Annotated in this window: 109 protein-coding genes, 4 tRNA genes, 1 pseudogene and 1 riboswitch (2 of these 115 cut by a window edge); of the genes and pseudogenes, 40 read left to right on the forward strand and 74 right to left on the reverse strand. The window is 63.0% G+C overall.

Going from position 1 to position 113,416, the window contains the following annotated elements; genetic code table 11:
• From E3T27_RS07020 to E3T27_RS07045, 6 genes are all read right to left on the reverse strand, one after another.
• A protein-coding gene (locus E3T27_RS07020; protein ID WP_420898046.1) for an ABC transporter ATP-binding protein crosses the window boundary here: on the reverse strand, positions 1 to 280 show its 5' portion. It extends 1,640 nt beyond the left edge of the window; the window shows 280 of its 1,920 coding nt (coding positions 1-280); the start codon lies at positions 278 to 280; its stop codon lies off the left edge, out of view.
• Between the two features lie 72 nt (positions 281 to 352).
• On the reverse strand, positions 353 to 2,332 hold the full coding sequence (locus E3T27_RS07025; RefSeq protein ID WP_134572054.1) for an HAD family hydrolase: 1,980 nt from the start codon (positions 2,330 to 2,332) through the stop codon (positions 353 to 355).
• A complete protein-coding gene (locus E3T27_RS07030; RefSeq protein WP_134572055.1) occupies positions 2,333 to 3,400 on the reverse strand; it encodes an ABC transporter ATP-binding protein in 1,068 nt (355 codons plus the stop codon).
• Entirely contained in the window at positions 3,397 to 4,263 is an 867-nt protein-coding gene (locus E3T27_RS07035; RefSeq protein ID WP_134572056.1) for an ABC transporter permease, read from the reverse strand. Before E3T27_RS07035 ends, E3T27_RS07030 begins: the two co-directional genes overlap by 4 nt.
• On the reverse strand, positions 4,260 to 5,201 hold the full coding sequence (locus E3T27_RS07040; RefSeq protein ID WP_134572057.1) for an ABC transporter permease: 942 nt from the start codon (positions 5,199 to 5,201) through the stop codon (positions 4,260 to 4,262). Before E3T27_RS07040 ends, E3T27_RS07035 begins: the two co-directional genes overlap by 4 nt.
• Positions 5,198 to 6,337: an extracellular solute-binding protein gene (locus tag E3T27_RS07045; protein WP_134572058.1), complete on the reverse strand. Its 1,140-nt coding sequence runs from the start codon at positions 6,335 to 6,337 to the stop codon at positions 5,198 to 5,200. Before E3T27_RS07045 ends, E3T27_RS07040 begins: the two co-directional genes overlap by 4 nt.
• A 291-nt stretch (positions 6,338 to 6,628) precedes the next feature.
• On the opposite strand from E3T27_RS07045, the gene E3T27_RS07050 reads away from it, so the two are divergent.
• Positions 6,629 to 7,360, forward strand: a complete 732-nt coding sequence (locus tag E3T27_RS07050) for a GntR family transcriptional regulator (RefSeq protein WP_166786133.1) — start codon at positions 6,629 to 6,631, stop codon at positions 7,358 to 7,360.
• Positions 7,361 to 7,422: 62 nt separating this feature from the next.
• Here the strand turns inward: E3T27_RS07050 and E3T27_RS07055 are convergent, their stop codons facing one another.
• The 3 genes from E3T27_RS07055 to E3T27_RS07065 form a co-directional block, all read right to left on the reverse strand.
• The gene (locus E3T27_RS07055) at positions 7,423 to 8,397 is read right to left on the reverse strand and encodes a carbohydrate ABC transporter permease (protein ID WP_092340405.1); all 975 of its coding nucleotides are present in this window, start codon (positions 8,395 to 8,397) and stop codon (positions 7,423 to 7,425) included.
• Positions 8,394 to 9,527: a carbohydrate ABC transporter permease gene (locus E3T27_RS07060; RefSeq protein WP_134572060.1), complete on the reverse strand. Its 1,134-nt coding sequence runs from the start codon at positions 9,525 to 9,527 to the stop codon at positions 8,394 to 8,396. Before E3T27_RS07060 ends, E3T27_RS07055 begins: the two co-directional genes overlap by 4 nt.
• Positions 9,528 to 9,678: 151 nt before the next feature.
• Positions 9,679 to 10,998 (reverse strand): ABC transporter substrate-binding protein, encoded by a 1,320-nt coding sequence (locus E3T27_RS07065; RefSeq protein WP_134572061.1) that lies wholly within the window; start codon positions 10,996 to 10,998, stop codon positions 9,679 to 9,681.
• A gap of 330 nt (positions 10,999 to 11,328) precedes the next feature.
• On the opposite strand from E3T27_RS07065, the gene E3T27_RS07070 reads away from it, so the two are divergent.
• Positions 11,329 to 12,357 carry a LacI family DNA-binding transcriptional regulator gene (locus E3T27_RS07070; protein ID WP_134572062.1) on the forward strand — a complete coding sequence of 343 codons (1,029 nt, stop codon included), beginning with the start codon at positions 11,329 to 11,331 and terminating at the stop codon, positions 12,355 to 12,357.
• Positions 12,358 to 12,531: 174 nt separating this feature from the next.
• Here the strand turns inward: E3T27_RS07070 and rplL are convergent, their stop codons facing one another.
• The 5 genes from rplL to E3T27_RS07095 form a co-directional block, all read right to left on the reverse strand.
• Positions 12,532 to 12,915: a 50S ribosomal protein L7/L12 gene (gene rplL / locus E3T27_RS07075; protein WP_104192488.1), complete on the reverse strand. Its 384-nt coding sequence runs from the start codon at positions 12,913 to 12,915 to the stop codon at positions 12,532 to 12,534.
• Between the two features lie 54 nt (positions 12,916 to 12,969).
• The gene (rplJ, locus tag E3T27_RS07080; protein WP_104083138.1) at positions 12,970 to 13,485 is read right to left on the reverse strand and encodes a 50S ribosomal protein L10; all 516 of its coding nucleotides are present in this window, start codon (positions 13,483 to 13,485) and stop codon (positions 12,970 to 12,972) included.
• 421 nt (positions 13,486 to 13,906) lie between these two features.
• Positions 13,907 to 15,445 (reverse strand): sensor histidine kinase, encoded by a 1,539-nt coding sequence (locus E3T27_RS07085; protein WP_134572063.1) that lies wholly within the window; start codon positions 15,443 to 15,445, stop codon positions 13,907 to 13,909.
• On the reverse strand, positions 15,442 to 16,188 hold the full coding sequence (locus E3T27_RS07090) for a response regulator transcription factor (RefSeq protein ID WP_134572064.1): 747 nt from the start codon (positions 16,186 to 16,188) through the stop codon (positions 15,442 to 15,444). The genes E3T27_RS07085 and E3T27_RS07090 overlap by 4 nt, the downstream gene beginning before the upstream one ends.
• Positions 16,189 to 16,255: 67 nt before the next feature.
• The gene (locus E3T27_RS07095) at positions 16,256 to 17,380 is read right to left on the reverse strand and encodes a hypothetical protein (RefSeq protein ID WP_134572065.1); all 1,125 of its coding nucleotides are present in this window, start codon (positions 17,378 to 17,380) and stop codon (positions 16,256 to 16,258) included.
• 193 nt (positions 17,381 to 17,573) lie between these two features.
• Here E3T27_RS07095 and E3T27_RS07100 point away from each other — a divergent pair, with 193 nt between their 5' ends.
• On the forward strand, positions 17,574 to 18,251 hold the full coding sequence (locus E3T27_RS07100) for a YqaJ viral recombinase family protein (RefSeq protein WP_369831137.1): 678 nt from the start codon (positions 17,574 to 17,576) through the stop codon (positions 18,249 to 18,251).
• 74 nt (positions 18,252 to 18,325) lie between these two features.
• Positions 18,326 to 19,303, forward strand: a complete 978-nt coding sequence (locus tag E3T27_RS07105; protein ID WP_241992161.1) for an NADP-dependent oxidoreductase — start codon at positions 18,326 to 18,328, stop codon at positions 19,301 to 19,303.
• A gap of 22 nt (positions 19,304 to 19,325) precedes the next feature.
• Here E3T27_RS07105 and E3T27_RS07110 read toward each other — a convergent pair whose 3' ends face one another.
• The 5 genes from E3T27_RS07110 to E3T27_RS07130 form a co-directional block, all read right to left on the reverse strand.
• Positions 19,326 to 19,982 (reverse strand): signal peptidase I, encoded by a 657-nt coding sequence (locus E3T27_RS07110; RefSeq protein WP_134572066.1) that lies wholly within the window; start codon positions 19,980 to 19,982, stop codon positions 19,326 to 19,328.
• Positions 19,979 to 20,713, reverse strand: a complete 735-nt coding sequence (locus tag E3T27_RS07115; RefSeq protein WP_104196832.1) for an LPXTG cell wall anchor domain-containing protein — start codon at positions 20,711 to 20,713, stop codon at positions 19,979 to 19,981. Before E3T27_RS07115 ends, E3T27_RS07110 begins: the two co-directional genes overlap by 4 nt.
• Positions 20,710 to 21,942: a fibronectin type III domain-containing protein gene (locus E3T27_RS07120; protein ID WP_166786134.1), complete on the reverse strand. Its 1,233-nt coding sequence runs from the start codon at positions 21,940 to 21,942 to the stop codon at positions 20,710 to 20,712. The genes E3T27_RS07115 and E3T27_RS07120 overlap by 4 nt, the downstream gene beginning before the upstream one ends.
• Positions 21,943 to 22,074: 132 nt before the next feature.
• A complete protein-coding gene (locus tag E3T27_RS07125; protein WP_134572067.1) occupies positions 22,075 to 22,608 on the reverse strand; it encodes a hypothetical protein in 534 nt (177 codons plus the stop codon).
• 93 nt (positions 22,609 to 22,701) lie between these two features.
• Positions 22,702 to 23,331 (reverse strand): alternate-type signal peptide domain-containing protein, encoded by a 630-nt coding sequence (locus tag E3T27_RS07130; protein ID WP_104196836.1) that lies wholly within the window; start codon positions 23,329 to 23,331, stop codon positions 22,702 to 22,704.
• A 476-nt stretch (positions 23,332 to 23,807) separates the two neighbouring features.
• Here E3T27_RS07130 and E3T27_RS07135 point away from each other — a divergent pair, with 476 nt between their 5' ends.
• Positions 23,808 to 25,244, forward strand: coding sequence for a cryptochrome/photolyase family protein (locus tag E3T27_RS07135; protein WP_134572068.1), 1,437 nt, complete (start codon positions 23,808 to 23,810; stop codon positions 25,242 to 25,244).
• Here E3T27_RS07135 and E3T27_RS07140 read toward each other — a convergent pair.
• The 6 genes from E3T27_RS07140 to aceB form a co-directional block, all read right to left on the reverse strand.
• Positions 25,241 to 25,753, reverse strand: a complete 513-nt coding sequence (locus E3T27_RS07140) for a signal peptidase I (protein ID WP_134572069.1) — start codon at positions 25,751 to 25,753, stop codon at positions 25,241 to 25,243. The genes E3T27_RS07135 and E3T27_RS07140 overlap by 4 nt on opposite strands.
• 84 nt (positions 25,754 to 25,837) lie before the next feature.
• Positions 25,838 to 26,518 carry a hypothetical protein gene (locus E3T27_RS07145; protein ID WP_134572070.1) on the reverse strand — a complete coding sequence of 227 codons (681 nt, stop codon included), beginning with the start codon at positions 26,516 to 26,518 and terminating at the stop codon, positions 25,838 to 25,840.
• A 192-nt stretch (positions 26,519 to 26,710) separates the two neighbouring features.
• Positions 26,711 to 27,379 carry a signal peptidase I gene (locus E3T27_RS07150; protein WP_241992162.1) on the reverse strand — a complete coding sequence of 223 codons (669 nt, stop codon included), beginning with the start codon at positions 27,377 to 27,379 and terminating at the stop codon, positions 26,711 to 26,713.
• 38 nt (positions 27,380 to 27,417) lie between these two features.
• On the reverse strand, positions 27,418 to 27,996 hold the full coding sequence (locus tag E3T27_RS07155; RefSeq protein ID WP_134572072.1) for an alternate-type signal peptide domain-containing protein: 579 nt from the start codon (positions 27,994 to 27,996) through the stop codon (positions 27,418 to 27,420).
• 300 nt (positions 27,997 to 28,296) lie between these two features.
• Complete coding sequence (locus tag E3T27_RS07160) at positions 28,297 to 28,857, reverse strand: alternate-type signal peptide domain-containing protein (protein ID WP_241992175.1); 561 nt, start codon at positions 28,855 to 28,857, stop codon at positions 28,297 to 28,299.
• A gap of 250 nt (positions 28,858 to 29,107) precedes the next feature.
• Positions 29,108 to 30,781, reverse strand: coding sequence for a malate synthase A (gene aceB, locus E3T27_RS07165; RefSeq protein ID WP_104196843.1), 1,674 nt, complete (start codon positions 30,779 to 30,781; stop codon positions 29,108 to 29,110).
• A gap of 263 nt (positions 30,782 to 31,044) precedes the next feature.
• Here aceB and E3T27_RS07170 point away from each other — a divergent pair, with 263 nt between their 5' ends.
• The 3 genes from E3T27_RS07170 (at position 31,045) to E3T27_RS07180 (ending at position 35,328) form a co-directional block, all read left to right on the forward strand.
• On the forward strand, positions 31,045 to 32,526 hold the full coding sequence (locus tag E3T27_RS07170; RefSeq protein ID WP_104196844.1) for a helix-turn-helix transcriptional regulator: 1,482 nt from the start codon (positions 31,045 to 31,047) through the stop codon (positions 32,524 to 32,526).
• Positions 32,527 to 32,807: 281 nt separating this feature from the next.
• On the forward strand, positions 32,808 to 33,692 hold the full coding sequence (locus tag E3T27_RS07175; protein WP_206750157.1) for an ATP-binding cassette domain-containing protein: 885 nt from the start codon (positions 32,808 to 32,810) through the stop codon (positions 33,690 to 33,692).
• Positions 33,693 to 33,894: 202 nt separating this feature from the next.
• Positions 33,895 to 35,328, forward strand: coding sequence for an aminobutyraldehyde dehydrogenase (locus E3T27_RS07180; RefSeq protein ID WP_134572074.1), 1,434 nt, complete (start codon positions 33,895 to 33,897; stop codon positions 35,326 to 35,328).
• 81 nt (positions 35,329 to 35,409) lie between these two features.
• Here the strand turns inward: E3T27_RS07180 and rplA are convergent, their stop codons facing one another.
• The 7 genes from rplA to E3T27_RS07215 all read right to left on the reverse strand — a co-directional run bounded on the left by rplA (position 35,410) and on the right by E3T27_RS07215 (position 40,802).
• On the reverse strand, positions 35,410 to 36,099 hold the full coding sequence (gene rplA / locus E3T27_RS07185; protein WP_104192468.1) for a 50S ribosomal protein L1: 690 nt from the start codon (positions 36,097 to 36,099) through the stop codon (positions 35,410 to 35,412).
• 105 nt (positions 36,100 to 36,204) lie between these two features.
• The gene (gene rplK, locus E3T27_RS07190; protein WP_092106326.1) at positions 36,205 to 36,636 is read right to left on the reverse strand and encodes a 50S ribosomal protein L11; all 432 of its coding nucleotides are present in this window, start codon (positions 36,634 to 36,636) and stop codon (positions 36,205 to 36,207) included.
• 123 nt (positions 36,637 to 36,759) lie between these two features.
• Positions 36,760 to 37,728 (reverse strand): transcription termination/antitermination protein NusG, encoded by a 969-nt coding sequence (gene nusG, locus E3T27_RS07195; protein WP_134572075.1) that lies wholly within the window; start codon positions 37,726 to 37,728, stop codon positions 36,760 to 36,762.
• 103 nt (positions 37,729 to 37,831) lie between these two features.
• Complete coding sequence (secE, locus tag E3T27_RS07200; RefSeq protein ID WP_104196939.1) at positions 37,832 to 38,104, reverse strand: preprotein translocase subunit SecE; 273 nt, start codon at positions 38,102 to 38,104, stop codon at positions 37,832 to 37,834.
• Positions 38,105 to 38,144: 40 nt separating this feature from the next.
• Positions 38,145 to 38,217: transfer RNA gene (locus E3T27_RS07205), tRNA-Trp, on the reverse strand.
• 291 nt (positions 38,218 to 38,508) lie between these two features.
• Positions 38,509 to 39,963, reverse strand: a complete 1,455-nt coding sequence (locus E3T27_RS07210; RefSeq protein ID WP_134572076.1) for a phytoene desaturase family protein — start codon at positions 39,961 to 39,963, stop codon at positions 38,509 to 38,511.
• Entirely contained in the window at positions 39,960 to 40,802 is an 843-nt protein-coding gene (locus E3T27_RS07215; protein WP_134572077.1) for a UbiA family prenyltransferase, read from the reverse strand. The genes E3T27_RS07210 and E3T27_RS07215 overlap by 4 nt, the downstream gene beginning before the upstream one ends.
• A 155-nt stretch (positions 40,803 to 40,957) precedes the next feature.
• Between E3T27_RS07215 and E3T27_RS07220 the strand changes: the two genes are divergently transcribed.
• The 3 genes from E3T27_RS07220 to E3T27_RS07230 all read left to right on the forward strand — a co-directional run bounded on the left by E3T27_RS07220 (position 40,958) and on the right by E3T27_RS07230 (position 44,035).
• Entirely contained in the window at positions 40,958 to 42,160 is a 1,203-nt protein-coding gene (locus tag E3T27_RS07220; RefSeq protein ID WP_104196850.1) for a pyridoxal phosphate-dependent aminotransferase, read from the forward strand.
• A gap of 79 nt (positions 42,161 to 42,239) precedes the next feature.
• Positions 42,240 to 43,184 (forward strand): ABC transporter ATP-binding protein, encoded by a 945-nt coding sequence (locus E3T27_RS07225; protein WP_134572078.1) that lies wholly within the window; start codon positions 42,240 to 42,242, stop codon positions 43,182 to 43,184.
• A complete protein-coding gene (locus E3T27_RS07230; RefSeq protein ID WP_134572079.1) occupies positions 43,181 to 44,035 on the forward strand; it encodes an ABC transporter permease in 855 nt (284 codons plus the stop codon). Before E3T27_RS07225 ends, E3T27_RS07230 begins: the two co-directional genes overlap by 4 nt.
• 21 nt (positions 44,036 to 44,056) lie before the next feature.
• On the opposite strand, the gene E3T27_RS07235 is transcribed toward E3T27_RS07230, so the two are convergent.
• From E3T27_RS07235 to E3T27_RS07245, 3 genes are read right to left on the reverse strand one after another with little or no spacing between them, the layout of a single operon-like run.
• Positions 44,057 to 45,223, reverse strand: a complete 1,167-nt coding sequence (locus tag E3T27_RS07235; protein WP_134572080.1) for a UDP-N-acetylmuramate dehydrogenase — start codon at positions 45,221 to 45,223, stop codon at positions 44,057 to 44,059.
• Between the two features lie 3 nt (positions 45,224 to 45,226).
• Positions 45,227 to 45,649: a MaoC/PaaZ C-terminal domain-containing protein gene (locus E3T27_RS07240; RefSeq protein WP_134572081.1), complete on the reverse strand. Its 423-nt coding sequence runs from the start codon at positions 45,647 to 45,649 to the stop codon at positions 45,227 to 45,229.
• Entirely contained in the window at positions 45,646 to 46,092 is a 447-nt protein-coding gene (locus tag E3T27_RS07245; RefSeq protein WP_104200271.1) for an FAS1-like dehydratase domain-containing protein, read from the reverse strand. Before E3T27_RS07245 ends, E3T27_RS07240 begins: the two co-directional genes overlap by 4 nt.
• Before the next feature lie 71 nt (positions 46,093 to 46,163).
• Here E3T27_RS07245 and E3T27_RS07250 point away from each other — a divergent pair, with 71 nt between their 5' ends.
• Both E3T27_RS07250 and E3T27_RS07255 read left to right on the forward strand, forming a co-directional pair.
• Positions 46,164 to 46,610, forward strand: coding sequence for a GNAT family N-acetyltransferase (locus tag E3T27_RS07250; protein WP_158251862.1), 447 nt, complete (start codon positions 46,164 to 46,166; stop codon positions 46,608 to 46,610).
• A 104-nt stretch (positions 46,611 to 46,714) separates the two neighbouring features.
• Entirely contained in the window at positions 46,715 to 47,281 is a 567-nt protein-coding gene (locus E3T27_RS07255; RefSeq protein ID WP_134572083.1) for a HEAT repeat domain-containing protein, read from the forward strand.
• A gap of 33 nt (positions 47,282 to 47,314) precedes the next feature.
• Here E3T27_RS07255 and E3T27_RS07260 read toward each other — a convergent pair whose 3' ends face one another.
• From E3T27_RS07260 to thiO, 6 genes are all read right to left on the reverse strand, one after another.
• Entirely contained in the window at positions 47,315 to 48,211 is an 897-nt protein-coding gene (locus E3T27_RS07260; RefSeq protein WP_134572084.1) for a PfkB family carbohydrate kinase, read from the reverse strand.
• A 300-nt stretch (positions 48,212 to 48,511) separates the two neighbouring features.
• Positions 48,512 to 48,676 carry a DUF2207 domain-containing protein gene (locus E3T27_RS16520; RefSeq protein WP_146069887.1) on the reverse strand — a complete coding sequence of 55 codons (165 nt, stop codon included), beginning with the start codon at positions 48,674 to 48,676 and terminating at the stop codon, positions 48,512 to 48,514.
• Between the two features lie 117 nt (positions 48,677 to 48,793).
• Positions 48,794 to 49,945: a molybdopterin-synthase adenylyltransferase MoeB gene (gene moeB, locus E3T27_RS07265; RefSeq protein ID WP_134572175.1), complete on the reverse strand. Its 1,152-nt coding sequence runs from the start codon at positions 49,943 to 49,945 to the stop codon at positions 48,794 to 48,796.
• Between the two features lie 5 nt (positions 49,946 to 49,950).
• Positions 49,951 to 50,670: a thiazole synthase gene (locus E3T27_RS07270; protein WP_104127199.1), complete on the reverse strand. Its 720-nt coding sequence runs from the start codon at positions 50,668 to 50,670 to the stop codon at positions 49,951 to 49,953.
• 74 nt (positions 50,671 to 50,744) lie between these two features.
• Positions 50,745 to 50,978 carry a sulfur carrier protein ThiS gene (gene thiS, locus E3T27_RS07275; protein ID WP_134572176.1) on the reverse strand — a complete coding sequence of 78 codons (234 nt, stop codon included), beginning with the start codon at positions 50,976 to 50,978 and terminating at the stop codon, positions 50,745 to 50,747.
• 2 nt (positions 50,979 to 50,980) lie between these two features.
• A complete protein-coding gene (gene thiO / locus E3T27_RS07280; protein WP_134572085.1) occupies positions 50,981 to 52,207 on the reverse strand; it encodes a glycine oxidase ThiO in 1,227 nt (408 codons plus the stop codon).
• Between the two features lie 43 nt (positions 52,208 to 52,250).
• Between thiO and thiE the strand changes: the two genes are divergently transcribed.
• Complete coding sequence (thiE, locus tag E3T27_RS07285) at positions 52,251 to 52,895, forward strand: thiamine phosphate synthase (protein ID WP_241992163.1); 645 nt, start codon at positions 52,251 to 52,253, stop codon at positions 52,893 to 52,895.
• A 68-nt stretch (positions 52,896 to 52,963) separates the two neighbouring features.
• On the opposite strand, the pseudogene thiD reads toward thiE, so the two are convergent.
• A pseudogene (gene thiD, locus E3T27_RS07290) lies at positions 52,964 to 53,809 on the reverse strand (bifunctional hydroxymethylpyrimidine kinase/phosphomethylpyrimidine kinase); the annotation flags it as partial.
• Positions 53,792 to 53,891: riboswitch (TPP riboswitch) on the reverse strand. Its footprint overlaps the pseudogene before it by 18 nt.
• A 143-nt stretch (positions 53,892 to 54,034) precedes the next feature.
• Positions 54,035 to 57,106 (reverse strand): alpha-mannosidase, encoded by a 3,072-nt coding sequence (locus E3T27_RS07295; protein ID WP_134572088.1) that lies wholly within the window; start codon positions 57,104 to 57,106, stop codon positions 54,035 to 54,037.
• Positions 57,107 to 57,748: 642 nt separating this feature from the next.
• Between E3T27_RS07295 and E3T27_RS07300 the strand changes: the two genes are divergently transcribed.
• The 5 genes from E3T27_RS07300 to E3T27_RS07320 all read left to right on the forward strand — a co-directional run bounded on the left by E3T27_RS07300 (position 57,749) and on the right by E3T27_RS07320 (position 62,539).
• Entirely contained in the window at positions 57,749 to 58,390 is a 642-nt protein-coding gene (locus E3T27_RS07300; protein ID WP_104196864.1) for an ABC transporter permease, read from the forward strand.
• Positions 58,391 to 58,418: 28 nt separating this feature from the next.
• Complete coding sequence (locus E3T27_RS07305; protein WP_104196865.1) at positions 58,419 to 59,693, forward strand: ATP-binding cassette domain-containing protein; 1,275 nt, start codon at positions 58,419 to 58,421, stop codon at positions 59,691 to 59,693.
• On the forward strand, positions 59,690 to 60,526 hold the full coding sequence (locus E3T27_RS07310) for an ABC transporter permease (protein ID WP_134572089.1): 837 nt from the start codon (positions 59,690 to 59,692) through the stop codon (positions 60,524 to 60,526). Before E3T27_RS07305 ends, E3T27_RS07310 begins: the two co-directional genes overlap by 4 nt.
• Complete coding sequence (locus tag E3T27_RS07315; protein WP_104196867.1) at positions 60,527 to 61,552, forward strand: glycine betaine ABC transporter substrate-binding protein; 1,026 nt, start codon at positions 60,527 to 60,529, stop codon at positions 61,550 to 61,552.
• Positions 61,553 to 61,798: 246 nt separating this feature from the next.
• Positions 61,799 to 62,539, forward strand: coding sequence for a DUF429 domain-containing protein (locus tag E3T27_RS07320; protein WP_134572090.1), 741 nt, complete (start codon positions 61,799 to 61,801; stop codon positions 62,537 to 62,539).
• 136 nt (positions 62,540 to 62,675) lie between these two features.
• On the opposite strand, the gene E3T27_RS07325 is transcribed toward E3T27_RS07320, so the two are convergent.
• Positions 62,676 to 64,160, reverse strand: coding sequence for a CoA-acylating methylmalonate-semialdehyde dehydrogenase (locus E3T27_RS07325; protein WP_104196875.1), 1,485 nt, complete (start codon positions 64,158 to 64,160; stop codon positions 62,676 to 62,678).
• 59 nt (positions 64,161 to 64,219) lie between these two features.
• Entirely contained in the window at positions 64,220 to 65,164 is a 945-nt protein-coding gene (gene mmsB, locus E3T27_RS07330) for a 3-hydroxyisobutyrate dehydrogenase (RefSeq protein WP_134572091.1), read from the reverse strand.
• A gap of 125 nt (positions 65,165 to 65,289) precedes the next feature.
• Between mmsB and E3T27_RS07335 the strand changes: the two genes are divergently transcribed.
• Positions 65,290 to 66,228, forward strand: a complete 939-nt coding sequence (locus tag E3T27_RS07335) for a LysR family transcriptional regulator (RefSeq protein WP_420898047.1) — start codon at positions 65,290 to 65,292, stop codon at positions 66,226 to 66,228.
• Positions 66,229 to 66,320: 92 nt separating this feature from the next.
• Here the strand turns inward: E3T27_RS07335 and E3T27_RS07340 are convergent, their stop codons facing one another.
• The 3 genes from E3T27_RS07340 to E3T27_RS07350 form a co-directional block, all read right to left on the reverse strand.
• Positions 66,321 to 67,703, reverse strand: a complete 1,383-nt coding sequence (locus tag E3T27_RS07340) for an MFS transporter (RefSeq protein ID WP_277612396.1) — start codon at positions 67,701 to 67,703, stop codon at positions 66,321 to 66,323.
• 373 nt (positions 67,704 to 68,076) lie between these two features.
• On the reverse strand, positions 68,077 to 68,730 hold the full coding sequence (locus E3T27_RS07345) for a response regulator transcription factor (protein ID WP_104196879.1): 654 nt from the start codon (positions 68,728 to 68,730) through the stop codon (positions 68,077 to 68,079).
• 16 nt (positions 68,731 to 68,746) lie between these two features.
• The gene (locus E3T27_RS07350; RefSeq protein ID WP_134572092.1) at positions 68,747 to 70,018 is read right to left on the reverse strand and encodes a sensor histidine kinase; all 1,272 of its coding nucleotides are present in this window, start codon (positions 70,016 to 70,018) and stop codon (positions 68,747 to 68,749) included.
• Between the two features lie 32 nt (positions 70,019 to 70,050).
• Between E3T27_RS07350 and E3T27_RS07355 the strand changes: the two genes are divergently transcribed.
• Positions 70,051 to 70,878 (forward strand): ABC transporter ATP-binding protein, encoded by an 828-nt coding sequence (locus tag E3T27_RS07355; RefSeq protein ID WP_134572178.1) that lies wholly within the window; start codon positions 70,051 to 70,053, stop codon positions 70,876 to 70,878.
• On the forward strand, positions 70,875 to 72,224 hold the full coding sequence (locus E3T27_RS07360) for an FtsX-like permease family protein (protein ID WP_134572093.1): 1,350 nt from the start codon (positions 70,875 to 70,877) through the stop codon (positions 72,222 to 72,224). Before E3T27_RS07355 ends, E3T27_RS07360 begins: the two co-directional genes overlap by 4 nt.
• A 108-nt stretch (positions 72,225 to 72,332) precedes the next feature.
• On the opposite strand, the gene E3T27_RS07365 is transcribed toward E3T27_RS07360, so the two are convergent.
• The gene (locus tag E3T27_RS07365; protein WP_134572094.1) at positions 72,333 to 72,656 is read right to left on the reverse strand and encodes an anthrone oxygenase family protein; all 324 of its coding nucleotides are present in this window, start codon (positions 72,654 to 72,656) and stop codon (positions 72,333 to 72,335) included.
• A 302-nt stretch (positions 72,657 to 72,958) separates the two neighbouring features.
• On the opposite strand from E3T27_RS07365, the gene E3T27_RS07370 reads away from it, so the two are divergent.
• Positions 72,959 to 73,330 (forward strand): tyrosine-type recombinase/integrase, encoded by a 372-nt coding sequence (locus tag E3T27_RS07370; RefSeq protein ID WP_241992164.1) that lies wholly within the window; start codon positions 72,959 to 72,961, stop codon positions 73,328 to 73,330.
• Here the strand turns inward: E3T27_RS07370 and E3T27_RS07375 are convergent.
• Positions 73,328 to 73,401: transfer RNA gene (locus E3T27_RS07375), tRNA-Met, on the reverse strand. The two genes, E3T27_RS07370 and E3T27_RS07375, sit on opposite strands and share 3 nt — an antisense overlap.
• Positions 73,402 to 73,432: 31 nt before the next feature.
• Positions 73,433 to 73,504 (reverse strand) — tRNA-Thr (locus E3T27_RS07380).
• 126 nt (positions 73,505 to 73,630) lie between these two features.
• Between E3T27_RS07380 and E3T27_RS07385 the strand changes: the two genes are divergently transcribed.
• The gene (locus E3T27_RS07385; protein ID WP_104196884.1) at positions 73,631 to 75,331 is read left to right on the forward strand and encodes a glycoside hydrolase family 13 protein; all 1,701 of its coding nucleotides are present in this window, start codon (positions 73,631 to 73,633) and stop codon (positions 75,329 to 75,331) included.
• Entirely contained in the window at positions 75,328 to 76,152 is an 825-nt protein-coding gene (locus E3T27_RS07390) for a GTP pyrophosphokinase (RefSeq protein WP_198416498.1), read from the forward strand. Before E3T27_RS07385 ends, E3T27_RS07390 begins: the two co-directional genes overlap by 4 nt.
• Positions 76,153 to 76,315: 163 nt before the next feature.
• Here the strand turns inward: E3T27_RS07390 and E3T27_RS17170 are convergent, their stop codons facing one another.
• The 3 genes from E3T27_RS17170 to E3T27_RS07405 form a co-directional block, all read right to left on the reverse strand.
• Positions 76,316 to 77,503: a M23 family metallopeptidase gene (locus tag E3T27_RS17170; protein ID WP_134572095.1), complete on the reverse strand. Its 1,188-nt coding sequence runs from the start codon at positions 77,501 to 77,503 to the stop codon at positions 76,316 to 76,318.
• Positions 77,504 to 77,684: 181 nt separating this feature from the next.
• Positions 77,685 to 78,521, reverse strand: coding sequence for an inositol monophosphatase family protein (locus E3T27_RS07400; RefSeq protein ID WP_241992165.1), 837 nt, complete (start codon positions 78,519 to 78,521; stop codon positions 77,685 to 77,687).
• Positions 78,522 to 78,593: 72 nt separating this feature from the next.
• A tRNA-Tyr gene (locus tag E3T27_RS07405) sits at positions 78,594 to 78,675 on the reverse strand.
• A 314-nt stretch (positions 78,676 to 78,989) separates the two neighbouring features.
• Here E3T27_RS07405 and E3T27_RS07410 point away from each other — a divergent pair.
• The gene (locus E3T27_RS07410) at positions 78,990 to 79,478 is read left to right on the forward strand and encodes a YajQ family cyclic di-GMP-binding protein (protein WP_104126358.1); all 489 of its coding nucleotides are present in this window, start codon (positions 78,990 to 78,992) and stop codon (positions 79,476 to 79,478) included.
• A gap of 131 nt (positions 79,479 to 79,609) precedes the next feature.
• Here the strand turns inward: E3T27_RS07410 and E3T27_RS07415 are convergent, their stop codons facing one another.
• Genes E3T27_RS07415 through E3T27_RS07425 form a run of 3 tightly spaced genes read right to left on the reverse strand, consistent with a single transcriptional unit; the run spans position 79,610 to position 82,847 of the window.
• Entirely contained in the window at positions 79,610 to 80,992 is a 1,383-nt protein-coding gene (locus tag E3T27_RS07415; protein WP_104196887.1) for an FAD-dependent oxidoreductase, read from the reverse strand.
• Positions 80,993 to 81,052: 60 nt separating this feature from the next.
• Positions 81,053 to 82,123: a polyprenyl synthetase family protein gene (locus E3T27_RS07420; protein WP_104196888.1), complete on the reverse strand. Its 1,071-nt coding sequence runs from the start codon at positions 82,121 to 82,123 to the stop codon at positions 81,053 to 81,055.
• 22 nt (positions 82,124 to 82,145) lie between these two features.
• The gene (locus E3T27_RS07425) at positions 82,146 to 82,847 is read right to left on the reverse strand and encodes a demethylmenaquinone methyltransferase (RefSeq protein ID WP_104196889.1); all 702 of its coding nucleotides are present in this window, start codon (positions 82,845 to 82,847) and stop codon (positions 82,146 to 82,148) included.
• A gap of 114 nt (positions 82,848 to 82,961) precedes the next feature.
• Here E3T27_RS07425 and E3T27_RS07430 point away from each other — a divergent pair, with 114 nt between their 5' ends.
• Positions 82,962 to 84,158, forward strand: a complete 1,197-nt coding sequence (locus E3T27_RS07430) for an isochorismate synthase (RefSeq protein WP_134572181.1) — start codon at positions 82,962 to 82,964, stop codon at positions 84,156 to 84,158.
• A gap of 9 nt (positions 84,159 to 84,167) precedes the next feature.
• On the opposite strand, the gene menD is transcribed toward E3T27_RS07430, so the two are convergent.
• Entirely contained in the window at positions 84,168 to 85,871 is a 1,704-nt protein-coding gene (gene menD, locus E3T27_RS07435; RefSeq protein ID WP_134572096.1) for a 2-succinyl-5-enolpyruvyl-6-hydroxy-3-cyclohexene-1-carboxylic-acid synthase, read from the reverse strand.
• Positions 85,864 to 86,340 (reverse strand): PLD nuclease N-terminal domain-containing protein, encoded by a 477-nt coding sequence (locus E3T27_RS07440; protein WP_134572097.1) that lies wholly within the window; start codon positions 86,338 to 86,340, stop codon positions 85,864 to 85,866. Before E3T27_RS07440 ends, menD begins: the two co-directional genes overlap by 8 nt.
• Before the next feature lie 120 nt (positions 86,341 to 86,460).
• On the opposite strand from E3T27_RS07440, the gene E3T27_RS07445 reads away from it, so the two are divergent.
• Entirely contained in the window at positions 86,461 to 86,712 is a 252-nt protein-coding gene (locus E3T27_RS07445) for a GtrA domain-containing protein (RefSeq protein ID WP_241992167.1), read from the forward strand.
• On the opposite strand, the gene E3T27_RS07450 is transcribed toward E3T27_RS07445, so the two are convergent.
• Complete coding sequence (locus tag E3T27_RS07450; RefSeq protein WP_420898049.1) at positions 86,686 to 87,678, reverse strand: 1,4-dihydroxy-2-naphthoate polyprenyltransferase; 993 nt, start codon at positions 87,676 to 87,678, stop codon at positions 86,686 to 86,688. The two genes, E3T27_RS07445 and E3T27_RS07450, sit on opposite strands and share 27 nt — an antisense overlap.
• The gene (locus tag E3T27_RS07455; RefSeq protein WP_338144894.1) at positions 87,675 to 88,859 is read right to left on the reverse strand and encodes an AMP-binding protein; all 1,185 of its coding nucleotides are present in this window, start codon (positions 88,857 to 88,859) and stop codon (positions 87,675 to 87,677) included. Before E3T27_RS07455 ends, E3T27_RS07450 begins: the two co-directional genes overlap by 4 nt.
• A gap of 276 nt (positions 88,860 to 89,135) precedes the next feature.
• Between E3T27_RS07455 and E3T27_RS07460 the strand changes: the two genes are divergently transcribed.
• From E3T27_RS07460 to E3T27_RS07470, 4 genes are read left to right on the forward strand one after another with little or no spacing between them, the layout of a single operon-like run.
• Complete coding sequence (locus E3T27_RS07460) at positions 89,136 to 90,119, forward strand: sigma-70 family RNA polymerase sigma factor (protein WP_166786137.1); 984 nt, start codon at positions 89,136 to 89,138, stop codon at positions 90,117 to 90,119.
• Between the two features lie 39 nt (positions 90,120 to 90,158).
• Entirely contained in the window at positions 90,159 to 90,494 is a 336-nt protein-coding gene (locus E3T27_RS07465) for a DUF7882 family protein (RefSeq protein WP_134572099.1), read from the forward strand.
• A 14-nt stretch (positions 90,495 to 90,508) separates the two neighbouring features.
• Complete coding sequence (locus E3T27_RS17175) at positions 90,509 to 90,640, forward strand: hypothetical protein (RefSeq protein WP_277612397.1); 132 nt, start codon at positions 90,509 to 90,511, stop codon at positions 90,638 to 90,640.
• Between the two features lie 12 nt (positions 90,641 to 90,652).
• On the forward strand, positions 90,653 to 91,636 hold the full coding sequence (locus tag E3T27_RS07470) for an o-succinylbenzoate synthase (RefSeq protein ID WP_104196894.1): 984 nt from the start codon (positions 90,653 to 90,655) through the stop codon (positions 91,634 to 91,636).
• A 14-nt stretch (positions 91,637 to 91,650) separates the two neighbouring features.
• On the opposite strand, the gene ccsB is transcribed toward E3T27_RS07470, so the two are convergent.
• Genes ccsB through E3T27_RS07495 form a run of 5 tightly spaced genes read right to left on the reverse strand, consistent with a single transcriptional unit; the run spans position 91,651 to position 96,404 of the window.
• Positions 91,651 to 92,700, reverse strand: coding sequence for a c-type cytochrome biogenesis protein CcsB (gene ccsB, locus E3T27_RS07475; RefSeq protein ID WP_104196949.1), 1,050 nt, complete (start codon positions 92,698 to 92,700; stop codon positions 91,651 to 91,653).
• Positions 92,701 to 92,718: 18 nt separating this feature from the next.
• Complete coding sequence (gene resB / locus E3T27_RS07480) at positions 92,719 to 94,395, reverse strand: cytochrome c biogenesis protein ResB (protein ID WP_134572183.1); 1,677 nt, start codon at positions 94,393 to 94,395, stop codon at positions 92,719 to 92,721.
• Entirely contained in the window at positions 94,379 to 95,140 is a 762-nt protein-coding gene (locus E3T27_RS07485; RefSeq protein ID WP_134572100.1) for a cytochrome c biogenesis CcdA family protein, read from the reverse strand. The genes resB and E3T27_RS07485 overlap by 17 nt, the downstream gene beginning before the upstream one ends.
• The gene (locus E3T27_RS07490; RefSeq protein ID WP_134572101.1) at positions 95,137 to 95,763 is read right to left on the reverse strand and encodes a TlpA family protein disulfide reductase; all 627 of its coding nucleotides are present in this window, start codon (positions 95,761 to 95,763) and stop codon (positions 95,137 to 95,139) included. The genes E3T27_RS07485 and E3T27_RS07490 overlap by 4 nt, the downstream gene beginning before the upstream one ends.
• Complete coding sequence (locus tag E3T27_RS07495) at positions 95,760 to 96,404, reverse strand: histidine phosphatase family protein (protein WP_104196898.1); 645 nt, start codon at positions 96,402 to 96,404, stop codon at positions 95,760 to 95,762. Before E3T27_RS07495 ends, E3T27_RS07490 begins: the two co-directional genes overlap by 4 nt.
• 92 nt (positions 96,405 to 96,496) lie before the next feature.
• Between E3T27_RS07495 and aspS the strand changes: the two genes are divergently transcribed.
• Positions 96,497 to 97,810 (forward strand): aspartate--tRNA(Asn) ligase, encoded by a 1,314-nt coding sequence (aspS, locus tag E3T27_RS07500; RefSeq protein WP_134572184.1) that lies wholly within the window; start codon positions 96,497 to 96,499, stop codon positions 97,808 to 97,810.
• 153 nt (positions 97,811 to 97,963) lie between these two features.
• Here the strand turns inward: aspS and E3T27_RS07505 are convergent, their stop codons facing one another.
• From E3T27_RS07505 to E3T27_RS07520, 4 genes are all read right to left on the reverse strand, one after another.
• Positions 97,964 to 98,263 (reverse strand): Dabb family protein, encoded by a 300-nt coding sequence (locus E3T27_RS07505; protein WP_134572102.1) that lies wholly within the window; start codon positions 98,261 to 98,263, stop codon positions 97,964 to 97,966.
• On the reverse strand, positions 98,260 to 98,529 hold the full coding sequence (locus E3T27_RS07510) for a glutaredoxin family protein (protein ID WP_104196901.1): 270 nt from the start codon (positions 98,527 to 98,529) through the stop codon (positions 98,260 to 98,262). The genes E3T27_RS07505 and E3T27_RS07510 overlap by 4 nt, the downstream gene beginning before the upstream one ends.
• Positions 98,530 to 98,658: 129 nt before the next feature.
• The gene (locus tag E3T27_RS07515; RefSeq protein WP_003792170.1) at positions 98,659 to 98,757 is read right to left on the reverse strand and encodes a 30S ribosomal protein bS22; all 99 of its coding nucleotides are present in this window, start codon (positions 98,755 to 98,757) and stop codon (positions 98,659 to 98,661) included.
• A gap of 109 nt (positions 98,758 to 98,866) precedes the next feature.
• On the reverse strand, positions 98,867 to 99,334 hold the full coding sequence (locus E3T27_RS07520) for an ArsR/SmtB family transcription factor (RefSeq protein ID WP_104196902.1): 468 nt from the start codon (positions 99,332 to 99,334) through the stop codon (positions 98,867 to 98,869).
• A gap of 153 nt (positions 99,335 to 99,487) precedes the next feature.
• On the opposite strand from E3T27_RS07520, the gene E3T27_RS07525 reads away from it, so the two are divergent.
• Both E3T27_RS07525 and E3T27_RS07530 read left to right on the forward strand, forming a co-directional pair.
• The gene (locus E3T27_RS07525; RefSeq protein WP_134572103.1) at positions 99,488 to 100,870 is read left to right on the forward strand and encodes a TrkH family potassium uptake protein; all 1,383 of its coding nucleotides are present in this window, start codon (positions 99,488 to 99,490) and stop codon (positions 100,868 to 100,870) included.
• Positions 100,863 to 101,531, forward strand: a complete 669-nt coding sequence (locus E3T27_RS07530; protein WP_104196904.1) for a potassium channel family protein — start codon at positions 100,863 to 100,865, stop codon at positions 101,529 to 101,531. The genes E3T27_RS07525 and E3T27_RS07530 overlap by 8 nt, the downstream gene beginning before the upstream one ends.
• Before the next feature lie 18 nt (positions 101,532 to 101,549).
• Here the strand turns inward: E3T27_RS07530 and proC are convergent, their stop codons facing one another.
• On the reverse strand, positions 101,550 to 102,398 hold the full coding sequence (gene proC / locus E3T27_RS07535; RefSeq protein WP_104196905.1) for a pyrroline-5-carboxylate reductase: 849 nt from the start codon (positions 102,396 to 102,398) through the stop codon (positions 101,550 to 101,552).
• Positions 102,399 to 102,492: 94 nt separating this feature from the next.
• Here proC and E3T27_RS07540 point away from each other — a divergent pair, with 94 nt between their 5' ends.
• Positions 102,493 to 103,455, forward strand: coding sequence for a cation diffusion facilitator family transporter (locus E3T27_RS07540; protein WP_134572104.1), 963 nt, complete (start codon positions 102,493 to 102,495; stop codon positions 103,453 to 103,455).
• A 3-nt stretch (positions 103,456 to 103,458) separates the two neighbouring features.
• On the opposite strand, the gene tadA is transcribed toward E3T27_RS07540, so the two are convergent.
• Positions 103,459 to 103,935 carry a tRNA adenosine(34) deaminase TadA gene (gene tadA / locus E3T27_RS07545; protein WP_134572105.1) on the reverse strand — a complete coding sequence of 159 codons (477 nt, stop codon included), beginning with the start codon at positions 103,933 to 103,935 and terminating at the stop codon, positions 103,459 to 103,461.
• 45 nt (positions 103,936 to 103,980) lie between these two features.
• Between tadA and upp the strand changes: the two genes are divergently transcribed.
• The 4 genes from upp (at position 103,981) to E3T27_RS07565 (ending at position 107,584) form a co-directional block, all read left to right on the forward strand.
• Positions 103,981 to 104,613, forward strand: coding sequence for a uracil phosphoribosyltransferase (upp, locus tag E3T27_RS07550; protein ID WP_104196908.1), 633 nt, complete (start codon positions 103,981 to 103,983; stop codon positions 104,611 to 104,613).
• Positions 104,614 to 105,138: 525 nt separating this feature from the next.
• On the forward strand, positions 105,139 to 105,843 hold the full coding sequence (locus E3T27_RS07555; RefSeq protein ID WP_134572106.1) for a winged helix-turn-helix domain-containing protein: 705 nt from the start codon (positions 105,139 to 105,141) through the stop codon (positions 105,841 to 105,843).
• Positions 105,844 to 106,236: 393 nt separating this feature from the next.
• Positions 106,237 to 106,635: a MarR family winged helix-turn-helix transcriptional regulator gene (locus E3T27_RS07560; protein ID WP_104196950.1), complete on the forward strand. Its 399-nt coding sequence runs from the start codon at positions 106,237 to 106,239 to the stop codon at positions 106,633 to 106,635.
• A 250-nt stretch (positions 106,636 to 106,885) separates the two neighbouring features.
• The gene (locus E3T27_RS07565) at positions 106,886 to 107,584 is read left to right on the forward strand and encodes an SDR family NAD(P)-dependent oxidoreductase (protein WP_134572107.1); all 699 of its coding nucleotides are present in this window, start codon (positions 106,886 to 106,888) and stop codon (positions 107,582 to 107,584) included.
• A gap of 3 nt (positions 107,585 to 107,587) precedes the next feature.
• Here the strand turns inward: E3T27_RS07565 and E3T27_RS07570 are convergent, their stop codons facing one another.
• Both E3T27_RS07570 and E3T27_RS07575 read right to left on the reverse strand, forming a co-directional pair.
• Positions 107,588 to 109,051: a cryptochrome/photolyase family protein gene (locus E3T27_RS07570; protein WP_134572108.1), complete on the reverse strand. Its 1,464-nt coding sequence runs from the start codon at positions 109,049 to 109,051 to the stop codon at positions 107,588 to 107,590.
• Positions 109,052 to 109,495: 444 nt separating this feature from the next.
• A protein-coding gene (locus E3T27_RS07575) for a DEAD/DEAH box helicase (protein WP_241992168.1) crosses the window boundary here: on the reverse strand, positions 109,496 to 113,416 show its 3' portion. Its footprint extends 849 nt past the window's final position; 3,921 of the gene's 4,770 nt are visible here — the last part of the coding sequence; its start codon lies beyond the right edge, outside the window; the stop codon is at positions 109,496 to 109,498.

The following is a 113,416-nucleotide window of genomic DNA, read 5'->3' on the forward strand; positions in this document are numbered from 1 at the left end:
TGTCGCCTGGCGGAAAAAGACCGTCGTCAAAGGCGCGTTGGGTGAGGAGCGGCGGCACCACCGAGAGGGCGGCGCTGACCAGAACGAGCACGACGGTAACGATGAGGGTGTTGCGGTGCGGCGAAAACAGCGCGAAGACACGATGCAACAGGTGCGGGATGCGCGGTGCCTCGGCGTTCTCGGCCCGCTGCGCCGCAGCATCCGCCCCGCTCACCCGGCCGCGTTTCATAGCGACGGCTGGCCGCGACCCGAAGCTTCCCGACCCGTGCGCTGAACTCATATCCTCATTTTAGGTGTAGCAGCAGAGACTACCCGGTGAGGCGGATGTCCCCATTCGGCACGGGACCCTCCGTCACCTCCACGCTAACCGGGCCACGACAGCTGCGTGGTCGGTCGGCCACGCATTCTCCAGGTGGTGGCCCAGAATATCTGCGTCCAGGCCGACACGGCGCTTTCCGGTGGCGCTGAGTCTCGGGGGTGCCGCGCTCTTTATCTCAGAAGCGACGGTGAACGCCTCTAAAGCACGCGCCCCGCGGCTATAGATAAAGTCAATCCGGTCTCGAGGCTCCTCATCAGCCGGAATGATAGGGGACCACGTGTGTCCGGGCGCGGCATCAACATCGGGATGAATGACTCGAAATGCATCGGCGTACCCTGCGACCTCGAGCATGCGTGAGGCGGGCCACTCGACGCTGTTCGTGCGGTGCCCCGGCTTCCAGTCCAGATGCGAGGGCACGTTGAAATCGCCCATGACGAGAATTGGGTCCTGTACAGACACGATGCCCTCACTTTCGAGCCGACCCTGCTCCGACAAGATTTCCGCGAGCTGCGCTGTGCGCCGGCGTTCGCCTCGGCTCGCGAGGGTATAGCGCGCAGGAATACCTGCATCGTCGGCAGTGTATGGGCCGTAGTCCGCATGCCACAGGTGCACAGACCACACCGTGACGGCGCCGTTCGGTGTGAAAACGGTGGCACAGGTAGCGAACGAATCAGTCTCGGTGTGATGAAGCGACACGGGATACGGGCTGATCACCGCTGTGTCATGACCCTGTTGAGCGATATTCCAACCCAACGCTGCCGCCAACTGACGGCCATGAGCTCCGAAACACTCCTGCAGGGCCACGATCGAGTAGGGAAATTCTTGAAGGTAGGCGACTTGCTTGGCGTGCCCGTCGTTGGAGTGACATCCCCCGAACCAGAGATTCCAGGTCATGGCAGCCACGCCCTGCTCCGGCATTTTTGGAGAGAGCACAGCGGGCGCGGCAATTTTTGACGCTGCCGCCTGCGCCACGAGCACATTGGTCCGCACCGTGAATTCACCGGTGCGCCCATTCCACTCCGGCACTAATCCATCCGTCACCAGCAGAAAGCGATAGGTCCCGTCCGGGAGGTGCGCCAAATCCATTGATAAAGGTTCCCTATCGGTCAGCGCGGAAGCCGCTGCCACGGGTGGGCTTTCCGGCAGTTCGTTCCACCGACAGTCTTTCTGCGCATAAACCTGCACACGCGCCGCTTGTTCGGTTGAATACATGCACTGCACAGTCAGAGTCGAAGTCGCCGCGTCGAAGGAGCCGACGGCGACGGCAGACTGCTCGAGATGCGTGGGCGTCTCCCGCTCCACAACTTGGGCCCACGCGACGAGTTCTTCGTCGAGCAGAGTGTTGTGCCGCACATGGCAGCCGAGGACCACTGCTGGGTCAGCATTGACACCGACGACGAGCAGGCCGGCGCTCGTGGCAGCCAACGCCCCCACCGCTGAGTCTTCGAAGGCGACGGCCGTCTCGGCGTTTACCGAGGGATCGAGTTCTCGTAGTTTGCGCAGGGCAGCCACGTAGAGATCGGGAGCTGGCTTGGCCGCCGACACCTCATCCCGGGCGACAGAACAGGTGATCAAGGTGTGCACACCGATACGTTCTAGAATCTGATCGAGCAGCGCACGCGGGCTGTTCGATGCGACCGCGACGGGAAACCGCGCCGCCAGTTCACTCACTATGGCCACGGCTCCCGGCATCGCGATCGCCTCCTGGGCGACCAGCGCGTGAAATTCTTCGGACAGTGATTTCACCAATTCACCCACCACGGGAGCTGGAAGCCCGGCGACCTCGAAAATCGTCACGAGCTGCGCGGCCACGTCATCTATCGCGCCACCACGAAACCTGGCCAAATCGCCCAGGGTGGTGCCGTGCGCGTTCGCGCAGGCATCGACAGCGCGAAGCCACAGATCCTCGGTGTCGGCGAGCAGTCCGTCGCAATCAAAGATAATCGCGGATGCTGCGCCCGGCAGCAGGCTCACGCTCACGTCGAGGCGGGTGTTGAGAAATTGCGCTTGCATTTATGCCTCCACTCGAAGTGCCGGGCGCCCCGTGAGGCGAACCCGGACTCTCAGGCCAATCGGTAACTCGGTGACGCTGGCCGAAGGAACGTCGACCTTGATCTCGGAACTTCCGCGACTAATGCTGCCGTCGATTTTGGCCGTGATGCGAGTGGTGGCACCTCGGTAAACGTGGGAAACGATGTGGGCACATCCGCGGTCGTCCTCCTCGAACATGAGCGATTCGGGCCGCACATAGAGCAAATCATGGTCGCCCTCACGCAGAGGCACCCAATGATCGGGGATGGCGGCGCCGCGCGCGACGGCGAGTTGGTTTGTAGTGCCGACAAAACGAGCAACGAAATCAGTACTCGGTTGGTCGTAGAGAACTCCCGGCTGGTCGATCTGTTCGATGCCACCGCCCCGCATGACCGCGACCCGATCGGCCATCGCCAGCGCTTCATCCTGGTCATGAGTGACGAAGAGCATTGTGATTCCGAGACGCAGCTGCAGGTTGCGAATCTCCTCCCGAAGCGAAGAACGCACCTTGGCATCGAGCGCCGACAGCGGTTCATCGAGGAGCAGTACCCGGGGCTCAATCGCAAGGGCTCGTGCCAGTGCGACGCGCTGTTGCTGCCCGCCGGAGAGCTGGGCTGGAAACCGGTCTGCGTAACCGGGCAGCCCGACCAGATCGAGCAGAGAGGTGAGTTTCGCTACCCGCCTGGACTTAACTTCGCGTCGCACGACGAGCCCGAACGACACGTTGTCGGCCACACTGAGGTTGGGAAACAGGCTGTAGGACTGAGACACCATGCCGATGCCGCGACGGTGGGCCGGAACCCGCAATACATCGCGCCCATCCACTGTGAGGGTACCGCTCGACGCGGTCTCGAACCCAGCGAGAATACGCAGTGCTGTTGATTTTCCGCAGCCAGAAGGGCCGAGCAGCGCGACGAATTCCCCGGGTTCGACGGTGAGGTCAAGGCCAGTGAGCACGGTGGTGTCACCAAACTTCTTGCTCACCGCGGTGTACTCGATACGCGCCGCCGTTGTACTTCGGGGGTGAGCGGTTGTTGCTGTGAGCGTCACGATTCGTGTCCTTTCAAGGCCAGGGCGCGCGCAGGGGCTGCCCGTCCGGCGAGTACTGTCATGGCGATCAATAAGGCCCAGGTGAGGGCGTTGATGAGGAGGGACATGGAAATGGAAGCGCGAAAGTTGGAGCCGGCGATTTGGGTGAGCCAGACCGGCAGGGTTCGATAGCCCAGCGTCACCGCCATCGTGAATTCACCCAGGCACAGGGCTATGCAGAAAAACGCAGAGAAGATCACCGGCCCCTTGATATTGGGCAGGATGACGCGTCGGAGCACCGTGGCGCCGCTCGCACCGAGCGAATGTGCACTCTCGACCAGGGTGCGCAGGTCAATGGTGCGCAGACCAGCGTCGAGCGATCGAAAGACGAACGGCAAGGTCAAGACAATGTAGCTGCCGACCAGAACGACGGGCAGGTCGGGGTTTTGAAGCAGCTGGCTGGTCTGAGCTGGCAGAGAACCGCGACCGAAACCGGCCATGCTGCGCAACACCGTGACCAACCCGGCCGCTAGGGCGATTGACGGTACGACGAGAGGGATCGTGCAGACGATCTCGATAATGGGACGCCACCGTGGCGCCCGAAGGTGGAGATAGACCATGGTCGGAACCATCAGGGCCAGCAACCCCACAACGGTCAGAACAGTTATGAGCAGCGTCAGCGATAGCGCACCGGGAAACCCCGGGTCGCGCACCGATTCTAGATACGGCTCAAAAGTGAACCCGGCCGTGGGCACGTAGATACTGAAGGCGAAAGCGCACAGCATGGGCACCGCAATGTAGAGCGCCATCAGGATGAGCAAAGCCCAGCTGAGCCCCGGCGCCACGACACGGACACCCCGAGCCGCGCGCGTTTTCCGACTCACTTGAACCACTTGAGACTCCGTTTCTGCAGGGGCATGTAGATGAGCAAGACGATTAGGGCTACGACGATCATGTTGACACCCAGCGCCATGGCGACATTCTCCTGGCCAGCCAGGTTGCCACCGGCCAGTCCACTGTCGATGCGCAGGCTGATGAGGGGCACTCCGCCGCCGCCGATCAGGGCCGCCGCCGACGCGTGGGTCGCAAACGATGCCCCGAAGAGCAGGACGAAGCCGCTCAGAATCGCTGGCGTGGTGATAGGCAAGGCGATCTTCTTCCAGAACTGCCAGCTGGTTGCCCCCACGGAGGCGGCCGCTTCCTTCCATTCCACGCGCAGGCCGGCCAGGGTGGGGAGAACAACCATGACCATGGTCGGTATCAGAAAATACTGATACATCAGGATGAGTCCGCCGCTGCTGTAGAGGGTGAAGCCCAGGTCTGTGAGCGACAAAAGTCCGGTGATGATGCCCGCGTTGCCGACCGCTGCAATAAAGGAGAAAGCGAGAGGAACGCCACCGGAATTGGCCAGTACGCTCGTGAGCACGGTGACCACAGCGGTGAGTTTCCTGGAGCGCGTAGTGAGAATGGCCTGCGCGAGGGCCAGTCCCACGATGCCGCCGACCAGCGCCGCGATCACGCTAATCTGCAGGCTGTTCTGCATTGCGTCCCAGGATGCGCCCCGAAAACTGGCCGCAAAGTTGGCCAGGCTGGGCACGTAGTTTCCCGGCTCGTTCACGTCGGCCACCCGGAACGCCGACAGCACGATGCCGCAGACCGGTACGCCCAAAAAAAGCACGATGAAGACAAGGAACGGGATGAGTCCCCAGAAGGAAGCGGTCCGGCGTTCGGCCCGGGCACGCAACGAATGAATGCGATATATCGCCCGCTCGATCGCACCGGGGGCTGAGGGGGAGTTGCGCGTGGCCACCGTGGCGGTCACGAGGCGACCGCTGCGTCCCACTTCTCAGCGAGGAGCAGGTTGGCGGAGCTGCGCTGGGCTTCAGACGGAAGCTCGAATCCATTCACCACTTTCGGGAGCTTGTCGGCCGCAGCCGTGTCGACAGCACCGGACTGGATTAGGGCATCGAATCGCACGGGTCGGGTATAGCCATTGAGCAGGATGTTCTGGCCCTCATCGGAGTACATGAACTCGATCCATAGGCGGGCAGCAGCGGGGTGGGGAGCGTCCGCGTTGATTGACGCGGCGTAGTAGGACGCCATGGTGCCATCGGTCGGGATGACAACCTGAAAATCGACACCAGCCGCGGCAGTGTCATCGGCCACGGCCAAATTGAGGTAATCCCAGTTGATGATGATGGGGGTTTCACCGGTTTCCAGGGTGCCGGCGTTGGCCTCGACGGGAATGAGGATGCCGCGCGCCGACAACTCCGCCATGAACTCGATACCGGGCTGGATGTCGTCGAGACTGCCCCCCATCGCCATGGCTGCGGCCCAGACTGCGTTGAAGCCAGACTCGCCCTGGGCGGGATTTCCGGTGAGGGCGACCTTGCCGACGTACTGCGGGTCATCGAGTTGGGCGAATGAGGTCGGACACACCGCGACTGCGGCCGCGTCACACCCGATGGTGACGTAGCCGCCGTACTGGTTCGTCCACATGCCCTCGGCATCGGTGAGTGACGGGTCAATGTCAGCGATCGTCGCGGGACGATATTCAGCCAGGAGTCCCTCGGCACTTGCGCTGTTGGCGAAGGAAACTCCAGTGTCGAGGTAGTCCAGGGATCGGCTCTGGCCGACGCGGTTCTTGATCGCGTTCACCTGGTCCTGACTGGAACCGGCAGAGGTGTCGTTGTCCACCTCGATACCGTAGGTGGCCGTGAATTCCTCGATCAAGACGCCGTAATTCGCCCAGTCCGGATATAGGCCCATGACGTTCAGAGTTCCTTCAGCCTGCGCAGCGCTCACGAGACTGTCCAACCCACCGCCGGTCTCGACGGAGGTCGCGGCCGCCCAGTCGACGTCCGCGGCAGCGTCGGTGGAGGTACTTGTACAACCAGACAGGCCGAGTGCGCTGACAAGCAGGACTGCGGGCAGGTAACGGCGGCGCGACGTGTTCATGGAAATCCTCTTCAGCCAGAATGATCGTGTACGAGTGGGTCGCCGACGGAGACTCCCAAGGCAAAAGGTCATCGTTCATTCGACTTATCTAGTGAACTTTGATCGTTGACGATTGAAGTTCACTAGATAAGTTTGGCCGGGATGGGTAAATTAGGTGACGAAAAGGTAAACGCTCGGTGAACCCCCCAAGCGTGAGGCCGGTCCGGTCACGCCACCTTGCGGTGACGCAATACTTTGGAAGGTGAACCAGGCCGGGCTGTCGAAGCCAGGCCGCACACAGTGAGGTTGGGCGTGGCAAGGTATCACGACATCGCAGAAGCCATTCGAGGCGCAATTACGCGGGGGCTTTACGCACGCGGGAGTCAACTGCCCAGCGAACGTGTGCTCTCCGAAGAATTTGCCGTTGCCCCCGGTACTATCCGGCAGGCGCTGGGCGAGCTCGAAACCGAGGGAGTTCTAGCCTCCCGTCGCGGCAGTCGGCGCACCGTCATCGGTGAGCCCCGGTCGGCGGTGACGTTTGAAGAGTTTCGGAGTTTTGCCCAATGGGCCTCGTCGCGCGGGCGCGTACCGGCCGGCCAGGTCATCTCGGGGGTGTGGCAGAACGCTTCACCGCTCGATCGTGAGGCACTTCGGTTGCCGATCGCTGCTCGCGTGTTCTGTGTCGTGCGGGTTCGCCTGCTCGACGGCGATGCCATCATGGTGGAGCGCACCCGGTACCGGGATTCGGTCGGCGCCGAGGTGGAGCGGATTCCGTCCGACTGCCCATCGGTGACTGCCTGGCTCGCAGCAACGGCCAAAATCACCTTCTCCCGCGCGGAGCATCAGTTTTCCGCCTGCCCCGCAGGAGCGGAAGATGCCCGGCTGCTCGATGTGCGCCGCGGATCCCCGATGCTCATGCATAAACGGATGAGTTTCAGCCGCGACGGCGTGCCGCTGGAGTGGTCGGTCGACCGCTACGTCGCCGACACGATCAGCCTCGTGGTCGATAACTCCCTCAACGCCAACGCCTTGCGCTGGAAATGACTGCGGGAGCCAGCGTGCCAGAGGGGCCCCGGCATCTATTCACCGGAGCGCCACCGGCTCGGCTAGCCCTTGGTCGACCCGGCGAGCAGTCCGCGTACGAAGAAGCGTTGCAGGGAGAAGAACACGATCAGCGGAACCAGAATGGACAGGAAGGCACCGGCCGTGAGCAGATGCCAGTCTTGACCGCGGGCACCGGAGAGTTCGGCGAGCAGTTTGGTCATTGGGGCGACCGCGCCGTCCGCGAAGATCAGTGCCACCAGCAGGTCGTTCCAGACCCAGAGAAACTGAAAGATGGCGATCGACGCGATGGCCGGCATGGTCAGCGGCAGCACGATGCGAAAGAAGATCTGCCCGTGGCCGGCGCCGTCGACCCTGGCCGCTTCAATGACCTCGCTCGGTATCTCCGAGACGAAGTTGTGCAGCAGGTAGATGGCCAGGGGAAGAGCGAACATGGTGTGCGCGATCCACACTTGCGAATAGCCGCTGCCCGGGTTGAGCGCCGCGACGACCGGAAACCCGAAAACCGTGCCGCCGGAAAAGAACTGCAGCAATGGCACGAGGGCCATCTGAATCGGCACGATCTGCAACGCAAAAACGCCGATGAACATGGCGTTCTTGCCCCGAAAGTCAATCCAGGCGAAGGCGTAGGCGGCGAGGCTGGCAATCATCAACGGGATGAGCGTGGCCGGCAGGGTGATCGCGATCGAGTTGATGAATGCCCCGGCCAGATTGAGCTGGCTGTTGCCCGCGGCCAGAGCCGTCGTGTAATTGTCAAAGGTGACCCCGGTGTTGGTGAAAATAGTCCACCAACCGGTGGTGCGCACCTGCTGGGCCGGCCGGAAGGACGACACCAATAGTCCCAGCGTGGGGATAGACCACAGCACCGCGATGATGAGCGCCCCAATGGTCGCCCCGCGGCTGGTGAGCCGTTTTTTGGTATTGCGGGCGATGGGCGACTCCATCCGGCGAACGCCGCGTCGGAGTCGCCGCGTGGTCTGGGCGTCCACGGGAAGTCTTACGGGCATGACGGAGCTCATCGGATTTCCCTCTGCTTCTTGATCTGGCGGGCGTTGTAGATGACGATCGGCAGCACCAGCAGAAACAGCACCAGGGCGAAGGCGGCTGAACGGCCCTGCTCGAAGTTCTTGAACTGGGTGTACATCTCGTTGGCCACGACGCTGGTCTCGTTTGATCCGGCCGTGGTGGTGCGCACAATGTCGAAGACCTTGAGCGAAACAATAGAAATTGTTGTCAGAACGACTACGAGGGCGCTGCGGATGCCGGGAACGGTCACGTTCACGAACTGCTCCCAGGCGTTGGTGCCATCGAGTTCGGCCGCCTCCATTTGCTCGGTCGGTACGCCCTTGATGGCGGCGGACAGCACCACCATGGCGAACCCGGTCTGTACCCAGATGAGAATCACGATGAGAAACAGGGTATTGAACGGGGACACCGAGAGAAAGTCGACCGGCTGCCCGCCGAACATGACCACGAGTTGGTTCAGCAGGCCGATCTGCTCCTGGTCGGCCGGGCGGGCCGTGTAGACGAAGCGCCAAATAATGGATGCTCCCACCAGGGAGATGGCCATCGGCATGAAGACCAGAATCTTGAAGTACTTCTCACCGCGGCTCTTATCGATGAACACCGCGTACGCGAGCCCGGCGATGGTCGAGATGGTCGGAACGATCAGCACCCAGACAACGGTGTTGAGCACGATGCGCACGTTCTCGGGCTGGGTGAAGATCCAGGCGAAGTTGTCCAGGCCAACGAACCGGTCACCGCGAGCGCTCATGAAGGCCTGCACCGTGGTTTGAATGGTCGGAATGACCAGGCCGATGCCGAGCAGGATAATAGCCGGGGCGAGAAAACCGACCAGCTGGAACAGGTAGCCAGCACCCTTGCGCGCGCGGTAGTCGATATAGAAGAAGCCGAGTCCTAAGGCACCGGCCCCAATGATGGCCCACGTGTAGGAGTTGGCAACCAGCAAGATCAGCAGTGGTGCCAGAACGCAGACGGCAAGACGAATGATCGTGTAGATCCGGCCAGAGCGTGGCGCGATCTCGACAAAAAATAAGATGGCACCCACGACGACACCGAAAGCCAGGATGATGATGGGGACTTGTGCCAGCGCTGGTAATTGCGCCAGCCAGGAGAAGAAAGCGGACATCTGAAACCTTTCGAGTACGACAGTAAATCCTGGTGTTCGCTGACAACCGGTGAAACCGTATCGATAACGCACACCTGCCACGCACGGTGTGCCGCCCGGTATTCGAAGCGGACGGCACACCGTTTTCATGCCTGAGTAATGGCTGCTTCAGTTAGTTGGAGGGCCAGCCCGCTTCGATGCTCGTGAGCACCTCGTCGGTCGGTGTGCCGTTGATCCAACTGACCATGCCCTTCCAGAAGGTTCCCGATCCCACAGCGCCCGGCATCAGGTCGGAACCGTCAAAGCGGAAGGTGGTTTTCGGGTCCTGCAGGATAGTGATTGCTTCCTGCAGAATGGGACTCGTTGCCTTGGATGCGTCGAGGCCCTTGTTCGCGCTGATCACGCCGCCGAGACCGACCCGGCTGTTAGCCCAGTCAGCGCTCGAGAGGTATTCCAGCACCTTCTGGGTGTCGGCGTCATCGGAGAAAGCGCCGACGATCTCACCTCCACCGGTGACTGCCTGGCCACCGGCCTTGACCGAGGGAGTGATGAAGGCCCAGACGTCGGCGTCCGGTCCGACTGTTCCGCCGGCGTCCGTGATGAATCCGTCGAAGAAAGAGGCCTGGTGGGTCAGTGCGCAGGTGCCGTTGGCGACGGGGGTGGCCACGTCTCCGAACGGGGTGCTGTTGATCGACTTGACGTCGCCATAGGTGGCGTTGACGTAGTCGGGGTTGAGCAGAATTTCACCGAGGGAATCAAATGCACCCTTGATGGCCGGGTCGGTAAAGGGGATCTCGTTGGCAATCCACTTGTCGTAGGTCTCGGCGCCGGCCTCGCGCAGCACGAGGTCTTCGACCCAGTCGGTGCCGGGCCAGCCGGTGGCGTCACCGGAGCCGAAGCCGGCGCACCAGGGAGCCGCGCCGGTCTTTTCCTGGATGGTCTTGGTAACGGCGAGTAATTCGTCCCAGGTCGTGGGAACTTCAACGCCCCACTCCGTGAATTTCGCCGGCGAGTACCAGACGAAACCCTTGATACTGGCCATCAGCGGCGCGCCGTACAGCGTGTCGTCCACGGTGCCGTAGGCCTTCCAGTCGGCCGACCAGTTCTTGTCGACATTAGCCGCGACGGCGTCGGGTGCTGGCTTGAGGAAATTGCGGGACGCGAGGTCCTTCATCAGCCCGGGCTGCGGGAAGATCGCGATGTCGGGAGCGTTACCACCCTGCGCGCGGATAGAGATCTGGGATTCGAATTCCTTCGACTGTTCGTATTGAATGTCGATCTTGTTGTCTTTCTCCCACCCGGCCCAGGACTCTTCGAGGAGCTCGGCTTCGGTGTCGGCGATCGTGCCGTAGACGGTGACGACGCCATCGCCCTCGGCGCCCGAGTCGGCGGTGGTGGCGCCCGGTCCGCCGGAACAACCAGCCAGTGCCAGACCAGCTATCGCCGCCATGGCGATTGGTGCTGTAATTCGACGGTGCAGGGAAGGCCGCATCTTATTTCTCCTCTTTGAGTGGTGCCGGATCAGGTTGTGCACGTGTGAACTGTGAATAGAGCTGGCGTCACCGAGGTGGGGACCAACCGTTGGGACAGGTCTTTTGATCGAATCTCGGGAACCGGTTCCAGACCATAAATTACGTTACCCTCGGGGGGATAGCAAGTGCGGGAATATAACAAAATGGCAAAGATCAGAGCCGTATCGTGGAGCGATATCAAAGTTTAGCGGCTGCGTCGCAGGAGAATCAAGGAATATCATGGAACCGATTCCATGCCGGGCAAACGCACGCTAGGGTGTGAGAAGCAGTCACCACAGACGGAGGCACAGATGAGCGCGATCGCCGATGTCGCGCGCCTCGCCGGAGTGGCCAAAGCCACGGCCAGCCGTGCGCTGAGTGGTCGTGGCTATGTCTCCACGGAGACCCGAGCGAAGGTCATCGCTGCTGCCCGGCAAATTGGGTACGTCGCTTCACCGAACGCCGCAAGTCTCGTGACCGGCCGCACCCAGAGTGTCGGCGTGATCATCCCGTACATCAGCCGCTGGTTTTTCGGGGAGGTCCTGGAAAGCCTGGAATTAGCCTTGCTCGAACACGGCTACGACATGACGCTCTACAATCTTCCGCCTGCTTCCCCGGAGCGCGACCGGGTCTTTGAGTTCTTCCTGGCCCGCAAACGATTCGACGGCATTATCTCGGTCTGCGTCGCACTCAGCGAGCAGGAGGTCGACCAGCTGCATCGCCTTCGCCGCCCCCTCGTCGGCATCGGTGGGCCTATCCGCGGCGTGGCCACAATCGAGATCGACGACGTCGCCGCCGCGCGACTCGCCACCGAACATCTGCTCAGTCTCGGGCATCGCGACATCGTGCACGTGGGTGGCAGCCAGGCCGACGAGATGGACTTCGAGGTGCACAGTAATCGCCTGCGCGGCTTTGAGGCCGCGATGACGGAAGCCGGCCTGCCGGTCAGCGGATGCTTCTACTCCTCTGATTTCACCATGCCCGGTGGGTACGCCAAGGGCCTGGCCATTCTCGGAGATCCTCGCCGTCGTCCTACCGCGATCTTCGCAGCCAGTGACGAGATTGCCTTCGGGCTGATTCTCGCGGCCCGCGAGCTGGGTATCCGGGTACCCACCGAACTCAGCGTCATTGGCATCGACGGACATCCGCACTCCGAGATGTTTCGTCTCACCACCCTCGCGCAGCATCCGCGCACCCAGGGCCAACTCGCAGTGCGCACGCTTCTGGACGGACTCGCCAGCGGGAGCAGCATCGGCGCATCGGCCGTTTTGCCCACCAGCCTGGTCATCCGATCGAGCACCAGTGCGCCGCGCGCGCTTCGCGCCTTGCGGGCCGAATAACAACCGGAACAAGCCACGGAATCCGCAATCGACCGGGAACCAATCACCATGAATGAATGACGGCGGGTACGACAAAGGGGGCGCCGTCTCCTTACGGAAATGACGCCCCCTGCGCAATGATCGGCACGAAGCCGGTCGGCTACGCCTCAATCAGAGCCCCTCACGGAGCCCAGATTACTTGAGGGTAACGGTGGCGCCGGCCTCTTCGAGCGAAGCCTTGGCCTTGTCGGCAGCGTCCTTGGCAACGCCCTCGAGGACGGCCTTCGGCGCGCCATCGACAACGGCCTTGGCCTCGCCGAGGCCCAGGCTGGTGAGCTCGCGCACAACCTTGATGACCTGGATCTTCTTGTCGCCGACGGCGTCAAGGATGACGTCGAATGCAGTCTGCTCTTCAACCTCTTCAGCAGCAGCGGCGGGGCCAGCGGCTCCGGCAGCGGCGACGGGAGCGGCTGCGGTGACCTCGAAGGTCTCCTCGAACGCCTTGACGAACTCGGAGAGCTCGATGAGGGTCAGGCCCTTGAACTGCTCAAGCAGGTCTTCAGTGGAAAGCTTTGCCATGATGTACTCCTTTTAGTTTCTTAAAAATTCGTGAACCGTGAACCAGGCAAATGCCTAGTTCGCGGACTCCTGCTTCTCACGCAGCGCGTCGATGGTGCGAACAGCCTTCGACAGCGGTGCCTGGAAGAGATAAGCGGCTCCGAACAGCGATGCCTTGAAGGCGCCGGCCAGCTTGGCCAGCAGCACCTCGCGGGACTCGAGGTCGGCAAGCTTGCCAACCTCCGCTGCGGTGAGCGGATTACCGTCAAAGTAACCGCCCTTTACCACCAGGAGAGGGTTTGCCTTGGTAAAGGCACGCAGGGTCTTCGCGACGGCGACGGGGTCTCCGTGCACGAAGGCGATAGCGGACGGACCGACAAGTTCCTCGTCGAACGAGGTGATGCCGGCCTTGTTGGCCGCAATCTTGGTGAGCGTGTTCTTTACCACGGCGTACGTGGCGTCCTCACTGATGGACGTACGCAGGCTCTTGAGCTGCGCAACAGTGAGACCGCGGTACTCGGTGAGCAGAACGGCGGTCGAGCTCTGGAATTTCTCCGTAAGCTCGGCGACCGTTGCTTCCTTGTTCGCCATGGTGCTCCTCATTAATAATCATGTGCCGGGTAGCCCGGGGCGCAGACATGAAAAAAGCTCCAGCGCAGGGCGCCGGAGCTTGGGCAACAATCTGAAAGACTGTAACTGAACTTCGAACACCTGCGCGGGCCGTTCACGTGAATGAACCTTCGTCTGCACTTCTGTCTTTCAACATGGCGCAGCAACCGGCGGTCTGTGGCTAGATTTCAGCATAGGCGAGCGTCTAGCACTGTGCAAATCGAAGAGGATGGCACATGGTTGACATCGCGAGCCTCTCGGTGGGTATCGCCATATTCAGCACCTCAGCTGAACACTCCCGACTGACCCCCGTCAGGCCAGGTCGTCAGGCCAGGTCGTCAGGCCAGCTCGTCAGGCCAGCGCGTCAGGCCAGCGCGTCAGGCCAGCGCGTCAGGCCAGCGCGTCAGGCCATGGGCAGCGAGACGCGGAAGGTGGTCTGGCCGGGACGGCTGTCGACGGTGGCCTCGCCGTGGTGCGCGGCGACGACCGCGGCCACGATGGCCAAACCGAGGCCGGTACTTCCGGTACTCGGCGTGCCCGCGGCGTTGGCGGCGCGAAAACGCGAGCTGTCACCGCGGGCAAAACGCTCGAACAGGGTGACTGAAAGCTCCTCGGGAATGCCGGGACCGTCATCCGTTACTGATATCACTGCGCGTTCGTCGTGCTCGTCGAGCGCGACCAGAACAGTGGTGCCAGCATTGGTGTGCACCCGGGCGTTGGCGAGCAGGTTGGCGATCACCTGGCGCAGGCGCGATTCGTCGCCAATCGCCTCGAGGGGTTCGTCGGGCAGGTCGAGGTTCCAGACGTGATCGCGGCCGGCGGCGTGGGCATCGCTGACGGCGTCGACGAGCAGCATGGTGAGATCGACTGGCTGCATGTCGAGCTCCCGGCCTTCGTCGAGGCGGGCGAGCAACAGCAGGTCTTCGACTATCCCCGTCATGCGCACCGACTCCGACTCGATGCGACCGAGTGCGTGCATCGCGTCGGGCGGCAATTCCTGGCCGCTGCGCCGGGTGAGTTCGGAGTAACCACGAATAGAGGCCAACGGCGTGCGCAATTCGTGGCTCGCGTCGGCGACGAACTGGCGCACTTTGCGCTCGCTGGCCTGCCGCGCTTCCAGGGCGCGGTTGACATGGTCGAGCATGCGATTGAGCGCCGAGCCGACCCGGCCCACCTCGGTGCGCGGGTCGGTGTCCCCCGCCGGAACCCGATCATCGAGGGACACCTCGCCGCGGTCGAGGGACAGCTGCGCCACCCGAGTGGCCGTCGCTGTCATGCGTTGAAGGGGACGCAGGGCCAGCCGCACCACCCAAGCGGCAATGACGGCGACCATGACAAGCCCCGCGAGTGAGACCAGGCCAACGATCACAGCCAGCTGGGCTGCGGTGGCCGCCACTCCGGTCAGGGGCAAACCGACCAGATAGAGCGTGCCGGAGCGGGACGTCTCAACCTGCACCCGATAGTCACCGAGCTCACCGCCGAGATCGACGGTTACTGGCGCCAACTGGTTGACGTGGTCGGCGAGAAGCTGCACCTGCTGGGTGGTGAGCGCTTCGATCACGCCGCTGCGATCGTCGGTATAGCCGGTAGTGATGGTGGATTTGTCGTAGACCAGCGCGAGCAGACCGGGCGGCTGGGCGGGTCCGCTGAGAATGCTGTCGGCCGTCGGCGTGCCAAAGTAGCGGCTCCCCGGCAGGTCACCGGAACGATCGCCGTCGTTGTCACCGACACCGCCTAACGCAACGCCCGATCGGTCAACGGCGGAGGCCAGCTGCACGTCGAGGCGGTCAAGCAGGGAGGCGCGCAAAATAACCACGCTCACCACGCCGATCGTGAGGCTCACGAGCGCGAGCAGCCCGACCACGGTGAGCACGAGACGCCGCTGCAGAGTCCAGGGCGAGCGGTGTCGGCTGAGGCGGCGCGGCATCCGCTGCTTAGTCATACCGTCTTCAGCATGTAGCCGGCGCCGCGCACCGTGTGGATCATCGGCTCCCGGCCGGCATCGATCTTCTTGCGCAGGTAAGAAATGTAGATCTCGACAACGCTCGACTTGCCGCCGAAGTCGTAGCTCCAGACCCGGTCGAGAATTTGCGCCTTGCTGAGTACCCGGCGCGGGTTACGCATGAGAAAACGCAGCAGTTCGAATTCGGTCGCGGTCAGTTCGATGGCTTCGCCATCGCGGAACACTTCATAGCTGTCTTCGTCGAGGGTGAGGTCGCCGACGTTGATGCGGGGGTCGGTTGAGTCAGCAACGGCGAGGGTGGAGCGGCGAATAAGGCCGCGCAGCCGAGCAACGACTTCCTCGAGGCTGAAGGGTTTGGTGACGTAATCGTCGCCGCCGGCGGTGAGCCCCGCGATGCGGTCGTCGAGCGAGTCCTTGGCGGTGAGAAAGAGCACGGGAGTCTCGTAGCCGTCGGCGCGCACCCGCTGCAGCACCTGCAGGCCATCGATGTCGGGCAGCATGATGTCGAGCACGATGGCGTCCGGCCGAAATTCGCGGGCGATGGTCAGCGCCTGACGGCCTTCGCTGGCAGTGCGCACCTCCCAACCTTCGTAGCGCAGGGCCATTGAGAGCAGATCGGTGAGCGTGGGCTCGTCGTCAACGACCAGAACCCGGATGGCGCTGCCGTCGGCCTTGGTCAGGCGCGGGCCGTGGCCGGTATGGGTGCTCTCACGCGTGCTCATTCTGATGAGTATCCGGCAGTTGCCTATGAACGCGCTATGAGTGCACCGTCGGATGCCTGTGGCCCGATTAGCCGTTCAGGGCAGCCAGCAAGGCCGGCGCGGGCACGAACGCCGCGCTGGCGAAGAGTCGCTGGCAGCCGTCAAGCTCGACCTGGATCGGACTGCCCAGCCGGGTGCCGGCGCGCTGGGGCCAGAGCAAGGCGAATCGGGTGAGGTCGGCCGTGCACTCGGGGGCGGGCAGAGCGGATGCTGCGGCCGGAAGCAGCGCTGCGGCATCCGCTGAAAGGGTGGTCGCGTTTTCGAAGGTGCCGAACTGCAGGCTAAGCATGGGGCTTAGCGCGTTGTCGCTGAATTCCATGCCGTCAACGTCCCTGAGCTCCCTGGGCTCGGATTCGGCGGCCGGGTCCACCGTGTAGAAGCAGACGCTCGCGCCGTCGACGCCGTCGTAGGACACGATCTCTGCCGGGGGCACGGGAACCGGCAGGATGTTTTCGCCGACCTCACCGGTGGTGGCGTTCGTCTGCAAGCCGGTGACGCCGAACTGCAGCGATTGCTCAGGCGTGCCCGCGCTCATGACGCAGCCGGCGTCGAGGGCCGGGCGGGTGATCTCCAGCACGAGTGGCAGCTTTACCGTGTCGGTCAGCGCGAGCTTCTCGAGCGCTTTCCACGTCGCCCGCTTGGTCTTGCCGCAGGCGGTGCTCGGCCAGGCCGCCCGCATCGCCTCACCCGTAGCGTTTTCAAGCCAGAGTTCCGGCACGATCTCCATATCGGCCGTGCAGGCCTGATTGAACCCGGCCTGGTCGCTGGGTTCGGCGAGCGCCGACAGTAGCGGGCCCAAGTCTCCGGTGCGGGTCTCGACCGTCACGGCTGCCCAGCGGCCCTGGTCGTCGTCGACGCTGCCGGACAAAGTACAGAGGTACGCGGCGACCGGTTCAAAGTCGGCCGGAACCATGCCCGGCTCCGGGGCGTCGGGGTGCGTGGCCGTCAGATCGGTTTGGGGCAAAGCGCCTTCCCGGAAAACCATCCAGTTGTTCTTGAGGTTGGGCGCCTGGCAGTCGACGTCGGCGACGAGTTGCGCCACTGGAGTGCCAGTCGCAGCCGGGTAGCCGGGGAGGCCGGCGCATCCGCTGAGCAGCAGGGCCAACGTGACGGCCCCGGCGAGTGTGAATCGAACGGGAAGCTGCTGCGCCATCTGTCCCCCCGATTGGTTGCCGTCGTCTCAGGCTAGCGAACCCAGGTCTCGTCGCGATAACAATTCTCACGGCAGCGGATGCGAGGCTGCGGCTGGGCAGACGGGCCTGGCGTCGGCCGCACATGCGGCCGGCAATCAGACCGCGCCCGTGGCGGTGGCGCGCCGACCGGCCCCGCGGGCACACAATAGAGGAGTGCCGAATTCCACGCTGTCCCTCTTCGACCTGGACCAGCCTTTGGCGCACCCCGCTGTATTCGCTGTACTGGCGGCAGCGGAACGGCCACCAGCACCGGCGCCGCACACTCTGCGCATCGTCGCCGACTCGACCGACCGGGTGGCTTGGCTGCGCGCGCGTAACCAGGGCATCACCGCAACGGATGTCGCCAAATTGTCGACCCCGAAATCCATCGTGAACGCCGCGCACGACAAAATGCACGGTACGAGCTTCTCCGGAAACAGCTACACCGACCATGGTCGCGCCCGAGAACCCGTCATCGCCGCATGGGTGTTGGAGAACTACGGCATCGAGCCGAGCACCAATCTGTTTCGGTCGCTCGGGCATCCGCGGCACCTCGCCACCCCCGATGGCGTCGGCGTTGTAGCCGGCGGCGACCTGCACCTGGCTGAGATCAAGACCACGAGCAAGCCGTGGCGCAGCATTCCGCGCAGCTATCTGCGGCAGGTGTGGTGGCAGCAGTATGTGCTCGGTGCCGACCGCACCCTGCTGGTCTGGGAAGAGCACCTGGATTTCGTACCGGTGGCGGCCGTGCCCGAATGTCGCTGGATCGAGCGGGACGAGGACCAGATCGCCATTCTGGTCGGACTCGCCAATGCCCTGATCGACAATCTCGACGAGCAGGCCCGCCGCTAGTCTCCCTCTTTTTGCGGACGGGGCCCGGGCCCCGTCCGCAGTGCAGGGGCGGAGAATGCAGCAGAATGGGGAGCATGGCTCCTGAATTCGAACTGCCGCAGACCATGCGCGCTCTGGTTATCGACGAGACCGGCGCCCCCGAAGTGTTGCACCTGGCCGATCGGATGCTGCCACGCCAGATCGTCGACGAGGTACTCGTCAAGGTCATCGCGGCCGGCCTCAACCCGATCGACGCCAAGACGCGCTCCGGCACGGGTGTCGCGGCCGCCATCGAGAGTTACCCGGCCATTCTCGGTAACGATTTCAGCGGAGTCGTCGTGCGCGCTGCCTTTGAGGCCGCGCCACTCCAGCCGGGCGATGCCGTCTACGGCATGGGCCGGGTTCCGCGCATCGGCGGCAGCTTCGCCGAGTACGTCTCGGTGTCAAGCCTGAGCGTCACCCGCAAACCGGCCCGACTCAGTCACGCCGAGGCGGCCGCGGTTCCCCTCGCGGCTCTGACCGCATGGGGCGTGGTCAAGCTGGCCGGAGCCGCCCCCGGGCAGCGCATGCTCGTGCACGCCGCCAGCGGCGGCGTCGGCCACTTCGCAGTGCAGTTCGCCCGGGTTCTCGGCGCCCACGTGACCGCCACGGCATCGACCCGCAACCTCGACTTTCTGCGCGAGCTCGGCGCCGACGAGGTCATCGACTACACGACAACGCGCTTCGAAGACGTGGTCCACGACCTCGACTCGGTCATCGACCTCATTGGCAACGTGCACGACAATACCGGCACCCGTTCCCTCGCTGTGCTGCGCCCCGACGGCCTGCTCGTGAACGCGCCGACCGGCAGCTGGCCGACCTTGGCAGCGGATGCCGCAGCAGCAGGACGACGCGCAACCGGTTTCAAGGTGTCTCCCGACGCACGCGTGCTCGACGAAATCTCGGCACTGCTCGACGCGGGGATCGTACGGGTGCACGTCGACTCGGTGTTCGACCTCGCCGACGGTGCCGCGGCCCATCGGCTGCTCGAGGAGGGTCACGCCCGCGGCAAGATCGTGCTGCGCGTGTCCTAACGGTCAAGCGATTGACCGGCCATCACGAGCGCTCAGCCGCGCCTTCCCTCGTCGCGCCCGGCTGGCTGGTATCGACTGCCCGCGAGCGAGTTCGTCTGCGATCAAGCACACCTCCGGCGACCATGAATCCGGCGTAGCCGAAAAGCGCGACGGTCAGCACGGGGATGATCCAAGCCCGGTTTGCCCCGTTGAGCACGTTGTTCACGTAGCCGACATAGGGCACCGCGTACCAGAGCCGGCCCTGAACCTGCTCGGCCAGCACCGGATCGTCGTCGGGCGCGCTGTTGTTGTCACCCTGCACGATAAAAGAACGCGATCCGTCTGAGCTCGACGTGATCGAGATGATGCGGTGCGTCACGACCTTGGCATCATTCGACACCATTTGATAAGTGACGACGTCGCCGATGCGCAGCGCCTCGGCGGCGACCGGGCGCACGATGACCAGAGTGCCCGGTGGAAGCCCCGGCTCCATAGAGCTGGTCAGCACGGTCAGCGGGGTCGCGCCGGTCATTTTGGGAATCACCACGAGCAGCACCCCGAGACCGACGACGAGCAGGAGCAGGGCCGCGCTGAGCGCCAACCCGAGGTACCGCCAGATGCTGCTCTCGGGGGGAGCGGGCGAGGCGGCTGCAAATTCCTGGGGTCGGTCGACAGACGCGAGTGTCTGATGTCCGGTCACGGCTCGCGCCGACGCCGAGTGACGAGGAGCCCGCCGACACCGAGCATCAGCCCTCCGCCGATGAGCGCGGGAATGGGCAGGTCGACACCGGTGCGCGGCAGGGCAACCGACCCGAGCGGCGCCGCCAGCCCTGCCCCTGCCACTGCTGGGATCAGCACGCCGTCGTCGGCGCACGCCGAAGGCCCAAACGGTCCGGCCTCTTCATCGCGCAGGGCGACCAGGATTCCCAGGTCGGTGCTCGTGTTTTGGGCGGTCAGCCCGGTCACGTTCATCATCTCGATGGTGAGCGCAACTCGCAGGGTTGCTCCGGCGGCGAGCGGCAAGGCCGGCGTGAGTACCACACAGTCCTCACCGCCCCGCAGAGGAACGGTCGTCACGATGTGGGACGCGACGTCGTGGACGCTCAGGGTGAGGTATTCCGTCAGATCAGCGGATGCCCCACCCGGCTCGCGCAGGCTCAGCCGCACGTTCGCGGGTGCGTCGCTCGGGTTCTGAATCCACAGCTCCGACCGCATCGACCCGCCAGGAATCAGCGTGCCGAAGGAGTCGAACAGCCCGGCAGGCAGGCTGCCGGCAAAATGCACTCCGTCGCTGCTGACCCGCACGTCGGTTGCTGCCCCGCGGTTGGCCGTGTCGTTCAGCGCAGCACGCGCAGGAGTGGCGACCCCAGTAATCGCGAGGAACAGCAGCACGCCGGCTGCCAAGCGCGCTCCGATCAGGTATCCGCTCATGGTGCCACCTCGACCAAGGTGAATTGCTGGTTGTCCTGGATGGGAATCGTGGTGTCGCAGGGCTGCATGGTGAGCGCGGTACCCGAAGCGCCCGATTGCATACAGTGTTTACTTACCTGCATGCCGCGAATCTGAACCGCCCCGGTCGAGTCATCAACGCTGATGAGAGCGAAGTGTCGCTCCAATCTCTGTGCTCCGCCATCTTCGACGCTCAGTGTCACGTCGGACGAGCCCTGCTTCTTAGCCCTGGAATCCCACACCCTGGCGTTCGTTTTCGCGTTGACCGTGTAGGCGCCTTCTGCATCCGCGACGAAGCGAAAGCTCGATGATGAGGCCGTCGAGCACAGCGTCGTTGCAAGAACCCTGCCTTCTTCTTGCGGAGCTGCGGCATCGACGCAGCTCCCGGCTGCGGTAACGACGTGATACCAGGTATTCGGCGCCGGCACCTTTCTATCCGTCGTGACAGCGAGCACGTTCGAGGCTGCCAGACGGTTGTCGTCGCCATCCACTGAATACACCGTGTAACCGTAGGCAGTATTTGCCATCAGGCCCGTGTCCGTGAAGGTGGTTGCGGTCTGCGCCGACGATACTGCCGTACTACCTCGATACAGCTGGTATCGCGTCACGGATTTATCGTCGGGTGCATCCCAGCTCAACGAGATAGAGCTGGCCGTCTTCTTGACCGCCGCCAGCGACCGCGGCGCGGTGTCGGCCACCTTCTGCACGATTAATAAGGTCGTCACCGGTGAGGTCCAGTTGTCGGCACGCCCTTGCAGATCCATTCGCGCCGTCATCGTCGTACCGGGCGCGTTCCCAGCGGCCGCGCTGGTGATCGAAGTCTGCACGCAATAGCGCGCCGAAGCCCCCGGCGCCAAAGAGCCACTGAGCGTGAGTCCACTCGCCCAGGTGCTGCTTCGCGTGCCGGTCGACGGCGTCGAAGCGCAGGTATCGGTCGCGTCAATCGCCCAGGTGCGCACGGTGATCGCCTCGGCGAACGAGGCCGGGGTAGACGAGGCTGAGCCGAGCACCAAACTGTAGCTGGCTGGCACACCTTCGTTGGATACCATAATGAGCTTCGTGGTCGAGAGGGCGGTAGACGTGTACGTCGTCGCGAGCTCGGCAAACCCCGTCTGGCTGATCGTCACCGCGCCCGACCGAACGGATGCCGTGGGATGGACCGCCGCGGCGGTCCAGATGGCCTGGGCAATTCCAGAGCCTGAGAGGGTCAAAAAGACAGCGCTCGCGATCGTGAGGGCTGACCGCGTAGCGGGCCAGCGAGGCCGGGATGCGTGTCGGTGAACAGTCGGGCGCCTTGTTCTTCGTCGCAGGGAACGCGGAAAGTGACGATGCAATTTCACGGGCTAGACCTGTCGTCCATCAATTAAAAGTCCGAAACTGGTCGCAGTCTGGGATTGGCTGGCGCTCGGGGCATCCGCTGAAAGCACCACCGAGACGCAGAGCATTGCCGTAGCCCCCGGGGCGAGGGTGGTACCGAGCTCGGCAACCGGCGCGGAACGGAAAGTACCGGTAATGGTCGGTGTCAGGCTCGACGTGCACTCGCTCGCCGCCGACACTGTGCGAGCACCTATGACCAAGTCCTCAGACAATGCGGTCTGGGCCGTCGGCGGCGTCAGTCCAAAAAGCCGAAGCGCGAGCGACACAGTGCCATCGTTTCGCACTTCGACCGTGCCGACATTTCTCGCTCCCGGATACAGTTGGGCGTCCGACAGCACGAGGGGTGACGTGATGCTGACGGCTGCCGATCCAGCCTGAATGGTCACCGTCTGACCGGCCGAGGCGCTTGAGTTGAGAAGGGCATAGGTTCCGCCAACAGCGGCCGTCGCCAGCAGGGTAGCACCCAGAATCGCCGCGCTTGCGAGTAGATACGTTTTCAAAAGATCACCGGCTTTCGCGAATCGAAAGGACACTGCGTGCTGGCCGTTTTCGAGGCGCCCTCGTCGGGTGGTGGGCACCCCGGCACAGACCGGTTACTGCTGGGTAAGCGTGACCGCCATGTCTTGCAGGGCGACCGAACCGAGCATCATGGTGTTCTCAAGACCCAAGGCGCCGTTCGGGAACGTGATCGTCACCTCGACGGTGACGTCTTCATCGACCACTCCCGTTCCGGGCGTGACGACATATTTCGTCGGACCGGTGGTCACCATCCGGTAGGCCTCGAAGTAGTTGTCGCTAATTCCAGTACCATCCGCTGTCAAGACCGCGGTCCCGACGAGATACTCCGCGAGATTCACATCGGCAGGAACACTCGTCTCTGAAGCAACGATCGAACCCGGGGCAAGCGCCAGCTCGGCGACGAGGTTATCGCCACTGGCCGTGATGTGCATGGACTTGGTGTACACCAGCACATCACCGGGCGAGGCTGTGAAATTGGACAACACAGGGATCGCCCTGCCGGCGGCGGTTCCGTCCTTCACGATCCAGGTTCCTACGGCTTCGACGCCGTCGACCATGCTGGGGGCAACGGCCAAGTTACCGGCAACAATCGTGCCGCCGGAAACCTCCGCCGAGGAGTTCCACAGTGCGAAAGTCGTGCCGCCGCCGAGTAGCAGGGTCAGACCGGCAGCGCCGGCAATCGCGCCTTTGGTGAGCTTGTTCATGAGTAAAACCCTTCGAGGACTGGTCTGAAAACTTCGGGTGATCGCAGGCCAGAAATCGGCAGGCGTGGAGCAACGGGAAGAGAACCCGCCACGTGGCCGGCGTGGGGTAAGCACGCCGTTGTTGCGGCTGGCAGCCACGGCTCTGGGTATCAAGCCATGAATTGCGACAACTCGCCGATGATTTTTTCGGCTGTAGCCCCATCCGCGATTCACACACTAGATGGGACAGACGGATATGTCTGTCCTGCTCAAACCCCCAGAATAGGGAATAAGGTTTTTGAGCGAATACGGTGCTTTTATCCAGCATTCAGAGAATTCTGAGCAGATTTTCGTAGTTTTTTATAGACATACCGAGGTTTTGGCGCCTTAGCTGCCTCGGCGAGCCATAGAAGACCGGCCCAATACAGAGCGTTCTACCTCCGAATTGGTCTACTCGCTGGAAGGGTCCACACTGGAGTTCTCAGGAGGAGACGCCCATGACTGCACCCCCCGCCATCACCCCCCAACCCGACGAGCCCGCCGGCCCCGTCATCGTCTGGTTCCGCGACGATCTGCGGGTCGCCGACCATCCGGCCCTGCACGCCGCTCTGGCCCGTCAACGACCGATCGTGGCCGTGTACGTGTTTGACGACGAATCTCCCGGCGTGCGTCCGCTCGGAGGTGCAGCACGCTGGTGGTTGCACCAAAGCCTGCGATCTCTCGCTGCGACCCTCGAAAAGCTCGGCGGGCGCCTCATCCTGCGCCGGGGTGCTGCGGCCGCAATCATCGCCCAGATCGTGCACGACACAGATGCCGCGGCGGTCTTCTGGAATCGCCGCTACGGCGAGGCAGAACGCACGATCGACACCGCGATCAAGGCCGAGCTGCGCGGGCGCGGCGTGGACACCCACAGTTTTGCGGGTTCGCTCCTGTTTGAACCCTGGACGGTTCAGACCGGGCAAGGCGGCCCTTACTCGGTTTTCACGCCGTTCTGGCGTTCCTGCACAGCAGGCCCACCGCCGCGCGCGCCGTACCCGGCGCCCACCAGCATTGCCAGCTCGACGGGCGGCAACGCGGCAAACGGCCTCGACTCCGACAACCTGAACGACTGGGGCCTCGAGCCCAGTGCGCCCGACTGGGCCGCCGGGCTGCGCGCCGCCTGGACGCCGGGCGAGGCATCCGCTCAGAAAATGCTCGAGCGCTTTCTCTCCGAGGCGCTCCCTCGCTACGCCGCCGAACGTGACGAACCGGCCCAGAACGCCACATCGCGTCTGTCACCCTACCTGCGCTGGGGCGAGATCAGCCCGCATCAGGTTTGGGCCGCCACGCAGCAGGCTCAGCGTGAACTCTCCGGCCCCGCGCTGACGAGCGCGACCCGATTTCTCACCGAGCTCGGCTGGCGCGAGTTCACTTACCACGTGCTCTTTCACGCCCCCGATCTTGCGACGACAAACCTGCGTCCCGCCTTCGATGCTTTCCCGTGGCCCCCGGTCGACGAGCGTGCACTCGCCGCTTGGAAACAGGGCCGCACCGGCTTCGCGCTCGTCGATGCCGGGATGCGCGAACTGTGGCGCACCGGAAGCATGCACAATCGGGTACGTATGGTTACCGCATCATTCCTGATCAAGAATATGTTGGTCGACTGGCGCGAAGGAGAGCGCTGGTTCTGGGACACCCTGGTCGATGCCGACGCTGCGAGCAACCCCTTCGGCTGGCAGTGGGTGGCCGGCTCCGGAGCGGATGCTGCACCCTACTTTCGCATCTTCAATCCCAATCTGCAGGCGGCCAAGTTCGACCCGCACCAGCAGTACATCCGGGAATACGTGCCCGAGTACGGCACGGATGCCTATCCGGAACCCCTCGTCGACCTCGGCGAAACGCGCCGAGCCGCCCTCGCCGCCTACGAGAGGGTCAAGGCCCAGTCAGCAAACTAGGCGACCTGAACGGCCGCGGCTGCTGTCTTCTCCATGGAACCTTTGGTTCGTTTTGCCTCGGGTTTCTCTTCGGACGAGCCGACGTACCACAGGCTCAGCACACACATGATGAGGGAGCCGAGGGCGAGCGGGTTCTGCAGGTAGACCACGAGATAGCCGAGATTGGGAACGAACGCGGTCATACCGCCGATGACATCAGATCGGGGCACAGTGAACGGGTCGACCTCATCATTCGCGTCGCCCTTGGTGGTGAGGCTTGCATCGTCATTGACGGCCACGAGTCGGTGCGTGGTGCGATCACCGTGACGCCGAAAGGTGATGACCTGCCCGACCTCATACTGGTCGGCCTCGACGATCACCACACTCGCCGGCGAAATGGTAGGCGCCATCGACCCGGTGCGCACGACGTAGGCCCGATACGGCAGCGCGCCCGTCGCAATCAGGGTTACCGGAGTGAGTACGGCAACCAGCACGAGCAGCAGAATCACGGTGCCCTTGAATCGCTTCACGGTGCTCCTTCAGCTCGAAAATGGATTGAAAAATGGCTCGGACACCGCTACCCGGCAGTGACGTCCGAGCCACTTCATCGAGCCCTACTGGCCCGGCTTCTGTCCGACCTGCGTCGCGACGAGCTGATATGGAAGGCCGTTATGAGCACCTACCGCGTCCGGCGTCTGAACCGTCTTCACCGGGTAGGAGTTCCAGACTCCGCCGCCCAGCTTCGACTGGCCAGACATCTTTGCCGCATATCCGAAGGTGAAGGAGACAGAGCCGACAGCTGTCGGTGCCAGGTTCGATTCCAGCTTGATCATCGTCGGAACCGGCCAGCATCCGGTTGGCGCGAGAGTCCCACAGCTCGGCTTTTCAACGTCATCCAGGTCATCGCTGAGGTTGGCGGAGTCAAAGAGCGCTTTGCCGTTCGCAGCCACGTGAAACTCGCCATAGGTCCCGAGGTCGTTCAGAGCGTGGAGAGCATCCTTGTCGTTGAACACAACCCAGACGTCTTGAGCGTTCAGACCCGTGTTCACGTAGCGCGACGCGACGGTCTGGGTCGTTCCCGGCAGCAGGTTTGTGTAGGCCAGATTGAGCGAATCGGTACCGGTGCCGTCAGCGCCGGCGATCTTTATCGAGCCGACGGTGCCGCTCACTTCACCCTGCGCGGTATCGCTGAAGTACGCACCGGTCGGCCCTAATGCCGCGAGTGCCATGGTCAATGCAACGGCAACGCCCCCGGCCCCAATAATGGCTTTCTTGCGGTTTAACATAAGTTTCACGTCAGTCTCATCTCAAATTGTCAGTTTTAGAGGCGATAATGAAAGTTTTTCACTATCCCCATCCAGAACCATAGGGTCGAGGATCTCTCATGTATGCCCCCCATTGGGTATCACTGACCCCCAATCTGAGGGCCGGGACGCCTGCCGGCGGCGGCACTCAAAACGAGCCCGCAACGGATAGAAGTAGATTTTCTAGCTTCGTTCGTCGGCATCCAGGCCAGAATCAGCGGCAGCCGAGTCGCGCATCGTCCCGCCCGACTGGCCAGCTCCGTGCCGCTTGCGCACGCTGCCCATGACGCCGGCCAGGATCATGTAGCCCGCGTAGGCGAACAGCAATGAAGCGGCCACCGGAATAAGCCAGGCTCGATTGGCGCCATTGACCGCATTATTGACGTAGCCAATCAGCGGAACGGAGTACCAGAGCCGGCCTTGAATCTGCCCTTCGAGCACGGCAGACGCATCGGCCGCACCGTTGTTGTCACCCTTCGTGACGAACGTGCGCTCACCCGCCGTCATATTGATCGCAATGACGCGGTGGGTAACGACGCCGGGTTTTCCCGTCTCCATTTGGTAGGTGATCACGTCCCCCAAGGCCACGTCCTCAACTGCAACGGGCCGAACGATAACCAGCGTGCCGGGTGGAAATCCCGGCTCCATCGAGCTGGTGAGCACGGTAAGCGGGATCGACCCAGTGACCTTCGGCACGACGATCAGCACGGCGGCGAGACCGATTACCAAAAGTAAGACGGCCAGACTCAATGCGAAACTGATCTGGCGCCACAGGCCAGCGGCCCGCTTGACCTGTTTGGGCAGTGGATGCAGGTCGGCGGGGAGATTCACGCTCACAGCTTCTGGTTTCACCCGACTCCCCTTCGTGAGCGCTCAGCGGTAATGAGCGGCTACGGAGTCTGCGTGAGAGTCACGCCGAGATTGGACAAGAGGGCCGATGCGTTCTTCGCATCGTCGTCGTCAACGTCAACGTCTTCAAAGCTCTCTAGGAATTCGATCGTGACCGTAACGTGGAGCATGTGGTCGCCTTCGCTCAGGTCGAACCGGGTTTGATCGTCGCTGAAGTCATGGGGGACGCCTATTAAGTCGTCGGTGTCCACCGACACACTGGTCGACTTGTCGAGGAGGATTTTGAGCGCCCTGCTGGCATCAGAGTTCGCAGAGCTGATCGAGCCGTGGTCGATAGCTATTCGAGCATGGAGGTTGTCACCTCGTACTGTTACGTCGAGGAATGATGTGTACGTGAGGACGTCGCCGGGCACGATCTTATAACTCTGCATATTGATCTCGGTGCCGTACTGGTCGGTCCAGAAAACAACGTCCTCAGTCTCAACCGTCAGCGTGCCGGCAGTGATGGGAGCGCCGGCAATGGCCGCGGAGCTATTCCAGAGCGCGAAGGTTCCCGCCCCGCCAAGAAGAAGTGCAATACCCGTAGCGCCGGCGATCGAACCGGTGAGGATCCGCTTCATGAAAATCTTCCATTCCAAAATCGAGGTGAACCGAGGAGATGTCTCTACCGTTTGCCGCGCGGAGACCTTGGGGAGTGCAAGACCGCACCGGGGTCCCCGCCCGAGGATGGAACGCCCTCTGTTGGCGGGTCCCAAACCGGTGGAAAAGTAGGTCTTGGCGTTCTGCGTCGATGCCGGCGACAGTCATTCAATCGCCGAGTTTTATTTTTGAACTACATTCCGGCTAACCGGACTCCACGGGGAGAGTCGCGCTCGCACCTGCGATTTCACGCGACTCTCCTTTCGTGGGGCGCCGAGGTCCTAGGGGGTCTGCGTGACGGTGACGTCGAACTCGGACAGATCGACGCTCCCTGCCTGGGCATCGTTGTTGTAATCTGGGGCACCGCTCGGGAAGTGGACCAGGACAGTCACGTGGTACTCCTGAGTTCCTTCGGACGCGTTGACGTCAAAGGAACCGTCCTCGGCGAGGCTCTCCACAGTTACCCCGTCCTCAACGGTGGTGAGCGAGGTCGTCACCGCGAGAGCCGTGCTGAGCGCCAAGTCCTCGTCGGCATCACTGACGGGGGTCGCGATCGGGTTTTCGGGGACATTAAGGGTGGCATGAAGGTTGTCGCCCTGCGCGTCCACAGTCAGTGTGGTGACATAGGTGAGCGTGTCGCCCGGAACGATGAGGTAATTCGCGAGGTCGTCGATGGCGCCCTGATCATCGCTCCAGGCGCTGTTCGATGCTTCGACCGTCAGCGTGCCAGCGTTGATGGTTGCACCGGCGATCGCCGCGTCGTCATTCCACAGCGCGAAGGTTCCCGCGCCGCCGAGGAGAAGAGCAACGCCGGCAGCGCCAGCGATGGATCCTGTGAGCATTTTGTTCACGATTGTGCCTCTCAATTGTCAGTCCCAAGGTGAGATGATGAATTTTATTCATCATCTATATTCAGAACACTAGAGATGAGACATTCTCATGTATACCCCCGTTGGGTGGCCAAGCCCCCCCCAGACTGGGGGATGGAACGATGGGTCTTCTTTCACGAAAAATGGGCAGAAAAGTACTTCACCCCTGTGATGATGCCGGGGTGAAGTACTTGTCTGCCCGTTTTCGCGAACGTCGAATGAGTTAGAAGAAGCGGGCGTACGCTCCGACCGTCAGGAAGGTCGGAAACTCCGGCTCGAGCGCTGAGGTACGCAGCACCGTGAGTGCGTCGTCGAAGCGGTCGGTGGGCGTACGCTCGAGGCCGTCGACGATCTCGTCGAGCACCTCTTCAACCCAGTCAGAGTCGATCCGGCGCCCCTCGGCGGTGACCGAGTTCTCGTGGATCCACTGCCAAAGCTGCGAACGGGAAATTTCCGCCGTAGCGGCGTCTTCCATGAGGTTATCGATCGCCGCGGCGCCGACCCCACGCAGCCAGGACTCGATGTACCGCAGAGAGATGAGTACGTTGCCCCGCACGCCCGCCTCAGTGATCTGGCCGCCGACCGACGCAACGTCCAGCAACTGGGCGGCTGTCACGCTCACGTCGGGGCGGGTGCGCTCGAGTTGGTTCGGGCGGTCGCCGAGAACCGTGTCGAACTCAGCCTGAGCGGTCGGGATCAGGTCGGGGTGGGCAACCCAGGAACCGTCGAAACCGTCGGTGGCTTCACGCTTCTTGTCCGCGGCGACCTGGGCGAGAGCTTGCTCGGTGACCGCCGGATCGCGGCGGTTGGGGATGAAGGCGCTCATCCCGCCGATAGCGAAGGCTCCGCGACGGTGGCAGGTGGCGACGAGCAATTCGGTGTACGCCCGCATAAAGGGCACCGTCATGGTGATCTGCTTGCGGTCCGGAAAAACAAAGCGGCTGCCCCGGGACCGGAAAGTCTTGATGATGCTGAAGATGTAGTCCCAGCGTCCGGCGTTCAGACCGGCGCAGTGGTCGCGCAGTTCGTAGAGAATTTCTTCCATCTCGAAGCCGGCCTGGATCGTTTCGATCAGCACCGTGGCACGGATGGTGCCGTGCTCGATGCCCAAACGCTCTTCGGCGTAGGTGAAGATGTCATTCCATAGGCGCGCTTCCTTGTGGCTCTCCAGCTTGGCCAGATAGAAGTATGGGCCGGTCCCGTTCTCGATGAGCTTCTGAGCGTTGTGAAAGAAGTACAGCCCGAAGTCGATGAGGCTTCCCGAGGACTTCATGCGGCGGTTGGCGCGATCAACGAAGGTGATGTGCTTTTCAACGAGGTGCCAGCCTCGCGGACGCACCACGATGGTCGGCGTCGACTCGTTCGTGATCTCGTACTTCTTACCTTCGGGGCTCGTGAAGCTGAGCTGACCGCGCACTTGGTCGAACAGGGTCAGCTGGCCCTCGATCACGTTGGTCCAGGTCGGGCTTGTGGCGTCTTCCTGGTCGGCGAGCCAGACCTTGGCGCTCGAGTTGAGGGCATTGATAGCCATCTTGCGGTCGGTCGGGCCGGTGATCTCCACCCGGCGATCCTCCAGGCCAGGTCCGGCTCCGGCAACGCTCCAGGTCGGGTCCAAACGGATACTCTCGGTTTCGCTGAGAAACCGGGGGTCGCGACCATTCGCGGCATCCACTCGAGTTTGCAACCGAGCGGCGAGCAGGTCGTGTCGGGTTCCGGCGAAACGCTCGTGTAGCTCGGCGAGAAATTCGAGGGCGTCCGGGGTAAGGATCTCGTCGTAGCGGTCTCCGAGCGGGCCAGTGACCTCGAGGTGCGGACGAATCGTGGCGAAGCTGCCGGTGCTCGTCTTCACGGTAGCAGAGCTGACCGCCTGATCGAGGGTGGGATTCGGGGTGTTCATGATCTGGCTCCTTGCGAAAGTAGGTGGTAGTGACAGCGGTCGAGCCATTGGTGCGGTTCGCCCGATCTCAGGTGGCGGGAGGGTGGAGCTGTTCTGCTTCAGCCGAATGAGCGAGTGTAGGGGTGTGCCATCACGATTCGACAGCGGTACTTGCCTGTGCCTTTACTCTGCCCGACCGGGGCCGGGTCAAACCATAATAATTGGGCAGAAGAAACCTTGTTCTTCTGATTGTGGAAACTTTTGCGATCTGCGACACTGACGTTATGGTCCCCGCAGAAGCCCTCGCCGCGCTCTCCTCTCTCAGCAGTGATGAACCGGAACTTGACGCGCTCACGCTGGGGCGTCGTATCCGGGAGCTGCGTACCGCGCGGCGTATGACGCTCGACGCCCTCGCTGCCGCGATCGACCGCGCACCGTCGCAGGTGTCGATGATGGAGAACGGCAAGCGCGAACCGCGTCTCTCCATGCTGCGCACGATCGCCCTCGCCCTCGGCACCACCGTCGAGGATCTGATGCGAACGGATGCCCCCTCCGAGCGTGCTGCCCTGGAAATCTCGGTCGAGCGCGCCCAGCGCGGGCCGGTATTCCAGGCCCTGGGACTCCCCCGCATTCGAGTGAGCAAAGGCCAGAGCGACGAAACTCTGCAGACCATCCTGAGCCTGCACAATGAAATCGACCGGCTCAACCGCGAACGCGCCGCGACTCCGGAGGAGGCCCGACGGGCCAATTCCGCGCTGCGCCAGATCATGCGTCAGCAGGATAACTACTTTCCCGAGCTGGAGGCGCAGGCCCTCGAGCTGCTCACCGCAGTCGGGCACTCCGGCGGTCCGGTGTCGCAGCAGCTCGTCGCCGACATGGCCACCCACCTGGGTTTTTCGCTGCACTATGTGAACGATTTACCACACTCCACCCGGTCGGTCACCGACAAGCGCAACGGGCGCATCTACCTACCCACCCAGCATTCGGCATCACGAGATTCCCGCTCGCCGATCGTGCAGGCTTTCGCAAGCCACCTCTGCGCGCACGAAGAGCCAAAAAACTATGCTGAATTTCTGCGCCAACGGGTGGAGACCAACTATCTCACCGCCGCTATCCTGCTGCCAGAGCGGGACGCGGTGCGCATGCTGACCGAGGCCAAGACCCTGAGGCGCATCTCCATGGAAGACCTGCGGGACGCCTTCGCGGTCTCCTACGAGACGGCCGCTCATCGCTTCACCAACCTTGCCACGGCGCGGCTGGACATTCCCGTGCATTTCATGAAGGTGCACGAGTCCGGCACGATCATCAAGGCCTATGAGAACGACAACGTGCGATTCCCGAGCGACGCACTGGGCGCGGTCGAGGGCACCACCGTCTGCCGCAGCTGGACGGCTCGTACCGTCTTCGACGTCGAAGACCGGTTCAGCGCCTGGTATCAATACACGGACATGCCGGCCGGAAGCTTCTGGTGTACCTCTCGCATCGAGAAAGCCAAAGAGGGCGAGTACTCGGTGAGCGTTGGCGTGCCGTTCGCTCACGTGAAATGGTTTCGAGGCAGGGAGACGGCGAACCGCGCCGTTTCCCTCTGCCCCGACGAATCCTGCTGCCGCCGCGCGCCCGACAATCTAGCCGTTCGCTGGGCCGGCCAATCCTGGCCGGCCGCGCGCACCCCGACGAGCCTGCTTGCCGCGCTGCCCACCGGCACCTTTCCCGGCGTCGACCAGACCGAGGTGTACGAATTTCTTGAGGCGCACTCACCGCACTAACCTGCCCACGGAACCTACGGATGCCCATCCGCGCTCAACTCAACAAACCGGTACGTCGTCGGTAGTACTTTTCGATACCATTACTATGACGTAAATAAGCGCTCTGTAAACAGTGGCCTTGTTGCGGCACCACGCACCAGAGATTGTCGGTTGGGTATGTCCTACGCGTCGCCGCTCGTCTCGACCTACTGAAATGCGAGCCGACAATGTGTGACGCTCGCAGTGTATTGCGTCATCTCAATCGTGCCGTGCACGCGGGAATCCCGTTGGTGAAACCGTGGATGAACGAGCCGCACGATCAGGTTGAACCTCCCCCGCCGGCCGAAACGACCGCGCCCATGCCATCACACTGGTTTCGCTCTGCGGCGCTGCTCGATGTGCGCGGGCTTCAGGTCTCGTCGGCGGCGCACGTGAACGCACGGCGTTTGGTGCACGGCATCTCGCTCTCCATCACCTGCGGCGAGGTCATCGGGCTGGTTGGCGATGCGTCTTCTGGAGCCCTCGAAGTCGCACAGAGCATCGCCGGCGTACTTCCTGCCCCGGCGAGTATCCGATCCGGATCAATTCTGTACAACGGCGTCGAACTGGTCGGACTGCCGCCACGATCTTCCTCTCGGCTGCACGACACCAAAATCGCGTACCTGCCGCGCAGCCCACGGGACAGCCTCGACTCGAATATGACAGTGGGAACCCAGCTGGCCGCACTGCTGCGTTCCCGCGGCGGTCTGTCGAAACCGGCCGCCTACGAACGGTCGCTGGATCTGCTGGGCCAGGCCGGTGTCGAAAATCCGGAACATACCTTTACCGCTTACGCGCGCGATGTGTCGGCGATCCTGGCACGGCGCGTGCACATTGCCCATGCCCTCGCCGGCAGCCCGAAGCTGCTGGTGGCCGACGACCCGACCGACACCCTGAACGCATCTGACAGCTTCGACATTCTTGAGCTCTTGGGTCAGTTGCAGCGCAAACACAAGTTGACGATGATCATCGTGACACGCTCGGTGCAGGTGGCGGCCCAGATCTGCCATCGTGTTGCTGTGGTGCGTACCGGTGCGATTGTTGAATACGCGTCGGTCGCCGACCTGTGTGGCTCCCCCAAGCATCCGTACACCCGCGCGATGCTCCACGCGTCCGAGAATGAGTCGCTGGGGAGCCCGGCCTTGTAGGTTCGGCGCATGCAGGCGGCTTCGTGCTGAAAACGGATGCCCCGCACAGCACCCTCGTGCAGGCCTGCCCGGGCGTCGGTTCGATCGATCGCCCGCCCCGCGTGGCTCGGTGGATTCAAGATTCGATTTCGAATGATGTGCGATATCGTCACGATAGGGCAGCGCCGCCCATACCGTCTCCTCGGCTTTTCGAAAGGACCACATGTCTATCCGTGAACTCCACAACTTCGTCAACGGGGACTACACGTCGTCCTCGGCCAGTGAACAATTAGACATCATCAACCCGGCCACCGAGGAGGTGTTTGCGCGCACCCCCATCTCGACCGAGGGCGACGTAGCCGGTGCCTACAAAGCCGCCGCCACCGCATTCGAAACCTGGGGCCAGACCACCCCGAGCGAACGCCAGCTCGCCCTGCTGGGGTTCGCGAACGCGCTCGAGTCGCGGGCCGAGGAACTCGCCGACGCCGAGTGCGAGAACACCGGCAAGCCGCGCGCCGGCATCGTGGGCGACGAGGTCGAGGTCATGATCGACCAGGTGCGCTTCTTTGCCGGGGCTGCCCGCTTGCTCGAAGGCAAAGCCGCCGGCGAGTACCTGAAAGACCACACGTCCTTTGTGCGGCGCGAGCCGATCGGCGTCGTCGGCCAGGTCACTCCGTGGAATTACCCGATGATGATGGCCATCTGGAAGATCGCTCCGGCCCTCGCCGCCGGCAATACCGTTGTGCTCAAACCGAGCGATTCGACCCCGGTTTCCACCCTGATGCTGGCCGAGATTGCCTCCGAATTTCTGCCTGCCGGTACCTTCAACGTCGTTACCGGAAACCGCGACACGGGTCGCGCCCTTGTCGCCAACCGCACCCCGCAGCTCGTCTCGATCACCGGTTCGGTGCGCGCCGGCATGGAGGTCGCCGGCACCGCCGCCCTCGATCTCAAGCGAGTACACCTCGAGCTCGGTGGCAAAGCGCCCGTCATCGTGTTCAACGACGCGGATATTCAGCAGGCCGTTGAGGGCATCGCCGCCGCCGCGTTCTATAACGGCGGCCAGGATTGCACCGCCGCTACCCGCGTGCTCGTGCAGGAGGGCATCCACGACGAGTTCGTCGCCGCCCTCGCCGCCTATGCCAAGGACAACGCCCGCACGGGCGCCCCGCTCGATGAGGGCATCCTGTTCGGTGCCCTTTCGAGTGCCGAGCAGCTCGCTCGGGTCGAGGGTGTCATCTCCCGTCTGCCCGACCACGCTACCCTCGCACTCGGCGGCCACCGCCAGGGCACCACGGGCTACTTTCACGAAGCCACGATCGTCGCCGACCTGCTGCAAAGCGACGAGGCCGTGCAGAACGAGATCTTCGGCCCGGTCATCACCGCGCAGAAGTTCAGTGATGAAGCCCAGGCGCTATCCTGGGCCAACGACGTGGAATACGGCCTCGCCTCATCGGTGTGGACTTCGAACCACGGTGTCGCGATGCGCATGGCCAAAAACCTCGACTTCGGCTGTGTCTGGATCAACACGCACCTCCCCCTCGTAGCGGAGATGCCGCACGGCGGCTTCAAACACTCCGGCTATGGCAAGGACCTCTCCCTGTACGGCCTCGAGGACTACACCCGTATCAAGCACGTCATGAGCTACATCGGCTAGCGGCATCCGTTAAAAGAAGCAGGGCCCGTCCGAAGACGGGCCCTGCTTCTTGCTCGAGCGAATGCTCAGATTCTTTGAGCCTTAGATGCTGTTGACGTCGAGCTGGATGCCAGGACCGAAGGTGGTCGAGACGACGCCCTTCGTGATGTAACGGCCCTTGGATGAGCTCGGCTTGAGACGGACAACTTCTTCGAGCGCGGCGGAAATGTTCTCATTCAGCTGCTCAACCGAGAAAGAGGCCTTGCCGACGACGAAGTGCACGTTGGAGTGCTTGTCGACGCGGAATTCGATCTTTCCGCCCTTGATGTCGGAAACGGCCTTGGCGACGTCGGGCGTCACGGTTCCGGTCTTCGGGTTGGGCATGAGACCACGCGGGCCGAGCACCTTTCCGAGACGACCGACCTTACCCATGAGCTCGGGGGTCGAGACGGCCGAGTCGAACGAGGTGTAGCCAGCGGCTACCTTCTCGATGAGCTCGTCGCCACCAACCTCGTCGGCGCCGGCTGCGATCGCGGCTTCGGCGGCAGGGCCGGTTGCGAAGACGATGACGCGGGCGGTGCGGCCGGTGCCGTGCGGGAGGATGACGGTTCCACGAACCATCTGGTCGGCCTTGCGAGGATCGACGCCGAGGCGGAGGGCGACCTCAACCGTGGAGTTGAACTTTGCGGAGCCGGTCTCCTTGGCGAGGGCTACGGCCTCGGCCGGGGTGAAGACGTTGTCTTCGCCGATTTTGGCGGCGGAGGCGCGGTACGCCTTTGACTTGGTTGCCATGTGAAATCTCCTGTATGTACTTCAGAGTGTGGTGCGAGCCTGGCAGGCTCTTCCACTAATTGCTAAGGGTGCACAGGCGCCGCGAGGCGCTGATGTGGGGTGTGCTTACGCGCTGACCGTGATGCCCATGGACCGGGCGGTTCCGGCGATGATCTTCGCGGCGGCGTCGATGTCGTTGGCGTTGAGGTCAACCATCTTCGCTTCAGCAATCTCGCGGACCTGGGCCTGGGTGAGGTTGGCAACCTTGACGGTGTGCGGGGTTCCGCTGCCCTTGGCGACGCCAGCGGCCTTCTTGATGAGCTCCGCTGCGGGCGGGGTCTTCAGGATGAACGTGAATGAGCGGTCGTCATAGACGGTGATCTCAACGGGGATGACGTTGCCGCGCTGAGCTTCGGTCGCCGCGTTATAGGCCTTGCAGAACTCCATGATGTTAACGCCGTGCTGACCCAGTGCCGGCCCAATGGGCGGTGCGGGGTTGGCTGCGCCGGCCTTGATCTGAAGTTTGATCAGACCTGTAACCTTCTTCTTCGGTGCCATTGTGTTGTCCTTCGTATTGATGTGCGAGCAGCCCGGGGGCCGCTCTCCCGGTGGCCCGGATGGGCCCCGGTGGTTTTGGGAAACCAGCGTGGATGACCCTGGCGGGGCATCCGTTCTGATTGGTTAGAGCTTGGTGACCTGGTCGAAGCTGAGCTCGACCGGGGTCTCGCGCTCGAACAGGGAGACGAGCACGATGAGCTTGCCGCTCTCCGGCTTGATCTCGCTGATCGAACCGGGCAGGCCCGCGAACGAACCTTCCTTGATCGTGATGGTCTCGCCGATTTCGTAGTCGACCTCGGCCGCGATGACGCGCTGCGCCGACTTTCCGGGGGCGCCGCCAGCCTTGGTCGGGGCTTCGACAATCTCCACGAGTCCCTTGAGCATGCCAAAGGCCTCTTCGAAGCGCAGCGGCGTGGGGTTGTGGGCGTTGCCGACGAAGCCGGTCACACCGGGGGTGTGGCGAACAACCGACCAGCTGTCCTCGTCGAGGTCCATACGCACGAGCACGTAGCCCGGGATGCGCACGCGGGTGACCATCTTGCGCTGGCCGTTCTTGATCTCGACGACGTCTTCCATGGGAACTTCGCACTGGTAGATGAAGTCTTCCATCGCCATGGACTGCTTGCGGTTTTCAATGTTCGACTTGACCCGACGTTCAAATCCGGCGTAGGAGTGAATGACGTACCACTTGCCCGGCAGAAAACGAAGTTCCTTGCGGAAGGCTTCATACGGGTCGATCGAGGCGTCGGCATCTGCTTCGGTCTCGACACCAGCGTCGGCCGTGACGAGCTCGTCTTCGTCTTCGACGGCTTCGACGGAGGCCTCGGCCTCTTCGGCCGAATCGATGTCGAGGGCGTCATCGACGATGGCATCAGCTTCGGGGTCGGGGGATCCGGCGAGGGCGTCGAGTGCGGCATCGAGATTGATCTCGACATCGTCGCTTTCGTCGGCGACGTGCAAGGCCGCCTGCTCGGCAGCTTCTACGGAGTCTTCGTCGGCGGCAAGGGTGTTGCCCTCCTGTGCCTCGTCTTCTTCAGAGGACTGCTCGGCGGCAGTGGCCCAGTCGACATCGTCGTGCTTCGTCTCAGTCACTAAATCTCAATCCCTAATTTGTTCTACGTGTGCAAGTTGTCTGGACACGTTTCCATGCCGATAATGCAGGCGTTCCGCCAAAGCGGATGCCGGTGGGGCTCTCTTAACCCGGCGTTCCGAACACGTAGAGAACGGCAAGCCCGAAGATCCAGTCGAAAGCCGAGACGATAGCCATCATGATAATCACGAAGACGAGTACGACGCCGGTGTAGTTCAGCAACTCTTTACGAGTCGGAGTGACGACCTTGCGCAACTCGGCGAAAACCTGCTTGATAAACAGAGACAACCGAGCGAAAGGACCGCGATTGGAGTCGCGGGCAATTCGGGCGTTCGCGACGACTTCCTCACTAGGTTCGTCGACAACTTTTCGGGCCACCTGTTTCACCTCTCATGATCGGAAGAATTCTACCGATGTGCAGGGCGGACAGGACTCGAACCTGCAACCTGCGGTTTTGGAGACCGCTGCTCTACCAATTGAGCCACCACCCTATGGAAGCAAACCCGCAAAGCCGCCTGAACTTCGACCACGTAGGAACACGTGGAAAAAGGCGCAGAAAAGCATGGCGAATTCAACTACCGGAACCAGTCTAGGTCACGGACCGGCCACTGTAAAGCTGAGGCGAACAAGCCCAAGGGGCGAGCTGCCGCTTCCCGGTCAGCTTGGCACACGAACCCTTGAGCGCGCACCTTGCGAAAACGTGAGTCCTCATCGATTGATCCGGTTCCACCCGACCCGTCGGGTTTTATCTTCTCAGGTGAACGCGGAGCCAGCAGCTGGGATCAGGGAGCATCGAGGCGGCCGATCAGCTTGTGCATCGCGGTCATGGCGCCGCCGAGCACGGCCGGGATACCGCCGCCGGGGTGCACCGACGCGCCCACCCGCCACAGCCACGGACGTGCACGGCTCGTGTAGCCGGGGCGGTGGAATGGCCCACTCTGCCAGAGCGGGTGGGTTGCGCCGTAGAGTGCTCCATCGGCGGAACCCCAGCCGCCGAAATACTGCGGGTCGAACACGACATGGTCCCGAAACAGCTCGCTGATCGGCCGGTCCAGGCCCACGGCGGCGCTCACCCGAGCCACCTCACGCGCCACCCACGGGCTGTCGAGGTCGTAGTGGCGACCATCGGCGGGCGCGGTGAGGAGTACAGCCACGGTGGCCCGGTCGTTGGGGTAGACCTCGTGCGGCCGATAGTAGTTCAGGAATGCCATCGTCTGCTCCGGTACGAGTCCGGTATCGAGGCTGCGGTGCAGGGCGGCCGGGTCGTCGGGAAGCACAACGGAGTGCGTGGCCGTGCCCTCCGGCAGCGGCGTCTCGAGCGCCGCATAGATGGCCACCCCCGAGCACGAGCGCGGCCGCGCCCGTGCCGGTGGCGCGCCGAGCAGGCCGTCGAGCACCACGCTGTCGAGCCCGCTCACGATCACGTCGGCCGGGTACGTCGCCGACGCCGTGGTCACGAAACCTTTCGTCACGGATGTGACAGGCTCGCCGGTGTGCACATTCGCGCCGGCATGCACCGCCAGGCGGTGCAACGCGAGTGGCAGCTCGTTCACTCCGCCCTCGGGAACCCACACGCCGTCCCTGGCCATAATGGCCGGCATGCTGGCGTACAGGGCGAGAGTCTGCCGGGGAGAGACGCCCGCGTTGAGGGTGTGGATGGCGATGACCTCCCGCAGGCCATCGGGCATCCAGCTCAGGCCGTCAAGAAAGCTGCGCGTGGTCAGGCGGGTGCCATACAGGCGGAACACGCTGCGCACGGCCGGCAGTGACGCCGGATCCAACGGGTCGGCGGTGAGCATGCTCGTGAGCTGGGGCCCGAGGCCACCGTGTTCGCGTTCGAAACGGGTCCAGGCCGCGTACCAGGGATGCCCGGCCGGCACCGGCAGGGTGGCTGCTTCTCCCCGGTAGAAGTACCGGCCCACTTCGGGCAGCCTGTGCAGCGTGACCCCGGCCACCGCGGCGGCCTCCGAGGGAGCAGACCGGCGGGCACCGAGCGCGTCGTAACGAGCGAGCAGTTCCTCCCAGACCCGGGGGAACGTGACCAGTGCCGGTCCGGTGTCCACCCGCTGCCCGTCAATCTCGAGGCGCCTGCTCTTGCCACCGATCCAGTCGGATCCTTCCAGTACGGTCACCGAATGGCCGGCGCGGGCTAACAGTGCGGCGGCCGTGAGCCCACCGATGCCCGCACCGAGCACGACTATGCGCCGTGGGGACGTATTCAGGCGTGATCGGGTCATGGATAGCCTCCCAGCAACATGGCTGCCACGATTTGGGCCCCCGCTACGGAACCGGCAACGTAGGGGAACACGATCGAGTATCGATACAGTCGGCGGGCCGTTGCCGGTGTGGGGCTGCGCCCCAGTGAAATTACCAGCCAGCCGGCGATGAGGGCATTCACCGCGGCGACCGGCCAACTGATCAGCGCGAATCCCACGGTGGAAAGAGCCCACCACACGCCGCTCCACACCGTGGCGCCGCGCGCACCGAGATGGACGGCAGTGGTCTGAATTCCGGCGGCGCGGTCCTCGTCGATATCCTGCACCGCGTCGTAGGTGTGCTTGGCCACGCTCCACGCCATCAGCCCGATAGCCGCCGACCAGACCGGCGACGCGCCGAGGGCCAGGGGTACGAAGATCAGCGGGAAGGCGTAGGCGGCGTTGCTGAGCGAGTCAAGGTAGCGCCGGGCCTTGAAACGTAGCGGGGGTGCCGAGTAGAAGATGAAGATCACCGTGTACGCGGCAATCCAGGCGAGCGCGGCCGCCGGCAGCGTGATGAGAAAATATGCCAGGAACGGCGCGTTGGTCAGCACGACCGCGAGCACAATACTGCGAGTTTCCGAGCCGAGGATACGAGCCCCCTCGAGGCCGCCCTTGCGGGCGTTCCGGGCATCCGTTTCCTGGTCGAAGATATCGTTCACGCCGTAGATCAGCAGGTTGAACGGCAGGGTCGCCCAGAGCAGCAGCGGGATGATGTCCCAGCGCCACAAATCCCCGATCAACCACATGCCGATGACGGTCGTTCCGATGGTGTTGACCCACAGCACCGGTCGAGAGATCTGAACCAGACGGGTGATCATTTGATCACTCTATTCCTGCGGGAGAGTCAATTTTTACGGGCATCTCATGGCTCAGCCGGCGCGCGGCCGATCTTCGTCACCGAGTCTGGCACGAGCGCTGGCTCGGCCGGGGGCTTTGCTAGCTTGCGCGCGGGTCGGGTAGCTAAACTCAACACGTGGATCACGAACTCAAGCGAATTTCAACTCGGATCGGTTCTATTGCCGAGTCAGCGACCCTCAAGGTTGACGGCAAGGCCAAGGCGCTGCAGGCAGCGGGAAGGCCGGTGATCAGCTTCGCGGCGGGGGAACCCGATTTTCAGACGCCTGAGCACATCGTGGAGGCGGCGCTGACCGCCGTTCGCGACCCGAGGAACTATCGATACACCCCAGCGGCTGGTCTGCCTGAGCTGCGCGAGGCCATCGCGGCCAAGACACTGCGTGACAGCAGCCTGGTGGTCTCGCCGAACCAGGTCGTCGTCACCAACGGTGGCAAGCAAGCCGTTTACCAAGCCTTCGCGACCCTGCTCGATCCCGGTGACGAGGTCATCGTGCCGACCCCGTATTGGACCACTTACCCCGAAGCGATCCGCCTCGCCGGCGGCGTGCAGGTCGACGTCTTCGCCGGCAGTGATCAGGGCTACCTCGTGACCGTCGAGCAGCTCGAAGCCGCACGCACCCCGCGAACCAAGGTACTGCTGTTCGTTTCACCGTCCAACCCCACCGGTGCCGTCTATTCGCTGGAGCAGACCCGCGCCATCGGCCAGTGGGCTGAAGACAACGGCCTCTGGGTCATCTCCGATGAGATCTATCAGAACCTCACGTACGACGGGGTTCGTGCCGTTTCGATTGTCGAGGCCGTTCCGGCGCTCGCCGACCGCACCATCCTGGTCAACGGTGTCGCAAAAACGTATGCGATGACCGGCTGGCGACTCGGCTGGATGGTCGGCCCCGCCGACGCCATGAAGGCGGCAGCAAACCTGCAGTCCCACCTCTCTTCGAACGTGTCGAACATCTCGCAGCGCGCGGGAATCGCAGCGCTGAACGGCCCGCAGGACGCCGCCGAGGCCATGCGGGTCGCCTTTGACCGCCGCCGCAAGTTGATCATCGCCGAGCTGAACCAGATCCCCGGCGTCGTGACGCCCACCCCGCAGGGCGCGTTCTACGTCTACCCCGACGTGACCGGCCTGCTCGGCCGTCAGTGGGGCGGTGTGACCCCAACGACGTCTCTCGAACTGGCCGACCTCATTCTCGATCAGGCCGAGGTGGCCGCAGTTCCGGGTGAAGCTTTCGGGCCGAGTGGATTCCTGCGCATGTCATACGCCCTCGGTGATGACGTCCTGCTCGAGGGTGTGCAACGCCTGCAGCGCCTGTTCGCCTAGTGCGGCATCCTCCGCTGCTGGATGAGGGAGACGATCACCGGAGGTGGTGCGGAGAGCGCGGGAGTGGGACTCTGGACCTATGACACCCACTCCCCCGGCTGTGCAGGTGCGCGACCTGCAGAAATCGTATGGCAGCGTCGAGGCGGTACGCGGCGTGAGTTTCTCGATCGCGGCCGGTGAGACCTTCGCCCTGCTCGGCCCGAATGGCGCCGGCAAGAGCACGACGATCGAGATTCTCGAGGGCTATCGTGACCGTTCCGGTGGCGAGGTGAGCGTGCTGGGCACTGATCCGCACCGCGGCGGCCTGGAGTGGAAGGCCCGCCTCGGCATTGTGTTGCAGACCAGCAACGAGAGCGGCAATGCCACCGTGACCGAGCAGCTGCGCCACTTCGCCGGGTTCTATCCTCATCCGCGCGACGTCGACGAGGTCATCGACGCGGCGGGCCTGCGTGAGAAAGCTAAAACCCGCGTCAGCAAGCTTTCCGGCGGGCAGCGTCGCCGAGTGGATGTCGCCCTCGGCATTATCGGACGCCCCGAGTTGTTGTTTCTCGACGAACCAACCACCGGCTTCGACCCCGAGGCCCGGCATCAGTTTTGGCACCTGATTCGCGGGCTCAAAGCGGAGGGCACCACCATTCTGCTGACGACCCACTACCTCGACGAGGCCGCGCAACTCGGCGACCGAGCTGGAATCATCGCCGGTGGCCAGCTCATCGACATCGGCCCGCTCGACAAAATCGGCGGAGCGGATGCCCGCGTTCCGGTCGTGCGCTGGCGTGACGGCAACGGACTGGTACGCGAAGAGCGTACGAGCCGCCCGGCGCAGGTCGTGGCCGAACTCGTCCGCAGCTTGAACGGCGCCGAGCCCGAGGATCTCGAGGTGATCCGGCCCAGTCTTGAAGATGTGTACCTGTCGCTCGTGCGTGGACACGAGGCAATTCCGGCTGGGAACGGGGCTGCAGCATCAAACAATGACGGCCGGCCGGAGCCGAGCCGGCGCACCTATAAGGACGCACGAGCATGAGCGTTACGGTTGCGGTCGCCCGCCCACAGAACAAGGTTCCGGGCACGCTCGCGCTCGGCCTGTCCCGCATCGGCTATGAAACACGCCTGTACTTTCGCTCCCCCGATACCCTGTTGTTCACGTTCTTTTTTCCCTTCATCATGCTGGGCATTTTCACCGCCGCGTTCAGCTCCTCCGGCAATATCGGTGCGAATCCCGACGGCACCGGCGGCGTCAGCGTGGGTACCTACTATCTGCCCGGCATGCTGGCCGCCGGCATGCTTCTCTCCGGTGTGCAGAACCTCGCCGTCGATATCGCCGGCGAGAAAAGCGACGGCACCCTCAAACGCCTCGGCGGCACCCCGCTCTCCCCGCTGAGCTATTTTCTGGGCAAGATCGGGCAGGTCTTCGTCACCGCGATTCTTCAGGCCGGCCTCCTGCTGCTCGTGGCGCGGCTTGTACTCGATATCGCGCTACCGACTGAGCCGGAAAAGTGGGCAACTTTTGCCTGGGTGTTCGTGTTCGGTGTGATCACGAGCGCGTTTCTCGGCATAGCGCTCTCGGCGGTACCTCGGTCGGGGCGCAGTGCCACGGCCGTGGTGGCTCCCGTGGTGCTCGTGCTGCAATTCATCTCGGGCGTCTACCTGCAGTTCACAACGCTGCCGGAGTGGATGCAGAACCTGGCGAGCATCTTTCCGCTCAAATGGATGGCGCAGGGCATGCGTTCGGTCTTTCTTCCGGAAAGCTTCGCGGCTGCCGAGCAGAGCGGTACCTGGGATTTGCCCTGGGTGGCCGGCGCCCTCGGCATCTGGCTGGTGCTGGGGCTCGTGCTGAGCCGGGTGACGTTTCGTTGGATTCGGCGCGATGCGTGAGCCTGGCCTGACGCCCGGGCGCTAGAGCGTCAGCCCCACCAGCACCGGCTCGGGCTGCAGGTTCACCCCGAACTCCGCCTGCACCCGGCCGAGCACGTACCGGGCCAGTTCGGCGACTTCCTCAGCGGTAGCCCCGCCGGTATTCGTCAAGGCCAGGGTGTGTTTGCTCGACACAGCCGCTCTCGATCCCGGCAGGCGAAAGCCGCGGCTGACCCCGGCGTGTTCGATCAACCAGGCGGCGCTGAGCTTGACCATACGCACGGGTTCCTCACCGGGAACAGGTCCGACCCCCGTATATTCCTCAAGCGGAATAACACGATCAGCCGGCTCCGCGGCAAGCGGCCAGCGCGGCGCATCCGCCGGCAGCGAGCGGGCAAATGCCTCGGTCACGATCGGGTTGGTGAAGAACGAACCGGCGCTGAAGGTGTCGGGGTCGCTCGGGTCGAGCACCATTCCCTTGTCGGCCCGCAGCCCGAGAACGGTGGCGCGCACAATCTGCAGCGGCACCCGGTCGCCGAGCTGAACACCGAGGGCCCCGGCGAGTTGGGCGTACTTCAACGGTTGACCGAGGGCGCTTCCCAAAACGGATGCCTCGGCCGCGGTGTCATGCAGCTTCAGCTCGATCGCGAGCACGACGCCGCGCAGCCCCTGTTTGAGCGCGGAGGTGCGGTAGCCGAGGCCCAGATCGGCATGCTCGAGTCGTTCGACCTCGCCGGTTTCATAAGAGAGAAAATCGATGGCGACGAGGCTGTCCGCAAGCTCCTGACCGTAGGCGCCAATGTTCTGCACCGGGGCGGCACCGCACGATCCGGGAATGCCCGACAGCGCCTCGATGCCGGACCAGCCGCGATCCACGCTGTAGGCGACGAGGTCGTCCCACGGTTCGCCGGCCTGTACGCGCAGTCGCACCCCACCGGTCGGCCCGGTGACGGCATCCGCTTCGCTGGTGGTTTCACTGCGGAGCACTTCGATACCGCGCGTCACCACGTGGATGACGATGCCGTCGAAGCCGTCGTCAGCGACGACGGTGTTGGAGCCGCCGCCGAGCAGCAACCAGTTCTCAGCCATGCCCCAGACCACGAGGGTCTCGTTGATGAGGTCATGCTCCGTGACCGGTGCCACCCGTGCAACTGGTGGCCCACCGATTTGAAAGGTGGTGAGGGTGCTGAGCGCGACGGGTTCGATCATGTTTCAGGCCAGGTTGACGCGCGCCTGCGCCTTGCCGAGAACCGTTGCACCGTTGAACGTCACGGTCAGGTCAATGCGGGCGATGAGGGCTTCGGGGTCGACGGCGCCGACCTTGGCGACGACCGCCACGGTTGCGCCAGCAGTGGCGTCGACGAAGACCGGGCGGGTAAACCGCACCTGGTAGTCGAGAACCCGGGCCGGGTCGCCCGCCCAGTCGACGACGGGTTGCACGGCCAGCCCCATAGTGAGCATGCCGTGGGCGAGCACACCCGACAATCCCACCGACTGCGCGACATCATCGCGGTAGTGAATGGGATTGAAATCACCGGATGCCCCGGCATAGCGCACGAGAGAATCGCGCGTCAGGGCGAAACTCGCCTCGGCGACGACGTCGCCGACCGTGAGGTCGGTCACAACGGGGATCATTCGTCTCCCCTGACGACGAGGGTGGAGATGGCGGTCACGACGTGGGCGCCCGCGGCGTCAACGATGGTGGACTCGGCGGTCACCATCGAGTGGCCACCGAGGCTCTTGATGCTCGTCACCGCGAGAGTTGCCGTGAGCTCATCGCCGGCGATGATCGGCCGGGTATAGCTGAAGCGTTGGTCACCGTGCACGACGCGGGTGAAGTCGATGCCGCCATCCGGTTCGGCCAGAAGTTGGGCCAGGGTGGCCTCCTGCACGACCACGGCAAAGGTGGGCGGGGCGACGACGTCGTGGTGGCCGGCCGCGCGGGCCGCTTCGGGATCGTGGTTGATCGGGTTGGTCGCGAACACGGCGCGGGAGAATTCGCGCACCTTTTCACGGCCGACTAGATACGGGGCGACCGGCGGAAAGACCCGCCCCTGCAACTCTGGGTTCACTGACACCCATCGAGTCTACTCAGAGAGCTCCCGCCGATTGTCAGGAGCGCACCGCGACAAGGCGCACACTATTAAGCGTGAAATGTGTATCCGTGCGCTTCGGTGACCCCGCAGTAGCCCCTCTTCTGCTTGACCTGCACCGTGAATACGAAACCCGATACGGCGATGGCGATTCTGTGCACGACGTTGATGGGGCCGAGTTTGATCCGCCCGGCGGAGGATTTCTCGTGCTCGTCGACGGTGACACCACGGTCGCCGGCGGCGGCCTCCGCCAGTACGACGCCACCACCGCCGAGGTCAAGCGCATGTGGACCAACCCGGATTATCGCCGCCAGGGCCACGCGAAGACGATTCTGCGCGAGCTGGAATCCCTCGCCCGAGATCTCGGCTACGAGCGGATGCGTTTGGAAACCGGCTACGCGCAGCCCGAAGCACTCGCCCTCTACCGCAGTCTCGGTTTCGTCGACATCGGCAACTACGGCATTTACGAGCAGGCCTCCGGTTTCGAGTTGCTCCTCTCCTAATAGCTCGCGACAGCGCAAAAAGTGCCTGTTTGACACTCGTAATCGGGCACTTTTTGCGCTCTCGCGGGCTGGAAACTGCGGAGGGGAGGTAGCGTTAGAGGGCTATGCAAAACAAATTGATTCCGCACCCCGACCTTCCGATCGATCTGCCGACCGATGAGCGCATTCGCGCCGCCGTCGTGCACTACGGCGAGAACGTCGTCATCGACAATGCCGTGGCCCTGTTGCGCGCCAAGAACGCCGGAAAAGACTTTCTGCTTTACGCCGGCGGACGCCACGCGCTCGGCATCCTCGAGGGTGCACCCGCCCTGTACTGGCCCGAACTGTGGGGCGCCCGCGCGCTGCTGCACGTCTGGGGAGAGCAGGCCGCGCCGTACATCGTCGTCGGTCTGAACAATCAGGCGTGGCGCGTGCGCGAAATGTGCGCCAAGGTTGTGCTGCTGCGCGGCCTGCAGGTGGTACCCAAGCTCGTGCGTCTCACGACCGACGAGAACCCGCGCGCGCGTTCCGCCGCGCTGCACGCCCTCGCCGATCAGGGTACCGCCGACAACATCGCGACGATCGAGGTGCGCCTGCGCGACTCCGACAAGGAGGTGCGCCGCGCCGCCCAGCAGGCCCGCGACGCCATTCGCTCCCGTCTCAACCTGACCGAGCCCGAAACCGAGGCCTAACCCGGGGCCTAACCCGACCCGGGCATCCGCTCGCTACGGCCGGCGGAGCAGCGCTCCCTCGTGCCGGCAGGTCGCCGCGGCGGTGAGCATGGCGTCGGCCAGCAGCGCCTCCCACGCCGTGGAGTCCTGCGGCACCCCGTCGTTCATGATGGTGCAAACGGATGCCGCCAGTGTTGCGTCCCCCGCCCCCATCGTGTCGACGATCGGGCCGTCAAGCGCGGCGATCGGGACGCTGACCAGCCGATTGTTTTCGAACGAGACTGAAGCACCGAGCCGACCGGCAGTCGCCAGCACGGTCTGCGCGCCCCCATCGACGAGTCGTTCGCGCAGCTCGTCGAGCGTGCTGTCGTAGAGAAGGTCGGCGTCTTCGTCGCCGACCTTCACGAGCAGACTGCGCGCGGCGAGCGCCTCAAAGTTGCGTACGAACCGCGGTCCGTCGTGCAGCATGCCGGCCCGCGGGTTCGGGTCGATCACGAGGCGGTGCTCCGGGTCGGTGACGCAGGCGATGAATGCCTCGGTTTGCGCGGTGTCGTCGAACGGAAAACAACTCACGACGACGATGGCAGCGGCGACCAGCGCCGCCCTCTCGGCCGCGCCGAACTCGATCCGGCGCGCTTTAGCGGCGTCGTTGAAGAAGTAGCGGGGTTCGCCATCGGTGCGATCCGACACCGCCCGGGAAGACCCGAGCGGGCCCGGTGTCGCGATCAGCTGCACGCCGTACTGGTCGAGGAAGGACCGAAGCACCGCGCCGTCAGCGTCGTCACCGACCATCGCGATCAGGGTCGTCGGCACCCCGAGTATGGCCAGGCCCACCGCCACGTTCAGGGCTGCACCGCCGGCGAATTCCCGGCTCGCCTCACCGTCACGCAGCACATCGATCAGGGCGTCACCGACGACGACGACACGGGAAGGGGCGTTGAGTTCAGGCATGGGGTCCAATCTCTTCGGAGCCGCGAGCGATGAGCTCGGCCGGCACGATGTAGGGGTGACACCGGCGAGTGCGGCGACCTGCCGCATGGTCGGCCGGGCGCACGGCGCAACGATTGATCTCCAACTCGATCAAGCGCCTCGACACTACAGTAAGCGTGGTCTCAGGAAAGCACCGCCATCGTTGTCAGGGCTGCATCTGTTGTCAGCTGTATCAACTCGGCAACAGCTTGTTTGGACAGAGAAAAAGTCGGTAGAAGGAGTTTATTCTCCTTCTACCGACTGCTCTGGCACCGTGTCGCGTCAAGCGCTCTTGCGTCCGGACATTGATCGCATCAGGAACATGATCACGGCGATGATCGCCAGTACGATACCGACCCAGAGCAGAAATTGAAGCGACTGCACCAGACCTCCGGTAATGAGCAGCACCACCGCGATAACGGCCACAATGATGAGTAACGGGTTCATAGTCCGACCTTTCATTTCATGCGCGGGAAATCCCCGATTGCGGCGATACTACCCCCTTATGGGGGTGGAAAACAGATGCCGCGTGTGGCCTCTGCTTTCGTGTCGCCATCGCGCGCTTTAGTATGTCGAAAGCGTGGGCTCGATCTCTTTCACCCAGGCCAGAACGCCGCCCTCAACCTGACGCACATGCTCATAGCCTTGCCGCTGCAGCTCGGCGCAGACGGCAGCCGAGCGCGGGCCAGCCTTGCAGTGCACGACAACGTCGCGGTCCCGGGCAAGGCACGCCTCTCCGGAGAGGATGGTGCCCTGCGGCACGAGTAGCGCCCCGGCAATGTGTACGATCTCGTACTCCTCTGGTTCCCGAACGTCGATGAGGTCGAAGTCGATCTCGCCCCGCTGCCGAGCCTGGAGCATAACGGCGAGTTCCTGCACGGAAATCGCATCGTCATTGAGGCTCGATGTCCCGCACAACGCCTCGTAGTCCATCAGCGCGGTGATCGCTTCGGCCGCAGGGTCGCGCGCAATGCTGATTTCGCGCCAGGTCGCTTCGAGCGCATTGAACAGCACGACCCGGCCAAGCAATGTGCGCCCGACCCCGGTGATCAACTTCACGGCTTCGGCCACCATCGTCGAGCCGATCGTTCCGCACAGCATTCCAAACACTCCACCCTCGCCACAGCTGGGTACTGAGCCCGCTGGCGGGGCTTCCGGATACAGGTCTCGGTAGGTGGGTCCGTGCCGGTTCCAGAACACGCTGACCTGCCCGTCGAAGCGCAGGATGGATCCCCAGACGCAGGGTTTACCGAGCATCGCGGCAGCGTCGCTGACCAGGTAACGCGTGGCGAAGGTGTCGGCGCCGTCGACGATCAGGTCGTACTGGGCGAACAGGTCGAGGGCATTCGCCGCACTAAGCCAGACGTCGTGCTGGTGCACCGTGACCAGCGGATTGAGCTCGGCGACCGCGGCCGCTGCCGATTCTAGTTTCGAGTGGCCGAGGCCTGAGGTACCGTGGATGATCTGGCGCTGCAGGTTGCTGAGGTCCACGGTGTCGTGATCGACGATGCCGAGCGTGCCCACCCCGGCGGCTGCGAGGTAGAGCAGCACCGGCGAGCCGAGTCCGCCGGCGCCGATTACGAGAACGCGCGCATTTTTCAGCCGTCGCTGGCTGAGCATTCCGATTTCGGGAATAAGAATGTGGCGCGAATACCGCTCGCGCTCGGCTTTGGTGAGCTCCTCGCCGGGTTCGACGAGCGGCGCGAGCACCGGCATCCGCGTCACAGGTCGGGCCGCCCGGCCATCGGTGACGACGCCAGCGCGTGCTGGCGCCGCGGAATGCGGCCGGCCTGGGCGGCCCTCCGTCCTGCCAGTACGGCGTGCTTGAATGCATCGGCCATGAGCGGCGGGTTCTGCGCGCGTGTCACGGCGGTGGCCAGCAGCACTGCATCGCAGCCCAATTCCATCGCCAGCGCAGCGTCAGAGGCGGTACCGATTCCGGCATCGAGCACCACGGGAACACCGGCGCGGGCCACGATCAGCTCGATATTGTGCGGGTTGAGAATGCCGAGCCCGGTGCCGATCGGCGCCCCGAGCGGCATCACGGCCACAGCGCCCAGGTGTTCGAGCCGGAGCGCGAGCACCGGGTCGTCATTGGTGTACGCGAACACCTTGAAGCCCCGCGCAACGAGCTGTTCGGTGGCCTCCACCAGTTCGACCGCATCGGGCAGCAGGGTCTGCTCGTCGGCGATGACCTCGAGCTTGATCCAGTCGGTTTCTAGGGCTTCCCGAGCCAGCTCGGCGGTCAGTACCGCATCGCGCGCGGTGAAACAGCCGGCGGTGTTCGGCAGCACCCGGATGGAATTCTCGACCAGCAGTTCGAAGAGTGAACCGGTGGTCGCTGCGCTGTGCCGCCGCATGGCGACCGTGGTGAGTTCGGTTCCCGACGCTCGCAGTGCTTCACCGAGGCCATCGAGACTCGGTGCTCCCCCGGTGCCCATGATCAGGCGGGAGGTCAGCGCCACGCCGTCAATCACCAGGCTGTCAGTGTTCGTGAAGTGTGCGGTCTGCACGGTCAACCTCCCTGGACTGCAGAAACAATTTCAATCTCATCGCCCGCCGTCAGCCCGGTAGTCGACCACAGGCTGCGGGGAACGACCGCGGCGTTGCGCGCCACGGCTACTCCGAGGCGGCCGCCGTCGGCTGCATGGCCGCCCGTTTCGATGCGTCGCCCGGTGATCTCGGCTACGAGGTCGGTCACGGTGCCGCCGGATACGGTTCGTTTCTGGCCATTGACGGAGATGATCACGGTCACGATAGGCCTCCTTTCAGTGAAGCGGATGCGGGCTCTCGGCTCGCCGAGAATCGATCGGGCCGAAAATTTCGCCACCGATCGTCTGCAATGCCCTCGATGAGCTGCAGGCAGTACTGGGCTGCGACCGGGGTGAGCAGTACACCGTGACGAAAGAATCCGGTGGCAATGATGAGGCCGGCGATGTCACCGTTTAAACACCCGACACGGCCGAGGAACGGTGCATTGTCCGGCGTTCCCGGACGGGCCCGAGCGGTCGTTTCGATCAGCTCCAGCTCGCTGACCGCCGGCACCAGGGCCTGTGCATCACGCAACAGCTGGTATACGCCGCCGGCCGAGACCACGCCCGAGCCGTCTTCGCGCTGGGTGGCTCCGATCACGAGCGTTCCGTCGGTGCGCGGAACCAGGTAGACCGGCACCCCGTGCACCAACCCGCGCACCGTGCAGGTGAGCAGCGGCCGAAGGTGCTCGGGCACCCGCAATCGAAGTACGTCCCCGTACACCGGGCGAAGCGGCAGGCGCAGGTGCTCGGGGAGCCCGTCCAACCCGCCCGCCCAGAGTCCATTGGCCACGACCACCTCATCGGCTTGGATCGAGCTGCCGTCAGCCAGGGCGACGCCGGTAACGCGCGAGGAGGCATCCGTTGCATCGGCGTGCAGTAATCCACGCGCACGCACCCGAATCACGGCGTCCTGGCCGTTGGGCGCGAGGGCGGCGAGCGCGAGCTGGATGCGCTCGGTGAGCCGTCGCGGGTCGACCTGGTGATCTTGTTCCACCAAAAAAGCGCCGGAGACCTGGGGGCTCAGCAGCGGTTCAAGCACCCGCGCTTCGCGCACGGTGAGGGGCTCGACACCCAATCCATTGGCCACCTGCACAGCACGCAGGTCGGCGAGGGCTTGCCGGTCGGCCGCGTCCGCGCCCACGTTCAGCGTTGTCGTTCGCTGGTATCCGGTAGCGTCGCTATCGGTTCCGAGCGAGTCGATGAAGTCGGGATACAACTTCGAGGACGCGAGCATGAGATCAAGCAATGCCTCTTCCCGATAGTGCAGTTCGCTCACCGCGGCGAGCATTCCGGCTGCAGCGAAGGTGGCACCGCCGGCCGGGTCGGGGTCGATGACGACCACGCTACGGCCGGAATGCGCCAGCGTCCAGGCGATGCCGAGCCCGATGACGCCGCCGCCAATGACGGCAACATCAACTGTTCGCTGCGCTTCCCGCTCACTCATGGTGTGCACCGATGCCACGGCAGCGCCCCTTAGGGTTGGTCGCATGGACCCCATCACCGCCCGGCTGTATCTCTGCACCGATGCCAGAAAAGATCGCGGCGATTTCGCCGACTTCGTGGATGCCGCCTTCGCCGGCGGGGTCGACATCATCCAACTGCGCGATAAGAACATCGACGCGGCCGAGGAACTTCACTATCTCGAGGTTCTGCACACGGTCGCCGACCGTCACGCCCGGCTCTGGGCGGTCAACGACCGAGCGGATATCGCCGGCCTCTCCGGCGCACCGGTTTTTCATGTCGGCCAGACTGACCTGCCGCTGCCTGCCGCCCGCACACTGCTCGGCACGGCTGCGCGGATCGGCCTGTCCACCCACACCATCGAGCAGGTGGATGCCGCCGTCACCGCCGAGAACCTCGACTATTTTTGTGTCGGTCCGGTCTGGGCTACGCCAACGAAACCCGGCCGCGCAGCGGTCGGAACCGACCTGCTGCGCTATGCGGCCGCGCAGAGCGCCACCGTCGGCAGCCTGCGCCCCTGGTTCGCCATCGGCGGCATCGACCTCGGCAACATCGCCCAAGTCGTCGACGCCGGCGCCACCCGGGTAGTGGTGGTGCGCGCGATCACCGACGCCGACGACCCGACGGATGCCGCTCAGCGTCTGCTCGCCAGCCTCCCGCCACTCGGCTAGTCCCACCGACCGTACCGCGTTCATCGCACGCCTGCAGTCAGAGTGGATACTGCTGTTGCACGGGCGAACAGCTGATGAAAGTGGTGAATCGGGCCATTTCCCTGGCCGACCTCGAGGTCGTCGGCGTGGGCCAGGGCGTCCTGGAGCCAGTCTTTGACCTCGACGAGGGACTGCGCCCAGTCACCGGTTCTCGCCTGCACCGTGGCCATGGCCGAGGAGAGCGAGCATCCGGTGCCGTGCGTGTTCCTGGTGCGGATACGTGGCAACGCGACCTCGACCACGCTGTGCGACAGTAACCCCTGGGTGTTGACCAGGGCATCCGGGCAGCTGGTTTCGTTGAGATGGCCGCCCTTGACCAGCACGGTGACACCGGTGCGAGCAGACAACCTTCCGCCCTGCTCCAGGGCCTCCGCCCAGGTGGCCGCCGGGTGCTCCCCGAGCAGAACAGCCAGCTCGGGAACGTTGGGCGTGACGAGATCGACCTGAGGGATCAGGTCGCGCAGCGCTTGCTCGGCTGAGCGGTCAAGTAGCCGGTCGCCACTCGTTGCCACCATCACCGGGTCGAGCACCACCACGGGCGGTCGACACTCCATGAGCCAGGAGCGCACCTCGGTAATGACGTCGAGTTGCGCGAGCATGCCGATCTTGACGGCATCGATGGTTACATCGTCGCTCACGGCGTTCAATTGTGCGCGCAGAAAAGCCACCGGCGGGGTGTGCACCGAGCGCACCCCGCGCGTATTCTGCGCGACCAGAGCACTGATGACCGCCATGCCGTAGCCGCCGTTGGCCGCAATGCTCTTCAGGTCGGCTTGAATCCCGGCGCCGCCGGTCGGATCGGTTCCGGCGATACTGAGAATTCGAGGCGTTTGCCGCAGCGCGAGCTGGGAGGTTTGATCAGTCATCCGTGACATTCCTTCGCTAGTACTAACTAGACAGGTTCGACGGGTATTGATCTCAGCACGCACACTATGTGCGGCACCCCGTGTCAAGGATCACCCTATACGCGCGCGCATTCAGCGCACAACCGCGCACGCGGTCACCCTGGAGCACGCCTATGCGCCGCCGGCTCTGCGACCGCTCAACGACTGGCTGCACAAAGTATTTCGCAGATAGTCACGCCAACGATGGGAGCCTGCCTACGAATGGTGGCGCAGGCTCCCCTCGCCCTCTGCGGCAGAACGGGCAACTCGCAGGGTGATGATCTGGAAAGCGCGCAGCACCAATCGACCACCAGCATCGGTTGTCGACTGCACTGCTACAGGGGCGACAGTGCGTTCGAGCAGATCGGTCTCGACGATTTCTGAGACAGTGAAGCCGAAGCTGACAGTGCCCGTGGAGCGCGAACCGCTCGCCTCGTACAGTCGCACGATAAGGTCACCGGAACGATCTTCGGCCAGTTTTACGGCTTCGACCACGATCGATGGGCACTCGCTCACGACTACGGGCGCTACGGCCGCGCCGACCACATCGCGCAGCGGCAGGTTGATCCGGTAGCCCTGCGCCGCAGCTCCGAGTACGTCTGGCGTCAGACTTATCGAGGTGCGAAGCGTGTGCACTCCTTGATCCGCAGTTGGGTCAGGGAACGTCGGCGCACGCAGCAGTGACTCCCGCACAGTCGTGGTCGTCCCTCCCCCGACTCGAGTAGTGCGGCTGATGTCATGCCCATAGGTTGAGTCGTTGGCAATCGCAATCCCGAAGCCCGGCTCCCCGACGAAAACCCACCGGTGTGCGCAGGTCTCGAAGCGAGCAGCATCCCAGGACGTGTTGACGTGGGTCGGCCGATAAATGTGGCCAAACTGTATTTCAGACGCAGCGCGGTCAGCGTGCACGTCGAGCGGAAAAGCCAACTTCAACAATTTTTGACGCTCATGCCAGTCAACCGTCGTCACGATGTCCAGGCTCGGCTGGTCACCGAGTACGGTCAGATCCTGCTGAACGGATGACCCCCCGAAGCGCCGCGTCACGCGCACCGTGACCAGCCCTGCACTCTGCACGAGCACCTTGACTTCTTCTGCTTCCAGAAGTTCCACGCCGTTTCGGTCGTAGTGCTCGTCGATGTCCCACGCGTCCCACTGCGTCGGGGTATCCCGAAAAAGTTGGAGCACATTGCCCGCTTGCCCCGCGGGCACGGCTTCTCTTCCGCTCACGCGGTCTACCAAGGAAATGAGGAGCCCACGTGCATCGATGGATGCCCGCACGACGTCGTTCTCGAGCACGAACGCCCCATCGGCCTGATGAAGGCGCACGGCTCCGGTTGGTATCCGCGGCGCAGCAGACAGGGCAGGCACTCCCGCTACCGGGAACGGTGACGCATTGAAGCTCACCGGCGTCGCATCCGTTTGCGCCGAGGAGGTGAGCGCCGCCACGGATGTCGCGATCAGGTCTTCGAGATCGATTCGCACGGTCTCGTAGGCCGCTTCGGCAACCTGATGCACCCACGCGATAGAGCTTCCGGGCAGAATATCGTGAAATTGATTGAGCAACACGGTCTGCCAGGCAGCAGCCAGTCGTTCGTAGGGATAGTCAGCGCCCATATAAAAGTACGCCGTTGATGCCCAGAGCTCGGCCTCCCGAAGCAGGTGCTCGCTGCGACGGTTTCCGGATTTGGTCCTGGACTGCGATGTGTAGGTACCACGGTGAAATTCCAGGTAGAGCTCCCCCGACCACACGGGCGGGTTGGCATACGTGGCCTCCGCCTCCTCGAAGAACGCCCGCGGGCTGGCCATACGCACGGTCGGTGAACCCTCGAGCGAACGCGTACGCTCCGCCGCTGCGAGCATCTCCCGATTGGGCCCACCGCCACCGTCTCCAAAACCGAACGGTACCAGCGACACGTTTGACGCACCCTTCTCGGAGTATTGGCGTTGAGCCCGGGCCAATTCTTCCCCCGATAACAGCGAGTTATAGGTATCCACCGGTGGAAAGTGGGTGAAGACCTGGGTGCCGTCAATTCCCTCCCAAGCGAAGGTGTGGTGAGGCATGGTGTTGGTTTCGTTCCAACTGATTTTTTGGGTGAGGAAGTATTTCGATCCCGCCGCGGTCACGATTTGTGGGAATGCCGCCGTGTATCCAAACGAGTCCGGCAGCCAGATTTCGAGGGGTTCGATGCCGAAATCCTGCATGAAGAAAGCCTTGCCCACGAGCAGCTGCCGAGCCAGCGATTCCCCGCTGGGCATGTTGGTGTCGGATTCGACCCACATACCGCCCACCGGAACGAAGCGGCCCTCGAGTGCGCGCGTCCGGATGCGTTCAAACAGTTCCGGATAGTGCTGCTTCATCCATGAATACTGTTGCGCCGACGAACAGGCGAAGATGAAGTCGGGGTCTTCATCCATCAGGTGCAACACGTTTGAAAACGTGCGCGCACACTTGCGAATGGTTTCACGCACCGGCCAGAGCCAGGCCGAGTCGATGTGGGCGTGCCCGACAGCGATGACTCGGTGGGCGCTGGCGTAGGCGGGTTGCGCCAGAAGGGGCGCCAGTAAAGCGCGGCCGAGGGATGCCGTGCCGCTCACATCCTCGGGGTCCATTTGGTCGGTCATTTTTTCCAGCGCCCGAAGAATCTCAGCGGTACGCGGTAGGTCAGGGCTCAGCTGTTCCATGAGTCCAAACAGTGTCCACACGTCTTGGTCCAGTTTCCACACTTGGGTGTCGAGCAAAGCAACGTCCATGCGGCGCAGGCGGTAGATCGGTTCGATACCCGCCGTAGCCTTGTCACCCACGAGTGTCGGCTGAAAGCCCCAGTCACTTCCCACGTCGGGGTTGGACGCGGCTTCAATGTAGATATCAACCTGCTCTCCCGGCTGGGCGATCAGCGGCACATAGTTATTGAACGGCTCCACCGCTTTCACGATGTGCCCCTGCGCGGTGAAGACCAGACCTTCCGCCTGGAACCCGGCCTGGCCAGACAGAAAACCGAGGTCCACGATGACTTCCGTGCGCGTGTGGAGGTCGTGAAACCGAGACCAGTCGGAGGGAACCATACCTGTGATGTGGAACCACGTCGTGCCCCAGGGCTTGCCCCAATGCTGGCCGATGCTGAACGGGGTGAAATCCTGGCCTTGCGCCTCAGAAAACGGCACGGGTTCGTCGGGCACTTCCCACGCGCTGATGGTCAACGGTGACGAAACCCGGTACAGCGACGGGGTGACCCGCTCGCTGACGAAACGACGGATGCGGGCGCGAATGAGGGTGGAATTGTCGTGCACGTGGTGCTCCTTGCGCTGGAGGGGTCAGAGCGTGACGGCACCGGCCATGGCCGAGGATCCGCCGAGAACACGCGACACGAAGACGTAGAGCGAACTTTGGGGAGGCCACCGTGATCGTGGTCGATTCCGAGGCTGCCTTATCGCCGTTCGCTGAACAGCCGGACACGACGAATACTGCCATGGCCACGAGTGCGACGGCGAAAGCATGTGACTTTTTCATGAATTGCCTGAGTCCCTGACGCAGTGCTCCTCGGCATCGTTGCCGGTGATTCTGCGTATTCCATACATACAACGGATGAACTAATTGCTGTCCAGATTTACTCTAGGAATGTAACAGGACTGAGACTTTTAGAAAAAGACCAGAAAATGTACAGCGTCGACGACCACGGGGTCGGTGTGTACGCCGGCCTGGTTGAATCCGCTGAGCGCGTGAAGGTTTCCCCGTGGGAGAGTCGGAGCACGTGATCGAACCGTAAGGTCTCGCTGCGCCCATCGGGGGATGGCCGTGCAAGACTGCACTAGAGTCTTGGCCTATGGCTTTCAGCCCGCGTCCCTATCCAGCTCCGCATCGGCGCCTCCAGTTGTGCCCGTGCCGGTGGCGGTAAATCAGTGTGTGCGTGATCGAAGCAAAGGGGTTTTGATGTGTGGGATTTTTTAGGGGGTCAGTATGAGCAGATCCTGTTCAACAGCTGGCAGCACTTCAGTCTCGTCGTGCAGTGTCTGATCCTGGCGACAGTCCTCGCCGTCGTGCTGGCCGCCGTCGTTTACCGCAGTTCCGCGCTTACCGGGATCGCTAACTCGGTGTCAGCCATTGGCTTGACTATCCCGTCGTTTGCGTTCATCGGGCTGCTCATCGCGCCGCTTGGCTTCGGCGTCGTTCCGGCCGTCATTGTCGTGGCGTTCTTCGCCACTCTGCCTATTCTGCGCAACGCGGTCGTGGGCCTGTCGGGTATCGCACCGTCGATCGTGGAATCCGCCCGCGGCATCGGCATGAGCAGGTTCCGCACGCTCCTGCAGGTGGAACTGCCGATGGCGTGGCCGATCATCCTCACCGGCATTCGGGTATCCGCTCAAATGGTCATGGGAATCGCCGCGATCGCCGCATATTCCCTCGGCCCGGGCCTCGGCGGATTCATCTTCTCCGGCCTCTCCCGACTCGGCGGTGCCAACTCCCTCGAGTCGGTGCTGACGGGCGTCATCGGCGTTGTCGTGCTCGCCCTTATTCTTGATCTCCTTCTCGTCGGCCTGGGCCGCCTGACCACACCCCGAGGTATCCGTGTCTGAACTCACTACATCCAACAGCGCTGAATCCATGAGCACCGAAGGTTCCACCACCCCGACCGGCATCACCGGTGCGAACATCCTGCTGGACCACGTCACCAAGCGTTTCCCCGGCCAGGCGCGCCCCGCCGTCGACGGTCTCACCATGGAGATCCCGGCCGGCAAGATCGTCATGCTCGTCGGCCCCTCGGGCTGCGGCAAGACCACTACCCTCAAGATGATCAACCGACTCATCGAACCCTCCGAAGGCCGCATCGTCGTCGACGGTGACGATGTCACCAATATGAATGGCGATACCCTGCGCCGAGGCATCGGCTATGTCATTCAGGCCGGCGGACTCTTCCCGCACATGACGGTGGCCACCAACATCGGCCTCGTGCCGAAAATGCTCGGCTGGGACAAGGCCCGCATCACGGCCCGCGTCGACGAACTCCTCGAGCTCGTCTCCCTCGACCCGGCGCTCTACCGAAATCGGTACCCCAAGGAACTTTCCGGCGGTCAGCAGCAACGCGTCGGGGTGGCGCGTGCCCTCGCGGCCGACCCGCCCGTGCTGCTCATGGACGAGCCGTTCGGCGCCGTCGACCCGATCACCCGCCTCCGCCTGCAGGACGAACTGCTCAACATCCAGGAAGAACTGCAGAAGACCATCGTCTGCGTCACGCACGACTTCGACGAAGCTGTCAAGCTCGGCGACTGGATCGCCATCTTCAACGAGGGCGCCCAGCTCGAACAGTACGATACCCCGGAACGCATCCTCGGCGACCCGGCCAACGAGTTCGTCGAAAACTTCATCGGGTCCGGCGCCGGTCTCAAACAGCTCACTTTGACCCGGGTGGCAGAGGTCGGGTTCGGCGACGCCGTCGTGGGTAGCCCCGGCGAACGGGCAGCGGATGTCCTGGCCCGCCTCATCGACGCCGGCCACGGCCACGCGGTCATCGTCGATGAGCGTCACCGTCCCATCCAGTGGCTCTCCCAGCGCAAGCTCGGCCGCCTCGAGGTCATCAGCAACGTTCCCGACCCGAAACTTCCGGTCGTCGGCTATCGTGCCACGCTCAATGACGCACTCGACACAATGCTCGTCTCCAGCGCCGGGGCCGCGCTCGTCACCGGCCGCCGCGACATGTTCAAAGGCGTCATCGACGTACAGACCGTCATGGATGCCATTACCCGGTCGCAGACCGCTGCCGTACTCGCGTCGGACCAAGCGCCCGTTGGACTGAACACCGGCGTGTTCCAAGCGCAGGCGCCTGCCGCCGAACTGTACGAGACCGAGAGCGATGGCGCCGACGCGCGGGCCAATCAATGAGCACCCGCGCCCTGGCTAGAGAAGCCGGCATTGCCGGCGGCGACTCCGCCGTCGAAACACCCGGCGACCCGGCCTCGCGGTCCGTACCGGTCAGTCCGGCTCGCGCGGCCTGGCAATCCTGGCGGGGACTGGTCTACCAGCTGGCCGGCATCCTGCTCGCGTTCGCCGCGCTCGTCATCTGGCTGCTGACGGCCAACCTCTCAGCGATCGAACTCACCACCCTCGCCCCGGACGCGCTCTGGATTTACACCGTGGAGCACATCCAACTCACCCTCCTCGCTGCGGCGATCGTATTGGTCATCGCAATTCCTTTGGGAATCGCCCTGACCCGACGACCCCTGCGGTTTCTGACCGCTCCGGTGCTCGCGATCGCCAACATCGGGCAGGCCGCCCCCGCGATCGGCGTCGTCGTACTCCTCGCATTCTGGGTCGGCTTCGGCTTTTGGGCGGCGACGCTGAGCCTCGTGCTTTATGCGGTGCTCCCGGTGCTGCGAAACACCATGGTCGGCCTGCAGCAGGTCGACGCCCGCCTCATCGAAGCCGGACGCGGCATGGGCATGAGTTCCACCGCCGTGCTCTTTCGCGTGGAACTACCTCTCGCCGTGCCGGTCATGCTGTCGGGCGTGCGTACCGCCCTCGTGCTACTGGTCGGCACCGCAGCCCTCGCTACGTTCGTCAACGGCGGCGGACTCGGCATCCTCATTACCACCGGCGTCAATCTCAGCCTCACCCCCGTGCTCGTCACCGGAGCCCTGCTCGTGGCTCTACTGGCCCTCCTCATCGACTGGATCGGCCGCGTCGTAGAACACGTCGCCCGCCCGAAGGGACTCTAGATGCACCGCCCCGCTTTTCACGCCCGTCGCGGACACCTCGGCCGCTGGGGCCTGACAGCGAGTGTGCTCACCGTGACTGCCCTCGCCCTGACCGGCTGCGGTCTGCAGCCGGCGACCTCATACGTTCCCGCGGTTGGACCCGGGTCGATCACCCCGCTCGACGGTGCCGAGGGCGTCAACCTCACGGTCACGTCCAAAAACTATACCGAGCAGCTACTGCTCGGCAAGATCGCGGTGCTCGCCGGGACCGCCGCAGGATTCGACGTCACTGACCTCAGCAATGTGCCCGGCAGCCAGCCCGCCCGCGAACTCATTCTTTCGGGCCAGGCCGACGTGCTCTGGGAATACACCGGCACCGCGTGGCTGACCTATCTTGGCCAGACAGAGGTGATCACCAACCAGAACGAAATGTGGCAAGCCGTGCACGACATCGACCTCACCAATGGGGTCACCTGGGGCGCGCCGGCACCGATGAACAACACCTACGCCCTAGCGGTACGCAGTGAGGCGGTCGCCGAACTCGGCGGCATCACCGCGATGTCCGAACTCGCCGCACTGCCCGTCGAGGACCGCACCTTCTGCGTTGAAGCCGAATTCAACTCCCGACCGGACGGCATGAACCCCATGCTCGCCCACTATGGGCTGGAACGTGGCGCCGCCGACAGCGTGCCCGACAGCAACATCGGCGTCTACGACACCGGTGCGATCTACAGCGCGACCAACGACGGGGCCTGCAACTTCGGTGAAGTCTTTACAACCGACGGTCGCATCGACGCGCTCGACCTCACCGTCCTGACCGATGACCTCGCTTTTTTTCCGGCGTACAACGTGGCACCGATCTTCTTCACCGAAACGCTCACGGCGCACCCCGGCCTGGAAAAGATCTTCGCCGCGATATCACCCAAACTCACCGACGAGGTTCTGCGTGGCATGAACCGTCAAGTTGACGTCGACGGTGCCGAACCCGCCGATGTGGCCTACACCTGGATGATCGACGAAGGTTTCATCACTGACCCGGCCGCCTAGCGGGAGCTTCCTGGCTAGCTTTGATTGAAGTTCTGGATGTGCCGCTCAGCATTTGTTTTTTGGGTCGGGTTTTGTCTGACCTGATTCTTCTTCGGGCCTTACTGGCCGAGGTTGAAAATCTCGGCCGGCCGGTCCGCGCACGGGCGTGGTCGCAGCATCGAGGTGTCGGCGACGCACAGCCCCTTAACACTGACACGTGCACACGGCGCTATCCCACCGGGCGTCCACCCCTCCTAAACTGAGGGCATGCGCACTGCCGGAGTGGATCTCGCCGCCGAGCCCAAAGGCACCGCCCTGGCCGTCATCGACTGGGCCGACAGCCGAGCATCACTGTGTGAGCTCCAGCTCGGCGTCGCTGACAACATCATCGCCCGCACGGCGGGCACCGTTGAGAAACTCGGCATCGACTGCGCGTTCGGTTGGCCGGACGAGTTCGTGCATTTTGTGGTCGCGCACTCCAGCGGCGACCAGAGCCGGCCCGGAGTCGACGGCGGAATGGACTGGCGCCGTACTCTGGCCTACCGCGAGACCGATCGTGACGTACGAAAAAGAACCGGACGATGGCCGCTCAGCGTGTCCACCGACCGGCTCGGACTCACCGCTATGCGGTGCGCCGGGCTGCTGGCCAGAATCTCCGAGACCGGCATCATCGTCGACAGGTCAGGTTCTGGAGTCGTCGCAGAAATCTACCCGGGAGCATCGCTACGACTGTGGGGTTTCTCCACAACGGGCTACCGAACGGAGCCCACCATTCGAAAGCAGCTTCTCCAACACATTCAGGATGTCGCGCCCTGGCTCGATCTCGGCCCGTTCGCGCCACAGATGATCACCTCAGCGGATGCCTTCGACGCCGTGGTCGCCGCACTCGCCGCCCGCAGTGCCGCCCTGGGATTCTACGAGCCGCCTGAACCATCCATGCGTGATCGCGCCCGGCGGGAAGGCTGGATCTTGCTCCCGTCCGGCTCTCTCGCCGATCTACTCCGGTAGCCGTCAGAGTGTTTCTCAGTTCCCCCACCCTGCTGCACCGTCGTTTACGCCTCATGATCTGATCCGCTCGCTCCGGGACCACGGCACGGATGCCGCGATCCCGGAGTATTCGATGGTTCGCCGCTGGGGCTGGAGATCAGCTGACTTGCGGGAACCCGAGGTTGATCTCACTCGTCGTTGGGTCGGGCCAACGGGTGGTCACCACCTTGTTACGGGTGTAGAAACGAATGCTGTCCGGCCCGTACATGTGGGTATCACCGAACAGTGATGACTTCCAGCCGCCGAAGGAGAACGACCCAACGGGCACCGGTATGGGCAGGTTGACCCCGACCATTCCGGCCTCAATCTCAAATTCGAATTGCCGCGCGGCACCGCCGTCGCGCGTGAAAATGGCTGCCCCGTTGCCGAACTCGTTCGCGTTGGTCAACTGAATGGCTTCTTCAAAGGTATCCACGCGGACGACCGACAGTACGGGGCCGAAGATCTCGTCGTCGTATACCTTCATGCCTGGCTTCACGTGGTCGATCAGGCTGACACCGATGAAGAAGCCATCTGAATCAAACTGGTGCTGGCGACCGTCCACAACAACAGTGGCACCTTCATCCGCTGCCCCGGCAACATACGATGCAACCTTGTCGCGGTGCGCAGCGGTGATCAGCGGGCCCATCTCTGAAGCAACATCCGTTCCCGCGCCGATCGTCAGTCCGGTCATCCGCTGCTTGATGGCATCGACGAGTTCATCAGCAATACCGCCAACGGCCACGAGCACACTGACCGCCATGCAGCGTTCCCCCGCTGAGCCGTACGCCGCCGACACCGCCGCATCTGCAGCCATGTTCAGATCAGCATCCGGGAGTACCACCATGTGGTTCTTAGCGCCGCCCAGCGCCTGCACGCGCTTGCCGTTTTCGGCGGCCCGCTTATAGATGGATTTGGCAACAGGCGTGGATCCGACGAAGCTGATGGCCTTCACCTGAGGATGTTCCAACAGCGCATCCACGGCTTCCTTGTCGCCCTGGATAACGTTCAGCACGCCGTCAGGGAGCCCTGCCTCGGAGAAAATCTCGGCAATGAAAATGGCCGTAGATGGGTCTTTCTCGCTGGGCTTGAGCAGAACGGTGTTGCCACAGGCCAGCGCACTGCCGATCATCCACAACGGCACCATGGCCGGAAAATTGAACGGAGTAACGCAGGCCACTACGCCAACCGGCTGGCGCACCGAGTGAACATCGACGCCGGTCGACACCTGCTCTGAGTGCTCCCCCTTGAGCATGTGGGAGAGTCCGGTGGCGAACTCGATATTCTCCAGGCCCCGGGTAATCTCGCCCTCCGCATCAGAAAGCACCTTGCCGTGTTCGCTGGTAAGAATGGCCGCCAGCTCCGACTTGCGCTCGCTGAGGAGCTCTCGAACCTTGAAAAAGATGTTGGTGCGTTTGGCCAGACTGGTGGCCCGCCACCCCGGCAGCGCCGCACTGGCGGCCCCGATAGCTTCCTCGACCCGGGATGCTGAAGCCAAAGCGACCTCTTTGTTTTGCTCTCCGGTGGCGGGATTGTAGACGGGGGCAAAACGTTCGGCGTCGGTGATCTTTCGACCATTGATGTAGTGCGGAATTCGCTGCATGGGGGTGCTCTCTGTAGCTGCGGGACGCGGGTCAGTGGATGAGGTCACGACCGTTGTCATCAGCGGACCTGCGCTTGGGCTAGCGCCGGAATCTGTTCCGGTTCGGGTTCAGGAGCCAGGGTTCCGTCGACGAGCTTGACGATTATGGAGCAGTCTTTACGGCCCTGTTCAGCATCGAGAACGCGCTGGAACAATTGCTGCACATGCTCCCCAATCTCCAGTGGTGTATTCGTTGCCCGCGCGGCGGCGATAGCCAGGCCGATATCTTTATTAGCCAACTCCGTCGTGAACGTCGGTGCAAAAGCAGTGTTAGCGGCGGAGGATGCGATGACTCCGGCAATTGGATACCAGGTGCGCAGGGCCCAACTGTCACCGGAAGAAACCGACGCGATGTCCCAAAACACCTGCTTGTCAAGACCGAGACGATCGGCCAGAACGGCACCTTCAGCGGCCCCCGCGAGATTGATGAACAGCATGAGATTGTTGCAGATCTTCGCGGCCTGGCCTGTGGTAGCACCGCCGGTCGGAATGATGTTGGCAGACATCGACTCGATGAACGTGCTGGCAGCAGAGACGGCGTCGGGTTCCCCGCCGATCATGAACGTCAATGTTCCAGCCTGAGCACCGCTGATCCCGCCGGAAACTGGAGCGTCAACAAAACGGAATCCAGCCTCGGCTGCCGCATCGTGAAGCCTCTGCGCGGATTCGACGTCAATGGTGGAGGAATCGATGAGAAGGGTGCCGGGACTCACCGAGGCCAGCACGCCGCCTTCACCCAGATACACGGCAATGGCGTGCTCACCTTTGGGCAGCATGGTGAAGACGACCTCGGCGCCAGAGACAGCATCCGCGATGCTGCTTGCCCGTGTGAGGCCATTGGCGGCCGCGGCCGCGAGCGCCTGCGGACTCAGGTCGAAACCGCGCACTTCGTGCCCGGCCTTCACCAGGTTTGCCGTCATCGGGCCACCCATATTGCCCAGACCGATCCATCCAATTACAGCCATTCGCAAGCTCCTTTGCTCTTTTCCAGCGAGAACACACTTTCTGTATCACCACCCTCACACCGTGTTACGGTGCAATCAAGATAAAAAAATACAGACACCCTGTGCATTCATGCACAAATACGCTGATGTACCCATTGGCAGAAGGCCAGCGCGTGATGGTTGATTTCAAGCGGTTCCCGAGCCCGGATGACCTGCTCATCCTGCTCACCGTGGCGCGCTTGGGCCGATTCACCGCCGTGGCCGAGGCGCTGGAAACCACCCACACCACCATTTCCCGCCGGATTCTGGCGCTGGACAAGCGGCTGGGTGGGCGTACCCTCGAGCGAAGCCCGCACGGATGGGAACTCACGGAGCTCGGAAACCAGGCAGTCCGTGCAGCGGAGATTATCGAGACCAGCCTGGGCGCTCTCACTTCAACACTGGCGCATGACGCGGATCCGCTTTTCGGACTCGTACGCATCAGCACGCCCGACGGCTTCGGCGCAGCTTTTGTCACCCCCGCCTTGGTCAAGCTTCAACAGCAACATCCCAAGCTGAATGTGGAGATGCTCAGCGCGACGAGAAAGATCAACCAGAACCGCTCCGGCGTCGACCTGGAAGTCGTGGTCGGCCCAATCGACTCGAGTAGAGCGCAGACGATCTTTCTGACGAACTATTTCATCCGGCTGTATGCCAGCCCCAAATACCTCGCCATGACAGGAACTCCACAGACTATTGATGACATCAAGGACCACAACTTTGTGTCCTATGTCGAGTCATCCCTCCAGGTCGCCGAGCTGGGGCATCGCTCGTCACAGTTACCAAATCCAGCCGCGAGCTTTCAATCCACCAGTATTTTCGCCCAGGTCGAAGCCGTGCGACGCCACAGCGGCATCGGATTGCTTCCATCTTTCATGGTGTCGGGGCGGCCGGATTTTGTCCCCGTGTTACCGGATTCTTTTCACCGAGAGCTGCCTATTTGGGCTGCCGCCCGCGCCGAGTCTCTTCGATCCATGGCCGTGAAGGCAGCAATTGAGGCCATCCAGCAGGAGATCTCCGAGCGCCGGAACGAACTGGCGGCCTAGCTCGCACGGCGGCCCCACCCGGTCTGTGGTTTTACAGATCTGCCTGCACCAGATCAGTGTGTCCGCAACCCCGGGCCCGTCTATCTGACGCTTTACCGTGCATCGGTGCGTTCTCGCAGCGCCGCCGTTTTTTCTAGGTCGGCTGCATCGACATCGTGAAGCGAGATTCCTCTCGTTTCTTTCATGGACACCACAGCGACCACCGTCACCGCACAGGCAACCAACAGATAAACGGCAATCGGCACCGATGACCCGGTGCCTCTCAGCAAAGCGGTGGCGATAATCGGGGCGAGCGAACCAGCCACGATCGACGTGACCTGGTACCCGAGTGAAACACCGGAATACCGCATGCGGGTGGGAAACATTTCCGACATGATTGAGGGCTGCCCGGCATACATCAGTGCGTGGAACACGAGGCCGATCGTGACGGCGATCATAATGATCAGTTCATCCGCGGTCTCCATCATGGGGAAGGCAAAGAATCCCCAGGTCGAGCCCAACACCGCGCCGGTCAAGTAGACGGGTTTCCGGCCAACCGCGTCGGAGAGTTTTCCGACCAGCGGAATAAGACAGAACTCAATTGCATGCGCGATGAGCATCAGCAACAAGATCTTGGCCGTGTCCATTTTGACCACCACCACCAGGTACGTGATCGAGAAGGTGACGACGAGGTAATACAGCACGTTTTCTGCAAATCGCAGTCCCATGGCGGTGAAGACACCGCGCGGGTAGCGTCGAAATACTTCAATGGCGCCGTAGCCCGGCGTGGGTACAGCTTCAGCCTTCAGACGTGATTCTTCGAAGATCGGGGCATCCTGAACCTTCGTGCGAATGTAGTACCCGACAATGACGATTACCGCTGAGAGCCAAAATGCGACCCGCCAGCCCCAACTCAGGAACGCTTCCTCGGGCAGGGTTGCAGAAAGCCCGAGGAGAACGACGGTGGCCAGCAAGTTTCCTCCCGGAACGGCTGCCTGCGGCCAGCTGGCCCAGAACCCACGGGATTTGTTAGGACTGTGCTCCGCTACCAGCAATACCGCGCCACCCCATTCGCCGCCAACCGCGAAGCCCTGAGCGAATCGCAAGAACACCAAAAGCGCCGGCGCCCAGTAGCCAACCTGATCAAACGTTGGCAAACATCCCATCAGAAATGACGATGCGCCGACCAAAACAATGGCAACCTGAAGCAATCGCTTGCGTCCAAACTTGTCACCAAAGTGGCCAAAGACGATTCCACCAATGGGACGAGCGAGAAAGCCGACGGCATAGGTCAGAAAGGCCGCAAGGATGCCGTCAAGTTGCGAGCCGGCATTGGGAAAGAACACTTGGCCAAACACCAAAGTCGCCAGCGAGCCATATAAAAAGAATTCATACCATTCAACGATGGTGCCGGCCATTGAGGCCGCCACCACTTTCTTCAATCCTGTCGGTTTTTTCTCTGTGACATTCTGGCTTGTGGGAACTTGCGTGCTCAATTGAATCTCCTTCGGTGTCAGCTCTGACACTGCGCGGAATAGCGCATCCAACTCTATAAATGCGACGACAAAACCATCAATGATTCATTGAAAGTATTGCCGTGCCGTCAACATCACACAACGACGATTCATGCAGAGACTATCTGCATCAATGCACAAGGCTGCTAGCTGAATTTTGCGAGAGATCAAGCAGACGCCACTGACACAACGTCGCCCACCGACAAGTAGTACCGCCATTCCTCCGAAGTCGGTGCCGGCTGTGATCCCGAGCCGCGCAAGGGCAGCCGCTCACGCGCTTAGATTGTTCGGTCACCAGCCATGAGAACCGTGTAACACGGGAGAGCGCTGGGGAGCGCGCACCTGGACTGCCTGATCAGGTATTGAAATAGAGCAGCACAGCTTTGACGCGGCGGTGGCCGTCGTCGGGCGTCAGATCGAGTTTCGTGAAAATGCTTCCGATGTGTTTGGCGACGGCGGCTGTACTGACAACAAGTTGGCTAGCGATGGCTTGGTTTGCTAATCCTTCTGCCATGAGGGTAAGAACATCCCGTTCACGCGGGGTCAGAGATTCGATCGGACTTCCGGTCTTTCTGGCGAGGAGGTGACGCACCATTTCCGGGTCGATGATGGTTCCGCCTGCCGCGACCGTTTCGAGGGCGCGGGAGAAATCGGAAATTCGGCCGATCCGGTCTTTGAGAAGATAGCCGACCGCTCCATCGTTTTCGGAGAGAAGCTGGGCGGCATATGCATCGGCGACGTATTGCGAAAGGACGAGGATCGGCACCGTTCCGTGTGATCGACGGATCTGAAGTGCCGCACGCAGGCCGTCATCCTGGTTGTTCGGTGGCATCCGCACGTCGGTGATCACCAGGTCGGGCAAGCGGTTTTCGTGCGCCGCGAGTGCAACGGCGTCGACGAGTCCTGGCGCATCGGTCGCGGTAGCGATGACGGTGTGTCCCAGTTTCTCAAGCAGACTGGTCAGGCTTTCTCGTAGCAGTGTGGAGTCTTCGGCCAGGATGATACGCATGGGGACCTTGTTCTCGTCAGCCCGCGGCGATCGCGGTCAGGGTGGTAGCCGCGGGCAGGCGCAGTCGGAGCATCGTCGGACCGCCAGGAGGGCTGTCGATGTTCAGTGCTCCGCCGAGCGTTTCCGCGCGCTCTTTCAACCCGCGGATACCCGTTCCCAGCGTCTCGTCAGCACCACCGTGACCATTGTCGGTCACGGTCACGATGAGTTCATGGGCGGTGGTCTGCGCGGCTATGTGAATTATTGTCGCGGAGGAGTGTTTCACCGCATTCGTGATCGCCTCGCTGACCGTGAAGTACGCACATCCTTCTGAGGCGGCGGATGCTCTTTGAACCAGCGTGGCGTCGAGTTCGATGGGCAATCCGGCGCGGCCAGCGAGTTCCTGGAGCGCTGCGGCGAGTCCGTGGTCGGTGAGGACCGCCGGGTGAATGCCGCGAACAGTGGCTCGCAGACTGCGTAAGGCATGCTCGGTATGGTCGTGGGCTACGGCAACGGCTTGGCGGGCCTCTTTGACGTTTGCACCAGATTGCGCGGCGTGCTCGAGGTCGATTTCGGCAAGCCCGAGCCGCACCGACAAGGCCACGAGCTCCTGCTGAACACCGTCGTGCAGGTCACGTTCGATTCTGCGTCGTTCCTGCTCGAACGCTTCCACTAACGAAACCCTGGACCTGGTGAGACGTTCAATGTAACGCTCAAGTTCTGCTTGCCGCGGTGAGAGGAGGAAGCGGCTCAGCGATGCCTGGCCGGCCACCAGTATGGCATTGACGTAAGCAGCAACGGCAAGCGCGACAAGTCCTGCTGCGCAGGCCTTCCAAATGTCTGACGGCATCATCTCGACGCTCACGCCTGCGGAGAGGTTCATTCGGAAAGGGCCGTGCGTAGCCGAGGCCACGATCGCGACAATCGCGGCGAGGCCGACCGCTTCGACGACGAGTAGCGCCAGCCCGAGCCACCCCATCAGGAGCGTAGCGAAGAGTCCTCCGACGTCGCGCCAGGTTGCGGCTTCGGTCATCCGGATGTTCAGCCAGTTGTGGCGCTCATCGGCGCCGACCCGAACATGGGCATTTTCGATTCGGGCGAAGCCCAGTAGTTTCACCCGTCGCCGTTCCAGCGCTCCCACGGCCAGCCCCCACAAGGGGATGAACACAAACGTCATCGCAATCACCGGCAACAAGACCAGCCCGAGCATCCCGCTTGAGAACAGGTAGAGCAAGGTGAGCCACGGCCAGCGGGAAAACCAGAATCGCCACGGTTTGGCTCCGATCGCGCGCCAAACCGTAATGTTCATAGTTTCAGGCTAGAGGCACCGTGCAACACACGATGTTCAGTAGCGCCAGCACTACCGTCATTCCGGGTGCCTGCGTGACTGCGCCGCAAGAGTGCTCACGATGGAATGGGTTTGTGACCATACCGCTGCTTGAAGCCCATAACCTCTACAAAACGTTTCCGCCACTCACGAGAAGAGATCAGCCGGCGCCGGTTCTCCAAGGAATATCTATGGCCGTGATGCCCGGCGAGATGGTGAGCATCGTGGGGCCGAGTGGATCGGGTAAATCCACACTTCTCTACTGCTTATCCGGCCTGGAAAGCCCGACATCGGGAGCCCTGTCTGTGCTGGGTCATGATCTCTCGAAGCAGACACGGTCTCAGGTCGCGACCCTCCGCCGCGACCATATCGGATTCGTGTTCCAATCGTTCAATCTGATCCCGTCTCTCTCGGCCAGGCAGAACGTCTCGCTGCCGGCGCGTTTAGGCAAGCGCGACCCCAACCATCCAGGCGTCGAGCGGGCCTTGTCCGATGTCGGGATGAGCGCCCACGCACGAAAACGGCCAGGTGAACTTTCCGGGGGCCAGCAACAACGGGTCGCGATCGCCCGCGTTCTGGCATCGCAGCCAGACATTGTGTTTGCCGACGAGCCGACCGGATCGCTCGATACCGCAAATGGTGCCGAGGCGCTTCGTTTGCTCCGACAAACCACGACCCCCACCTCGGCGCTGGTGATGGTCACGCACGATCTGGAGGCAGCAGCGTTGGCCGATCGAGTCCTGGTGATGCGCGACGGAACCATCCATCGAAAACTGGTCTCGCCCACCACAGACGCTGTCCTCGACGCAGTGCGGAACGCCCGAACAGTAGGTGAACGATGATGCTGCTCATCTTCTCCGAACTGCGCTCGCAATGGCGGGCGTGGGTCGGTGTGTTCATTCTGGCGGTCGCTGCCGGATTCGTACTCGCCATCGGAGCATCGATTGCCGGTACCGGTGCCGAACTGGGCGGAAAATTTCAGGGCATCCTCGCCGGCGCCGCCGCGACGATCCTGATGTTCAGCGGAGTCAGCGCCCTTGCTGTACTCAGCAGCGTCGCCACGTTGACGGTAACCCTGCAGCAACGGTCTTATGCTCTCTGGCAGCTGATCGGCGCACGACCCGGCACCGTCGGGATCATTGTCCTACTGCAGCTGCTGATCGTATCCCTCGCCGGAGCCGCGCTGGGGGTAGCTGTGGCCAGGCCGGCAGCTGATCCGCTCTTCGCGCTCGGTTTCGGCACCGTACCCGGTCTCGGGGGCGTGCACGTTCATTTCGGGGGCGTCACCGTTCTCGGCAGCGTGCTCGGTGTGTGCGGGATCGTGCTACTCGGCGGGTGGCGGGCTGCACGGCGAGCAGCGTTCACACCACCACTGGAAATTCTTCGCGAAGCCGAGCCGCGGCGCGGGCGCATGCGTTGGTTTCGCTGGATCTTCGTCATAGCGGCTGCGACCGCCGCCTCCGCACTGTCGTCGAGCCTTTTCGGCGCGACGCTCAGTCAAAGTAGCTCACGAATTCCACTGATCACTCCGGTGCTCACCATTTTCATCGTCGCGATCGCTCCGCTGCTGTATCCCGCAGTGTTGATGGCGTGGACAGCGGTGCTGCCGGCCCGGGTCTCGTCGGCATGGTTCCTCGCGCGAAATCAGGCTCGTCACCATCTCGCGTATAGCACGGCCGCCATCACGCCACTTTTGGTAGGCATCAGCCTCTCGGCTGGTCTCTATACAGCGGCCGCCACACTCAACGACGCGTTCCGAATTCAAGGAACCGGAGGAAGCGCGGCTTTGCACGATAACGAGGTCACCCTCCTTCTCGGTGGTCCCCTCGTACTCGCGGCCGTTGCTGCAGCCATCGTGGTCTTCATGAGTAGTCGCACGCGCGGTCAAGAACTTGCACTCCTCCAAGCATCCGGGGCCACCCACCGCACGATTATCTTCACGGCCGCGCTTGAAGCCGTCATCTATGTCATTACCGCTGCGATTCTCGCCCTCGTCATCATCGTCGCTAGCAGCGTCATCCTCGCCGCAGGCCTGTCCACTGCCGTTCCTGGTACCACCGCCACAATCGATGCCCTGCCCGGCCTCATCATTGCGGGCATCGGATGCGCGCTCATCTTGCTCGCCACGCTGGGTCCGACCATTGTCGGTCTGAGAAGAGACGTCATGCGCACCCTCAGCTCCGAATAAAACCCCGGCACTCGTCGCGCCTCAATCGTTCGTATTTGCTCAACCGGACCGGCAATTTCCGTCGTGACCGTCCGCGCAATGATGCCGTCATGAGGGTTCGCGCTCGAGTTAGAGGCGTTGGACCAGCGACGAGGCGAGAAACGCCGAGCCGAAGATCGCCAGCACGGCTCGAGTCGTGTTCGCACGACTCCAACCTGCGTCGAAAGATCGCCACGCGTCAGCGACGTCCCCCTCGGATGGCCTGATCCGGGCCAGCGCGTCGTTCCGCGGCACGTTGAACAATATTGTCGTGGCGAAGGCCGCCACTGTCAGGCCTGCGCCGATGACGCGAACGGGGACCATTTCGGCGCCAGCGTCCTGAAGCAGAGCGGTGACGGCTGCCGCGCGCGCGGCCAGGGCGCCCCCGAAGAAGACGATCATGAAGGGGGGCACGGACGGCTTTTTCGTTGACCCGTTGCATTACGGCCACAGCCTCCGGCGCGGAACGCAGCCGCAGGGCCGGAGACACGATTGTGGTGAACGTGAAATAGACCCCTCCAGTGACACCGGCCCCAACCGCCGCTGCCGCCGTCACGGCGATTCCGAACAGTTCCGTCACGAGTGAGCCGCTGATGCCTCAGCCCACGGGCCCGTTGCGGCAACACGCCGCGAGCTCCGGCTGAAAGCACCAAGCGGCCTCGTTGTACCGGGCCGACAGCAGGACAAGCCGGCGCACTTGGTGAAACGACCATGACTTGGTCGTTCCGACCATGCGTGGCAACATTCGAGATCCTCTTAATACCTCGCGCGACTGGCGGATGGCTCGCGACCGGATCGGATATCCGACGGTCACGACCCATAGCTTCCGCAAGACGGTGGTCACGACTTTGGACCAGTCAGGATTAAGCGCTCGGGAGATTGCCGAATACCTCGGGCACGCGAACTCGTCCCTGACCCAGGACGTCTACATGGCTAAGAACACGGGCGGTATTCGCGCGGCTGAAACGATGAATACCCTGCTCGCCAGTTTAAATCTGCGGGGTTTATGCGGGGTTGGCCCGAAATCGGCGAAAAAATACCCCGGACTTCCGCAGAAGTCCGGGGCGAATTTAGTATGTACTGTGTAGCGGGAGCGGGAATTGAACCCGCGACACCACGATTATGAGCCGTGTGCTCTAACCAACTGAGCTACCCCGCCGCGACTTGTCGGCTGTTCGCTTCCAAGCCTGAGCCCCCTGTGGGAATCGGACCCACTACCTCTTCCTTACCAAGGAAGTGCTCTACCAATGAGCTAAGGGGGCAGAGCAACCAAAAAACAGTTGCAACGCCGCGTTTTTGGCAACCTAGAAACTTTATCACCCCGACAGGGCGCTCTAGACCACTCCCCACGCTACAGGCATACAGCGCCAATGCCGTAGCATTTTAGGATGACTGGCACCGAACTGACTCCTGGCACCGAATGGTGGCGCACCGCCGTCATCTATCAGATCTACCCCCGCTCGTTCGCCGACGCGAACGGTGATGGCATGGGAGACCTCGCCGGCATCAGCGCGCGACTGCCGCAGCTCAAAGACCTCGGCATTGATGCCATTTGGCTGTCACCTTTCTATACCTCGCCGCAACGCGACGCAGGTTACGACGTCTCCGACTACTGCAACGTCGACCCATTGTTCGGCACCCTCGACGACTTCGAAGTGCTGCAGCGCACCGCCCACGACCTCGGAATCCGAGTCATCGTCGACATCGTGCCCAATCACTCCTCGAGTGACCACGGCTGGTTCCAAGCTGCCCTCGCCGCCGGCCCTGGCAGCGAGGAGCGCGCCCGCTACACCTTCCGCGACGGCAAGGGCAAAAACGGCGAGCTACCGCCGAACAATTGGGAGTCCGTCTTCGGCGGCCTCGCCTGGACCCGCACGACCGATCCGGACGGCACCCCCGGCCAGTGGTACCTGCACCTGTTCGACAGCAGTCAGCCCGACTTCGACTGGGACAGCGAGTGGGTGCGCGAGCAGTTCCGTGCGGTGCTGCGCTTCTGGCTCGACCGCGGCGTCGACGGCTTTCGAGTGGATGTTGCGCACGGCATGATCAAGGCTCCCGGCCTCCCCGATTACACGCCTCCCGCCGAGGGCGGCAGCATGGGCGGGGCACCGGCATCCGCTCTCGAACCGGGGATCAGCGCCGAGACGCCGCTGACGGCCCCCTATTGGGCGCAGGACGGCGTGCACGAGATTTATCGCGACTGGCACCAGGTGCTCGCCGCTTACCCCGGCGACCGCGTTCTCGCGGCCGAAGCCTGGGTTGATCCGCTCAGCCAGATGGCCAAGTGGGTACGCCCAGACGAGATGCACCAGGCCTTCAACTTCGCCTACCTGGAGACCCCGTGGAACGCGCCGCAGCTGAAGAGCGTCATCGACGAGTCGCTTGAAGCTTTCGGCAACGTCGGGGCGCCGAGCACCTGGGTGCTCTCCAACCACGACGTCGTGCGCCACGCCTCCCGGCTCGCCCTCACCGGCGATAACCTGCAGGGTCACGGCATCGGCCCCAAGACGGTTGGACTGCCCGACACTGTTCTGGGGCTGCGGCGCGCGCGGGCAGCATCGGCTTTGATGCTGTCGCTGCCCGGCTCGAGCTACCTGTATCAGGGCGAGGAACTCGGCTTGCCCGAGGCCGTCGATCTGCCCGACCATGCGCGCGAAGACCCCACCTGGTTTCGCACCAACGGCGAACGCTATGGGCGAGACGGATGCCGCGTGCCGATTCCGTGGGAAGCCGCCGGCGAGTCGTTCGGCTTCAGCACCGGAGAGAAGAGTTGGCTGCCACAGCCGGCCGAATGGGCCGGGCTCGCTCGCGACCAGCAAAACGGCGTGGCCGGATCCACCCTCGAGCTGTACAAGCTCGCGTTGCGACTGCGCCGGGAGCACTCCCTCGCCTCCGGCACGGTCGAGTGGATCGACGGCTTCGGCCCCGAGGTCGCGGCGTACCGTAATGGCGACGTGATTGTCGTGGCGAATACGGGGTCGGCATCCATTCAGTTGCCCGCTGGCGAGGTTCTGCTGGCGAGCGAAGAGCTCGTCAGTCGCACCCTGCCGGGCGATACGACGGCCTGGTTGCGCACCGTTCAACCATGACCACGTTCGACGATGCACCCGTCGGCAGCGCGGCCGGCGCAGGCAGCGTCGTCTCCCCCGACTCCAGCAGCGTCTCGCCTAGTACCTCTGCGAGCATCGCCGCCATGCGGGAGTTGAAGCTTGAACTGACCCGGTTCATGATGTCGTACAAGTTCGCGACCGACGAGATACTGACCAAGATCAATATTTTGAAGGAGGAATTCAGTGCGATTCACGACTATAGCCCGATCGAGCACGTCAGTTCTCGGCTCAAGTCGCCGGAGGGTATTCTCAAGAAGGCCATCCGCAAGGGGCACCCGCTCGAGCTGACCGGAATCCGCGACAATATCCAGGACATCGCCGGAATTCGCATCACCTGCAGCTTCATCTCCGACACCTACCGCGTTCGCGACATGCTCGCCGGGCAGCGCGACGTGACGGTGCTGCAAGTCAAGGACTATATCCGGGAACCGAAGGCTAACGGGTACCAGAGCCTGCACCTCATCGTCGCGATTCCGGTATTCATGTCCGACCGTGTGCAGCCAGTCACCGTCGAAATTCAGATCCGCACGATCGCGATGGACTTTTGGGCGAGCCTGGAACACAAGATTTACTACAAGTACAACGGCGCCGTGCCAGACACCCTGGTAGAAGACTTGCGGCAGGCAGCGGATGCCGCCAACCGGCTTGATGTGAAGATGGAACTGCTGCACGACCAGGTCGTGGCACTGGAACCCGTTACCGATGACGCCGATCTGTTCAGCTTCGACAGCGTGCCACCGTTTCCGCTGCCGAAGGGCCTGCTCGAGTCCTTCCTGCGCGGGCGTAGCGAGCCGAGCTAAACCGGCTGCGGCGGCGCCGTGAGCTGCCCGCCTACCGCCCATAACTCCTGCAATTTGCGGGCGTTCCGAAAAACTCCCGCGACTTTCCGCGCCTTCCCTGTTCGGACGCAAGAAATTGCAGGAGTTGTGCGCGCGCCAACGGGCGGCACTGACCCGAGGTGCGCTAGTTGGTGTTGGCGTAAAGCCAGGCGAGCGGGTCGATCTTGGTGCCGGTGATTCCGCCCTGACGAATCTCGAAGTGCAGGTGCGGGCCGGTCGACATCCCGGTACTGCCGGTCTTGCCGATGACTTGGCCAACCTTGACCACGTCACCCTCCGCGAAAAGCATCGATCCGTGGATCATGTGCGCGTAGACGCTGGTAACGAGCTCGCCATTGATCATGTGGTCGATCATCATGTGCACGCCGAGGCTGGCTTCACCGTCTTCGGCGTAGCTGACCACACCGTCGGCGATGGCCTGGATCGGTGCGCCGACGCCCGGGTTGAAGTCCTGGCCGCCGTGGTTCACCGAACAGCCGGCGCAATTGCGGTAGCCGATCTGGTCGCCGATATGAACACCAACGGCGAACGGCCACTGAATGGTTCCGTTCGGATTGTTAGTGAAGGTGTCTTCCATGCGGATACCGCTGGCTTCAGCAACCTCGGCGATGGTGCTCGACTTGTAGCCATCACGCACGACGGTAACGGTGTCACCGCCGGCCAGATCCATGCTCTGCATATCGTCAGTTGCCGGGCCACGCTGCGATTCAAGAACGGATGCCTGCACGTCTTGTGACGACAGTAACGCTTCGGCCGGAATCGAGGTGGCGACGGCCATCAGAGCCACGAACGACATCGCGAGAACCGAAGCGCCTTTGGCCGCGCGCTTACGCATGGTGCTGCCGAGCGGTCGTGCACGCGGGGTGCGGCGGGGCAGCGCCCCGGCCGGAACGAAATCGCGTGCGGGGGCAAACGTCTCCCCCGACTTCTGCTCGATGCGATGGCGACGTGGCCGTTCACCGGCGGCGGGAATAACCGTCGGGATCGATTGGGTCACGCCAGGAGCCAGCAACGTCTCGTAGTCGGTGGGTCCGGCGTCGGCGACCGGTCGAGCCGCGACAATGCGGTCAGTCTCGATGACCACAACCGGTTCAAGGTCAGGCTCGGCCAGATCGGCCGTGACTATCAGATCGGCCGCAGGGCTGAGCCGCACGAGGTCATCGGCAGTTTCCGTGAATGGTGCGGTGACCGGGGATTCGAGTTGTGAGAACGCTACCCGCTCGCGTTCGCGACGTTCCCGACGGGTAAGCGCTGCCGGTTCTGCCGGGGGAAATGCGGTGCCGTCACTGTCACCGGACACGGTGGTGTCCATGGGTGGAGTGTGACGTGACAAAGTGCAGCTTTCGGCGTAGCGGACGGGATCTTGTGCTCAGTCTGAATAACGCCAAATGACGGAAAATCAATATAACGAATCAATTAAGGGTAACGCGCAACCCTGAGAATACCAGAGGAAAGCGACCAATCACACCCAAAAGGGGGTAGTGGGCATAGTTTCAGCGGGGTCCGTCGTCAGGCGGGAAGCATTCGAAGAGCGCGGCGAGTACCGGTGAGAACTGATCGTAGAGGGCCGGATCTGCGGCGATGAGCAGGTCGCGGCCCTCGGCATCCGCGTGCAAAGCACCGACCCGAGCGCCGGCTTCCCGCGCGATCAGGGCACCGGCGGCGTGGTCCCAGGGGTTGAGTCCGCGTTCGAAATAGACGTCGAGACGCCCGCAGGCGACCGAGCAGAGGTCGAGTGCGGCCGACCCGATACGACGGATGTCCCGCACCTGGCCGATGAGACCACCCACGACTTTCGCCTGCCACACCCGCCGGGCCGCCTCGTAGCTGAAGCCGGTGCCGGCCAGGGCGAGCGAGAGCGGAACGTCGTGATTCACATGCAGGCGTTGGTCGCCCAGCCAGGCGCCAGAGCCCTTCGACGCGGTGAACACCTCGCGAAGGGCAGGGTTGACGACGGCGCCGGCGAGGGTGTTCCAGCTGGCCGGGTCGGGATCACCCTGCACAACGGCGATACTGACGGCGTAGAACGGAATGCCGTAGAGGTAGTTGACGGTGCCGTCGATGGGGTCGACCACCCAAGTGAGCCCGCTGGTGTGCGCGGATGCGTCGGATTCTTCGCCGTAAAACCCGTCGTTCGGTCGGGCGTCTGCGAGCAGGCCGCGAATGAGCAACTCGACCTCGCGGTCGGCCGCGGTGACGATGTCTTCGGGTGACGACTTCGAAGCTGCAATCTCGACCCCCTCGGTGCGACGCCGATGGGCGAGCGCGCCTGCGGTGAGGGCGACGGTGCGTGCAAGGTCGAGCAGCTCGGTCGGGGCGGGATGCATCATCCCCACACGCTACAGGCAAGGCCTTAACCAGAACAGGCAGGCCCGAGGGCCTGCCTGTTCTGGTGATACTCGTGGCGAGTGCGAGGTTCGAACTCACGAAGGCTACGCCGTCTGATTTACAGTCAGATCCCTTTGGCCGCTTGGGTAACTCGCCAGGCGCTCCCGACCAGGTGTAATCACTTGACCGGAGACGCGGGGTTAACAATACAAGACGAAACGCCTCACCGAGAAATCAACGGGCGTCGAAATCGTGATGAGGCGTTTCCGGCACCCGGTGGGCGGCACTCCCCGGTTGGCCGGCGGGGTGCGCATCTTGGTCGACATGTCGCCGCCGATGCCGGTGAGGCCGCGATGTCGGCGGTATCCGCCGCTTACCCATTGCCGCTGTCCGAGACCTCAAAGGAGTGTTCGCGTGCGGTGTCTAACCGCGCACTTTTTGCACTCTCGCGGGTCGGATACCATGGGGGAATGGCAGATTCAACGTTCGACATCGTCAGCAAGGTCGACCCGATGGAGGTCGACAACGCCCTCAACCAGGCGCACAAAGAAGTCGCGCAGCGCTACGACTTCAAGAACGTAGGAGCTTCGATCGCGATGAGCGGTGACAAGGTACTCATGAAGGCGAACACCGAGGAGCGCGTCAAGGCGATCCTCGAAGTGTTCGAGGCCAAGCTGATCAAGCGCGGCATCTCACTGCGCAGCCTCGACGCTGGCGAGCCGTTCGCCTCCGGCAAGGAATATCGCATTGAGACGAGCATGAAGGCTGGCATCGACCAGGAGAACGCGAAGAAGATCGGCAAGATCATTCGCGACGAGGGCCCCAAGGGCGTCAAGAGCCAAATTCAGGGTGACGAACTGCGGGTCAGCTCGAAGAGTCGCGATGATTTGCAGGCCGTGATGGCGCTGCTCAAGGGTAAAGACCTCGACGTGGCCCTGCAGTTCACAAACTTTCGCTAGCGAACCTCTCCGGCAAGGGAACTCCCTCGTCCTCTGTCCGCCAGGCCCACCTTGTGAACCGGGGCCCAGTTTATAAACTGGGCCTGCGGACGGGGCCCGGGCCCCGTTCGCAGAGGCGCGCACTCGGAGTGCTACTCGGCGCGCGACACCGCCACCATTTCATCGCGGTCCACAACCTTGATGCGAGTGCGGCCCACAGCCTCACCAAGCCCGAGTTCGTGCTGGTCGAGATTGTGCCAACCGTCTAGACCGGTGTATTTCACGCCGCGCGCATCGAGCAAGTCCACGATGCTCTCCTCCGACGGCGACTCGGGGCGCCACCAGTTCCCGAGGTCATTGATCAGGTGACGAATCGTTTCCATCGCGTCGCTCTTGGTGTGGCCGATCAGACCGACCGGCCCGCGCTTGATCCAGCCGGTCGCGTAGACGCCGTACATCTGCTGGTTGAACAGCCCGCCGGTACCGGCCGACGGGTCACGGCGCAGCACCTGGCCCTCGCGGTTGGGAATGATGCCGCGCTTCTTGTCAAACGGCACGCCCGGCAATTCCGACCCGAAGTAGCCGACGGCTCGGTAGACGGCCTGCACCGGAATCTCGCGAATTTCGCCGGTGCCGACGACGCCGCCAGCGCCATCCGTTACGGTGCGTTCCCATCGAAACGCACCGACCCGGCCTGTACCGTCGTCGACCAACTCGACCGGCTTGGCGAAGAAGTGCATGTGCAGACGACGGCTGGCGGCGCCGGTCTCGCGGGCACGCCACTGGTTCAGCGTCTTATCGATCACGAAGACCTGTTTGTTGCTCGCGACGGCGGACTGGGCGGCCTCGTCGTACTCAAAGTCCTCGTCGTAGACGATCATGTCCACATCATTCAGCTCGCCCACCTCACGCAGTTCCAGCGGCGTGAATTTAACGGATGTCGGCCCACGCCGCCCGAATACGTGCACGTCGGTCACCGGTGACCCTTTCAACCCGTCGTATACGTTTCCGGGGATCTCCGTCGGAAGCAGGTCGTCGGCGTGCTTGATGAGCATGCGCGACACGTCGAGGGCCACGTTACCGTTGCCGATCACGGCGATCTCGCGTGCGTGAAGCGGCCAGGTGCGCGGTACGTCGGGATGGCCATCGAACCAGCTCACGAAGTCGGCGGCGCCGTATGAACCGATCAGGGACGCGCCTGGAATATTGAGGTCGGCATCCTGCACGGCGCCGGTCGCGAAGATGACCGCGTTGTAGTGTTTCTTGAGGTCGTCGAGGGTGACGTCCACTCCGAACCGCACGTTGCCGAACACGCGAATATCACCACTGTCGAGCACGCCCCGCAGAGCGGTGATGATGCCCTTGATGCGGGGGTGGTCGGGGGCGACGCCGTAGCGCACGAGGCCATACGGCGCCGGCAGGTGGTCGAACAGGTCGATCGAGACCTCGAAGTTGCGCTCGGCTTTGAGCAGAATATCGGCGGCATAGATGCCCGCCGGTCCTGCACCGACGATGGCCAGTCTCAATTTGGTCACTGAAGATTCCTTACTGCGCGGGCCGGCCGGGCCCAAGCCCACGCCCGCTCTTGAATGGATCTAGCTGGAGCGCTCGACGATGGACTCGGCGAATCGGGTGAGGGCTTTCTTGACCGAACCATTCGGCAGCGGAGCGAGGGCGGCAACGGCGTCACGGGCCCAGCCGTGTGCCTCGGCCAGGGTTTCGGCCGTGACGGCGTGCTCGCGCAGCGCGGTGATTGCCGCGTCCGCTTCCGCGCCCTGTTGCGCACCGGCCGTCATCACGTCACGTTCCAGCCGCTCCAGCAGATCAGCGGATGCCCCATCGCTCGCGGCACGTTCGCGCAATCGAAGCACCGGAAGCGTGACCACACCGGCCCGCAAGTCCGTTCCCGGCACTTTGCCCGTCTCCTGCGGCTGCGGTGACAAATCGAGCACATCGTCGATGAGCTGAAAGGCAACGCCGATCTTCTCACCGAAGTCCACGACCGGCTGCTCGTACTCGGCCGGGGCGTTGGAGAACACCACACCGCCCTGGGCGGCCGCGGCGATGAGCGAACCGGTCTTTCCCGCGAGTACCTGAATATAGTGCGCGACCGGGTCTTCCCCAGCGCGCGGGCCCACGGTCTCCTGAAACTGACCGAGCACAAGGCGCTCGAACGTGGTCGCCTGCAGTTTGATGGCGCGTTCACCGAGCCGGGCCATCAGCTGGCTGGCACGGGCGAACAGCAGGTCACCCGTGAGAATGGCAATGGAGTTGCCCCAGACAGTTTGCGCGCTCGGCACGCCGCGGCGCTTATCCGCGTCGTCCATGACATCGTCGTGATAGAGCGAGGCCAGATGGGTCAGTTCGATGGCTGTGGCTGCGGTGACAACGTCGGGCACAACGCCCCCGCCCAGGTGCGCGGTGAGCAGCGCGAGCATGGGACGCACGCGTTTTCCACCGGCATTGAGCAGGTAACGGCTGGTGACGGTAGCGATTTCGTTGGCGTAGACGAGCTCATCAATGAGCGCCGCTTCGACCTTTTCGATGCCGGCATCGATATTCGCCGCCAAGCCGCGGTCGGCGGAAGTCGAGAAAATACGTTCGCCGAGGCCCGCCTGGCTGGTCACCGACGCGGTGCGTCGAATCACGGGGACTCTGGATTTCACGTAAGACAGCCTATCGATTTGGTCAGGGCTTGGTTCCGCGGTGCAGGGCCACGATGCCGAGGGTGAGGTTGCGGTAGGCGACGGCAGAGTATCCGGCTGAGCGCAGCCATCCGCTGAGCACCCGCTGGGTCGGCCACGCCGCGATGGACTCGCCGAGGTAGTCGTAGGCTTCGGCGTTGGAGGACGCGAGGCGCACGACGCGCGGCATGACGTGATTGAGATAGGCAAAGTAGCTCTGGCGAACCAGCGTCAATGGTGGAGTCGAGAACTCGCAGATGACGACGCGCCCGCCGGGCTTGGTCACGCGGTAAAACTCGGCCAGGGCTTTCTTCGGCTCGACCACGTTGCGTAGTCCGAACGAGATGGTGACGGCGTCGAACTCGTTGTCCTGGAAGGGAAGGGCGGTCGCATCAGCCTGCACGAAGTCGATGTGTTCATTGTGGGCGTGGCGAGCCCGACCGACCTCGATCATCCCGGCCGAGAAGTCGGCGGCGACGACGTGGGCTCCGCTGTGGGCGAGAGCCGCGCTCGAGGTGCCCGTACCGGCCGCGATGTCGAGGATGCGTTCGCCCGGTTGCGGGTTGACTGCCTTGGTGGTGGCCATGCGCCAGAGCGACGCGTTGCCGACCGACAGCAGCGTGTTCGTGCGGTCATAGTGGGCGGCGACCTCGTCGAACATGGCAGCCACCTGCGCCGGCCGTTTGTTCAGGTCTGCTCTATTCACCCCATCATTCTAGGATGCATAGGCCCGCCGAAACTGCACGGTTGCCGGGGCATACGCGTGCGGGCGTAGGCTACAGAAGTGAATGTGCGGGCCTTGACGGTCGAAACCTCCCCGATGGCCGATATCCGCCAACTGATCCTGCTACTCGATCGCCGTACGCCCCTACTCTGGATGCGTCGCAACCAGGGCCTGGCCGGCATCGGCTGCGCGCTGCGACTCGAGTTTTCCGGCCCGACCCGCATGACGGATGCCGCGGCCGCCTGGAAACAGGTCGTCGCCTTGGCCACCGTGACAGACCCCCTTGCCCGCGCCGGGAGCGGGCTGCTCGCCTTCGGTGCTTTTGCCTTCGATGAGACATCTGCCGAGACCAGCGTGCTCATCGTTCCCGAGATCATCGTCGGCCGCCAAGACGGCCACTGCTGGGTGACGCGCATCTGGGAGACCGGGCAGAGCGCTCCCGAAAACCCGCTGACGCTGCATCCACTCGGCGACGAGTACCGCATCGCCCTGCTGCCCGGCACGCTGCCCCCCGAGGATTTTCGCACAGCCGTCAGCTCGGGCGTCTCGCGGATTCAAAGTCAACGGGTCAATAAGGTCGTGCTCGCTCGCGACCTGGTCGGGCGGGTGCCGGCCGAGTCCGACCTGCGCCGCGCCATCACCAAACTCGCGCTGGGTTACCCGGACTGCTGGACCTACGCCGTCGACGGCCTCATCGGGTCGAGCCCCGAAACTCTTATTCGCGCCGACCACGGTTCGGTCAACGCCCGCGTGTTGGCCGGCACGATCTCCCGGGGAGCGGATGCCGAGGAAGATCGCGAGGCGGCCCTCACCCTGGCGACCTCCTCGAAAGACGGTGACGAGCACGAATTTGCCGTGCAGAGCGTGCTCAAGTCGCTTCGCCCGCACACCTCGGCGCTCGCCACGAGCGAGATTCCGTTCACGCTGAAACTTCCCAATCTCTGGCACCTCGCGACCGATCTGGAAGGTACCTTGAGCGACGGGTCGACGTCTCTCGATTTGATCGCAGCGTTGCACCCGACTGCTGCAGTCGCCGGAACCCCGACCGACGAGGCTCTGGCCCTGATTCGCGAACTTGAACCGTTCGACCGTGGCCGCTACGCCGGACCGGTCGGCTGGGTGGGCGCCGACGGCGACGGCGAGTGGGCGATTGCGCTGCGCTGCGCGCAGGTAGTACCCGCCGGCGGCATCACCGCGTACGCCGGCTGCGGCATCGTGCTGGACTCCGACCCCGACCGGGAGCTCGCCGAGACCAAAATGAAGTTCCGTCCCATCGTCGAAGCCTTCGGTTGATTCGAGCCGCTAACGAACTAGCGGAACCTCGAGGATGCTGGGGCGGGTAGGGGCGCCGGTGAGGGCGCGCTCCAACTCGCTTCTCGTGGCAGCAATTTCATAGTCCCAGCCGTAGGCGGCGGCGAGCGCCTTCAGATCGACGCTGCGCGGGGTGTAGAGCACCCGCTCCATCGCGGCGGCCGAAGCCGTCGCGGCGACCTCCAGGCCGTCGAAGATGCTGCCACCACCGTCAACGCCGACGATGACCTGCAGCCGGGGTTCTGGTTCGCCCGGGGCGAGCAGCAGCGAACCGACATCGTGAAGAAAGGTGAGGTCGCCCATCAGAACCCGGGTCACGCCGACCGAACGCGGCTCGGGCTCGGCCTGGCTGGCCAGCGCCACCCCGAGCGCGGTGGAAATCGTGCCGTCGATACCGGCCAGTCCACGGTTGGACAGCACGGTGATCTTCTTGCCGGGGACGCGCTTATCGGCCTCCCGGATCAGCCGGGACGCGCCGAGCACGAGCCGGTCGTGCGGCCACGATGCACGCCAGACCGCGTCGACGAGCAGCGTCCTCGTCAGCGGGGCTCGCAAAATTGCCAATTCAGCGCGGGTTATGCCGCGCTTATCGATCGGTGCCCGGCCTTCATCAGCCGCGGCCTCTGCAAGAGCCCTGCTGGACATGACCCAGCGGCCGAGCCATTCCCGTGCCGCGGGCGTCTGGGCCGCCAGCACACACTCAGCGTCCGCGCCGATCGAACGGGTGAAAGCGCGTGCAGCATGGGCCGGGTTGTACCATTCGAGTCCGGTCGTTGCGGCAATGATGGTCTCGACACCGTCACGGGCGATGAGAGCCGGAATCTCCCGACTGAGGGTGGGATGGCCGAATACGACCACCCGTTCCACCAGGCCGCCGAGATCGGCGGCAGCGAGTAGTTCCCGGTAGTGCACGATCAAATTCCGGCCGAACCGAGCGCCGCTCGATACTTCGGCCAGCAACGGCCAGCCACCGGCGTGGGCCAGCTCTTCGGCCTCAGGTCCGGCACCATCGCCGGCCACGACGACCGTGCGTAGTCCCGGCGCGAGGAGCATGGCCGGCCCATCACTTGATGTAAACGGGGTTACGCGGATAGAGCGTGCCATCAGGGTAGGGCGGGCAGGCCGCGCAGCCGACAGCGGCTCGCGAAAGGCCAGGTTGAGTTGTGCCGGGCCGGGAGCTGCGGTCGAACCGCCGGTCGCAGCATCCATTGCCTGCCGTGCCAGCGCCACGGCAATGCCCTCCTCATCGGGCTCACCGACCGGCGCCGGAACATCGAGGCACAGCCGGGTGGCGACCCCAAACAGGCCTGACTGTACTGTGGTCTGGTTCGAGCGGATGCCACGCAGCTCGGCCGGGCGGTCGGCCGTCAGTAAAATCATGGGCACCCCGGCATGGTGCGCCTCGAGCACGGCCGGGTGCAGGTTGGCGACCGCCGTGCCCGACGTCACCACAACGAGCGCTGGCAGGCCGGTTTCGAGGGCAAGGCCCACGCTGAGAAAGCCCGCGCTGCGCTCGTCGGTGCGCACGTGTAAGCGGATGCTCCCGGCCTGTTCCAGCGCCGCCGCGGCCAAGGCGAGCGCCTGCGAGCGCGCTCCGGGACAGAGCACCAGATCACGAACCCCCAGCCGAACGAATTCGTCCAGAAGCGCGAAGCTGAAATCGGTCGCCGGGCTGCTCTTGAGGCTTTCAGGCATCCCGCCAGCCAGGCTGCTCGCCTTCACCCGGTTCGTTCTTCTTTTTCTTCTTCGTCGTTTCCCCGGGAGTTGGGTCGTTCTTGTCGAGGTCCGCGAGGTCCTGCTCCATACGGCGAATGCGTTCCTGCTGGTCTTTCTCGTTGAAGGGACGGTTTTGGCCGGTGTCGGATTTCGCGTTGCCGCCGTTGAGACCGGCGCCGTCAGGACCATCGCTGTTCAGTCCGCGCAGAAACTCTAGGTCGTCATCGGGCGCCACCGAACGAAAGGACCGGGTCACAGGAGTAGAGCGTCCGTGGCCGACGAGGAGCCACAGCAATGGGCCGATCAGCGGCACGAGAACAATGACGAAGATCCAGACCCAGCGCGGCAATCCGCGAATGCGTTTGCGGTCGAACATTGCACAGTCCACAAGGGTATAGACGGTGAGGATGACGAGGGCCAGTCCTAGTCCGATCAAGAGCTTGGGCATACCTAGATTGTAAGCCGCTTGACCGTGAGAGACATGTGCGCCTACTCAGCCGCGGCATTCTAAGCTTGATCTATGAAATTCCTGCCCCCTTGGCTGCACTACTCCATATTGCGCGTCCTAATGTTTGTCGTACCGCTCGCAATCCTCCTGGCCCTGGGGCTCTGGCCCTGGGCGTCCGCTGTGATCGCCGCGCTGGTCGGCCTGTGCTTGTCCTACCTTCTGCTGGGCAAGTCCCGCGCAAGTGTTGCCCGCGACCTCTACCACGCGCGACACCCCGACAAGCAGACCGCCAACCCGGATTCTGAGATCGAGGACTCGCTGATGAGCGCCCAGGAACGTGTCAAGTCAGAACGCGAAGGCAAGTCCCAGTAGCAGGCCGTAGGCCAGCGCCGCGAGGCTCGTCAGCTTGAGGGCGAGGATGAATTCCTTCGCGGACGTGGCGGTGATCGTGATGAGGCAGGCCGGCAGGGCCAGCAGCAGCACGAAGAACGTGAAGATTCCGAGCGGATAGATCAGGCTGAAAAGACCCGCGATCACGAACGGCAGCAGCAGGAAAATGGAGAAGACGACCCGGGAGGCCGTGCTTCCGATTCGCACCGCGAGGGTGCGCTTGCCGGCGGCTTTGTCTGGCACGATGTCGCGCAGGTTGTTGACCATGAGCACGGCACAGGCGATCAGCCCCATCGCCACACCACCGAGAACGCTCTCGGTGGTGAAGTCGCCCACCTGCACATAGGTCGTGCCCGCGGTGGCTACGAGACCGAAGAACACGAACACGAACACTTCACCAAGACCCTGGTAGCCGTAGGGCTTCTTGCCGCCGGTATAGAACCACGCAGCGGCGAGGGCCACGACGCCAACGAGCAATAGCCACCAGTACTGGGTCAGGATGACGAGCGTGACGCCAGCCACGGCAGCGAGGCCAAAGAAGATCAGGGCCACGCGCAGCACGGTGCGCGGATTGGCGACGCCGCCGCCGGTGAGCCGGGCTGGTCCGACCCGAAAGGCGTCGGTGCCTCGAATGCCGTCGGAATAGTCATTGGCATAGTTGACGCCGATCTGCAGGAGCAGCGCCACGGCGAGTGCGAGCAGCGCGCGCACCGGATGGTAGACGCCGGGTCCGCTCGCCACGATGGCGGCGCCGGTACCGAGCAGCACCGGAGCAACGGCGAGCGGCAGAGTGCGCAGGCGTGCGCCCGATACCCAGTCGGCGGCGGTGGCCGGTTTGACCGCGGCCGGTCCCTTGCGGGGTGGTCCGTTTTTGATGGCCGGATGGCCCGATTTGCCGCTGGTCTTTCTGGCGGGATCAAGACCAGCCAGCTTCGCCGCGGGGTTCAATCGTTGTTGTTTGGGCCTGACCGGCCGAGCTCCTTGTGCCACGCCCCCATGTTACTGGGCAGCGCAGTACTGGCCAGCGTGCGCCTGTCGGGCTTGCCCGAAGTCAGTAACGGGATCGCCGCCACCAGCACGACGCGTGCAGGCCGGGCTGCACGCCCGAGCGCCGCCACAACGGATGCCGCCACGTCGGAAAAGTTCAAGGGGTCGCCCCCGGTCACTACGACCGGAACCTGCCCCCACTCGTCGTCGTCGGCCCCGATCACGACAGCCTGCTCGAAACCGGCGCAGGACCGCACGATGCCTTCGACGGCATCGAGTGACACCTTCTCGCCGCCCGAAATGATCACGTTGTCGGCGCGACCCAGAACCGTGACCCGAGCGGTTATCGGGTCGATTTCGCCGAGGTCGCCGGTGCGGTACCAGCGCACACCGTGCTCCACCAGAAAGCGCTCATCGGTGCGCGTTTCATCGCCGAGATAGCCTTCAGCGAGCACGGAGCCCGATAGTTCGAGCTGCCCGTCGACAACCCGCACGAGGGTGTCACCGATCGGAATACCATCGTAGATACAGCCGCCAGCGGTCTCCGACGACCCGTAAGTGCGCACGACTGGCACGTTCAACTCAGCTGCCCGCGCAATGAGATCGGGCCTGATCGCCTGCCCGCCGACCAGAATAGCGGTGAAGCGACGCAGCACAGCCAGCAGTGCCAGGTCATCCGCTGCGTCAAGCAGGCGGGCCAGCTGCACCGGCACCAGCGCGGTGAAGCGCAGCGGCTCGGTCATGGTCTCGGCTAGCCGAAGAAAGTCCTCCGGATCGAAGTGGCCCGGCGGAAGCACGAGCGGATTGGTTTCGGCGGCGATCGAGCGCACGAGCACCTGCACCCCGGCGATATAGTGCACGGGTAGAGCGAGCAGCCATTGTCCGGTCCCGCCGAGGGCAACAGCCGAGGCTGCGGCGCTGGCCAGCAGTGCGTTGGTGGCGAGCATGACCCGTTTCGGCGTGCCGGTCGACCCGGAGGTTTCGATCACAACCGCGACCCGTATCGGCACGTCTTCGAGAACCATTCCACCACCTGTCGGCATCGGCATCAGTGCCGGTCCGTTGCCCGCGAGTGCATCCCTCAGCGCCGCGAGAAAGGCGGGCAGATCCTCCGGCACGAGAGCCCGCAGCGGCTTCACCACGGCGCTGCTGCGTCGCTTGGGCGCCCGGAGGAGAAATCATGCACCCGTTCACTCATAGTGCCAGCCTACGCGGCGCCAGCATTGACTTTTCGAATTTTCCAACTCGTAAGATTGGGGATTGAGAAGACGAAAAAACCTCAGGTAATGTGGAATAAGCAAGAAGTCAACCCCTTGTCGTCCACCCCGTTCGGGGGTGTACTAATGACTTGGAAAGTACGGGGAGGTCGCCATGAACATCACGCAAGGTACGAAAACCACATGCGGGGGCTCGTAACGATGACTACCACCGCTCAGGAACCACGAACGACCCCCGCGTCGCCTCGCCGATCAGCCTCGCCGGGAAACTACGCCGCCGCGTCGACGGATGCTTTCGGCGACTACCTACGCCGCATCGGCAAGGGGGCCTTACTCAACGCCGAGCAGGAAGTTGATCTGGCGCGCCGCATCGAGGTCGGACTCTTCGCTGAGGCCAGGCTGCTGCAGGGCGACGGTGCCAGTACTCGTGACTCGGCCGAAGAGCGCGAACTGTCCTGGCTTGTGCACGACGGGTGCCGCGCCAAAAATCAGTTCATCGAGGCCAACCTGCGTTTGGTCGTGAGCATTGCCAAGCACTATTCCGGCCGCGGAGTGCCCATCATGGACCTCGTGCAGGACGGCAACATGGGGCTCGTTCGTGCCGTCGAAAAGTACGACTTCATGACCGGCTACAAATTCTCCACCTACGCCACTTGGTGGATTCGCCAGGCAATCCACCGCGGCATGGCCGACAAATCCCGCATGATCCGCATCCCGGTGCACACCGCCGAAAAGCTCAACAAAATCAAGCGCATCCGACGCGACCTGACCAGCGTGCTCGACCGTGACCCCACGGCACGTGAAATCGGCGAAGCCGCCCAGCTTCCCGTTCGCGACGTGCTGCGTCTCTTGCAATACGACAACGAACCGATCTCCCTGCATACTCCGGTCGGTGACGGCGCCGGCGATATGGCTGAACTGATCATTGATGACGACCTCCCCCAACCCGACGAACACGCCACGCTGACGCTGCGGGCGGCAGACATCCGCTACTTTCTCGACACGCTGCCGCCCCGGGAACGTTCTATTTTGCGAGCCAGGTTCGGCCTCGACGGTAATGAACCGCGCACCCTCGACCAGATCGCCCACACTGAGGGCGTCACCCGGGAACGGGTGCGTCAGATTGAGAAGCGTGCCCTCGCCCTGCTGCACGTGCCACGGTTGGAGCATTATCTGCGGGACTAAGCGCCGACCGGATCGATTGCACGCCAGCAGGAGCGCGACATGGGAAAACTAACCTACGACTCGACCCTTACCGCAGACTTTGACGATCGCGTGCTCGCCCATATACAGGTCGTGATCGGTGCCAAGCTGCGGCGTGGGGAATCGTTCTACTTCACGTGGCGCGACGAGCCGCAGGTTGGCGACGGACGCATCACGATTTGGCTTCACCCAGGAATCCCCGTCGCCTACAAGTATTTTGGCAGCCGTGCGCCCACGCTCAACCGCGAGTGGATCGAAGCGCTCATGGCGACGGCAAATTCCTCCGGCGGGCTGCAAATCGTTCCGGAATCCAGCTCTCCGGCAGTGCAGCCGGGCGTTGTGAAGGACGAGCTTTAGACCGCATCGACACCGTGTGCGACAAGAAATCATGTTCGCCCAGCGACCGTTCCATCGAATCGATCCAGATCGAGATCGAGATCGATGGCGCCGAGCTGTACGGGCGGGATGAGGAGGCTCTGGCCGTCTACCCAGCCGGAGACTGACACACTGGGTCCATGTTGCCCTCACTGGATGAGTTACTCGGTTCCGCGCACGTCGTCTCCCTGAAATTGTTCGACCGGTTTCGCGGGCTGGACAATCGGGAAGCACTGCTGCTGGAAGGCCCGGAGGGCTGGACTGAGTTCTCCCCGTTCGTGGAATACGATGATGCCGAGGCCGCCAACTGGTTGCGCGCCGCGATCGACTTCGGTTGGCAGAGCACGCCGCACGCCCTGCGTACGAGCATTCCAGTCAACGCCACCGTGCCGGCCGTGCCAGCGGGCAAGGTCGCTGAAGTGCTCGCACGTTTTCCCGGTTGTCGCACGGCAAAAGTCAAGGTCGCCAGCCCGGATCAAGCCCTGGCCGACGACGTCGCCCGGGTGGCCGAGGTACGTCGCGTGCTCGGTCCGGAGGGTCGCATCCGCATCGATGCGAACGGCCTGTGGAACGTGGACGAAGCCGAACACGCCATTCACGCACTGAGCGCTTTCGACCTGGAATACGTCGAACAGCCGTGCATGAGCGTGCCTGAACTGGCCGAGATTCGCCAGCGCACAACCTACCTGAGCGTACCGATCGCCGCCGACGAGAGCGTGCGCAAGAGCGGCGACCCGCTCGCCGTGGCGCGGGCCGGCGCCGCCGACATTCTCGTCATCAAGGCCCAGCCGCTTGGGGGCATCCGCGCCGCACTGTCGATCATCGGTCAGACCGGGCTGCCTGTCGTGGTCTCCAGCGCCCTCGACACGTCGATCGGACTCTCGATGGGCGCGCACCTCGCGGCATCCGTTCCTGGGCTGTACTTCGACTGTGGTCTCGGCACCGCCTCACTGCTCGCCGAGGATGTCACGGACAATCCGCTGCTCCCGGTCGCGGGGGCCATCCCGGTACGCCGCGTCGTGCCAGACGCTGCTCTCCTCACTCAGCACGCGGCCAGTCCTGAGCGTCGCGACTGGTGGCTCGCGCGCCTCGCGCGCTCGCACGCACTGCTCGCTGCTGAGTAGCGGCAACCGAAGGGCTACAGGCCCGAGTAAGCGTGCAGGCCCTTGAAGAACACATTGACGATGCCGAAGTTGAACATGACCGCGGAAAAACCGATGATCGCCAGCCAGGCCGAACGCGATCCGCGCCAGCCGCGGGTTGCGCGAGCGTGGATATAACCGGCGTAGATGACCCAGATGATGAAGGTCCACACCTCTTTGGTGTCCCAGCCCCAGTACCGCCCCCAGGCCTGTTCGGCCCAAATCGAACCAGCCATGAGGGTGAAGGTCCACAGAATGAAGCCGATGATGTTGATGCGGTAGGCGAGGTTTTCCAGTGTCGCCGACGACGGCAAGGTGGCCAGAAAACGCAGGCGCCGACCGGATGCCACAGCCGAGCGCGCCGCGGCGGCCTCGAGCGTTCTGTTTTCGCGACGGAACTGCAGCAGTTGCACGGTCGACAGAGCGAACCCCAGCGCGAACATGCCGGTGGCCAACGACGCCACGAAGACGTGGATGACCAGCCAGGCCGACTGCAGTGCCGGCGGCAGTGGAGCAACTTCCACATAGAACTGCAGGGCTGCCACGCCGAGCAGTACCAGCACGAGACCGGTGACGAAGGTGCCGAGAAAACGCAGGTCGGCGCGGATCAGCACGATCAGGAACACCGTCATGATGAGCAGCGTGCCCGTCAGCGCGAACTCGTACATGTTCGCCCACGGCACCCGGTCGGCCGCGAAGCCGCGCATGATGGTAGCCGCGAGGTGCAACGCCCAGCCCAGTACGGTGAGCGCAACTCCCACGCGCAGGCTCGACGAGCGGCCGTACGGCAGCGCCGCGTCGTCGTCCATGCGGGCGCTGATGCGCGACAGCACGGGTCGCTTCAGGGTGACGGTGCTGCCGGCGGACGCGGCAAACCCGGCCGAGGAGGCAGCATCTGTTTCGCCCAGGTCGGCGGCTTCAATCGCACCCACGGCGCTCGAACGACGCGCGAGGTCGACTGCGAAAGCGATGAAAGCGAGGGCGTAGATGGCCATTGCCGAATACAGCGCATAGAGCGAGTACGAGTTGAGCAGCGCGGAGTCAATCAGATTCACAGTGCAATCCTAAGTCGATTCGGGGGTGGCGACGACGGTTTGGTGGGTCTTCAACAGCTTGAGATGACGCGTGGCCACCGCGCTGACGGCGGCCTCGAGGGCCGGGTCATCGCCACGGGCGAGGCCCGCGTATTCGAGGTGTACGGTTCCGTCGGCTCGGGTCGTTGCCTTCACCCAAACACGGCGACGCGGCACGAGCAGCCCGGTGAACAGGCCGAACAATACGAGCATGGAGAAGGAGATCAGCCAGATCTGTGTGGGGTCGTGGTGAATGTCGAAGCTCGCAAAGCGCGGGACCGACTGGGTGAAATCGCCGGCCGCCGAGGACGCCGGATTGTTGTCGATGAAGCTGACGGTGCCGAGGTCACCGGGCAGCGCGGCCGATTCTCCCGGCTTGAGCTCGATCGAGGCAACATCGGTCTTGCCGCCGGTCTGCTGCGTCAGGGTGTCGGTGTCGAGGGCATAAACGGATGTCGGCACGCCGGCATTGAGACCGAGGTCGCCGGTATAGACGTTCAGCGTGAGCAGCGGATATTCGAGGTCGGGGTAGCTGGAGAAGTTCGCGCCGGAGGCCGCTGTGTCCTGAGTGGGATAGAAGAAGCCGATCATGCCGATCTGCTCCGCCAGTCCGTCGGGTACTTTCACGATGCCGAGCGAGGTGAGGTTGGCGTCCTGCGGCAAGAATGGCACCGAGTCTGAAAAGACGACGGTACCGTCGGGGGCCGTCACCTGGATGGTCGGTGCGTACCCGTTGCCGAGCAGGTAGATGCTCGTCCCGTTGGTGCGTAGCGGTCCGTTGACCTTGACAGCGCCGGGCTCAGCCGCCTCGGCCTTGGGCGTGACGGTCACGTCGGCGGTAAAGTCGATCGGCTGGCCGTAGGCCTGCAGGTTCCGTTGTTCGTAGGAGACCGAGAAGTCATCCAGGCTCAGGGTGTACGGGTCGAGAGTGGTGTCGTCGAAGAATCGTCCCGGGTTGAAAGAGTCGTAGGCGAGCAGCGTGTTCACGAAGGTCTGCCCTTCGACGAGCACTCGCTGGCCGCTGAAACCATAGCCGCCACCGAATCCAACGGTGATCAGAATGCCTACCAGCGCAGCGTGAAAGACAAGGTTTCCGGTCTCCCGCAGGTAGCCACGCTCGGCTGAAACGGATGACTCGGTGTCGGAATCAAAGCGCGCAACGCGGTAGCCGCTGGATTTCAGGACGGTGCGGGCGTGCGTGATGGCGTCGCGGGCATCCGTGTGCGCCGGCGCGTCTTGCGTGGTGAAACCAAACAGGCGTCCGAGGCGAGCCGGCGTGGTCGGCGGCTTGGCGCGCAGGGCCTGGAAGTGATGTTTGGTGCGCGGAATGACGCAGCCGATGAGCGAGATGAACAGGAGCAGGTAGATCGACGAGAACCAGGCCGAGGTGTAGACGTCGAAAGCCTGCAGTTTGTCAAGAATCGGCGCCAGGTCGGGGTTGTCGGTGAAGTACTGGGTGACCCCGTTCGGGTCACTCGTGCGTTGCGGCACGAGCGAACCTGGAATGGACGCGATGGCGAGCATGAGCAGCAGAAAGAGGGCCGTTCGCATGCTCGTGAGTTGACGCCAGAACCAGCGCAGCCAGCCGGTCAGGCCGAGCTTGGGCTGCACGACACCGGCCTGCGGCGCCTCGCGGCGGGAATCGTAATGGTCAGATGGCCGGGACAAAGTTGCCAATCACCCCTTGCAAATCGAGGAGCCAGGTGTTCCAGATGCCACTCACCATGAGTACTCCGATGACGACGAGCAGAACACCGCCGAACAGGTTGATGGCACGAATATGCCGTTTGAGGAATGCGACCGATCCGGTGGCCCAGTTGAGGCCGAGGGCGATCAGGAGGAAAGGAATTCCGAGGCCGAGGGAGTAGAAGAGGGCGAGCAGTCCGCCCTGCCAGGGCGACCCGGTGCCGAGACTGAGCGAGTTGATGGCTGTGAGCGTGGGCCCGGTGCACGGCGTCCAGCCCACCGCGAAGACCGCACCGAGTATGGGGGCGCCGGCGAGACCCATTTTGGGGCGCCAGTTGGTCTTCACGGTGCGTTGCATGGCACCGAACTGGCCGACGAAGACCAGGCCCAGCAGGATGACGACCACGCCGGCGAGGCGCGTGATCAGGTCGCGGTAGGAGTTGAGCCAGAATCCGGCGGCACCGAAGACCACGCCGGTGAGCACGAACACCACGGTGAAGCCGAGCACGAACAGGCCGACCCCGGCCAGGAGCCGGGTGCGGCCGCGACGATCACGCTGGGAGGCGCCGGTGCGTCCGTCCGCGAAGCCGCCGATGTAGGCGAGGTAACCGGGAACGAGCGGCAGGATGCACGGTGAGGCGAACGACACGAGGCCGGCGAGGAGTGCGATGGGAATAGCGAAGAGTAGCTGGCCGCTGAAGACGATCTCTCCGAAAGGATTGTTCACTCGGTCGTGCCAGTCTCCGCGATCGTGTCCCGAATCAGAGTCTCCAGAATGGACGGCGAGGTGACCTGGCCCAGAATGCGCGCCGCGATCCGCCCTTCGGCGTCGAGCACCAGGGTGGTCGGCACGGCGTTCGGCGGAATGCTGCCGCTGAACGCGAGTTGCATGGCTCCGGTATCAACATCCAGCACCGAGGGGTAGGTCACACTGTAGGTCTCGTTGAATGCGATGGCGTTCGGGGCCTGGTCTCGCACATTGACACCGAGAAAACTCGCGCCCTTGTTTTCAAACTTCGCGTTGAGGCCCTGTAGGTCGGATGCCTCGGCGCGGCACGGTGCACAGCTCGCGTACCAAAAGTTGACCACGAGAACTTCACCGAGCGTGTCGGCGCTGGTGACTGCCTCGCCCGTCTCTGTCACGCCGGAGAAGTCAATGGCGTCACCGCGATCGGCGACGGCAATCTCGGTGACGCTTCCGTCGCCGGCGATGAAACCCTTGTTCGAGCCTTCCCGGTACTGGTCCGCGAGCGGGTCAGCGGAGCAACCCGAGAGCAACAGGGCACCGGCGGCCAGCCCGGCCAGCAGGGGGCCGATGCGGCGGCGTTGGTTCACACGGTGGCGATTCATACAGCACCCACATCGTTGCTTGGGTCAAGAAGTGCCAGCGCCGGGCTGACGTAGGCGGTTTCAGCGAAATGGTCGCCGTGCCAGCACAGGGTCGTGATGCTCGACAGGTCGCACCGGCGTTTGCGCGGGTCGTGGGCGAGGCGTTCATGAGCCAGTGCTTGATGTACCATCCAGATCGGCAGCTGGTGACTGACCAGCACGACGTCACCCTCATCGACCGAGTTCCAGGCGTCGTCGATCGCCGCGAGCATGCGGGCAGAGATTGAACGGAAGGGTTCTCCCCAACTCGGTTTCAACGGGTTGATCAGGGCCGGCCAGTTGCGCGGGTCGCGCAACGCGCCGTCGGGGCCACGCATCCGCTTGCCCTCGAAGGCATTCGTCGGTTCGATGATGCGTTCGTCGGTGTCGATCGCGAGCGCGAAGGCCGCTGCGATCGGCGCGGCCGATTCCTGCGCGCGTTGCAGGGGCGAGGCGACGACGCGCACGACCGCACGGCCACGTTCCACTAATTCCTCCGCGGCAGCAGCAGCCATAAGCACGCCTCGCTCGGAGAGCCGGTACTGCGGCAACCGTCCGTAGAGCACGCGTTCGGGGTTGAAAACCTCACCGTGACGCACGAGATGCACTTGACTGGCTACCACTCAACTATTCTACGGAGGGGTCAGCCTAGAAACCGCCGTGAGCGGGCCGCTCGGGCGGCTCCGGCTAAACTCGAAGTGTGACTTCGCGCGTATTGATCAAGAACCTGTCCGCTCTCGACGACGGCCCCGTATCGGTGTCCGGCTGGGTCGATACCGTTCGAGACCAGAAAAAGGTGCAATTCGTCGTTCTGCGCGACGAATCCGGCGCCGTGCAGCTGGTCAACCCTCGCACGACGGATGCCGATGGCGTCGTCGTCGCCGACGAGCCAGCTACCAGCATCTCGGGCCTCGCCCAGGGCACCTTCGTCACCGTGACGGGCCAGCTCAAGCACGACGAACGGGTCAAGCTCGGCGGCATCGAGATCAAGCTCAGCACCCTGACAGTGGTGTCGGCCGCCATTCCGGAGACGCCGATCGCGGCCGACTCAAGCCTCGACAAGCGCATGGACTGGCGCTTTCTCGACCTGCGCAACCCCAGGCAGAACCTCATCTTCCGTATCCAGACCACGTTCGAGCACGCGCTGCGCACGTACTGGATCGAGCACGACTTCATCGAACTGCACACCCCCAAGCTCATGGCGAGTGCGAGTGAGTCGCGCGCCGAATTGTTCGAGGTGGGCTATTTCGACACCAAGGCCTACCTTGCGCAGAGCCCGCAGTTTTTCAAGCAGATGGCCCAGTCGGCTGGCTTCGGCAAAATCTTCGAGGTGGGCCCGGCGTTCCGAGCCGACCCCTCGTTCACGAGCCGGCACGCCACCGAGTTCACGAGCGTCGACAGTGAGATCAGCTGGATAGACAGCCACGACGACGTCATGACGCTGCACGAAGACCTCATGGTCGCCGGGTTCACCGCCGTACAGATAAAGCACGGAGACGAGGTCAAGGCCCTGTTCGACGTTGAAGTGACCGTTCCGAGCACGCCGTTCCCGCGCATTCCCCTGGCTGAGGCCAAGGAGATCGTCAAGAGCCGCGGCTACGAGGTTCCCCGCGACGACGACGACATGGACCCGGAGGGCGAACGCCAGATCGCCGCCTACGTGGCCGAGAAATATGGGCACGAATTCGTGTTCCTCACCGACTATGCCTCGAGCATCCGCCCGTTTTATCACATGCGTCACGACGGCGACGCGTCGATCACCAAGAGCTATGACCTCATCTTCAACGGCACCGAGATCTCCACCGGCGCCCAGCGCGAGCACCGCATCGAGGTGCTTGAGGCTCAGGCCGTCGAGAAGGGCCTCGACCCGAAGGAAATCGAGGGCTACCTCGACTTCTTCCGCTACGGAGTTCCTTCGCACGGCGGTTTCGGCATGGGCCTGGCCCGGGTCTTGATGCTCATGCTGCACCAGGCATCGATTCGCGAGGTCACCTACCTGTTCCGCGGCCCGACCCGCCTGGAGCCGTAGCTTCGGCTTCTCGTTCGGGCCGCGGGGTGCGTAAAGCCGGCACAATCTGCGACAGGTCGGCGGCAGCACCCGTTTGGCCCGGCGAGTCGCAAACGGACCGGCATGAGCTACGCCCGCGAATGCGGGCGACCGGGAAAGGCCGCTAGCGCCGGGTTAGACCTCGAGGTCGACGGCCAGGCGATCGGCGACGACGGTGCGGATGAATGCGCCGGCCTTCTTGTGCTCCGGGTGCCTCTGATAGCGGTCGAGGGCCTCGAGATCGTCGAAGTCGGCGATGAGGGCGACGTCCCAGTTTTCGTTGCCGGCAACATCCGGCCCGACCGTCAGAGCACGAATCTCGGGAACGACGCCTACTAGAGCCTCGAGGCCGGCCACGATGCCAGCGGCATCCTCGGCCTTCTTACGCGGGGTTAGCGCGTTGAGCTTCCAGCAGACGATGTGACGAATGGTCATGAGACCTCCAATAGGGCGGTACGCAGGCGTACGGGATCGATGCGCCAATAGTTGTGCACTTTGCCGTTGATGAGGAGCACCGGGATGTCCTCCAGGTAGCGCTCGTGCAGCTCGGCGTCATCGAGAATGGAACGTTCCTCGAACGTGATCTCTGGGGCCGACACGTCGTCGGCGAGCTTGGCCACGACACTGCCGACGAGGTCACGTGCGTCGTCGCAGAGGTGACAACCAGGCTTGCCGATCAGGATCAGGTGTGCGGTGGGCATGGTTCCAGCCTACGGCGACTTCGTGCCGGGCCGCACGGGCACGACACCCGAGCGGTAGACAGCAAAAAGCGCCAGTCCCGAAGGGCTAGCGCTTTGCTCAACGAGCAGCTAAATAACTACGCAGTCGATCTACTTCTTATTGCGACGCTGGTGGCGAGTCTTGCGAAGCAGCTTGCGGTGCTTCTTCTTCGCCATACGCTTGCGTCGCTTCTTTATTACAGAACCCACACGGACCTCACAAGTATTGGTTTAGTCGCGGGGCCCGCGACTGACACGAAAACACCATTCTACCGGACAAAACCGGCTCCAACTACTCAGCTGCCGGATCGGGCCTCGTTCAGCCGTTTCTGCGCCACTTTTTCGCCGTGGCATCTTTGACGACGTGCGACATTTGCGAGGCATCGGCGAAGGCCTTGCCAATAGCCGAGGCGAATGCACGCTGCTCATCTTTCAGGCCGGCATCGGCCTCCAGATCCACGTCCTTGACGGCCTGGTCGAAGTCGACACTCAGGAAGGGAATCAACCAATCCTCAATCTCTTCGAGCGGCGAGTACTCCAGCCGGTAGAAGCGGTGCTGCCCCTCTTCGCGAACGGTGACCAAACCGGCCTCGCGCAACACCTTGAGGTGCTTGGAGACGGTGGGCTGACTCAGCCCAAGGTGCCCGACGATGTCGGACACGCTCAGCTCGCCACGCACGTCCCGGGACGGACCGCGAATTTCACCGGACGGAACTGCGCGCTCCAAGAGGATGCGCAAGATATCCCGTCGCGCCGAGTCCGCCACCACGGTGAAGATGTCTGCCATAACCTCAGGGTAGTCATTACTACTGGGTAATGACCAACGCCGGGTAGTACAGTTTCAAACTGGTAATAGTCGCAGGCTTATCGGGGGTTCCAGGTGTCGTTGAGAACCGGAACTGAACCGTTCTTTCCGAGACCGCTCACCATTGTGAGGCGGATGCGCGACGAAGTGGACTCGCTCGCTCACAAGTCACCATCGCGGTTCGCCATTCTGGTGTTTTCCGCGCTCATCATGGTGTTCACCGTGTTGTTCTCGCTACCGATCGCCGCAGCGGATCGCACGATCACCCCACTGCACGACGCCGTCTTCACGGCAGTATCGGTCATCTGCGTGACCGGATTGACCACGGTCGACATGGCCACCCACTGGTCAGCGTTCGGCAATATTCTGGTGTTCATCGGTGTCAATATCGGCGGCATCGGCGTATTGACGCTCGCGTCACTGATGGGGCTGGTCATCTCACGCAGACTCGGGCTGCGCGCAAAACTGATGGCGGCGAGCGATTCCAACCCCTCCCGAATTCACGCCGGGCCGGTCAACGAGGGCCAGACCGTGCGTCTCGGCGAGGTCGGCAGCCTGCTGCTCACCGTGGCAATCAGCGCGTTCGTCATCGAGGTCAGCGTGGCAGCGCTGCTCTTTCCCCGCATGCTGCAAGCCGGTGCGCCCCTGGGCGAAGCGGTCTGGCATAGCTTCTACTACGCTGCCATGGCCTTCACCAACACCGGTTTCAACCCGAACCCCGGTGGCCTCAGCCCGTTCGCCGATGACTACTGGTTTCTGGGCGCGCTCATGATCGGTGTTTTTCTGGGCAGCCTGGGGTTTCCAGTGATCTATGCGTTCGCGCGCGGCTGGCGCAAGCCGCGCCGCTGGTCCGTACACGTCAAGCTGACACTCGTCACGACGATCGCCCTGATGATCCTCGGAATGATCTTTTACATCATTCTCGAGTTCGATAATCCCAAGACTTTCGGGTCGCTCAATGCCGGCGACACTATTTTTCAATCGTTGTTCATGTCGGTGATGACGCGCTCGGGCGGCTTCGCGACCATTGAGGTGAGCGACCTGAACGGGTCCAGTTTGCTCCTGACCGACATGCTCATGTTCATTGGCGGCGGGTCGGCGTCGACCGCCGGCGGCATCAAGGTCACGACCCTGGCCATCCTCTTTCTAGCCGCCTTTGCCGAAGCACGCGGCAAGCAGGAAATGGAAGCGTTCGGCCGCCGTATTCCAAGCGACATCCTGCGCCTGTCGGTCAGCGTCGTGCTGTGGGGCGCGACCACCGTCGCGGTGGCGAGTATCCTCATTCTGCACATCTCGAAACAACCCTTCGACGTCGTCCTCTTCGACGTGATCAGCGCTTTCGCTACCTGCGGCCTGTCGACCGGGCTTACCGCTGATCTGCCGCCGGAGGGCGTCTACGTCATGGCGGCAACGATGTTCATGGGCCGGGTTGGTACAGTGACTCTCGCGGCGGCTCTGGCCGCGAGCCACAGCAGGCAACTGTTCAAACGCCCGGAAGAGAGACCCATCGTTGGTTGATCGCATCAAACACGACGCCCCCGTGCTCATCGTCGGGCTCGGACGGTTTGGCGCGGCCACGGCCGGCCAGCTCGACCGACTGGGCCGCGAGGTGCTCGTCGTCGACACGAGCGAGGCGCTCGTGTCGAAATGGTCAGAGCGGGTCACGCATGCCGTTCAAGCGGATGGCCGCTCGCTCGAGGCCCTGCAACAAATCGGCGCCCAGGATTTCTCGATCGCCGTCTGCGCGGTTGGATCGTCAGTGGAAGCCAGCGTGCTGATCGTCGCCAATCTGGTGGACCTGAAGATTCAACAGATCTGGGCCAAGGCCATCTCGAAGTCACACGGCAAGATTCTCGAACGCATCGGCGCCAACCACGTCATCTACCCCGAGGCCGAAGCCGGCGAGCGCGTCGCCCACCTGGTGTCGGGTCGCATGCTCGACTTCATCGAATTCGACGATGATTTCGCCCTCGTGAAGATGTACCCGCCGAAGCCCATCCGTGGACTCACCCTCGTCGATTCCGGAGTGCGCCGTAAGTACAACGTGACCGTCGTCGGAGTCAAAAGTCCGGGAAAGCCGTTCACCTATGCGACCGCCGAGACCGTGGTGTCCAACCATGACCTCATCATCGTGTCGGGCGCTGAGGCCGATATCGAACGGTTTGCCGCGCTGGGTTAGTAGCGTTCGGCGACGGTGCTACGAGGCGGCGAGTTCTTTCGCGCGAGCGAGGGCGGCATCCGTTGCGGTGTCGAAGAGTTCCTTCAGACCGCCTTTTTCGAGCTCTCGGACGGCTCGCTCGGTCGTTCCGGCCGGGCTGGTCACCTGGCGGCGCAACTCGCTCGGTGATTTGTCGGACACAGCGAGCAGCGCGCTCGCGCCAAGGAAGGTGCCATTGACCATGACAGCGGCCTCTTCGGGGGTGAAACCCTTGCTGATGGCCGTTTCGGTGAGCTGTTCGATGAGGTAGAACACGTAGGCCGGGCCGGAGCCGGAGATGGTACTGAGGGCGTCGAGCTTGCTCTCGGGCACGACCAGCACATCGCCGACGGTTGCGAACAGGGCTCGGGTGAGTTCGAGGTCAGCGTCACTGGATCGGGTGCCGGCGCTGATGCCGGTGACGGCCATGCCGACGACGGCGGGGGTGTTGGGCATAGTGCGGATGACGTGCACCGCGCTCGGCAGGAGCGATTCGAAGGTGTCGATGGTCACGCCGGCCGCGACGCTGAGCACGAGCGTGCCGGGAGCCAGGGAGTCGCCGATCTCGGCCAGCAGGTCGGCGACCATGTAGGGCTTGACCGCGACGATGACGATCTGGGCGCCGTCGATGGCCTTAAGGTTGGCGTCGGCGTCGATCTCGGTCGCGTAGGCGGTGACGCCTTCGGTGTCGGCGAGTTCAGCGGCCCTTTCTGCGGTGCGGTTGGTGACCCGAATGCCACCCTCAACGGTCACGCCGGGCTTCTGCAGGCCGGCCAGAATGGCGCGGGCCATGGATCCCGCGCCGAGGAAAGCGATCGTGGGCAGAGTCACATTCGAGGGAGAAGTCATCTAAATAGTCTACTTTTTCCGCACTCGGGGTGCCCAAAACTGTCGCCTCGGGCGCAACCTGCGCCCGGGCGATGTGCAGTCCTAGGATGATTTCATGAGCGCATCCGGCGGAAATAAGGCAATTTTGGCAGCATTCGCGGCCAATCTGGGCATCGCCGTCACCAAGTTCGTGGCGTGGGGCCTATCGGGGTCGTCTTCGATGCTCGCCGAGGGCGTGCACTCGGTAGCGGATGCCGGCAACCAGCTCCTCCTGCTGCTGGGGGGTCGCAAGGCAAAGAAACGGGCCGACCTGGAGCATCCGTTTGGCTATGGGCGCGAACGCTACGTCTACGCCTTCGTGGTGTCGATCATTCTGTTCTCGATCGGCGGGGTGTTCTCGCTCTATGAAGGCTTCGACAAGCTGCAGGACCCGCATCCGCTGGAGAATGCCTGGGTGCCGATTCTGGTGCTCGCCATCGCGCTGGTGCTGGAAGGCTTCTCGCTGCGCACCGCGATCAAAGAGTCGAACCATGTGCGAGGAAATGAAACCTGGGTGCAGTTCATTCGGCATGCCAAGGCGCCCGAGCTGCCCGTCGTGCTGCTCGAAGACGTCGCGGCCCTCACCGGTCTTACCTTCGCCTTTATGGGCGTCGGTCTGACCATCATCACGGATGACCCGCTCTGGGATGCCGTCGGCACGCTCGCCATTGGCGCACTGCTCGTTTTGGTCGCGATTATTCTCGGCATTGAAACCAAAAGCCTGCTCGTGGGTGAGGGCGCCAGCAGGAAAGACCTCGACGCGATCGAGGCCGCCATTCTGAACGGCCCACAGACGAAGCGCATCATCCACCTCAAGACCCTCTACCTCGGCCCGGATGAGATTCTGGTCGGCGCCAAGATCGCCTTCGACGGCGAGCACCGGTTTGCCGACATCGCCGCCGACATCAACGCCGTCGAAACTCGTATTCGCTCTGCGGTGCCGCTCGCACGCACGATCTATCTCGAGCCGGATATCTTCTTCGATCCAAACCTGGCCAATCCGCCGACCGACACTTTTGTGATCAAGGGACTGGAGTAAACCTCAACGGGCCGCCCGCCGGGCGGGATCGTCGAAAAACTCGCGGAGGATCTTGCCGCATTCCGTGTCATTGACGCCGGCGAAGACTTCAACGCGATGGTTGAGTCGACGATCGCGCAGCACGTCGTAAACCGATCCGACCGCGCCCGCTTTTGCATCCCAGGCGCCGAACACGACCGTGGGCACCCGTGCGGCGAGAATCGCACCAGCGCACATGACGCAGGGTTCGAGCGTAACGATGAGGGTGCAGTCGGTCAGGTGCCAGTCGCCGGTGTGCACGGCCGCCTGCCGTATGGCGACGACTTCGGCGTGCAGGGTCGGGTCCTGATGCCGTTCCCGCTCGTTGCGGCCCCGGCCGATCACTGTGCCCGCGGCGTCGACGACGATGGCTCCAACAGGCACGTCGTCCGAGACCAGGGCGGAGCGCGCCTCGGTCAGGGCGAGCAGCATCCACTCGGCGTGCTGATCTCGTGCGCTCATCTGTCACCTCAAACCGGGGGGATTGCCTCTAGTAGAATTAAGCCTATGCGAGTCCATGTTGCCGACCACCCGCTCATTACGCACAAGCTCACCGTGCTTCGCGATAAAGACACCCCCTCACCGGTGTTCAGATCGCTCGTGGAAGAGCTCATGACGCTGCTCGCTTATGAGGGCACGCGCGGCGTGCGCGTGGAGGCGGTCACCGTGCAGACCCCCGTGTCGTCGGCTCAGGGCGTGCGCATCAGCGACCCAAAGCCGCTGGTCGTGCCGATTCTGCGCGCCGGACTCGGGATGCTCGAGGGCATGGTCAAGTTACTGCCCACCGCCGAGGTCGGTTTTCTCGGCATGGCCCGCAACGAAGAAACGCTGCAGCCCACAACCTACGCCGAGCGGCTACCCGATGACCTCTCGGATCGGCAATGTTTTGTGCTCGACCCGATGCTCGCCACCGGCGGGTCGCTCATCGCGGCTATTAATTTTCTGTTCGACCGTGGCGCTGTCGACGTGACCGCGATCTGCATTCTGGCCGCACCGGAAGGCCTCGACGCCGTGGAGCAAGCCCTGGCGGGCCGCGAAGTCACGATCGTACTGGGCGCCGTGGACGAGAAACTTGACGAACAGGGTTATATCGTGCCCGGTCTCGGCGACGCTGGCGACCGCCTCTACGGCGTGGTCTGACGACCTGATCGACGTAAACCCGGCCGACGTATGCAGGTCCTGCGACCAGCGACACGCCAAGCCGGGTTTACATCAATAATCTTCGATTTCTCGGCATTTCGTCTGGGAAAATTTCACAATGATGTGATGGTGCAACGAATCGCCTAAATGGACGCGGCCTCGCGAACGTGGTGCACGTCATGCGAGGACTTACCGCGACGTTGAATTGACACACGGCGTCACAATCCGCTTTACTCGCAGTTATGACAACAAGCGCACGCCCCCTGACCTCCCTCGAGGCCCCCGGGACTGCCGCCATGATGATGGCCGGCATCCCCGCCATGCGCTGTTGCCGAATGTGCCGCTAGCCGAGACTTCCCTCCGCGTCCTACGCCTGACCGACCTCTGAATCGTCAGGCCGACGCCTCGAGTGCTTTCTACAGCACTCGTCCTCCGGCCCCACGGGCCAACTGGAGCTTATACAGACGAAGATCGCGCTCTCGCGCTTCGTCGGGCTCCCCTCGATCGAACAGTCAAGGACCCCTCATGTCTCTCGCACACATCCACGCCAATCGCCCCACACACTTCAGCCGTCCCGACCTGACACTGGCGCCGACCGTCACAGCGCCCCGTATTCGCGCCGTCCCGACCGGCACCGAGGCTCGCGGCTTCGTGCTCTACGTCGGTATCGATGAGGCCAAAGCGGCCGCAGCCGGCACGAGCCTGAATCGCATTGTTGAGGCGCTGAAGGCCCTCGCCGCCGACATCGCCCCGTCCGCCGAGACGTACGCCGCTGTCGCCCTGGCTCCCGAGGGTGCTGGTGGACGGGACGTCGACGTCGTGCGTCTGGCCCTCCAGGACCCCGCCGCCCTGGCCCAGCACCGTGCCGAGCCGCAGGAACAGGACCGTGCCCGCAGCGGCGTCGTCGTAGACATCTCCCGAAAGCGTGTCATCCTGGACAACGAGACCGCGGCACTGACCTACAAAGAGTTCGAGCTGTTGCAATACCTCGTACTGCGCGAGGGCCGCACGATCGATCGTGCCGAGATCATTGCCTCACTCTGGAACTCCGCTGACGAGGACGATATCCCGAACGAGCGCACCATTGACGTGCACGTTCGCCGCCTGCGCTCCAAGCTCGGTCGCTACGAAGACATCGTGCGCACAGTGCGCGGCGTGGGCTACCGCTTCGACCGCCACGCGGACGTCGCCATTCGCCAGTCGACCACACCGAGCCCCGACCTGTTCTAGACGCCCCCGCACGGCGCCTGATAGCAGGACTGAGGGCCAGTCGCAGAGGCTACGACTGACCCTCTTCCCTTGCACCAAGAGTGTCCTGCAATCACATTTCACGTCATCCGCCACAGCAAACGGTTGACGCACTTAAAACGTATAACGAATAGGTAACGGGCGCCACCTCTCCTCGAGAAAATCCCCTGCTAGTTTCATGCCAAGCACCTGACAATCTCCGATCGAGGTCACGCCGCCATCACCATCGTCACCGTCGTGGGCGGTGCCCGCCGACCGTGTCGAGTCTCTATTCTTGAAGAAAGACGTGGTGAACGAAACGAGGAGCCACAGGTGGTGGATCGAATAATTGCGGTGGCTGCATGGGAGTCCCTTTTTCGGGCTCAGGTCGCCATTATGCGTAGTCTGGCCGCGGATTTTCCCTCGAAGGACATTTCGCTCAACGAGTACGACGTGATGTTCAACCTGTCTCGGCAGCCGGCCCGGCGCATCCGCTTGCGTGACCTCAACCAGCACGTATTGCTAACTCAACCAAGCGTAAGCCGCCTCGTCGACCGGCTGGTTTCTCGTGGATACCTGCTCAAGCACACCGACCCAAGCGACGGGCGTGGCGCCATCATCGAACTGACGGATTCGGGCCTCGCGCTGTTTCGGCGGGTCGCCGTCGACCACATGGACTCTATTACCCAGCGCATCGGCGAGACGCTCAGTGAAGGTGAACTGCAACATCTGACGATGCTCTGCGACAAGTTGCGCATCGATTGCCCAGACGACGATTCGGCGCGCCAGGACTAGTCGAGTGGGGGCGATGGAACGAGGGCCCTACCCCTCGTCCCACCGAGGCAATCCCTCGCAGGAATGCCTTCCTCACCGGGCGCCCGAACATTGCCCGGTGAGAAACTCGGGCGCAAGCACGTACCGATCTTTGCGAACAAACCGAACGCATACGACCTGAGGAATGCTCACGCTGGACGATGGTACCCCAGCCTGGGGGTCGAAACCCTAATCCTGCGCAAGCACTCAGCATCTCGTCTACTCTGTAGCCATGACTTCCCTCTCCGGTTCTTCCGTTCTCGTCGTCGGCGCTACCGGTGGGTTGGGCCGCGAATTTGTTCAGCTTCTGAGCGATGAAGGCGCTCTGCTCACGCTGCACGGGCACAGCGCAGAGCGCCTCGCTGAACTCGGCACCTTCGGAGCGACGGTCGCTGGCGACCTGAGCGATTCGGACACGGCCGCACAGCTCGTGTCCGCCGCCCTCGCGGCACACGGCCGCCTCGACGGAATCATCAATGCCGCCGGAGTCGTCGCGTTCGGCCCCATGGCGGATGTCGCTGACGAAACCATCGACACCTTGATGGCGGTGAACGCGACGGCACCAATGCGCTTGCTCCGGGCAGCGCACCCCGCTCTGACTGAATCGTCCGCCGGGCATCGTGATCCGTTCTTTGTCACGCTCAGCGGAATTGTGAGCGAGCGCCCGACCGCGAACATGGCGGCGTACTCGGCCTCGAAGGCAGCCCTCGCTGCATTCGCGCAAGCGGCGGGCCGGGAAATGCGGCGGGACGGCATCCGCTTTCTTGATGCACGACCCGGCCACACCGAAACGGGACTGGCCACCAGACCAATTCAGGGGTCAGCACCGCCGCTGCCTACCGGTTATCAGCCAGCGGATGTCGCCCGACGAATTGTCGATGCGATCATCTCCGGCGAGCGCGACCTGCCGAGCACCGCCTTCGCCGGATAGGCCCTACCAATTCGTGCGCGTGCGTTCCTGAGCCACCACCTCGTCGCGGTCTACAAGGCGCCGCAGACCGGCAAGCGGCTGGGCCATGCGGTGATTACCGCGAATGCGCGGCTCCACCCGATCCAGGAATGCCCAATATCCGGCCGTGAACGGGCAGGCCTTTGGCCCCAGCCGAATTTTCGGATTGAACCGACAACCCCCACAGAAATCGGTCATCTTCGAGATGTAGGCGCCACCGGCGGCGTAGGGCTTCGTCGCGACAATGCCGCCGTCGGCGTGCTGCGACATGCCGACAACATTGGCCGGCATGACCCACGGTGTTCCGTCGACGAAGGCATTGATAAACCAATCCGACAGTGCTGATGGTTCGTAGCCTCGCTGCAATGACCAGTTGCCCAGAATCATGAGGCGCTGAATGTGATGCGCATATCCGGTGCGGGAAACCTCATCGAGCACGTGGCTCAAGCACCGCGCTTCGACGGCGTCACCATTCAATTCCAGAAACGCTGGCGGAAGCGGCTCGTGGGCGCCAAGAAAGTTGCTCTCCGCGACGTAGTTCTCGCCGAGGTGCCAGTACAGGTGCCAGACCCAGTCCCGCCAGCCCATGATTTGGCGTACCACGGCCTCGGCGCTGGACAGCGGAACCTGGCCGGAGTGGTACGCCGTTACGACCGCGTCGACGACTTCCTGCGGATGCAGGAGGCCCAGGTTGAGCGGGACGCTCAACCGCGAGTGGGCCATCGTGCTATCCCCGATCAGCGAAGCATCCTCGAAGGGCCCGAAATTCGACAGTCTCGTTTCGATGAAATCATCCAGCGCCGCGAGCGCTTCCGCGCGGGTGGCCGCAAATCGGCGCGGGCCATCTGTTCCGATCAGGTGCACTCGGCCCTCGGCGACGAGACGGTCAAGGTCTCGGCGCACCTCCTCGTCGATGTCGTCTTCGACCGGGGCCCACGGTTCGGGCAGGCCGAGACTGGCCGCACGCTTCGGGGGCGGCTGTCGATTGTCGTGATCGAAGTTGAAGCGTCCACCCTCCGGCTCAGGGCCACGCATGAGTGTGCCGGTGGTTGTGCGCACGTGGCGGTAAAACTGTTCCATCACGAGCCGGGATGCGGGCCGGCCGTCGGCCCAGCCTGCGAAGTCCTGCTCGCTCGTCACGAAGCCTCGACTCGGCAGAACGGATGCCCCCAGCTCTGCGACCAACGCGCGTGCACCCCACGAGGTGGGGTTGATCACCTCGAGGTCACGACCAGCAAGCGCGTCGCGGTAGTGCTCCGCTCGCAGAAACTCGACGCGATCGCCCAGCTCGCGCGCGCGGTGGCGGAGTGCGCTGAGTATGAGGTGGGCTTTGGCCCGGTGGTACGTGCGTCGCCCCAGCACGGCCGTCGCCTCGACCAGCACAATCGGCCCACCGTCGTCGAAGTGCGGGCCGAGCTGGTCGGCAAAGAGAAAGCGCGGCAGGGACATGCTGCCGATTGTATCCCCGCCGCTAAAAGACACAAAAAACCCCGCCCGACAAATGTCGAACGGGGCCCAGATGTGCGCCCGAAGGGATTCGAACCCCCAACCTTCTGATTCCCACTCGAAGAGGTGCCGGTAGCTACGGTTAGCGACTATTGCCACCTAATGTGCTGGTGACACGGCCTCTACAAGGGTCTAACAGCTGTCATCAACTGCCGTTGATTGCGGGACGCAAAGCGGGACGCAAAGCGGGATTACGGGGTGCCGAGACCCTCTTCGGACGCAAAACGGGACGTAAAGCGGGACTCACGGGCGCTAGCAAATTGCCAGCGTTACCGTCCCGACCGGCGAACTTACGGGATGAAATGAGCCCCTTGCACGCTCACTGCGCCTAGACCATCCTCGGGCTCAGCGAGCACTCCCATTTCACGTCGACATCCCGCCTTATGGTCATTCATCGGCCACGATGTCGAGCGCGGGCAGCGAATTCACAATCTTGACCGTTTCAACGCTCACAGTAACTATTCGCGCGAGGAGGTCGAGAATGTAGCGCGGATTTCCTTGTTCTTCGGCCCAGTCATTCGGGTCGTTGACAATGCCACTCGGTTTATCTATCTTGACTTGGTATCTTTCTACAATCCAGTCGACTGCCGAGCGTGACCCGAGCATATATTTATGTGCTTCCTCGGGAATTCCCGACACAGTTATCTTCGCGTTGTAGATGACCCTTGAACGGTCCTTCTTTGTGCCAACGCCTGGGTATCGCATTTTCACAACTCGGAAGTCAGCGTTCGCCGTGACTTCCTCGTGGAGAGGATACATATCAACGGTTTCGTACCCGAGGTGCAGCGCGGAGAGCCTTCTTCCCGCCGATGCGAATGCATCGAAGTCCTTGACCTTCGGAACACGAGGCAGCATCTTTTCTAAGTCAGGTGCAAAGCGCTCCCGGTATTCAGTACTGTGCAGAAGACCGTATACGTAGAAGAAGATGTCTTCACTACTAATATCGTCCCCATACCTGGAGCGGTAGTTCGAGAGGGTTTCGTCGGTCACGTTGTCTTGAGTCCGGTACCGCGAACCATCATCGTCCAGCGCGTCGAGGAGGTCACCGCTGGTCAAACGCTCGCTAAAAGTAAAGCGGGGAAAAAACTGCCCGCTCCCCGACCCCCACATCGCTAAGTCCGGCATCTGGTCGACCATCAGCAAGGAGAATGGGTGCCCAGCACCCGGCGCTGTCACGTAAAAGCCAACATTGGCAGCACCATCGGGGAAGATGCTAGGCATCTGCCCAACGATGTGGTTCATCGGTCTGTCGAAGTAGACGTGCTCCTTCGTAAAGGGACGATACGTACCGGTCACGATTCGGGCGGAGGAATCATCAATTGGTTTAGCAGCCACGAGACGGTTCTTCAAGCTCAGCGTCCAGCTTATTTTCTTTGGGTCGAGGTCGATGAAGTCTGCAACGGCAGACTTTCTATTACTGTGGTCGCGGGCGGAAAGGTGGTGCTCAAATTTTCCTAATTGCGCGTTAAAATTTTCGTACATCCGCCGGGCATTTTGGTCAACATTGTGTCGGGAAAAATTGTATACCCAGGCATCTCTGCCAGTCTCAAGGCCCCTCGAATAGTTCTGAAATATAGTCGCAGTCCCGTGCTTTTCTCCATGTTTTGAACCAATTGGATTGAAATAACCGAATCCGGCGTCCCGTTGATTTATCCAATCCTCAGCGGCGTTCGGGGTTATCTCCCGCCAAGGCACACCCTTTACGGACTTCGCGTCTTGCAACAGCGCGAGTTTCTGCGCCTTATTCAGAAAGTTTGGCGCCTCAAAGTAGCGAATAGTCGTCCGTTTTGAACCTCCCGTCCGCTTGACGAGTACGAAAATGGAAACCCCAACTCGCACGTCAAAGACGTTGCCACCTTCCTGCCTCGCTTCATCACCGCCCGTACGGGAGTTTCCTCGAAGATTAAGGATATATATGCGTGAGAATTCCTCTCGAAGCGTTCGCCTCATCTCCGCTGCTACGTTGCTATCAACGAATCCATTGTTAGTGACAAAAGCAACGACGCCGTCATCACCTAGGCGGTCCGCGGCCCAACGAATTGCCCGAATATATGAATCGTAAAGACTGTGGTTTCCGCCACGGCCTCGTCCGGCTGCATACGTGGCTCGGATTCGGCCGTCCAGGGACGGGTAACTGACATTTTGGTTACCATCATTGCCCGACTCCTGGCCCTTGGAGTAAGGCGGATTGCCGATAATGACACGGATGTTGTTTGATTTCTGCGCTTGGACACGTTCGTTATTTTCGGGGAACACGGCCATGCCCTCAAGCTCGTTGACGTCTCCCCCCTCATCCATCTGGAAAGTGTCCGTAAGCACGATTCCCTTGAATGCTTCGTATTCACCACCAGCGAGGGCATGATAAGTTTCCTCGATATTAATGGCCGCCACATAGTAGGCGAGGAGAACCAACTCGTTTGCGTGCAACTCGTAACGAAACTTGTAAGCAAGGTCCTCAGACCGAATTAACCCTGATTGCAGCAGTCGGACAATGAACGTTCCGGTGCCCGTAAACGGGTCAAGGACATGGACGCCTTTGTCGCTCAGGCTCGTACTGAACTCCTCTCGGAGTACGTCGTCGACAGAGTGGATAATGAAGTCGACAACCTCGTTCGGTGTGTATACGATGCCGTGTTTCTTGCTTGTAGATTCGAAAGCGTTCTGGAAAAACGTCTCGTAGAGTTCTTTGATAATTGACTGCCGGGCACTGGCATCCGGAATTCCGGCTGCTCGGGTGCGGACTGAATCGTAGAACTTTTCCAGTTTCTCAGTCTCCTGATGGAGGTTCTGGTCTTCGAGAGCATCGGCCATTACCTGCATCACGCGCGAGACGGGATTGCTGTCGGAGAAGGCATAATTCTCGAAGAGCGCGTCGAAGACTGGTCTGGTAATGAGGTGCTGCGAGAGCATCTCGATGGCGGAGGTCTCTGTGATGGATGGGTTGAGGTTGTCCTGCAACGCTTGCGTGAATGTCGTGAACTCTTCGCGGAGTTTCGCATCTGAGCCGTCAACGAGAGTGCGAATGCGGGTCATGTGGTCGGAAGCGATGTCGGCGACGTCCTTGGCCCAGTTTTCCCAGTAGCGCCGTTCGCCGACTTTCTGGACAATTTTGGCAAGGATGGCGTCGCGCCACTGGTCGATGTTCGGGAAGTCTAGGGTGACGCTATCCCAGTCGTCTTGGTCTTCCTTCCCTTTGCCTCCAATGCCGATGATGGACAGCTTGTCTTCCGTGTTTTTGGTCAGGTCTATTTTGTTGACCATCGCGTCGAAGCGCTCGTCATGGGCTCGGAGCGCTTGGAGCACCTGCCAGACGACCTTGTACTTTTTGTTGTCTGCAAGGGCTGCCTCAGGCTCGACATCGCCAGGGACGGCGATGGGGAGAATGACATAGCCATATTTTTTTCCGTCAAGCTTGCGCATCACACGGCCGACAGCCTGAACTACGTCGACCACCGAATCCCTGGGGTTCAGGAACATCACTGCGTCGAGGGCTGGGACGTCCACACCTTCAGTGAGGCACTTCGCGTTGGTTAAGATTCGGGCTTTTCCCGGACCGGCGTCTTCTTTGAGCCAGTCAATCTCTTGGTTACGCTTCAGCACGTTGAACGTGCCGTCCACGTGATGGACCTCTGTGCGGAGCAAGTCGCCGGAATCTTCGTCGAGGGCCTCAATCTCAGAATCAACGACCGTTTGAAACATCGCGGCTATCTTCTTTGATTCCTTGATATTGCGAGCAAAGGCGACGGCGCGTTTCATGGGTTCCGGGTCGAGGGCGAATTCTTCAGGGCCGAGAGCGCGCTTTGACAACCCGTTCCAACAGCCGACGATTTTCGCCGCGTCTTCCAATTTCATTTCGTTGTCGTCATCTGCGAGCATCCGCTGAAATCGGTTGCTGATGTAAGTCTCGTCGACGGCCAGCACCAGCACCTTGTAGTCGGTGAGGCGCCCCATGGCCACTGCATCAGCAAAGCTGAGGCGGTGGAATTCTGCGCCGTAGAGTTCGGCGTTCGTCATGTCGGCGAGGACGGCACCGACTTCCTCCGCTTTTGACCGACTTGCGTCTGCGTAGATGCGCGGGGTCGCGGTCATGTACAGGCGTTTTTTCGCCTTGATGTAGCTCTGGTTGTGCACTCGCACGAATGCAGACTCATCGTCTTCAGCGAGTGTGACACCTGTTGTTCGGTGCGCTTCGTCGCACACAATGAGGTCGAATTCGGGGATGCCTTGCCCTTGCGCCTGCGCTACGACATCAATGGACTGGTAGGTGGAGAACACCACCGTGAGTCCCTCAAATTCTGAGGGAATCTC

The organism is Cryobacterium lyxosi (assembly GCF_004403345.1).
Taxonomy (GTDB): Bacteria; Actinomycetota; Actinomycetes; order Actinomycetales; family Microbacteriaceae; genus Cryobacterium; species Cryobacterium lyxosi.

Excerpts from the sequence above, each read along its gene's own strand:
- E3T27_RS07025 (WP_134572054.1), bottom strand. The coding sequence starts at position 2,332 with ATGCAAGCGCAATTTCTCAACACCCGCCTCGACGTGAGCGTGAGCCTG.
- E3T27_RS07045 (WP_134572058.1), bottom strand. The coding sequence starts at position 6,337 with ATGAACACGTCGCGCCGCCGTTACCTGCCCGCAGTCCTGCTTGTCAGC.
- E3T27_RS07055 (WP_092340405.1), bottom strand. The coding sequence starts at position 8,397 with ATGAGCTCCGTCATGCCCGTAAGACTTCCCGTGGACGCCCAGACCACG.
- E3T27_RS07060 (WP_134572060.1), bottom strand. The coding sequence starts at position 9,527 with ATGTCCGCTTTCTTCTCCTGGCTGGCGCAATTACCAGCGCTGGCACAA.
- E3T27_RS07065 (WP_134572061.1), bottom strand. The coding sequence starts at position 10,998 with ATGCGGCCTTCCCTGCACCGTCGAATTACAGCACCAATCGCCATGGCG.
- E3T27_RS07070 (WP_134572062.1), top strand. The coding sequence starts at position 11,329 with ATGAGCGCGATCGCCGATGTCGCGCGCCTCGCCGGAGTGGCCAAAGCC.
- rplL (WP_104192488.1), bottom strand. The coding sequence starts at position 12,915 with ATGGCAAAGCTTTCCACTGAAGACCTGCTTGAGCAGTTCAAGGGCCTG.
- rplJ (WP_104083138.1), bottom strand. The coding sequence starts at position 13,485 with ATGGCGAACAAGGAAGCAACGGTCGCCGAGCTTACGGAGAAATTCCAG.
- E3T27_RS07085 (WP_134572063.1), bottom strand. The coding sequence starts at position 15,445 with ATGACTAAGCAGCGGATGCCGCGCCGCCTCAGCCGACACCGCTCGCCC.
- E3T27_RS07090 (WP_134572064.1), bottom strand. The coding sequence starts at position 16,188 with ATGAGCACGCGTGAGAGCACCCATACCGGCCACGGCCCGCGCCTGACC.
- E3T27_RS07095 (WP_134572065.1), bottom strand. The coding sequence starts at position 17,380 with ATGGCGCAGCAGCTTCCCGTTCGATTCACACTCGCCGGGGCCGTCACG.
- E3T27_RS07105 (WP_241992161.1), top strand. The coding sequence starts at position 18,326 with ATGGCTCCTGAATTCGAACTGCCGCAGACCATGCGCGCTCTGGTTATC.
- E3T27_RS07115 (WP_104196832.1), bottom strand. The coding sequence starts at position 20,713 with ATGAGCGGATACCTGATCGGAGCGCGCTTGGCAGCCGGCGTGCTGCTG.
- E3T27_RS07130 (WP_104196836.1), bottom strand. The coding sequence starts at position 23,331 with ATGAACAAGCTCACCAAAGGCGCGATTGCCGGCGCTGCCGGTCTGACC.
- E3T27_RS07135 (WP_134572068.1), top strand. The coding sequence starts at position 23,808 with ATGACTGCACCCCCCGCCATCACCCCCCAACCCGACGAGCCCGCCGGC.
- E3T27_RS07155 (WP_134572072.1), bottom strand. The coding sequence starts at position 27,996 with ATGAAGCGGATCCTCACCGGTTCGATCGCCGGCGCTACGGGTATTGCA.
- E3T27_RS07160 (WP_241992175.1), bottom strand. The coding sequence starts at position 28,857 with ATGCTCACAGGATCCATCGCTGGCGCTGCCGGCGTTGCTCTTCTCCTC.
- aceB (WP_104196843.1), bottom strand. The coding sequence starts at position 30,781 with ATGAACACCCCGAATCCCACCCTCGATCAGGCGGTCAGCTCTGCTACC.
- E3T27_RS07170 (WP_104196844.1), top strand. The coding sequence starts at position 31,045 with ATGGTCCCCGCAGAAGCCCTCGCCGCGCTCTCCTCTCTCAGCAGTGAT.
- E3T27_RS07175 (WP_206750157.1), top strand. The coding sequence starts at position 32,808 with ATGAACGAGCCGCACGATCAGGTTGAACCTCCCCCGCCGGCCGAAACG.
- E3T27_RS07180 (WP_134572074.1), top strand. The coding sequence starts at position 33,895 with ATGTCTATCCGTGAACTCCACAACTTCGTCAACGGGGACTACACGTCG.
- rplA (WP_104192468.1), bottom strand. The coding sequence starts at position 36,099 with ATGGCAACCAAGTCAAAGGCGTACCGCGCCTCCGCCGCCAAAATCGGC.
- rplK (WP_092106326.1), bottom strand. The coding sequence starts at position 36,636 with ATGGCACCGAAGAAGAAGGTTACAGGTCTGATCAAACTTCAGATCAAG.
- E3T27_RS07210 (WP_134572076.1), bottom strand. The coding sequence starts at position 39,963 with ATGACCCGATCACGCCTGAATACGTCCCCACGGCGCATAGTCGTGCTC.
- E3T27_RS07215 (WP_134572077.1), bottom strand. The coding sequence starts at position 40,802 with ATGATCACCCGTCTGGTTCAGATCTCTCGACCGGTGCTGTGGGTCAAC.
- E3T27_RS07225 (WP_134572078.1), top strand. The coding sequence starts at position 42,240 with ATGACACCCACTCCCCCGGCTGTGCAGGTGCGCGACCTGCAGAAATCG.
- E3T27_RS07230 (WP_134572079.1), top strand. The coding sequence starts at position 43,181 with ATGAGCGTTACGGTTGCGGTCGCCCGCCCACAGAACAAGGTTCCGGGC.
- E3T27_RS07235 (WP_134572080.1), bottom strand. The coding sequence starts at position 45,223 with ATGATCGAACCCGTCGCGCTCAGCACCCTCACCACCTTTCAAATCGGT.
- E3T27_RS07240 (WP_134572081.1), bottom strand. The coding sequence starts at position 45,649 with ATGATCCCCGTTGTGACCGACCTCACGGTCGGCGACGTCGTCGCCGAG.
- E3T27_RS07255 (WP_134572083.1), top strand. The coding sequence starts at position 46,715 with ATGCAAAACAAATTGATTCCGCACCCCGACCTTCCGATCGATCTGCCG.
- E3T27_RS07260 (WP_134572084.1), bottom strand. The coding sequence starts at position 48,211 with ATGCCTGAACTCAACGCCCCTTCCCGTGTCGTCGTCGTCGGTGACGCC.
- E3T27_RS16520 (WP_146069887.1), bottom strand. The coding sequence starts at position 48,676 with ATGAACCCGTTACTCATCATTGTGGCCGTTATCGCGGTGGTGCTGCTC.
- moeB (WP_134572175.1), bottom strand. The coding sequence starts at position 49,945 with ATGCCGGTGCTCGCGCCGCTCGTCGAACCCGGCGAGGAGCTCACCAAA.
- E3T27_RS07270 (WP_104127199.1), bottom strand. The coding sequence starts at position 50,670 with ATGGGCACCGGGGGAGCACCGAGTCTCGATGGCCTCGGTGAAGCACTG.
- thiO (WP_134572085.1), bottom strand. The coding sequence starts at position 52,207 with ATGAGTGAGCGGGAAGCGCAGCGAACAGTTGATGTTGCCGTCATTGGC.
- thiE (WP_241992163.1), top strand. The coding sequence starts at position 52,251 with ATGGACCCCATCACCGCCCGGCTGTATCTCTGCACCGATGCCAGAAAA.
- E3T27_RS07305 (WP_104196865.1), top strand. The coding sequence starts at position 58,419 with ATGAGCACCGAAGGTTCCACCACCCCGACCGGCATCACCGGTGCGAAC.
- E3T27_RS07310 (WP_134572089.1), top strand. The coding sequence starts at position 59,690 with ATGAGCACCCGCGCCCTGGCTAGAGAAGCCGGCATTGCCGGCGGCGAC.
- E3T27_RS07315 (WP_104196867.1), top strand. The coding sequence starts at position 60,527 with ATGCACCGCCCCGCTTTTCACGCCCGTCGCGGACACCTCGGCCGCTGG.
- E3T27_RS07320 (WP_134572090.1), top strand. The coding sequence starts at position 61,799 with ATGCGCACTGCCGGAGTGGATCTCGCCGCCGAGCCCAAAGGCACCGCC.
- E3T27_RS07325 (WP_104196875.1), bottom strand. The coding sequence starts at position 64,160 with ATGCAGCGAATTCCGCACTACATCAATGGTCGAAAGATCACCGACGCC.
- mmsB (WP_134572091.1), bottom strand. The coding sequence starts at position 65,164 with ATGGCTGTAATTGGATGGATCGGTCTGGGCAATATGGGTGGCCCGATG.
- E3T27_RS07335 (WP_420898047.1), top strand. The coding sequence starts at position 65,290 with ATGTACCCATTGGCAGAAGGCCAGCGCGTGATGGTTGATTTCAAGCGG.
- E3T27_RS07345 (WP_104196879.1), bottom strand. The coding sequence starts at position 68,730 with ATGCGTATCATCCTGGCCGAAGACTCCACACTGCTACGAGAAAGCCTG.
- E3T27_RS07350 (WP_134572092.1), bottom strand. The coding sequence starts at position 70,018 with ATGAACATTACGGTTTGGCGCGCGATCGGAGCCAAACCGTGGCGATTC.
- E3T27_RS07355 (WP_134572178.1), top strand. The coding sequence starts at position 70,051 with ATGTTCAGTAGCGCCAGCACTACCGTCATTCCGGGTGCCTGCGTGACT.
- E3T27_RS07360 (WP_134572093.1), top strand. The coding sequence starts at position 70,875 with ATGATGCTGCTCATCTTCTCCGAACTGCGCTCGCAATGGCGGGCGTGG.
- E3T27_RS07385 (WP_104196884.1), top strand. The coding sequence starts at position 73,631 with ATGACTGGCACCGAACTGACTCCTGGCACCGAATGGTGGCGCACCGCC.
- E3T27_RS07390 (WP_198416498.1), top strand. The coding sequence starts at position 75,328 with ATGACCACGTTCGACGATGCACCCGTCGGCAGCGCGGCCGGCGCAGGC.
- E3T27_RS17170 (WP_134572095.1), bottom strand. The coding sequence starts at position 77,503 with ATGGACACCACCGTGTCCGGTGACAGTGACGGCACCGCATTTCCCCCG.
- E3T27_RS07400 (WP_241992165.1), bottom strand. The coding sequence starts at position 78,521 with ATGATGCATCCCGCCCCGACCGAGCTGCTCGACCTTGCACGCACCGTC.
- E3T27_RS07410 (WP_104126358.1), top strand. The coding sequence starts at position 78,990 with ATGGCAGATTCAACGTTCGACATCGTCAGCAAGGTCGACCCGATGGAG.
- E3T27_RS07430 (WP_134572181.1), top strand. The coding sequence starts at position 82,962 with ATGGCCGATATCCGCCAACTGATCCTGCTACTCGATCGCCGTACGCCC.
- menD (WP_134572096.1), bottom strand. The coding sequence starts at position 85,871 with ATGCCTGAAAGCCTCAAGAGCAGCCCGGCGACCGATTTCAGCTTCGCG.
- E3T27_RS07440 (WP_134572097.1), bottom strand. The coding sequence starts at position 86,340 with ATGCCCAAGCTCTTGATCGGACTAGGACTGGCCCTCGTCATCCTCACC.
- E3T27_RS07445 (WP_241992167.1), top strand. The coding sequence starts at position 86,461 with ATGTTTGTCGTACCGCTCGCAATCCTCCTGGCCCTGGGGCTCTGGCCC.
- E3T27_RS07460 (WP_166786137.1), top strand. The coding sequence starts at position 89,136 with ATGACTACCACCGCTCAGGAACCACGAACGACCCCCGCGTCGCCTCGC.
- E3T27_RS07465 (WP_134572099.1), top strand. The coding sequence starts at position 90,159 with ATGGGAAAACTAACCTACGACTCGACCCTTACCGCAGACTTTGACGAT.
- E3T27_RS07470 (WP_104196894.1), top strand. The coding sequence starts at position 90,653 with ATGTTGCCCTCACTGGATGAGTTACTCGGTTCCGCGCACGTCGTCTCC.
- E3T27_RS07490 (WP_134572101.1), bottom strand. The coding sequence starts at position 95,763 with ATGAATCGCCACCGTGTGAACCAACGCCGCCGCATCGGCCCCCTGCTG.
- E3T27_RS07505 (WP_134572102.1), bottom strand. The coding sequence starts at position 98,263 with ATGACCATTCGTCACATCGTCTGCTGGAAGCTCAACGCGCTAACCCCG.
- E3T27_RS07510 (WP_104196901.1), bottom strand. The coding sequence starts at position 98,529 with ATGCCCACCGCACACCTGATCCTGATCGGCAAGCCTGGTTGTCACCTC.
- E3T27_RS07520 (WP_104196902.1), bottom strand. The coding sequence starts at position 99,334 with ATGGCAGACATCTTCACCGTGGTGGCGGACTCGGCGCGACGGGATATC.
- E3T27_RS07525 (WP_134572103.1), top strand. The coding sequence starts at position 99,488 with ATGCGCGACGAAGTGGACTCGCTCGCTCACAAGTCACCATCGCGGTTC.
- proC (WP_104196905.1), bottom strand. The coding sequence starts at position 102,398 with ATGACTTCTCCCTCGAATGTGACTCTGCCCACGATCGCTTTCCTCGGC.
- E3T27_RS07540 (WP_134572104.1), top strand. The coding sequence starts at position 102,493 with ATGAGCGCATCCGGCGGAAATAAGGCAATTTTGGCAGCATTCGCGGCC.
- tadA (WP_134572105.1), bottom strand. The coding sequence starts at position 103,935 with ATGAGCGCACGAGATCAGCACGCCGAGTGGATGCTGCTCGCCCTGACC.
- upp (WP_104196908.1), top strand. The coding sequence starts at position 103,981 with ATGCGAGTCCATGTTGCCGACCACCCGCTCATTACGCACAAGCTCACC.
- E3T27_RS07555 (WP_134572106.1), top strand. The coding sequence starts at position 105,139 with ATGTCTCTCGCACACATCCACGCCAATCGCCCCACACACTTCAGCCGT.
- E3T27_RS07560 (WP_104196950.1), top strand. The coding sequence starts at position 106,237 with ATGCGTAGTCTGGCCGCGGATTTTCCCTCGAAGGACATTTCGCTCAAC.
- E3T27_RS07565 (WP_134572107.1), top strand. The coding sequence starts at position 106,886 with ATGACTTCCCTCTCCGGTTCTTCCGTTCTCGTCGTCGGCGCTACCGGT.
- E3T27_RS07570 (WP_134572108.1), bottom strand. The coding sequence starts at position 109,051 with ATGTCCCTGCCGCGCTTTCTCTTTGCCGACCAGCTCGGCCCGCACTTC.